79 protein-coding genes, 1 tRNA gene and 1 pseudogene (1 of these 81 running past the window's edge) are annotated in these 83,451 nt (G+C 70.6%); 51 read left to right on the forward strand and 30 right to left on the reverse strand.

Going from position 1 to position 83,451, the window contains the following annotated elements; all coding sequences use genetic code 11:
- The 4 genes from ACVFYP_RS26370 to ACVFYP_RS26385 all read left to right on the forward strand — a co-directional run.
- Window positions 1-149, forward strand: partial view of a class II aldolase/adducin family protein gene (locus ACVFYP_RS26370; protein ID WP_499203158.1) — the end only. It extends 646 nt beyond the left edge of the window; 149 of the gene's 795 nt are visible here — the last part of the coding sequence; its start codon lies beyond the left edge, outside the window; the stop codon is at window positions 147-149.
- Window positions 142-999: a substrate-binding domain-containing protein gene (locus tag ACVFYP_RS26375; RefSeq protein ID WP_499203159.1), complete on the forward strand. Its 858-nt coding sequence runs from the start codon at window positions 142-144 to the stop codon at window positions 997-999. Before ACVFYP_RS26370 ends, ACVFYP_RS26375 begins: the two co-directional genes overlap by 8 nt.
- Before the next feature lie 178 nt (window positions 1,000-1,177).
- On the forward strand, window positions 1,178-1,693 hold the full coding sequence (locus ACVFYP_RS26380) for an adenine phosphoribosyltransferase (protein WP_499203240.1): 516 nt from the start codon (window positions 1,178-1,180) through the stop codon (window positions 1,691-1,693).
- A 109-nt stretch (window positions 1,694-1,802) separates the two neighbouring features.
- Window positions 1,803-2,798, forward strand: coding sequence for a hypothetical protein (locus ACVFYP_RS26385; RefSeq protein WP_499203160.1), 996 nt, complete (start codon window positions 1,803-1,805; stop codon window positions 2,796-2,798).
- Between the two features lie 10 nt (window positions 2,799-2,808).
- Here ACVFYP_RS26385 and ACVFYP_RS26390 read toward each other — a convergent pair whose 3' ends face one another.
- Window positions 2,809-3,882: an AbrB family transcriptional regulator gene (locus ACVFYP_RS26390; protein ID WP_499203161.1), complete on the reverse strand. Its 1,074-nt coding sequence runs from the start codon at window positions 3,880-3,882 to the stop codon at window positions 2,809-2,811.
- A gap of 166 nt (window positions 3,883-4,048) precedes the next feature.
- Between ACVFYP_RS26390 and ACVFYP_RS26395 the strand changes: the two genes are divergently transcribed.
- Complete coding sequence (locus ACVFYP_RS26395; protein ID WP_499203162.1) at window positions 4,049-4,321, forward strand: hypothetical protein; 273 nt, start codon at window positions 4,049-4,051, stop codon at window positions 4,319-4,321.
- A gap of 173 nt (window positions 4,322-4,494) precedes the next feature.
- Here the strand turns inward: ACVFYP_RS26395 and ACVFYP_RS26400 are convergent, their stop codons facing one another.
- The 7 genes from ACVFYP_RS26400 to ACVFYP_RS26430 form a co-directional block, all read right to left on the reverse strand.
- Entirely contained in the window at window positions 4,495-5,784 is a 1,290-nt protein-coding gene (locus ACVFYP_RS26400) for a DUF1217 domain-containing protein (protein WP_499203163.1), read from the reverse strand.
- A gap of 1 nt (window position 5,785) precedes the next feature.
- Complete coding sequence (locus ACVFYP_RS26405) at window positions 5,786-6,190, reverse strand: flagellar biosynthesis regulator FlaF (protein WP_499203164.1); 405 nt, start codon at window positions 6,188-6,190, stop codon at window positions 5,786-5,788.
- A gap of 61 nt (window positions 6,191-6,251) precedes the next feature.
- Window positions 6,252-7,442 carry a flagellin N-terminal helical domain-containing protein gene (locus ACVFYP_RS26410; protein WP_499203165.1) on the reverse strand — a complete coding sequence of 397 codons (1,191 nt, stop codon included), beginning with the start codon at window positions 7,440-7,442 and terminating at the stop codon, window positions 6,252-6,254.
- A gap of 200 nt (window positions 7,443-7,642) precedes the next feature.
- Window positions 7,643-8,119, reverse strand: a complete 477-nt coding sequence (locus tag ACVFYP_RS26415; protein WP_499203166.1) for a flagellar biosynthesis repressor FlbT — start codon at window positions 8,117-8,119, stop codon at window positions 7,643-7,645.
- 240 nt (window positions 8,120-8,359) lie between these two features.
- Complete coding sequence (locus ACVFYP_RS26420; protein ID WP_499203167.1) at window positions 8,360-9,400, reverse strand: flagellin; 1,041 nt, start codon at window positions 9,398-9,400, stop codon at window positions 8,360-8,362.
- 17 nt (window positions 9,401-9,417) lie between these two features.
- Window positions 9,418-10,947: a flagellar hook-associated protein FlgK gene (locus tag ACVFYP_RS26425; RefSeq protein ID WP_499203168.1), complete on the reverse strand. Its 1,530-nt coding sequence runs from the start codon at window positions 10,945-10,947 to the stop codon at window positions 9,418-9,420.
- A gap of 32 nt (window positions 10,948-10,979) precedes the next feature.
- Complete coding sequence (locus ACVFYP_RS26430; RefSeq protein WP_499203169.1) at window positions 10,980-12,347, reverse strand: flagellar hook protein FlgE; 1,368 nt, start codon at window positions 12,345-12,347, stop codon at window positions 10,980-10,982.
- 209 nt (window positions 12,348-12,556) lie between these two features.
- On the opposite strand from ACVFYP_RS26430, the gene ACVFYP_RS26435 reads away from it, so the two are divergent.
- Window positions 12,557-14,611, forward strand: coding sequence for a flagellar hook-length control protein FliK (locus tag ACVFYP_RS26435; RefSeq protein WP_499203170.1), 2,055 nt, complete (start codon window positions 12,557-12,559; stop codon window positions 14,609-14,611).
- 12 nt (window positions 14,612-14,623) lie between these two features.
- The gene (locus tag ACVFYP_RS26440) at window positions 14,624-15,298 is read left to right on the forward strand and encodes a flagellar hook assembly protein FlgD (protein WP_499203171.1); all 675 of its coding nucleotides are present in this window, start codon (window positions 14,624-14,626) and stop codon (window positions 15,296-15,298) included.
- A 59-nt stretch (window positions 15,299-15,357) separates the two neighbouring features.
- Here the strand turns inward: ACVFYP_RS26440 and pgi are convergent, their stop codons facing one another.
- Window positions 15,358-16,986: a glucose-6-phosphate isomerase gene (pgi, locus tag ACVFYP_RS26445; RefSeq protein WP_499203172.1), complete on the reverse strand. Its 1,629-nt coding sequence runs from the start codon at window positions 16,984-16,986 to the stop codon at window positions 15,358-15,360.
- A 176-nt stretch (window positions 16,987-17,162) separates the two neighbouring features.
- Here pgi and ACVFYP_RS26450 point away from each other — a divergent pair, with 176 nt between their 5' ends.
- Entirely contained in the window at window positions 17,163-20,102 is a 2,940-nt protein-coding gene (locus ACVFYP_RS26450; protein WP_499203173.1) for an ATP-binding protein, read from the forward strand.
- Window positions 20,103-20,157: 55 nt separating this feature from the next.
- On the forward strand, window positions 20,158-21,150 hold the full coding sequence (locus tag ACVFYP_RS26455; RefSeq protein ID WP_499203174.1) for a MerR family transcriptional regulator: 993 nt from the start codon (window positions 20,158-20,160) through the stop codon (window positions 21,148-21,150).
- A gap of 58 nt (window positions 21,151-21,208) precedes the next feature.
- On the opposite strand, the gene ACVFYP_RS26460 is transcribed toward ACVFYP_RS26455, so the two are convergent.
- The 3 genes from ACVFYP_RS26460 to ACVFYP_RS26470 form a co-directional block, all read right to left on the reverse strand.
- Window positions 21,209-21,934 carry a hypothetical protein gene (locus tag ACVFYP_RS26460; RefSeq protein WP_499203175.1) on the reverse strand — a complete coding sequence of 242 codons (726 nt, stop codon included), beginning with the start codon at window positions 21,932-21,934 and terminating at the stop codon, window positions 21,209-21,211.
- A 280-nt stretch (window positions 21,935-22,214) separates the two neighbouring features.
- Window positions 22,215-23,471 (reverse strand): M16 family metallopeptidase, encoded by a 1,257-nt coding sequence (locus ACVFYP_RS26465; protein ID WP_499203176.1) that lies wholly within the window; start codon window positions 23,469-23,471, stop codon window positions 22,215-22,217.
- The gene (locus ACVFYP_RS26470; RefSeq protein WP_499203177.1) at window positions 23,468-24,886 is read right to left on the reverse strand and encodes a M16 family metallopeptidase; all 1,419 of its coding nucleotides are present in this window, start codon (window positions 24,884-24,886) and stop codon (window positions 23,468-23,470) included. The genes ACVFYP_RS26465 and ACVFYP_RS26470 overlap by 4 nt, the downstream gene beginning before the upstream one ends.
- Window positions 24,887-25,006: 120 nt before the next feature.
- Between ACVFYP_RS26470 and ACVFYP_RS26475 the strand changes: the two genes are divergently transcribed.
- Window positions 25,007-26,413, forward strand: a complete 1,407-nt coding sequence (locus ACVFYP_RS26475) for a hypothetical protein (RefSeq protein ID WP_499203178.1) — start codon at window positions 25,007-25,009, stop codon at window positions 26,411-26,413.
- 75 nt (window positions 26,414-26,488) lie between these two features.
- Here the strand turns inward: ACVFYP_RS26475 and argF are convergent, their stop codons facing one another.
- The 4 genes from argF to ACVFYP_RS26495 form a co-directional block, all read right to left on the reverse strand.
- Entirely contained in the window at window positions 26,489-27,442 is a 954-nt protein-coding gene (gene argF / locus ACVFYP_RS26480) for an ornithine carbamoyltransferase (RefSeq protein ID WP_499203179.1), read from the reverse strand.
- Window positions 27,439-28,653 carry an aspartate aminotransferase family protein gene (locus tag ACVFYP_RS26485; RefSeq protein ID WP_499203180.1) on the reverse strand — a complete coding sequence of 405 codons (1,215 nt, stop codon included), beginning with the start codon at window positions 28,651-28,653 and terminating at the stop codon, window positions 27,439-27,441. Before ACVFYP_RS26485 ends, argF begins: the two co-directional genes overlap by 4 nt.
- 185 nt (window positions 28,654-28,838) lie before the next feature.
- A complete protein-coding gene (locus tag ACVFYP_RS26490; protein WP_499203181.1) occupies window positions 28,839-29,198 on the reverse strand; it encodes a hypothetical protein in 360 nt (119 codons plus the stop codon).
- A gap of 30 nt (window positions 29,199-29,228) precedes the next feature.
- Window positions 29,229-29,873 carry a PRC-barrel domain-containing protein gene (locus tag ACVFYP_RS26495; protein ID WP_499203182.1) on the reverse strand — a complete coding sequence of 215 codons (645 nt, stop codon included), beginning with the start codon at window positions 29,871-29,873 and terminating at the stop codon, window positions 29,229-29,231.
- A 223-nt stretch (window positions 29,874-30,096) separates the two neighbouring features.
- On the opposite strand from ACVFYP_RS26495, the gene ACVFYP_RS26500 reads away from it, so the two are divergent.
- The 10 genes from ACVFYP_RS26500 to ACVFYP_RS26545 all read left to right on the forward strand — a co-directional run bounded on the left by ACVFYP_RS26500 (window position 30,097) and on the right by ACVFYP_RS26545 (window position 38,584).
- Window positions 30,097-30,717 carry a regulatory protein RecX gene (locus tag ACVFYP_RS26500; RefSeq protein ID WP_499203183.1) on the forward strand — a complete coding sequence of 207 codons (621 nt, stop codon included), beginning with the start codon at window positions 30,097-30,099 and terminating at the stop codon, window positions 30,715-30,717.
- Between the two features lie 4 nt (window positions 30,718-30,721).
- Window positions 30,722-31,459: an AzlC family ABC transporter permease gene (locus tag ACVFYP_RS26505; RefSeq protein ID WP_499203184.1), complete on the forward strand. Its 738-nt coding sequence runs from the start codon at window positions 30,722-30,724 to the stop codon at window positions 31,457-31,459.
- Window positions 31,450-31,773, forward strand: a complete 324-nt coding sequence (locus ACVFYP_RS26510; protein WP_499203185.1) for an AzlD family protein — start codon at window positions 31,450-31,452, stop codon at window positions 31,771-31,773. The genes ACVFYP_RS26505 and ACVFYP_RS26510 overlap by 10 nt, the downstream gene beginning before the upstream one ends.
- 147 nt (window positions 31,774-31,920) lie before the next feature.
- Window positions 31,921-34,728, forward strand: a complete 2,808-nt coding sequence (ileS, locus tag ACVFYP_RS26515; protein WP_499203186.1) for an isoleucine--tRNA ligase — start codon at window positions 31,921-31,923, stop codon at window positions 34,726-34,728.
- Window positions 34,729-34,759: 31 nt separating this feature from the next.
- A complete protein-coding gene (lspA, locus tag ACVFYP_RS26520; protein WP_499203187.1) occupies window positions 34,760-35,257 on the forward strand; it encodes a signal peptidase II in 498 nt (165 codons plus the stop codon).
- Window positions 35,254-35,799: a DUF3035 domain-containing protein gene (locus tag ACVFYP_RS26525; protein ID WP_499203188.1), complete on the forward strand. Its 546-nt coding sequence runs from the start codon at window positions 35,254-35,256 to the stop codon at window positions 35,797-35,799. Before lspA ends, ACVFYP_RS26525 begins: the two co-directional genes overlap by 4 nt.
- 197 nt (window positions 35,800-35,996) lie before the next feature.
- On the forward strand, window positions 35,997-36,986 hold the full coding sequence (locus ACVFYP_RS26530; protein WP_499203189.1) for an Hsp33 family molecular chaperone HslO: 990 nt from the start codon (window positions 35,997-35,999) through the stop codon (window positions 36,984-36,986).
- 65 nt (window positions 36,987-37,051) lie between these two features.
- Entirely contained in the window at window positions 37,052-37,717 is a 666-nt protein-coding gene (locus ACVFYP_RS26535; RefSeq protein ID WP_499203190.1) for a hypothetical protein, read from the forward strand.
- Window positions 37,714-38,100, forward strand: a complete 387-nt coding sequence (locus ACVFYP_RS26540) for a RidA family protein (protein WP_499203191.1) — start codon at window positions 37,714-37,716, stop codon at window positions 38,098-38,100. Before ACVFYP_RS26535 ends, ACVFYP_RS26540 begins: the two co-directional genes overlap by 4 nt.
- A 67-nt stretch (window positions 38,101-38,167) precedes the next feature.
- Entirely contained in the window at window positions 38,168-38,584 is a 417-nt protein-coding gene (locus ACVFYP_RS26545) for a hypothetical protein (protein ID WP_499203192.1), read from the forward strand.
- 5 nt (window positions 38,585-38,589) lie between these two features.
- Here ACVFYP_RS26545 and ACVFYP_RS26550 read toward each other — a convergent pair whose 3' ends face one another.
- Together ACVFYP_RS26550 and metF are read right to left on the reverse strand one after the other, a co-directional pair.
- The gene (locus ACVFYP_RS26550) at window positions 38,590-39,576 is read right to left on the reverse strand and encodes a tripartite tricarboxylate transporter substrate-binding protein (protein ID WP_499203193.1); all 987 of its coding nucleotides are present in this window, start codon (window positions 39,574-39,576) and stop codon (window positions 38,590-38,592) included.
- Window positions 39,577-39,677: 101 nt separating this feature from the next.
- The gene (metF, locus tag ACVFYP_RS26555) at window positions 39,678-40,610 is read right to left on the reverse strand and encodes a methylenetetrahydrofolate reductase [NAD(P)H] (RefSeq protein ID WP_499203194.1); all 933 of its coding nucleotides are present in this window, start codon (window positions 40,608-40,610) and stop codon (window positions 39,678-39,680) included.
- A 176-nt stretch (window positions 40,611-40,786) separates the two neighbouring features.
- Between metF and ACVFYP_RS26560 the strand changes: the two genes are divergently transcribed.
- The 4 genes from ACVFYP_RS26560 to ACVFYP_RS26575 all read left to right on the forward strand — a co-directional run bounded on the left by ACVFYP_RS26560 (window position 40,787) and on the right by ACVFYP_RS26575 (window position 44,528).
- Window positions 40,787-41,614: an MlaA family lipoprotein gene (locus tag ACVFYP_RS26560; RefSeq protein ID WP_499203195.1), complete on the forward strand. Its 828-nt coding sequence runs from the start codon at window positions 40,787-40,789 to the stop codon at window positions 41,612-41,614.
- Between the two features lie 32 nt (window positions 41,615-41,646).
- On the forward strand, window positions 41,647-42,288 hold the full coding sequence (locus tag ACVFYP_RS26565) for an MlaC/ttg2D family ABC transporter substrate-binding protein (protein ID WP_499203196.1): 642 nt from the start codon (window positions 41,647-41,649) through the stop codon (window positions 42,286-42,288).
- An 8-nt stretch (window positions 42,289-42,296) separates the two neighbouring features.
- On the forward strand, window positions 42,297-43,316 hold the full coding sequence (locus tag ACVFYP_RS26570) for an enoyl-CoA hydratase/isomerase family protein (protein ID WP_499203197.1): 1,020 nt from the start codon (window positions 42,297-42,299) through the stop codon (window positions 43,314-43,316).
- A 348-nt stretch (window positions 43,317-43,664) separates the two neighbouring features.
- Window positions 43,665-44,528, forward strand: a complete 864-nt coding sequence (locus tag ACVFYP_RS26575; RefSeq protein WP_499203198.1) for a 50S ribosomal protein L11 methyltransferase — start codon at window positions 43,665-43,667, stop codon at window positions 44,526-44,528.
- 127 nt (window positions 44,529-44,655) lie between these two features.
- On the opposite strand, the gene ACVFYP_RS26580 is transcribed toward ACVFYP_RS26575, so the two are convergent.
- Window positions 44,656-45,066: a DUF1127 domain-containing protein gene (locus ACVFYP_RS26580; protein ID WP_499203199.1), complete on the reverse strand. Its 411-nt coding sequence runs from the start codon at window positions 45,064-45,066 to the stop codon at window positions 44,656-44,658.
- A 182-nt stretch (window positions 45,067-45,248) separates the two neighbouring features.
- Between ACVFYP_RS26580 and ACVFYP_RS26585 the strand changes: the two genes are divergently transcribed.
- The gene (locus tag ACVFYP_RS26585; protein ID WP_499203200.1) at window positions 45,249-47,030 is read left to right on the forward strand and encodes an aminopeptidase P family protein; all 1,782 of its coding nucleotides are present in this window, start codon (window positions 45,249-45,251) and stop codon (window positions 47,028-47,030) included.
- Window positions 47,031-47,033: 3 nt separating this feature from the next.
- Here ACVFYP_RS26585 and ACVFYP_RS26590 read toward each other — a convergent pair whose 3' ends face one another.
- From ACVFYP_RS26590 to ACVFYP_RS26605, 4 genes are all read right to left on the reverse strand, one after another.
- A complete protein-coding gene (locus ACVFYP_RS26590; protein WP_499203201.1) occupies window positions 47,034-48,707 on the reverse strand; it encodes a gamma-glutamyltransferase family protein in 1,674 nt (557 codons plus the stop codon).
- Window positions 48,708-48,847: 140 nt separating this feature from the next.
- Window positions 48,848-49,828 (reverse strand): NAD(P)-dependent oxidoreductase, encoded by a 981-nt coding sequence (locus ACVFYP_RS26595; protein ID WP_499203202.1) that lies wholly within the window; start codon window positions 49,826-49,828, stop codon window positions 48,848-48,850.
- Window positions 49,829-49,838: 10 nt separating this feature from the next.
- Complete coding sequence (locus ACVFYP_RS26600; protein WP_499203203.1) at window positions 49,839-50,432, reverse strand: thiamine pyrophosphate-dependent enzyme; 594 nt, start codon at window positions 50,430-50,432, stop codon at window positions 49,839-49,841.
- Between the two features lie 5 nt (window positions 50,433-50,437).
- The gene (locus tag ACVFYP_RS26605; protein WP_499203204.1) at window positions 50,438-50,989 is read right to left on the reverse strand and encodes a phosphonopyruvate decarboxylase; all 552 of its coding nucleotides are present in this window, start codon (window positions 50,987-50,989) and stop codon (window positions 50,438-50,440) included.
- A gap of 82 nt (window positions 50,990-51,071) precedes the next feature.
- Here ACVFYP_RS26605 and ACVFYP_RS26610 point away from each other — a divergent pair, with 82 nt between their 5' ends.
- Together ACVFYP_RS26610 and eutC are read left to right on the forward strand one after the other, a co-directional pair.
- Window positions 51,072-52,430 (forward strand): ethanolamine ammonia-lyase subunit EutB, encoded by a 1,359-nt coding sequence (locus ACVFYP_RS26610; protein ID WP_499203205.1) that lies wholly within the window; start codon window positions 51,072-51,074, stop codon window positions 52,428-52,430.
- Window positions 52,427-53,149, forward strand: a complete 723-nt coding sequence (gene eutC / locus ACVFYP_RS26615) for an ethanolamine ammonia-lyase subunit EutC (protein WP_499203206.1) — start codon at window positions 52,427-52,429, stop codon at window positions 53,147-53,149. The genes ACVFYP_RS26610 and eutC overlap by 4 nt, the downstream gene beginning before the upstream one ends.
- 1 nt (window position 53,150) lies before the next feature.
- Here eutC and ACVFYP_RS26620 read toward each other — a convergent pair whose 3' ends face one another.
- From ACVFYP_RS26620 to ACVFYP_RS26630, 3 genes are all read right to left on the reverse strand, one after another.
- Window positions 53,151-53,474: a hypothetical protein gene (locus ACVFYP_RS26620; protein ID WP_499203207.1), complete on the reverse strand. Its 324-nt coding sequence runs from the start codon at window positions 53,472-53,474 to the stop codon at window positions 53,151-53,153.
- Window positions 53,471-54,820 (reverse strand): amidase, encoded by a 1,350-nt coding sequence (locus tag ACVFYP_RS26625; protein WP_499203208.1) that lies wholly within the window; start codon window positions 54,818-54,820, stop codon window positions 53,471-53,473. The genes ACVFYP_RS26620 and ACVFYP_RS26625 overlap by 4 nt, the downstream gene beginning before the upstream one ends.
- Window positions 54,821-54,908: 88 nt before the next feature.
- Window positions 54,909-55,064 carry a hypothetical protein gene (locus ACVFYP_RS26630; protein WP_499203209.1) on the reverse strand — a complete coding sequence of 52 codons (156 nt, stop codon included), beginning with the start codon at window positions 55,062-55,064 and terminating at the stop codon, window positions 54,909-54,911.
- Between the two features lie 149 nt (window positions 55,065-55,213).
- Between ACVFYP_RS26630 and ACVFYP_RS26635 the strand changes: the two genes are divergently transcribed.
- The 18 genes from ACVFYP_RS26635 (at window position 55,214) to ACVFYP_RS26720 (ending at window position 75,053) form a co-directional block, all read left to right on the forward strand.
- On the forward strand, window positions 55,214-56,197 hold the full coding sequence (locus ACVFYP_RS26635; RefSeq protein WP_499203210.1) for a TRAP transporter substrate-binding protein: 984 nt from the start codon (window positions 55,214-55,216) through the stop codon (window positions 56,195-56,197).
- A gap of 77 nt (window positions 56,198-56,274) precedes the next feature.
- Window positions 56,275-56,790, forward strand: coding sequence for a TRAP transporter small permease (locus ACVFYP_RS26640; RefSeq protein WP_499203211.1), 516 nt, complete (start codon window positions 56,275-56,277; stop codon window positions 56,788-56,790).
- A gap of 6 nt (window positions 56,791-56,796) precedes the next feature.
- Window positions 56,797-58,095 (forward strand): TRAP transporter large permease, encoded by a 1,299-nt coding sequence (locus ACVFYP_RS26645; RefSeq protein WP_499203212.1) that lies wholly within the window; start codon window positions 56,797-56,799, stop codon window positions 58,093-58,095.
- 5 nt (window positions 58,096-58,100) lie between these two features.
- Window positions 58,101-58,970, forward strand: a complete 870-nt coding sequence (locus ACVFYP_RS26650; protein WP_499203213.1) for an SMP-30/gluconolactonase/LRE family protein — start codon at window positions 58,101-58,103, stop codon at window positions 58,968-58,970.
- Between the two features lie 11 nt (window positions 58,971-58,981).
- Window positions 58,982-59,824, forward strand: a complete 843-nt coding sequence (locus ACVFYP_RS26655) for an NAD-dependent epimerase/dehydratase family protein (RefSeq protein WP_499203214.1) — start codon at window positions 58,982-58,984, stop codon at window positions 59,822-59,824.
- Window positions 59,825-60,005: 181 nt separating this feature from the next.
- Window positions 60,006-60,848: an aldose epimerase family protein gene (locus ACVFYP_RS26660; RefSeq protein ID WP_499203215.1), complete on the forward strand. Its 843-nt coding sequence runs from the start codon at window positions 60,006-60,008 to the stop codon at window positions 60,846-60,848.
- 42 nt (window positions 60,849-60,890) lie between these two features.
- Window positions 60,891-62,030, forward strand: coding sequence for an FAD-dependent oxidoreductase (locus ACVFYP_RS26665; RefSeq protein ID WP_499203216.1), 1,140 nt, complete (start codon window positions 60,891-60,893; stop codon window positions 62,028-62,030).
- On the forward strand, window positions 62,027-63,649 hold the full coding sequence (locus tag ACVFYP_RS26670; protein ID WP_499203217.1) for an acyl-CoA dehydrogenase family protein: 1,623 nt from the start codon (window positions 62,027-62,029) through the stop codon (window positions 63,647-63,649). The genes ACVFYP_RS26665 and ACVFYP_RS26670 overlap by 4 nt, the downstream gene beginning before the upstream one ends.
- Window positions 63,650-63,706: 57 nt before the next feature.
- A complete protein-coding gene (crtI, locus tag ACVFYP_RS26675; RefSeq protein WP_499203218.1) occupies window positions 63,707-65,302 on the forward strand; it encodes a phytoene desaturase family protein in 1,596 nt (531 codons plus the stop codon).
- A 198-nt stretch (window positions 65,303-65,500) separates the two neighbouring features.
- Window positions 65,501-67,087, forward strand: coding sequence for a phytoene desaturase family protein (locus tag ACVFYP_RS26680; RefSeq protein WP_499203219.1), 1,587 nt, complete (start codon window positions 65,501-65,503; stop codon window positions 67,085-67,087).
- Between the two features lie 7 nt (window positions 67,088-67,094).
- On the forward strand, window positions 67,095-67,919 hold the full coding sequence (locus tag ACVFYP_RS26685) for a lysophospholipid acyltransferase family protein (RefSeq protein ID WP_499203220.1): 825 nt from the start codon (window positions 67,095-67,097) through the stop codon (window positions 67,917-67,919).
- 3 nt (window positions 67,920-67,922) lie between these two features.
- Window positions 67,923-69,026 (forward strand): glycosyltransferase family 2 protein, encoded by a 1,104-nt coding sequence (locus ACVFYP_RS26690; protein WP_499203221.1) that lies wholly within the window; start codon window positions 67,923-67,925, stop codon window positions 69,024-69,026.
- Window positions 69,027-69,029: 3 nt separating this feature from the next.
- Entirely contained in the window at window positions 69,030-70,628 is a 1,599-nt protein-coding gene (locus tag ACVFYP_RS26695) for a squalene/phytoene synthase family protein (RefSeq protein ID WP_499203222.1), read from the forward strand.
- The gene (locus tag ACVFYP_RS26700) at window positions 70,625-71,875 is read left to right on the forward strand and encodes a hydroxysqualene dehydroxylase (RefSeq protein WP_499203223.1); all 1,251 of its coding nucleotides are present in this window, start codon (window positions 70,625-70,627) and stop codon (window positions 71,873-71,875) included. Before ACVFYP_RS26695 ends, ACVFYP_RS26700 begins: the two co-directional genes overlap by 4 nt.
- Window positions 71,872-73,218, forward strand: coding sequence for an aldehyde dehydrogenase family protein (locus ACVFYP_RS26705; RefSeq protein ID WP_499203224.1), 1,347 nt, complete (start codon window positions 71,872-71,874; stop codon window positions 73,216-73,218). Before ACVFYP_RS26700 ends, ACVFYP_RS26705 begins: the two co-directional genes overlap by 4 nt.
- Before the next feature lie 69 nt (window positions 73,219-73,287).
- Window positions 73,288-73,890, forward strand: a complete 603-nt coding sequence (locus ACVFYP_RS26710) for a GNAT family N-acetyltransferase (RefSeq protein WP_499203225.1) — start codon at window positions 73,288-73,290, stop codon at window positions 73,888-73,890.
- A 65-nt stretch (window positions 73,891-73,955) separates the two neighbouring features.
- A tRNA-Ile gene (locus ACVFYP_RS26715) sits at window positions 73,956-74,028 on the forward strand.
- 155 nt (window positions 74,029-74,183) lie between these two features.
- On the forward strand, window positions 74,184-75,053 hold the full coding sequence (locus ACVFYP_RS26720; RefSeq protein ID WP_499203226.1) for an ATP-grasp fold amidoligase family protein: 870 nt from the start codon (window positions 74,184-74,186) through the stop codon (window positions 75,051-75,053).
- A gap of 3 nt (window positions 75,054-75,056) precedes the next feature.
- On the opposite strand, the gene ACVFYP_RS26725 is transcribed toward ACVFYP_RS26720, so the two are convergent.
- Window positions 75,057-75,758, reverse strand: coding sequence for a response regulator transcription factor (locus tag ACVFYP_RS26725; protein WP_499203227.1), 702 nt, complete (start codon window positions 75,756-75,758; stop codon window positions 75,057-75,059).
- A gap of 82 nt (window positions 75,759-75,840) precedes the next feature.
- Between ACVFYP_RS26725 and ACVFYP_RS26730 the strand changes: the two genes are divergently transcribed.
- From ACVFYP_RS26730 to ACVFYP_RS26745, 4 genes are all read left to right on the forward strand, one after another.
- Window positions 75,841-76,569 (forward strand): HugZ family pyridoxamine 5'-phosphate oxidase, encoded by a 729-nt coding sequence (locus tag ACVFYP_RS26730; protein ID WP_499203228.1) that lies wholly within the window; start codon window positions 75,841-75,843, stop codon window positions 76,567-76,569.
- Window positions 76,570-76,698: 129 nt separating this feature from the next.
- Window positions 76,699-78,294 (forward strand): phosphoenolpyruvate carboxykinase, encoded by a 1,596-nt coding sequence (locus ACVFYP_RS26735; protein ID WP_499203229.1) that lies wholly within the window; start codon window positions 76,699-76,701, stop codon window positions 78,292-78,294.
- Window positions 78,295-78,398: 104 nt separating this feature from the next.
- Complete coding sequence (locus ACVFYP_RS26740; RefSeq protein WP_499203230.1) at window positions 78,399-78,815, forward strand: DUF2237 family protein; 417 nt, start codon at window positions 78,399-78,401, stop codon at window positions 78,813-78,815.
- Window positions 78,816-78,858: 43 nt separating this feature from the next.
- Window positions 78,859-79,626: an SDR family oxidoreductase gene (locus ACVFYP_RS26745; protein ID WP_499203231.1), complete on the forward strand. Its 768-nt coding sequence runs from the start codon at window positions 78,859-78,861 to the stop codon at window positions 79,624-79,626.
- Here ACVFYP_RS26745 and mdoH read toward each other — a convergent pair.
- The 3 genes from mdoH to ACVFYP_RS26760 are packed head-to-tail and all read right to left on the reverse strand — an operon-like array spanning window position 79,607 to window position 82,588.
- Complete coding sequence (gene mdoH / locus ACVFYP_RS26750; protein WP_499203232.1) at window positions 79,607-81,289, reverse strand: glucans biosynthesis glucosyltransferase MdoH; 1,683 nt, start codon at window positions 81,287-81,289, stop codon at window positions 79,607-79,609. The two genes, ACVFYP_RS26745 and mdoH, sit on opposite strands and share 20 nt — an antisense overlap.
- Window positions 81,290-81,320: 31 nt before the next feature.
- Window positions 81,321-82,094: a hypothetical protein gene (locus ACVFYP_RS26755; RefSeq protein WP_499203233.1), complete on the reverse strand. Its 774-nt coding sequence runs from the start codon at window positions 82,092-82,094 to the stop codon at window positions 81,321-81,323.
- Entirely contained in the window at window positions 82,091-82,588 is a 498-nt protein-coding gene (locus tag ACVFYP_RS26760) for an ABA4-like family protein (protein WP_499203234.1), read from the reverse strand. The genes ACVFYP_RS26755 and ACVFYP_RS26760 overlap by 4 nt, the downstream gene beginning before the upstream one ends.
- Here ACVFYP_RS26760 and ACVFYP_RS26765 point away from each other — a divergent pair.
- On the forward strand, window positions 82,587-83,213 hold the full coding sequence (locus ACVFYP_RS26765; RefSeq protein WP_499203235.1) for a TetR/AcrR family transcriptional regulator: 627 nt from the start codon (window positions 82,587-82,589) through the stop codon (window positions 83,211-83,213). The two genes, ACVFYP_RS26760 and ACVFYP_RS26765, sit on opposite strands and share 2 nt — an antisense overlap.
- Window positions 83,214-83,271: 58 nt before the next feature.
- A pseudogene (locus ACVFYP_RS26770) lies at window positions 83,272-83,451 on the forward strand (hypothetical protein); the annotation flags it as partial.

Raw genomic sequence — 83,451 nt, forward strand, 5'->3', positions numbered from 1 at the left:
CCGGCCAGAAGCTGGTGGAGGTGCCGCAGGCGGTGGTGGACGCCACCTGGAAAAACTACCAGCCCGGCACGCGCCGCCCCTATGGCGTGATGGAATGGCCGGGCCTGCTGCGCAAGCTGGACCGGTTGGACCCCAGCTATCGTGACTGATTTGCGCGTTCTGAAGACGGCGCTCGGTAGCTATGCGGGCACCAAGGCTCTGCTGGAGGGACAAATTCCCTCCAGCAAGCTGCGGCTGGACTTCGAAAAGGTCGCGCCGATCTCGAAGGCCTTCGCGCCGATGGTGCGTTCGGGGAAATTCGAGGTCAGTGAGATGGCGATCGCCACCTTCCTGATGGCCCGCGCCTATGACAAGCCGCTGGTGCTGCTGCCCGTGGTGCTGGTGGAGCGCGCGCAGGAAGCCGCGATGCTCTGCCGCAAGGACGGCCCGATCCAGGGTCCGGCGGATCTCGCCGGCGCGCATATCGCGGTGCGGGCCTATAGCCAGACCACCGGCATGTGGCTGCGCGGCAGCCTGGCCGAATCCTTCGGGGTGAAGGCGAACCAGCAGCGCTGGACCACCTTTGAGGGCGCGCATGTCGCCGAATTCAGCGATCCGCCCTGGGTGACGCGCGCGGCGCCCGATGGGCCGGACCTGCTGGCCATGCTGCGCTCCGGCGCGGCGGATGCGGCGATCTTTGGCAATGACATGCCGGATGCGCCGGATCTGCGGCCGGTCTTCGCCGATGCCCAGGCCGCGGGCGCCGCCTTCAAGGCGAAGCACGGCTTCCTGCCGCTGAACCATCTGGTGGTCATGCGGCGCGATGTGGTGGAGAGCGACCCGTCCCTCGTGCCGGAGCTGCTGCGCATGCTGCGCGAGTCGGGGGCCGCGGTGCGCAGCCGGGCGGAACTGCGCCCGGCTTTGGCGCTGGCCATCGACTATTGCGCCGAACAGGGCCTGCTGCCGCATCGCTTCACGCCGGAGGAGGCCTGGGCGGGCCTGCCGGCGGAGGTGCCGTAGCGACCGATCCGGGCGGGGGGCGGGCGGCTGCCCGCGAAAGGTTGCCGCCCCCGCCCTGTCCGCCTAGTTTCCCGCCACGCGGCAGCACGGTCGGGCCTGGCCGCGGCGCCGCGGCAGGGAGCATCCGAAGCGCAGCATGGCCGACACACATCCCGCCCGCCTCGCCGGCGACCCGAGCATTGATCTCAAGGACCATATCCGCGGCATCCCGGACTTCCCGAAGCCCGGCATCATGTTCCTGGATATCTCCACCTTGCTGCGGCATGGCCCCGCCTGGCGCACCGCCATGGCCCGGCTGGCCGATGTGATCCGCCCGCATCAGCCCACTTTGCTGGCCGGCATCGAAAGCCGCGGCTTCCTGGTGGCGGCGCCCCTGGCTTTGGAGCTCGGCCTGGGCTTCGTCATGCTGCGCAAGCCGCGCAAGCTGCCCGGCCTGACCATCGGCCTGAACTACGCCCTGGAATACGGCACCGACCGCATCGAGATGCAGGCCGATGCGGTGAAGCCGGGCGACCGCGTGGTGGTGCTGGACGATCTTCTGGCCACCGGCGGCACGCTGGCCGCCGGCATTTCCCTGTTGCGTCAGGCCGGCGCGGTGGTGCCCTGCGCGGCGACTCTGATCGAGCTGAGCTTCCTGGGCGGCCGGGCGCGTATCGACGTGCCCTTCGAGTCGCTCATGACCTACGACAGTTGACGTTGGCCTTGCCACGCTTCTGCCCCATTTGGGCGGCTAGCTGCCTGCCATGAAGGCCGGTGGGATGGGAGACAGGGACCCGACCCGGCGAGCAGTGGGCCACGGCATCGTGGCAGCGCTCGCGGCCTTGGCATGTCCGGCGCGCGCCGCGCCGGCCCCCGCCCCTGTCGCGGTCCCCGTGCCGGAAGCCGCGACGCTGCTGGCGGCGGGGCCGGAGGATGGGCTGGGCGCCCGGCTCGCCGCCCGTGCGGCTTCGACCCTGGCCCGCGGCCTGGTGCAGGCGACGGCGCTGCGGGTTTCGGTGCTGGGCGGGCCGGATGGCATCACCGCCGCGAACCGCTTCGCCTCCTCCAGCGCCGGCGATGGCCCGATGCTGCTGCTGTTGCCGGGCCTGGCGGTGCAGGCCCAGCTGGTGGGCGATACCCGGGCGCGGTTCGAGCCGCGCCACTGGCCCGCCATCTGCGGCAATGAGCGTCCGAGCCTGCTCGCCATCCGTCCCGGCCTGCGCCGGGGCGCAACGCTGCGACTGGCCCTGTCCGGGCCGGCATCGCCGGAAGCCGGGGCGCTGCTGGCGCTGGACCTGCTCGGCCGCCCCGCCGCGCCGGTCTTCGGCCTGCCGATCGATCCCGGGCCGAATGCGGGCCTGACCGATTCCGCGATCCGCGAAGGCGCGGCGGATGCGATGGTGCTCTGCGGCACCGGGGCGGTGGCGCGCGCCGCGGCGCTCGGCCTGGTGCCGCTGTTTGCCTTCGACGCCCCCGGCCATGCCCGCGATGCGGCGATGCCGGACGTGCCGGCGCTGGGCGAAGTGCTTGCCGACCCGACACGCCCGGATCTGCTGGAGGCCGTCCGTGCCACCGGCGCCGCCCTGCGCAGCCAGGCCTTGCTCGTGCTGCCGGCGCTGACCTCGGCCAATATCGTGGCGATGTGGCGTGGCGCCGCCCAGAGCTGGGCGGAGGAGGCGCCGGATGTGCCGGAAGCCGGCAGCCGCCGGCTCGGTCCCGGTGCGGCGACGCTGCTGCTCGGCACGCTATGCCCGGGGCCGGAGGCGGCGCTTTCCTATCGGCTGTGGCTGCAGAGCCGGCTGAATTACCGGGCGAGCTGAGCCGAGCGCGTTACTCCTCCTTGCGGGGGCCGCCGAGGCCGATGCGCTCCGCCACTGTCCAGACTGGGCCGACCAGCAGATTGCAGGCCACCGTCCGCACCAGGTGGAAGCCCAGCACCAGCGGCACGGCCAGGTCGAGCGCCTTGGCGGTGATCGTCATCTCCGGCATCCCCCCGGGCGCCATGCCGAGCACGACCGCTGCCGGCGGCAGGCCGGAAATCAGCCCCAGCGCGATCCCGAGCGCCGCCATCAGCGCCGAGAGAAGGATGGTGGACCCCACCGAGGCCAGCGCCAGACGGCGCGAGCTCAGCAGGAAGCGCTTGTTCATCCGTGCGCCCAGCCCGGCGCCCATGCCGATCTGTGCCACGTCGATCATCCAGAGCGGAACGCCGGAGGGCAGCAGTTGGAAGGCCGAGAGCAGGATGACCAGCAGGCAGGGGCCGAGCATCCAGGGATTGGCCAGCTTCAGCATCCGGATCAACAGCGCGACGCCGAGCCCCGCCGCCATCAGCACCGCGAGCCCCGCCAGATCCACCGCCGGGCGTTCCGCGAAAAAGGCGCCGGCCCCGCCCCTTGGCGCCAGCCAGGTGATCAGCGGCGGGAAGATCACCACCACCACCATGACGCGGATGGTCTGCGCCAAGGTGACCGACGGCACCGAAACCCCCGCGCGCTGCGCCAGCACGGCCATGACGATGACGCCGCCGGGCACGGCGGAGAAGTAGCCGGTACGCGCATCGGTCCCCGCCATGCGGGCGAAGGCCCGCGCCACCAGCGCGCCGACGATGATGCTGACCAACGCCGCCAGCACCAGCCAGGGCAGCGCCGTGGCCAGTGCCGCCAGCACCGGGGTGGTGAAGGTCTGGCCGAGGCCGAGGCCGAGAAGCAGCAGGGCCACGGGCCGCACCGGCGGGGCCACCACGGCGCGTTCATGCCAGGCCAGGGCGCCGGTGGCGGCCATGGCACCCAGCATCCAGGGCAGGGGAATGTGCAGAAGCCAGGCGATGGCCCCACCCCCTGAGGCCACGGCGGCGGTGAGGAGGTGGTTGCGGACGGAGGAGGCGGAGGGGGTGCTGATGGTCACTGGGCGCCGTCTTGCTGCACCACACCATCAACCCCCTGATGGGGCTCGGCAACCCCCGGGCGGCCCTTTCGCGGGCGGGCAATGGAAGCCTTCGCGCAATTCATGCTTTCTCAAGGTTCGTCGCATTATATGCAGCATTGCTTCGTTCTTTGAGAGGAATCCCGTGATGCTGAGTGCCACCTCATCCGTCGGCGCCGTGCGTCCCGCGCCCGAGCCGCCACGCGCGCCGCCCATCGCCGAGGCCCGGCCTGCTCCCTTGGCGCCGGCGACGCAGATGCGCATCGAGCCCGCGCTGCAACTGGTGGTGACCGAATTCCGTGAGCCGGACGGCGAGGTGCGGCAGAGCATCCCGACGCCGCGGGAGATCGACGCCTACCGCAACCCGCCACTGCCGGCGCCTGACAAGTCGGCCGATTCCGGGGTCGACGTCACCAGCTGAGGGGCACGGCGCCGGCGGCCTATCCGCCGGCGGTGCCCATCAGGCCTGCCTCTGAGCCTTTCGCGCTGGCGCTGCTGTTAAGCCGCCGCGCTGATGATGCATGGAATTTCCGCGCCGCCGCCACTGTGCAGCCGCCGCGCCGCCGCACGGAACCTCCGCCGGCTTGCCCGCCGTCAGATGTTGAGGGACAGGCTGCTGCCGATCAGGCTGTTGAGCGAGGTGGAGCCGCCGCCGAACAGCGCCAGCACCGGGCTGCTGTTGGTCTGGGCCGGCGCGGCCAGAACCAGATAGCGCTGCGCCATCTTCGCCACCGCCTTCGGATCCTGCAGATCCTCCAGCTTCACGCGCTGCGTCAGCATCGACTTCTGCTGGTCGAATTCCAGCAGGCCAAAACTGTCCGGCAGCCCGAGCGCCCCGCGCACCACCGTCGTCATCGCCTTGTCGGTCATCAGCTCCGAGATGGTGGTGACCTTCGACGCATTGCGGATGAAATACAGCGCTTCCCGCAGGCCGGCGTTGGAATCGCCCATCGCCTTCTCGTAGCGATTGGTCATCGCATCCGCGACAAGCTGGTCCAGCAAAGCGGGGTCGGCGAAGGGGGAGGTCTGTTCCAGCGCCGCCGCCGCCGCTTCCTCCGCCGAGGTGGGCAGGCCGGAGGTGGCGAGCGCGCGGGTCTGGGACGTGCTGAGCGCCGCCCGCTGTTCAACGGAAAGCGCCCGCGCCTGGCTCTGCGACAAGGCGGCAAGCTGTTCGGTGCCCAACGCGGCGAGCTGGCCGGTGGACAGGGCGGCGATCTGCGTCGTCGCCAGCGCGCGCATCTGCGCCACGCCGATCCCACCCATATCCGCCGCATCGATCGCCACGATCTGCCGCGTGGACAGCGATGCGATCTGGGAGGGGCGCAGCGCGGCCACCTGGTCCGCCTCCAGCGCCTTCACATCCACGGCGTCCAGCGCCGCGATGCCGGTCGTGCCGAGCGCCTGCACCTGGCCGGTGCTCAGGGCCCGGACCTGCGCCGTGCCGAGCGCCGTCACCTGTTCGGCCGTCAGCCCGGCGACCTTCGCCAGGGACATGGCCTGCACGGCCGTCGTCGCCAGCGCGGCGACCTGGGTGGTGGTCAGTTCGGAGGTCTCGCGCTGGGCGAAGGCCTTGGCCAGTTCGCGCCAGCGGCGGTCGGTCAGCTTGTTGGCCAGGCTGCCCTCGGCGGCCGGATCCTCGGTCAGGATCTTGCGCAGGATGCCGCGCTTGTCGATCTCGCCTTCCAGCTGGAAGGCCTCCAGCACCACTTGCAGGGTGCGTCGGTCCTTCAGCAGCGACTCCACATCGGTGTGGACGCTGGCGGCTTCCCGGAAGCGCTCCATCGCCGCCGCATTGTCCTTGCGCGCCGCGAAGCGCGCCTGCAGCCCGGCACCTTCGCGCTGCGCCACATTCAGGGCCGTCAGCGCGCCGAGGCCCGGCAGCATCTCAGGCGACCCGACTGGTGAAGGCGGCCATCGGCGAGGCGTTGAGGGTGGAGGGCGGCGGGGCGAGGCCGCGCTGGGCTTCCAGCGCGTCGATCATGTCGCGATGCAGGGCCATCAGCGGCTCCAGGCTGCCGCCGTCATCCAGCCGCAGGTTGGTCTCCCGCTGCGCCCAGAGACCGAGCGAGACAAGGTTGCCGCGCAGCTCCGCCGGCAGCTTGTTGCCGGGCGAGCCGAGGTCGTTGATCAGGATGGACCAGAGCCGATGCGCTTTTTCCAGAGCGATGGCCCGCGCACGCGTGCCGCTGGCCACGGATAACAACCCGTTGACATAGCGAAAGGCGCGCAATTCGATTTCGCGCGGGGAGGCGGTGGCGTTCTGGGTGGCGGCGTAGCGCGCGACGCTCATGGATCCTCCGGCACGGAATGGGGGGTGGGCGCGCCAGCAAGGCCAGCGCGCCCTTCATGGATTAGCGGAACAGGCTCAGCAGCGACTGGCTCTGCTCATTGGCGATGGACAGCGACTGGGTCGCCAGCTGCTGCTTGGTCTGCAGGCTGGTCAGCCGCGCGCTTTCCTCCGCCAGGTCCGCATCGACGAGCGCGCCGAGGCCTTCCTTGATCGAGTCATTCAGCTGCGTGGTGAAGGTCGTCAGGCCATCGACCTGACGGATGTTGGCGCCGAGATTGGCCAGCCGCGTGCCCATCAGGTCGATCGCGCCTTCAACCAGCGCGATCGCCTCATCCTGGCCGGTGCCGGCCGCCGGCGCGGCTTCCACCGTTGCGCCGGTGATGTCGGTGGTCACATCCTGCGAATTGCCGCGGATGTAGAGCTCACCGTCATTGTTCAGGCCGGCATCGAGGCCCGCTTCCTTCATGCGGGTGATCAGTGCCGTCACGCGCGTCAGCGGGCTGTCCGTCGTCTCGAACTGCACGTCATAGACGCGCGTGTTCGGGTCCGGCGTGGTGCCCAGCGCGGCGGAGCCATCGCTGAATTCGAAGACCAGGTCCACGTCTTCCAGCGCCGTGGTCGGGTCGTTGTCCAGGTCGCGCTGCACGGTCACGGTCAGCACTTCACCATTGGCCGGCGCCAGCGTGTCGTCGAAGGTGACGGTACGGGCAGCGGAGGTGACGGACAGGCCGGTCAGGTCGAGGCCAGCGGACGTGCTGTCGGTGCCGACCACCGCGGTGACCGAGCCCTGGATGTCGCGGACGATGTCGACCGAGGTATTGGTCACGCCTTCCACGGTCAGGCCGTTCACCAGCAGGTTCACGCCGTTGAAGGTGGCGGAATTGGCGAAAGCGTCGATGTTCTGGAGCGCGTTGGTGATCTGGTTGTTGATCTGCTCCGCATCCAGGCCCTGCTGCTGGCCCTGCGTCATGGTCTGCTTCAGGCGGCCGAGCTCGTCGGAGATCTGAGTCGCCGCGTCGCGCGCCACGGTCAGCGCGGACTTGCCGAACTTCAAGCTGTCCTTCACCGCCGTCATGCCGTTCAGGTCGGCGCGCATGTTCTGCGCGATGGAGAACACGGCGGGGTCGTCATCGGCCTTGCTGATGCGCAGATTGGTCTCGATCCGCTGCTGGGTCTTGCCCATGTCCTTGCCGATATTGTTCAGCGAGCGGATCGCCGCCATGGCGGCGGCATTGGTGTTGACGGAGGACATTGTCCCCATCTCCTTCAATCGACGTTCCGCGCGCGGGGGGGCCTTTTGCCTTCCGTTCGCGGGACCGGTGATTCAGTGCCGTCACGGCACCATCTCCGACCGGTCTTGCAGACCCGCGACCGCGAGCCTTCCTGAGCATCCTGACCGCTGTTGGTGAATCCGCGGTAAAGTCCGCGGCCCGCCAACGGCCAAAATGCAAACTAATCGAGATGCGGCCGTTCCGCGGCGGCCTTCGCCGCCACCGCCGCCGCAATCCCCGCCGCGGCCGGCAGCCCGGTCTGGGCATCGAGGCCCAGCACCGTCGCCTCATGCCGCATCACATGCCGCACCAGGCGCAGCGCCTGGTACCATTCATCCTGTTCGGCCAGCGCCAGCGAACGCTCAAGCAGCTGGCGCGCCATGTCGGAGGTCGTCGCCTCCTGGAACTCGGCCACCAGGCGGTGCGCGTCGGCCATCGCCGCCTCACGCTCCTCCTCCGGCCCGACATAGGCGCATTGCAGGGCAAAATAGATCCGACGCGAAGGCGTGTTCGCCCCTTCGGGCGACATCACCTGCTTGCCGAACAGGAATCGCGCCTTTGCAACCAGCTCGACCCGCGTCCTGCTGCGGAAACGCAGCGAGGCGCCATTTACCACCATCAACTCGCCGGCCCGCATCTCGAGCACCAACGTGGACATGCCAGTCTCCCAAATTTTTCGGCAGAATGGCGGGAAAGTGGCCGCCATGCCGTGGCGCCGGCGCATGCCGACCGTCGCGAGTTTTTCGCCACCATGGCCTCTTGCCACAGGCTCGTTCCTTCGAGCTTGCCCGATGCTTCGCGCCGCCACGGCGGATCGCACCACGCCTCTGCATCTTCCCGTATTGGCGTTAACCAGGGTTGAAGGGCGGCAAGGTTGTGGTGATATCACCGGAGATCGTCACCGCAGCAGCGTCGCGAGCGACAGGCGGGACAGCATGCCGGTGACTTCATAGGAGGCTTCCAGCCGGCTTTTCAGCTGGCTCGCCTCCGCCGAGGCCTGCGCCAGGTCCACTTCCTCCAGCGATCCGAGCTGGGTGCGCAGCGCCACCACCGTGTCCTTGTGCCAGTCCTGCGTCCGTTCGATTCGCTGCGAGGCGGCGCCCAGCACGGCCTGTTCATTGGCCACGGCGGTCGCGGCACCGCCGAGCGAGGTGGCCACGTCGTCCATCAGATCGCTCCAGCCACCGCCTTCCTCCGCCATGGCTGGCGTCACCGCGGCCAGCACCGCCAGGTTGCGCATCAGCTCGCGGCCCCAGCTCGCCGTCAGCTCGCCATCCTGGTTGCGGTTGGCGAAGACCCCGATCACCGCGCGCTCCCCGTCCGAGATCTGCACGGCGCGGGCCGGCTCTGTGCTGCCGGCGCCTTCCATGAATGCCGAAAAGGGGGTGCTGGCGGCGTCGGTCGCCGCGGTCACGGTATCGGCGATCACCGTCGCGCCATTGGTCGCGTCCAGGCCAGCGACGGCCGTCGCGATGGCGGTGGCCATCGGGCCAGTGGTGATATCGGCCGCGTTCGGCACGGGGGGCGAGGTCACGTCCGATCCACCGAACAGGTAGTCGCCGCTGTGCTGGGTGTTCAGCAGCGCTGCCACCTCCTCCAGCGCCGCCGCGGCGGTCTTGGCCAGCGCCTCCGCCCCGGTGCCGACCATGGTGCGGGCGCGCAGCGCTTCCGCCCCCAGCTCCGCGGCGATGTTCTGCAGGCGGCTCAGCACGGTCTGTGTCGCTGCGGCGCGGCCCATCGCGCGGTCGGCGGCATTGGAATAGGAATCGCGCCGGCCGACCTCGCCGCTCAGATCGATGCTGCGCCGCGCTTCCGTCCCCAGCCCGCCATAGACCTCCGCCTTCTGGCCGGTGGACACCTGGCGTGAGCTGTTGTCCAGCCGCAGCCGCAGCACCGCCTGGTCCAGCGCGAGATTGCCGATGCTGCCGATGATCGACATGGCCTGATTTCCCTATTTCAGCGAACCGAGGCGAACAGCGCGTCCCACATCGCCTGGATGGTGGAGATGACGCGCGCATTGACGCCATAGGCGGTCTGCAACTGCACCATCGCCGCGACCTCGGCATCGACATCGACGCCGGATCGCTCGGCCATCCGTTCCGACAGCATCTGCTGCAGGCTGCCGGCGCGTTCGGCGGCACCGCTGGCGGCGGCGCGCAGGCCGGTCTGCTCAGCGACCAGCGCCGCGCCGTATTGCGTCAGCGTCGTCAGCCCCGACAGGGGGGAGGACAGCGTTCCATCCGGTCCCAGCCCGCCGGTGGCGAAGCCGGGCTGGGCCACGCCTTCCGCCTGCTGCGCGCCGAAGCTGAAATCCAGCACGCGGTCGAGCAGGGTGGAGAAGCCGGCGGGGCCGCCCGTGGGGTTCGGCGTGAAGTCGCCCGGACCCGTGGGGCTGCCGACCACCGCATGGGTGCCGTCGCGCAGCAATGTCGGGTCCGCCACCACCGCGGCATTCACCCGGATGGCGCCGGCGAAACCGATCATCACGCTGCCGGCATAGGGCTGAGTCGGGTCCGGCACGGTGCCGGCGGTGTCGGTGAACAGGGTCAGCCCCTGCGCATCCATCCGGGAGGCGAGCTGGGAGGCGGCGATGTCCAGCTCCGCCTGAAGCCGCGGCAGCGTGGCGTCGCGCAGCTCCGCCGCCGCGCCCATCCGCCCACCGGTCAGTTGCCGCGTCACGTCGCGGCCATTCAGCATGACACCTGGCAGCGTGCCGCCGCTGCCGTGGAAGGCCTGGGCGCCCATGGTCGCGGGGTCCAGCGAGAAGGGTTTGCTGCCTTCCACCAGCGGCAGCATCGTGCCGCCCCGCGCCACCAGCGTCACCTCCCCGGTGTTGGCGCGGATCACCGTGATGTCGAGCGCGCCGGCGATATCGCCGATCGCCCGGTCACGTTCATCCTCCAGCGCCGCACTGCTGCGCCCGGCCGAGATCTCCTGCTTGATCTGGGTGTTCAGCCGGGCGACGGTGGACAGGTTGGTGTTCAGCGCCGTGACCTCGGCGCGCAGGGTGTCATGCGCGTCCTGCCGCGCCGCGCCGATGGCATCGGACACGTTGTTCAACCGGTCCGTCACCGTCGTCGCCGCCGTCACCACGGCGCTGCGCCGCACCGCATCCGAAGGCGCTTCCCGCAATTCGATGAAGCTGGATTGCAGGTCGGAGAGCAATCCGCCCAGGCTGTCGCCGGCTTCCGGCGAGCCATGGGCCGCCTCGATGCCGCCGAGCAGTTCCGCGCGCAGCCCGGCCGCCGCGGAATCGCCACCGGCGCGCCATTGCGCGGCCTGCACGGCGAGATCCACGTCGCGGGTGGCGATATTGGCGCGCACGCCCTGGCCGTTGCCGGCCACCGTCAGCGAATTGCCTTCCAGGATTTTCCTGGTGTGGCCGACGGTGCCGGCATTGGCGATGTCGTCCGCCGCTCGCGCCATCTGGCGATCGAGCAAGCGCAGCCCGCCGGTGGCGACGGACAGAGCGAGATCCAGCGTCATGGCCGGTCACTCCGGCGGCGGGGCGGCATCGCCTAGCGCTTCATGTTGATCGTGTCCTGCAGCATCTCGTCGCTGGCGGTCACGATGCGGGTGTTGGAGGTATAGGCGCGCTGGGCCAGGATCAGCTTCGAGAATTCAGCCGCGATATCGACGTTGGACCGCTCGAGCGAGCTGGTGACCAGCTTGCCGACGCCGTTCGTCGCCGGGTCCGTTACCCGCGCCTCCCCACTCTCGACCGTGCGCAGGAAGGCCTGGCCGTCCAGGCGCTGGAGCTTGTCGGGATCGTTGAAGGCGACGACGGGGACGCGGGCGACGACACGGGTCTGGCCGTTGTCGTAATTCACCGCGACATCGCCATTCTCCCGCACCGTGACACCGGAATAGGAACCGAGCGGCACGCCGTCCTGGCTGAAGTCGCGCTGGGTGTATTCGGTGCCGGAGAAGCTGGTCAGGCCGCTCGCCACGCCGAAGCCGCCCAGGCCGATGCTGATGTCCTGGGGCCCGAAGCCATAATCCACCTGGAAGCTGAGCGAGGCGGCGTCACCCAGCGCGGTCGGCGCGATCGCCGGGACAGAGGTGCTGCTGAGCGGCGTGATGGCGGAGATGGTGCCAGCCGGCGCGTCCACCACCGGCGGGCCGGCGGCGATCTGCCCGCCGAAGTCGATATCGGTGAAGATGCCATCGGCCGGCGCCAGCGTGTCATTCTCCGGCGTGATGCGCAGCCGCCAGGTGTCGGTATCCAGGCGCCACCAGTCGAGTGTCACCTGCTGCTGGTTGCCGAGCGCGTCGAAGATCTGGATGACGCTGCTGACCGGTTCCTCGGTTGGGGCCCAGGGGGCGGCGGTCGGCACGGTGGCCACGATATCCGCATTCGCCGGCAGGTTGGCAGCCAGGGTCAGCGTGGTGGTTGGCTGCGGGTTGTAGACCAGCTCGCTGATCCGGATCGGCGCCAGGTTGGTGCGGTCCGGCTCCCCGTTCTGCTGGATCTCCCATCCCTGCAAATAGTAGCCGGACGAGTTCACCATGTAGCCGTCGCGATCCATCGAGAAGTCGCCGGCACGGGTGTAGAATTGCCGCTCGTCGAAGACGACGGTCGAGCCCTGGCCACCGCGGGCCTGGGCGACCGAGAAAAAGCCCTGGCCGGCGATGGCGAGCGAGAGGGGGTTTTCACTTTGTGAGACCGTGCCCTGCACCGTATTGGTGTAGTCCGGCCGCGCCTCCACCGAACCTGGCATATGCAGGCGACTGTTGGAGCGGGTGAGCCAGCTGGTGAAATCGGTGTCAACGCGCTTGAAGCCGATGGTCTGGCTGTTGGCGACATTGTCCGAGACATGGCCCAGCGCCCGTGCCTGGGCGGTAAGGCCGCTGATCGCGGTGTTCATCGAGCCGAGCAGCGACATCGGTCTGATCTCCGGAGAGGGACGAAAGGGGTTCGCTCCGGGGTAACGCAACCGCCGTGCCAGCCCCGGACGCGGTCCGGGCCGGCCGGTCCTGCCGGGTGACGGCAGATCCTGCCGGGCCACGCCCCGGGACTGCCGGGTTGCGGGCGGCTGGCGCTGGCATGGCGGTTGCCCAGGGATCGGCGCCAACGGCAGGAGCCGCCCCATCCATGGAGATCCAGACCACCACCCCCGTCAGCCCCGTCTCCGGGGCACGTGGTGCCGCGCCATCGCCGCAGGGCTTCGCGGCGGTGCTGGGCCAGGTGGTGCGCTCGGCTTCCCAGACGGCGGCCCAGACAGGTCCCCAGACAGCGCCCCAGACGAGCGTCGAGGCGGGTGAAGGCGCTGGCGCGGCGGAGGCTGCGGCAATGCCCCTGGCGGAGGGCAGCAGCCCGCCGCTGGCCAGCACTGATGCCGCGCCGACGCCCGTGGCGACTCTCCCCGATGCGGAAGCCGCTCTGACGACCGTTCTCCCGACACTCGCGGAGACACCGGCCGAGGCAACCCGTCTGGTCGACGTGGCGGAGACGACCGGCCCTGACCTGCCGGAGGCGGCAGGCGCTGCCGATATGCCGGAGGCGACCGGCCCCGAAATCCCCGCGCCGTCCATTCCGCTCCAGGAAGCGCCGCCGAACGTCACCCCGGCGCTGGCTGTCCCCGTTCCCACGCCGGCGGCGCCGGTGCCGCAGGGTAACGCCCTGCAAGGCGGGGAACAGCCGGCCACGGGCGCCCAGGCGATCGCCGACATCAGCGATTCGGCGCCGGCCGCGCCAATACCTTCTGCACCGCTTCCCTCCACGCCGGTGCTGGATGCTTCCACCGGCCCTGATCCGAGCGGTCTTACGGCGGAGGGGTCCGCCTTGTCCGAAGCTTCCTCGACCGGACCCTCTTCCACGGGCCTCGCTTCCGGCAGCCCGCCGGCGGCCGGTGTCGCCTCGACCGTGCCTGCTGCGGCTGGCCCGGTTTCGACCGGCCCCGTTTCGGTTGGCCCCGTTCCGTCCAGCACCGCCTCCGACGCCCCGGTCTTCCCTGCCCCCCCGGCGGAAGCAGCCGCGCCGAGTGATCCGGCGACCACGGCCGAGGCACCCATGCCAGGGCCGGTCGGGGCGGTGGCGGGGGCGTCCATGCCGAAGGCTGCCACCCCGACCGCCGCTACGGGCATGCCTGACATGGTTGCGGGCGGACCGCCCCCGGCGCCCCTGGCCGGCGCGCCCGGCGCCCTTCCTTCCCAGCCAGCCGAGACGGCGCCAATCGAGCCGGCGCCGGTGGCGCCGCCGACCGGATTGTCCACGCCGCCGCCTGTGATCGTCGCCGCCGGCATGCAGGCCGCTGTCGCTGCCGAGGCGACTGGCCCTGCTAAGCGGCCGGCCGCGCCGGTCGCATCGGCCAGCCCGTCGCGGACCAACCCTCTCTCCGCCGTCGAGGCCGCCGCGCCTTCCGCCGCGGCGATCCCCCTCGCGGAGCCCTCTCCCGGCACCTTGGAGGCGAGCCTGGCCGATGCGGCCCTTTCCGGGCCGTCAGCCTCGCTGGCGCAGGGGCCCGTGGAGGCCAGCCTGTTGGAAGCCAGCCTGTTGGAAGCCGGTCTGGTGGAAGCCGGGCTGGTGGAGGCCAGTCTGGTGAAGGCCAGCGCCGTGGAGGCGAGCCTGGTGGAGGCCGTGTCGCGCACCCTCCCGGGCGAGGCTTCGCGTGGCGAAGCGCCCGCCAACACCCAGGCCTCCTCCAGCCCTGCCAGCGTGCCCCTGGCGCCGCCCATCGAGCCCCCCGCGCGCATTCCAGCGCCCTTCCGCACGGCCTCCACCGCCCAGGTGGCCTGGCCCGCCCGGCAGGTGGCGCCCTTTGCCGTGGCCCTGGCGCTGGGCCCCGATTCCAGCCTGCGCCTGACGCTCGACCCGGTGGAGCTGGGCCGGGTGGAGGTCGCGATCGACCGCAGCCAGGGCGAGGCGACCATCCGCGTCATGGCCGAGCGCCCCGAGACCCTCGCCTTGCTGCAACGGGATTCGCGAGAGCTGGAGCGGGCGCTGTCCGATGCCGGCTTCGGCGCGCGCGCGCCCACTTTGTCCTTCAGCCTGAGCCAGGGCGGCGCCCAGCAGGGCCAGGCCGAGCCAGGCCAGCGCCAGGCCCCCCAGGGCCGCGCGGCCGCGCCCCCGGTTCAGGACCTGCCTGTCCACGCCCTTCCGGCCCGCCGCGCCTCGGCGCATCGCGGCCTCATCGACCTCGCCGTCTGACGGAGACTCCCCATGAGCGGTTCGATCAACAGCACGACCACCACCAGCACTGCCGCCGCCGCCGGCGCGGCAGCCAGCTCCGCGGCCCGGTTCACCGGCGACTTCGATACCTTCCTGAAGCTGCTGACCACGCAGTTGCAGAACCAGGACCCGACCTCGCCGATGGATGCGGACAAGCTGACCGAGCAGCTGGTGCAATTCTCCACCGTCGAGCAGCAGATCAACACCAACAGCACCCTGCAGCAGCTTCTGACGCTGCAACAGGCCAGCCAGCTTGGCGAGGCCGCGGGCCTGGTCGGCAAGCGTGTCGCGGTGGAGACGGACCGGCTGCCGCTGCAATCGGGCGCGGCGGAGATCAACCTGCCGGCCGCGGGCACCTCGACCCTGGCCCGCATCGAAATCCGCGATGCCGGCGGCAATCTGGTGCGCAGCAGCGATGTCACGCTCGGCACCGCCGCCAGCACCTGGAAATGGGACGGCACCAACAGCCGCGGCGTGAAGCAGGCCGATGGCACCTATCGGGTCAGTGTCAGCGGCCGCACCGCGGACGGCACGGCGGAGACCATGGCCTACACCGTCAACGGCCTGGTCACCGGCGCGGTGCGCGACAATGGTGTGGTCACGCTCCGCATGGGCACGCTGAACGTCGGCTACGACGCGCTGCGCAACCTCACCGGCGGGGTCTGATCTTTTGCGTCAATGCGCGCTCAGACCTTCGGTGCCTTCGCACTTTCGGTCATCGCGCTTCAGCCCGCCTGCAACCGGCGGATTTCCGCGATCATGGCGGCGGTCGCGGCATCGCTGGCGGGGGTGTCGCCCGCCAGCGCCGGCAGGATGCCGCCGGCCAGCTGCTTGCCCAGCTCCACCCCCCATTGGTCGAAGGGGTTGATGCCCCAGAAGGCGCCGAGGCAGGCGACCTTGTGCTCATACAGGGCGACCAGCGCACCGAGGCTGGCCGGGGTCAAAGCGGGCAGCAGGATGGAGGTGCTGGGGCGGTTGCCGGGGAAGGTGCGGTGCGGCGCCAGCCGGTCGATCTCGGCCTGGTCCAGCCCGCCGCGCGCCATCTCGGCGCGCGCCTCCGCCTCCGTCCGCCCGCGGGCCAGGGCTTCGGCCTGGGCCAGGACATTGGCCAGCAGGATGCGATGGCTGCCGGCATGGGCATGGTCGGGCCGCGCCACCAGCACGAAATCCACCGGCACCGGGGTGCTGCCCTGGTGGATGAGCTGAAGGAAGGAATGCTGCGCATTGGTACCCGGCTCCCCGAACACCACCGGCCCGGTCGCATGCGCCACCGGCTGCCCCTCCAACGTCACCCGCTTGCCGAGGCTTTCCATCTCCAACTGCTGGAGATGCGCGGCGAAGCGCGACAGGCGCTCGTCATAGGGCAGCACGGCGCGGGAAGGGTAGCCCAGGAAATTCACATGCCAGACCTCGGTCGCGGCCAGCAGCAGCGGCAGGTTCTCGGCCGGCGGCGCGGCCAGGAAATGGTCGTCCATCGCCCGCGCCCCGGCCAGCAGCCCGGCGAAGACCTCGATGCCGCAAGCCAATGCGATGGAAAGCCCCACCGCCGACCACAGGCTGAACCGCCCGCCGACCCATTCCTCGAAGCCGAAAACCCGCTCCGGCGCGATGCCGAAGGCAGCGGTGGCCGGCAGGTTGGTGGACAGCGCCGCCAGGTGCTTCGCCGCCGCCGCCTCACCCAGCCCCTGCGCCAACCAGCCGCGCACCAGATGCGCGTTGGTCATCGTCTCCTGCGTCGTGAAGGTCTTGGAGGCCACCAGCACCAAAGTGCGGCGCGGGTCGAGCGTGGGGCGCAGCGCCTCCCACGCATGGGCATCGACATTGGCCAGGTAATGCGCGCGCATCGGCATGCCGTGCCGCCACAGCGCCCGGGTCACCATGGCCGGGCCGAGGTCGGAGCCGCCGATGCCGACATTCACCACATCGGTGAAGCGGTCGCCGCCGGCGCCGCGGATGCTGCCGTCATGCACCCCGCGCACGAAGCCCGCCATGGCATCCAGCGTGCCGCGCACGGTGGCGGAGGCATCCTGCCCGTCGGTGCGATAGCCGCCGGCCGGCGCGCGCAGCGCCATGTGCAGGGCGGCGCGGCCTTCCGTGGCGTTCACCTTCTCCCCGGCCGCCATGGCGTCGCGGAAGCGCGTCACGCCGCGCGCCTCGGCCAGGGCCAGCAGCGCGGCCAGCACCGGCTCGGTGAGCGAGGTGCGGGACAGGTCGAGCAGCAGGCCTGCGGCGCGGAAGCCGAAGCGGCGGGCGCGGTCCGGGTCGGCATCCAGCAGCGGGCGGATCTCCGCCGCGCCCTTCTGCCCGGCCAACCCCGCCACCACATCCCAGGCTGCTGCGTCCGAATCCGTCATGCCTGTCGTCCTTACGCTGGTTCCGGCAGGTGCGGATATCGCCGGCCGGCGATATCCCGGTGAAACATCCCCTGCTTATGGTCGGGGCTCCGGTAGGCTGGGCACCCGCCAGGTGGGCGGCAGGATAGCGGTGGGCGGGGGCGGTGCGAAGGGTGGGTAGGGGCGTGGGGGCAGGGGTGGCGGATCGGGTGGAAGGCGAGGGGCGCGCGGGATGGTGGCTGCCGCTGAGCCTGGCCGCCTTCACGCTGATCGCCGCCGGCCTGTTCCTGGTGGCCAGCCTGACCGATCGCCACGCCACGCTGGAGCGGGGCCGGGAGCAGGCGGCCCATGCGGCCGCCCTGCTGGCGCGGCAGGCCGGCCAGGTGCTGCGCATCGCCGAACTGACCACGGCGGGCGTCGCGCAGCTTGTCGAGGGCCGTGAACTCGCGGAGCTGAACGGCCCGGCGGCGCGGGCCCTGGCCCAGCTGGCTGTCGGGGCGCCGGAGGTCCAGGCCATCTGGGTGACGGATGCGGCCGGCCGGTTGGTGACCAGCACGCTGGGTGGCGCGACGGGGCTGGCGCTGGCCGACCAGCCCTATTTCGCGCCGCTGCGCGATGGCGCCGCCACTCATCTGTCCGGACTGCTCCACGATGGGCCGATCGAGAGGCCCTATATCGCCTGGGGCCGTGCCCTGCGCGGGCCGGAGGGCGAGTTCCGCGGCACCGTGCTCGCCGGCATCACCGTCGCCGAACTGGTCAGGGCGGCGGCGGCATTGCCGGAACAGGGCACGATCCTGCAACTCGACCGCGCCGACGGCACGCTGATGATGCGCTGGCCGCCATCGGCCAGCGACGCCTCGCTGCCGGGCCCGGCGCAGGATGCCGCCAGGGACTGGCTGCTGGCCCGGCACAGCGCCGCCGGCCTGTCGGTGATCGCCTCCGTCGCGCTCGACCCGGGTCCCTTGCTGGCGCCCTTCTGGTGGCGGTTGGTGCAGCGGGGCCTGGTCTTCGGCGGGGCCTTCGCGATCGCCGCCTTTCTGGCCGTCGCCGCATGGCGCGACCAGCGCCGGCAGGCGCTGGCGCTGCGGGCGGCGGAGACCCGCGGCGCCGCCCTGGCCGGCGCGCTGGTGGAGCGGGAGGAACTGCTCGCCTCGGTGCAGGAGGGGGAGGCAAGGCTGCGACTGGCCGAGCAGGCCGGGCGGATCGGGCTGTGGGACTGGGACCTGCGGGAAGGCCGGCTGGCCCTGATCGGGGAGGTCTTTGGCGACTGGGGCCTGCGCACCCGCCGCCGCATCACCGCCCGGACGGCGCTGCGTGGCGTGCGGGCGGAGGACCGGCTGGGCCTGGCCGCGGCGCTGACCGCCGCGGTGCGCGGCGAGGCGCCGCTGGAGGCCGAATTCCGCCTGGCCCCCAGCCGGAGCCAGACCCAGCCGGAACGCTGGATCGCGGTGCGGGCGGAGGTGCGGCGCGGCGTCGATGGCCAGCCCCGCCGCATGCTGGGCATCGCGCTCGATGTCACCGATCGCCGGCAGAAGGCGGTGGCGCTGGCGGAGGCCAATGCCACGCTGGAACGCCGGGTGGCGGAACGCACCGGGGCGCTGGCCGATGCCAATGCCCGGCTGCGGGAAGGGGAGGCGCGGTTCCGCGGCATCTTCGACGCGACCTTCCAGTTCATCGGCCTGCTTTCCCCCGACGGCACGCTGCTGGAGGCGAATGACGCCATGCTGCGCCTGGCCGATGCGCCGGCGGAGGAGGTGATCGGCCGCCCCTATTGGGACGCGCCCTGGTGGCCGGAAGAGGCCGGCCTTCGCGCCGCCGTGCGCGACGCCGTCACCCAGGCCGCCGCCGGCCATTTCGTCCGCCGCGAACTGGCGATGCGCGGCCGGGACGGTGCCACCCTGGCCATCGACTTCTCGGTCAAGCCGGTGCGCGACGAGGATGGCATCGTCTCCCTCCTCGTGCCGGAAGCGCGCGATGTCTCCTCCCTCAAGGCCGCTCAGGCGCAGTTGCTGGAGGCGCAGAAGATGGAGGTGCTGGGCCGGCTGACCGGCGGCGTGGCGCATGACTTCAACAACCTGCTGATGACCGTGCTGGGCAATCTGGCGCTGGCGCGGAAGCGGATGGGGGAGGCGGGGTCGCCCCAGCTGCTGCGCCACCTGGATGCCGCGGCGCTGGGGGCGGAGCGCGGCGCGCAACTGACCCAGCGGCTGCTGGCCTTCGCCCGGCGGCAAGATCTGAAGCCCTGCGCCGTCGATCTCACCGATCTGCTGGCCGGGCTGGGCGACCTGCTGAGCCGTTCCGCCGGGCCGCAGGTGCATGTCGCCGTGCTCGCCCCGCCTGGCCTGCCCCCGGCGCTGGTCGATCCGCACGCGCTGGAACTGGCACTGATGAACCTGGTGGTGAATGCGCGGGACGCGATGGCGGAGGGCGGGCGCATCGCGGTGCGGCTGGATGCGCAGTCGGCCCCTTCGGCGGAGGCGCCGGCGGCGCTGGCCCCTGGCGCGTATCTGCGCATCGCCGTCACCGATACCGGCCATGGCATGGATGCCGCCACCCTGGCCCGCGCCGTCGAACCCTTCTTCTCCACCAAGGGGCCGGGGCAGGGGACCGGGCTTGGCCTTTCCATGGTGCATGGGCTGGCGTTGCAATCCGGCGGCGCGTTGCAGATCGCCAGCCACCCCGGCCAGGGCACCACGGCGACGCTGTGGCTGCCGGTGTCCAGCGAGGCGCCGCCGACGGCCGAGACGGCGGCGGAATCCGAGGCACCGCGTGGCAGCGGGGTGGTGCTGCTGGTGGATGACGAACCGCTGGTGCTGGAAAGCTCCGCCGCCCTGCTGTCCGACCTGGGCTATGAGGTGCGGACCGCCGAATCCGCCGCCGCCGCGCTGGCGATGTTGCGTGACGGGCCGCTGCCGGTGGCGGTGGTCACTGACCATGCCATGCCCGGCATGACCGGCGCCGCGCTGGTCGCGAGGCTGGCGCGGGAAAATCCAGGCCTGCCGGTTATCCTCGCCACCGGCCATGCCGGCCCCTGGCCGGAGGGGGACGGCCCGCCCCGGCTGGCCAAGCCCTATACCCAGGCGCAGCTTGGCCGGGCCCTGGCGGCGATTCTGGAGCGGGCCGAAACGGGCCCTTGACCCGGACCTTGGGGCCGCCCGGATAAGACGGGCGGTCCATGTCATGAGGTGCCGCGTGAGCCTGTCCGAACGAGTCCTGAACCCCGCCGAGGCCGCGCGCCGGCTCGGCGTCTCCGCCAAGGCGCTACGGCTGTATGAGCAGCGCGGCTTGGTGCGACCCGCGCGTTCTGCCGCCGGCTGGCGCGCCTATGGCCCCGCCGAGATGGCCCGCGCGGCGGAGGTGGTGGCGCTGCGCGGCCTCGGGCTGAGCCTGGCGCAGGTGGCGCGGGTGCTGGGTGGCGATCCCGGCGCGCTGGCGCCCGCGCTGGCCGCGCATCAGGCGGCACTGGAAGCGCGCATCCGGGCGTTGGCCGGAACGGTGGCGGCGGTGGGCGGGCTGCGCGCCGGGCTGGCGCAAGGGCGGGTGCCATCCACCGGGGAGGTGGCGGCGCTGCTGGCCCCCGCTGGCGCGCCGATCCGCTTCGACCTGCCCTGGCCCTGGGGCGGCGAGCCCTTTGAACTGCCCGCGCCACAGCCGCTGACCTGGATCATCGGCCCGCTCGGCAGCGGCAAGACAAGGCTGGCGCTGCGGCTGGCGGAGGCGGTGCCGGGCGCCGTCTTCCTGGGGCTGGATCGTCATTGCGCCGAGGCCGATCCGGCGCGGGTCGCGGCCTGCCTCGCCTGGCTGGTCGAGGAAGGCGCCACGGAGTCACCCGCGCTGCTGGCCCTGCTGGCGGCGCTGGCGGCGGAGGGGCCGGCCGCGCTGGTCGTGGACATGGTGGAGCAGGGGCTGGACGAGGCGACGCAACTCGCCTTGGCCGCCCATCTGCGCCGCACAGCGCGCGCCGACCGGCCGTTGTTCCTGATGACCCGGTCCAGCGCCATGCTGGATCTGGAGGCGGTGGGACCGGGGGAGGCCATTCTTCTTTGCCCCGCCAATCACAGTCCGCCGCGCGAGGTCTTGGCCTGCCCGGGCGCGGCTGGCTACGAGGCGGTCGCAACCTGCCTCGCCCCGCCGGAGGTGCGGGCGCGGACGGAAGGGGTGATCGCCTGGCAGCCGCGGCCGTGAGGGGACTGGCGGTGGTCGCCGTTTACTGTGGCGCGGTCTTTTGGGGCGGGCGGGAGAATTACGGCGCGGAAGCGCTGATGACGGTCATCGGCGCTGATGCGGAGGAAACGGTGATGGACCCGGATGAAAGGGTAATGGACCCGGATCCAAGGGTCACGAAGTCAGCTGAGACCGCCATGCCCCCGGAGATCGGGCCGATTGTACGGGTTAATACCACGGACCGGGCGCTGCCATCATCCTGCTGAGATGCGAAACTCTGGCGTTGGCCGGCAGAATCGAAATTGATGGTCAGGCTGGTATAGTCCTGAATATTTTCGGGATCGAAGGTCGTCTCGATGGATGTCCTATCATCATAATAGGCGCGCTGCGAAAGAATGGCGCCGGCGGCATTGTAGTTGGTCGTCATGGAGTAGGACGAATACTGGTTCATATTGTCATAGTCGGTGTAGGATGAGGACTGGTCGTCTTTAATCACGGTCACGCTGTCGATACGGCCCAATGCGTCATAGCAAAACGTCGTCGACCAGACTATTGTCAAGCTGCGTGTGTCGTAGTACGTTTCGATCTTGGCCCAATTGTCATAAATGGCCGTTTCCTGGATGACGCGCCCCGATGAATCGTAGCGGGTGGTCAGGCTGGCGGATTCGTAGACGCCCTCATTGTCGTAATCGACGTGAAGCACGTCACCACTACTGAAGAAGGTGGTGTCGTAATCGATTCGGCCCAGCGAATCATGGCCGACGACGCGGGAGAGGCCGTCCGCATAGCTCCAGACTTCCGGCATTTGGGTATCCTGGATCGACGATCCCGAAACGAATAGGCCCGGCCGGAGCGTGCCGCAAGCCAAGAGATGCCCTCTCCACCCGCAGGGGGGAGAGAGCTATTCCCCTCGAAGCCCCGCTAAGAGGCCGTTTGAGAATGCCGGCGGCTGAGGGTTCGCAAGGGATTTTTCGTTCCGGGAAGGCGCGGGGCGCAGCCGATGCTGATTGCATCGGCAAGCCGCGCAACGCTCCCGGAGCGGAAAAGCCCCGCGAAACCGACCCGCCGGTGTTCTCAAACGGTCTCTAAAGCCCCGCCGGTTGCCCCGCCACGGCCACCGCCAGCCCATCCGGCTTCAGCAGCCGTGCCGCGACGGCCGCCGTGCCGTCCCGGGTCAAGGCGCGCAGCCGCTCATCGCGGCGGTCCAGCCAGTCGATCGGGCGCTGGTTGCGCTGCATGGCCAGCAGGGTCGCCGCGATGCGGCGCGTGTCGGTGAATTGCAGCGGCAGGTTGCCGGTCAGGAAGGCCACCGCATCCTCCAGCTCCGCCGCCTGCGGCCCCGCCGCCGCCATGCGCGCCCATTCGGCGCGGGTCACCTCCAGCGTCTCCGCCACCCGCGCATTGTCGGTGGCGGAGGAACCGACCACCACACTCTGCCCGAACAGTGTGTCGAGCCCCGCGCCGATGCCATAGGCCAGCCCACGCTGCACCCGCACCGCCTCCATGAGGCGGGAGGTGAAGCCACCGCCGGCCAGGATGCGCAGCACCACCTGGAAGGCTTCCCAATCCGGGTCGTTGATCGGCATGCCCGCCTGGCCGAACTGAATCGCCGATTGCGGCGCCGGAACCTGCAAGACGACCGGCGCGAAGGCGGTGAAGGCCGGCAGCGGCGGGGCGGAGGCCGGGGCATCCGCCGGCAGCCCCTCGAACAGCGCCGGCAGCAGGGCCGAAAGCTGCGCGGCCGTGATCGCGCCGCTGGCCGCCACCAGCACCCCGCCGGCCCGGATCTGCCGGGCCAGCGCGTCGCGGATCGCCTGTTCCGGCAGGTCGGTCAGCGTCTCCACAGTGCCGGAGGTCGGGCGGCCGGCGGGATGGTCGGGGAAGGCGGCGGCCCAGAAGGCGCGGCCGACCTGGCCACGCGGCGTTTCCAGCGCGGCGCGGGCGCCGGCCACCGCGCGGCCCCGGACGCGGGCCATTGCCTCCGCCTCAAGGCGCGGCGCGCGCATGGCCAGATTGGCCAGGCGCACCGCCTCCGGCAGCGCCGGCAGCAAGGCGCGCAGCGAGCCCTCAAACCCGTCGCGCTGGGCGGAGAAGCCCAGGCCGATGGCGGAATCGCGGAGGGCATCGGCGAAGCCCACCATGTCGAGATCGCCGGCGCCCTCGGTCAGCAGCGCCGCGCCCATGGCCAGCGCCCCGCCATGCTCCGGCGCATCCAGCGCCGCGCCGCCGCCCCAGCCCCAGGCGAGGGAGACAACCGGTACGGAATGGTCCTCGATCAGCCAGGCGGTCAGCCCGCCCGGGGCGGTAACCTGCTGGATGGCGACGGAAAAGGTGCTGGTCATGCCGGCACCTCCGCCGGAGCCGCGACCCCTTCGGGCAGCAGCCACCCGCTGGCCGAAGGCGCTCGGCCGAGTACCGCCGCGGCGGCCGCCGCCACCTGGTCCCGCGTCACCGCGCGCAGGCGTCGCGGCCAGTATTCCACCGATTCCAGCGGCATCCCGATGGCCAGCGCGCCGCCGATCATGCGCGGGGCCGCGCCGAGGCCATCGAGGGCCAGCAGCGCGCCGGCCGACATCTGCCGGATGCTGCGCGCCACCTCGGCCTCGGTCGGGCCACCCGCATCCAGCAGGCGCTTCACCTCGGCCATCATGGCCTGCTCCACCCGCTCCGGCGCCACATCGCGGCGCGGGGTGGCGGCGATGTCGAAATCGCCCCAGCTTGCCGTGTCGCCGTCGTAGCTGGAGCCCACCGCGAGGGCGAGCCCGCCCTCCACCAGGGCGCGATGCAGGCGGGAGCCCTGGCCGCCGCCCAGCAGATGGCGCAGCACTTCCAGCGCATCGGCGTGTTCGGTGGCGCCGGCGGTCTGCGTCGGCGCCTGCCAGGACCGCAGGAAGGTCGCCTCTCCACGCAGCCTCGGGTCGTTCTTCACCAGCCGGGGGATGGGGGCGGCGGCCGGCGGTGGGGCGCGGTCGCGCGGCACGGCGGGGCCGGCGGGCACCTGGCCCCATTGCTCGGCGATCTGGTCCCAGAAGGACTCGCCGCTGACGGCGCCGGCCACCACCAGCACGGCATTGCCGGGGGCGTAGCGGGCGCGGAAGAAGGTCATCAGATCGGCATGGCGGATCGCGCGGATTTCCTCCTCCCAGCCGATGATGGGGCGGCCGTGCCAATGCTGGCGGCCCCACATCGCGGCGGCGAATTCCTCATAGAACAGCGCGCGGGGGGAAGATCCGGTGCGCTGGCTGCGCTCCTCCAGGATCACCTGGCGCTCCGACTCCATTTCCGATTCCGGGATCAGGGCGGAGGCGAAGCGGTCCGATTCCATCATCGCCACCAGGCCGAGACGGCTGGCTTCCACATGCTGGAAGTAGCCGGTCACGTCGCGGGAGGTGAAGGCGTTGTCATTGCCCCCCTCCCGCGCCACGCGGCGGGAGAACTCGCCCGATTCGACGCGGCGGCTGCCCTTGAACAGCATGTGTTCCAGATAGTGCGCGATGCCGGACAGGCCCGGCGGGTCCTCTCCCCCGCCCGCCGCCACATAGGCGTATTGGGCGATGACCGGGGCGCGACGCTGTTCGACATGCGCCACGCGCAGCCCGTTCGGCAGGGTGCGCAGCGTGGCGCCGAACAGCGGCCGGTCGGCCAGGTCGGCGGTGGGGGAAACGGGTGGCATCTGGGCGAGCACCTCAGGGATGGTGCCCGCTGCGGCGGCAGCAGCGGCAACCTGAAGGGCGGCGCGGCGGGTCAAGGTCGTCATGTCTCCTACATGGGCCTCTTCCGGCGCTTGGCAAAGCACCCAGACCGGTTTCCATCGCGCTGCCTCGACGTGGCGGGGTGGGGGGTGATAACCGCCGCGCGGCAGACAGGCGGAACCACCATGGACCGAGAAGCGCAAGGCGGCTGGGGCGCGACGGGCCTGGTGGCGCTTCTGTCCATGCTGCCGGCGCTGCTGGCGCTGCTCGTCTTCGGCCTGTTCCAGACCCCCGACAGCCCGACCTACCTGACCTATGCCGAGGCCCTGCGCGCCGGACCGCTGCCGGAGGGGGCGGCGCTGCTGCGGCAGGGGCCGGCGCCGGCGACGCTGTTCCGCACGCCGGGCTACCCGGCGCTGCTGGCGCTTTTGCAGACCCTGGCGCCTCAATCCTGGCCCGGCTGGCTGGTGGCGGTGCAGATGGCGGCGCAGGCGGGGCTGGCCGCGTTAGCGCATCGCACGGCGCGGGCGCTGGGCCTGGGGGCGGGGCTCGCCGTGGTGGCGGCGCTGCTGCCGGCCAGCGGCCACGCCATGCTGGCGCAGATCTCGGTGATGACGGATGCCATCCACGGCGCGCTCGCCGGCGGCGCGGCACTGCTGCTGCTCTGGGGCGCGCTGCGCCGGCGGGGGCTGTGGCCGGTGCTGCTGGCCGGGGTGATGCTGGCCTTGGCGACCTTCGTACGAGAGGCGACGGCCTATCTCGCCTTGGCCTATCTGCCCGCCGCGGCCATCGCCGCCGGGCGCGGCGCCACCGGCTTCCACCGGGGCCGCGCGCTGCTGGGCATGGGACTGCTGCTGGCGCCGGTGCTGCTGGTGGCGGGCGCGCTGCTGGCCGAGAATCAACGGCGCAGCGGCGCCGCGGTGCTGTCCACCAGCCGGCAGATCGTCATGGTGCAGGCGGTGCTGCCGCTGCTGGCGCGCGGCGTGCCGGTCTATGACGGCGACGACCTGTTCGACCGCCTGGCGCGGGAGACGGTGGGCCGCGACGGCTATGTCGGCATCGACTCGCTGAACCAGCGCCTGTTCGAGGCCGGGCTGAGCGCGCCGGAGATCGCCGCCTTGGCCAGCGACCGCTACGCCCGCGCCTGGCGCCGCCATCCGGGGGAGATGCTGCGCGCCATGGTGGTGCGGCTGCCCGCAAAGATGTTCGGGCTGGGCTTCATGCCGGTGGATATGGTGGCGGAGCTGCACCGCCAGGCCGGCGCACCCCGCCCCTGGTTCGGGCGGCCGGATGCGCTGTGGCGGGATGGTTCGCCGCGGGCGCTGCTGCTGCTGGCGGCGCTGCTGGCCAGCCGCGCGATCGGCTTCGCGCTGGCGGGCGCGGCGCTGCTGGCGCCGCTGATCCTGGCCCGCGCCAGGGACTCGCGGGCCTGGCCGGTGCTCGGCGCCTGGCTTGTGGTGGGCGGCTATTTCGGCGTCCACCTGCCGGTGCATCTGGAACAGCGCTACCTGCTGCCGATCGTGCCGCTGGTGGCGCTGCTGGGCCTGACCATGTGGCACATGGCGATGAGCTGGCGATCCCGCGCGGGCTGATATCAGATCCTGCCGATCGCAACCCGCCAGCGCAGGGCGCCGCTTATGCGGCGCCCTGAGATGACATCCGCGTTATCAACCCTGGCCGAGCGCCCAGAGCAGCACGCCCTTCTGCGCATGCAGGCGGTTCTCCGCCTCGTCGAAGACGACGCTTTGCGGGCCATCCATCACCGCTTCGGTGATCTCCTCCCCGCGATGCGCCGGCAGGCAGTGCATGACGATGGCATCCGACGCAGCATGCTTCAGCAGCGCGTCGTTCACCTGATAGGGCGCCAGCAGGTTGTGGCGGCTGAGCTTCTGTTCGGAGGTCTCGTCCGACATCGACACCCAGGTGTCGGTCACCACGCAACGCGCCCCGGCCACGGCGGCATGCGGGTCCGTGGTCAGTTCGATCCTCGCCCCCTCCGCCCGCGCCCAGGCGATCAGCTCGGCCGGCGGCGCCAGTTCGGGCGGGGTGGCCAGCCGCAGCGTGAAGCCGAAGCGGGCGGCGGCCTGGATGAAGCTCTGGGCGACGTTGTTGCCGTCACCGGTCCAGGCCACGACCTGCCCGGCGATCGGGCCGCGATGCTCCTCGAAGGTCATGATATCCGCCATCAACTGGCAGGGATGGGAGACATCGGTCAGGCCGTTGATGACCGGGACCGTGGCGTGTTCCGCCAGCTCCCGGATTTTCGCGACGTTGTCGGTGCGCAGCATGATGGCGTCGACATAGCGGGACAACACGCGGGCGGTATCCGCCGGCGTCTCCCCACGGCCAAGCTGCATGTCCCTCGACGACAAAACGATGGCATCGCCGCCGAGCTGGCGGATACCGACCTCGAAGCTGACGCGGGTGCGGGTGGAGGGCTTCTCGAAGATCAGCGCCACGGATTTGCCGGCCAGCGGCTTGCCGGCCACCTGGCCGCGCTTGGCCTGCACGCCGAGGTCCAGCATGCGGCGCAGGGTCGCCGCATCCAGGTCCATCAATTCCAGGAAATGCCGGGGGGAGGGGCTGCCCCCTCCCACCACGCTTTTCAGCGCCGCACTCATTTCGCCGCGACCTGCATTGCCCCTGGGGCCGCGCTCGGCGTCATGCGCAGGCAGGCACGGTCGAGCAGGCGCAGCGCCTCCTCCACCTCCGCCGCGGAGATGATCAGCGGCGGGGCGAGGCGCAGCACATTCATGCCGGCGGCGACCGTCAGCAGGCCCTCGACCACGGCGGCGGCCTGCATCTCGCCATTGTTGACCTCCGGCCGCAGCTTCAGGCCCAGCAAAAGCCCGGCGCCCTGCACACCTTCGATCACGGCCGGGTGCTTGGCCGCCAGATCCAGCAGGCCGCGCCACAGCAGGCGCGCCACGGCATCCACCTGATCCAGGAAGCCGGGGGCCAGCACGACGTCCAGCACCGCATTGCCGGCCGCGGTCGCCAGCGGGCCGCCGCCATAGGTGGTGCCATGGGTGCCGGGCTTGAGGTACTGGGCCACCTTCTCCTTCGCCAGGATCGCACCCAGCGGGAAGCCGCCGCCGATGCCCTTGGCGGAGGACATCACATCGGGCTCGATCCCCGCCCATTGATGCGCCCAGAGCTTGCCCGATCGGCCCATGCCGGTCTGGACCTCATCGAGGGCCAGCAGCAGGCCGAATTCGTCGCAGACGGCGCGGAGTTCGCGCAGGAAGCGGAGATCCGCCGGGCGCACACCGCCCTCGCCCTGGATCGGCTCGATCATGATGCCGGCGGTCTGCGGCCCGATGGCGTCGCGCACGGCGTTCATATTGCCGAAGGGCACATGGTCAAAACCCTGCACCGGCGGGCCGAAGCCGGCCAGGTACTTGGCATTGCCGGTGGCGGACAGCATCGCCAGGGTGCGGCCGTGGAAGGCGCCCTCGAAGCAGATCATGTGGAAGCGCTCGGGGTGACCGGTCTCCGCATGATATTTGCGGACAGCCTTCACCATGCCTTCGTTCGCCTCGGCGCCCGAATTGCAGAAGAAGACGCTGTCGGCGAAGGAGGCCGCGACATGCCGTGCGGCCAGTTCCTCGGCCTGCGGCACGCGGTACAGGTTCGAGACGTGCATCACCTTGGCGGCCTGTTCCGCGATCACCTTGGTCAGGTGCGGATGGCCGTGGCCGAGGCTGCTGGTCGCGATGCCCGCGCCGAAATCGAGGAATCGTCGCCCATCCGACGTCCACAGCCAGGCGCCCTCGCCCCGCTCGAAAGCGAGGTCGGCACGGTTGTAGGTCGGCATCAGGGCGGGGATCACGCGATCCATCCTCCGTCACGCCGTGCGGCCCGGCGCCATTCGCCAAGGCGAGCACGGAAGCCAGGAAAGCTGCACGATTTTGACCTTGCGGTCAAAGCCGGCAGGTATCGGTGAACGCATGCCGCGCATGCGAAAACGGCCGGGACAAAGTCCCGGCCGTCTCCATCAGTCCTATCCGGCAGAAATTACTGCCGCACACCGCCGCTGTTCTGCGGATAGGCGCCGGAGGTGTTGGACCCGGTGGCGCGGTCATAGGCCCGCTCCGCCGCCGTGCCCGGCGGGTTGACCGCCGTGCCGTCAGACTGGCGCGGATAGGCGCCCGAGGTGTTGGTGCCGGCGGCCCGGTCCAGCGCGCGCTCCGCGGCCGTGCCGGTCGGGTTGTTGCCGGTGCCGTCCGGGCTGGTCCGCGGGCTGCCCGTGGCGCTGTCATAGGCGCGCTGGGTGGCGGTGGAGGGCGGGTTGCCCGCCACACCGTCCCGGGGACCCTGCTGGGTGCAGGCCACGATCGGCACGAGGGCCGCAAGCACGAAAAGCGACTTCTTCATTGGAATACAGTCCTCGTCCGAATGTTCAGATCAGCCGCGACGCGCGGTGTTGTCGTAGGAGAAGGCCGGCAGGCTCTCCAGGCTGTCCTTGGTGGCGCCGCGCAGCACCCAGCGGTTGCGCTCGGCGTCGTGGGTCAGGCGCTCATAGGGAATGGCGACCAGCTTGGCGCCGATGCCCAGGAAGCCGCCCACCGAGATGATCGCGACCGGCTGGCCACCCTGCGGCGGCACAATCAGGTCATCGATCTCGCCGATGCTATTGTTTTCCTCGTTGTAGATGTTCGAACCGACCAGCTGGCTGGCGCGGCGGCCCTGGTTCAGGCTCATGCTGTCCACGGACATGCCGGGCGTGGTGGCGCCGGTCGCGCTGGCCGCCGGGGCATTGCGGTTCGCCGTGTTCGGCGTGGTGGCGCGATCGACCGCGCGGCCGGCGGCGGTGCCGGGCGGGTTGTTGCCGGTGCCGTCCGCATCGGTGCGGTTGCCGGTGACGCCGTCCAGGGCGCGCTGGGTGGCGGTGGAGGGCGGGTTGCCCGGCGTGCCATCGGCCGGGGCCTGGGCGGTCATGCCGCCGCGCGCGTCATTCGGAACCGCCGCCGTCTGGCCGAAGGCCAGGGCCGGCGCGATGGCGATGGCCGCCGCAGTCGTCATTTGCAGGAAGCTCTTCGTCGTCAGCATCGGGCTGTCTCCTCTTCGACTTGTGGCCGGTCCGCACCGCGGTCCGTGCCTGCCCTCCACAACGGCGCTTGGGTCAGAAGGTTGCGCGGCCGTCGTCGTTTCCATCTCGCCGCGGTTGCGACCGGTTTGCGGACGGGTTTGCGGTGGCCGCGATGGCGGCGCGGGACTGCCCTGCCGGCGAAGCGGTCGCCAGCGCCGCCCCGGCCGTGGCAGAATGATCGGGATGTCACCGCAACGAAGGCGCGCCGCGCCGCCCGGACCGGACCGCGCGCCGCGCCCGCCAGGACCTCCCCCTGCCGCGGGAAGGCTGCGGGAGGCCGCGCTGGCGCATCTCGCGCGCTTCGCCGCCACCGAGGCCGGGCTGCGCCGGGTGCTGCAACGCAAGGTTGATCGCTGGGCCCGCGCGGCGGAGGCCTTTGGCATGACCGACCTCGGCGCCGCCATCGCCGCCGGCAAGCAGGCGGCGGCGGAAGTCGCCCGCGACCTGGCGGCCGCCGGCACGGTGGATGACGCCGCCTTCGCCGAGAGCCGCGCCCGCCGCCTGCTGCGCACCGGCAGGTCCCGCCGCGCCGCTTTGGCGCATCTGGCCCAGAAGGGCGTGGATGCCGAAACCGCCGCGGCCGCCCTGCCGGCGGGGGAGGGGACGGAGCTGGATGCCGCCCTCGCTCTGTGTCGCCGCCGCCGCTTCGGCCCCTTCGCCCAGACGGAGGCCTCGCCCGAGGCGCATCGCAAGGCGCTCGCCACCCTGGCCCGTGCCGGCTTCGACCGCACCACGGCGGAGGCTGCGCTGCGCATGGAGGTGGAGGCCGCCGAGGCGCGCTTTTTCGCCTTCCGGCAAGGCTGAGGGCGTGTCCGCCTCCAACCCGAAGCCCAGCCGCGTCGTCTTCACCCGGACCGGGGTGCGGCGCGGCTTCCTGGTCAGCATGCCGCTCTGGGTCGGCATGCTGCCCTTCGGGATCGTGATCGGCCTGCTCTCCGCCGCCAAGGGGCTGAGCTTCGCCGAGACGATGCTGATGACCACCATCGTCTTCGCCGGCGCCGCCCAGCTTGTCGCCCTGGAACTCTGGACCGACCCGGCGCCGATCCTGGCGGCGACCATCGCCACGCTGGTGGTGAATATCCGCATGGCGCCGATGGGCGCGGCGCTGGCCCCCTGGCTCGACCGACTGCGGGGCTGGAAGCTGTGGGGCACGCTGGCCACCCTGGTGGACCATTCCTTCGCCCTGGCCATCGCGGAACAGCGGGCCGGCGGCCGGGATGCGGGCTATCTGCTGGGTATCGGCCTGGGCATCTGGGTGTCCTGGGTGGCCTGCGTCGCGGCGGGGCATCTGGGCGGCGGGATGCTGCAATTGCCGCCCGGCCATCCGCTGTTCTTCGCCTCCGTTGCCGCCTTCCTGTCCATCCTGGTGCCGCTGTGGCGCGGGGCGCGGCTGGACCTGCTGCCCTGGCTGGTGGCGGGGCTGGTGGCCGTGGCCGCGCATCGCGCGGCGCTGCCGGTGCCGATGCCGCTGCTGGCCGGCACATTTGCTGGCGCCACGCTGGGCGCCTGGCTGGAGATCCGCAGCCGAGGTATTCGATGGAAGTAAGGCTGGACGTGCTGCTGGCCATCCTCGGCATGGCGCTGGTCACCTATGCCAGCCGGGCCGGCGGCTATGCGGTGCTGCGGGCGGTGCGGCCGCCGGATTTCGTGCAGGTGCTGCTGCGCCACCTGCCGGGCTGCCTCTTCGTCGCCTATGTCGCGCCGCCACTGCTGGCCGGGGGCTGGCCCGCCTGGATCGGGGCGCTGGTGGTGGTGCTGGTGCAGATCGCCAGCCGGAACCTCGGCATCGCCATCCTGGCCGGGGTAGGCAGCGTCTGGGGGCTGCATTGGGCGCTGCCGGTGCTGGGGCTGCCGCCTTGACCCGCACCCAGCCGCATCCGCATATAAGCGGCATGTTCCGCGGGATTTTCGGCCTCCGAATTATCCGCCCGGCCCGCTGAGGGCCGGGTTCCCCTCGCACGCCGTTCCCCGATCCGGGCCCCGCCGGGCCATATGAGACCCTTATCCATGACCGATGCCCCCTCCGAGGCCCCCGCGCGCGACTATCGCGGCACCGTCTTCCTGCCGAAGACCGACTTCCCCATGCGCGGCGACCTGCCGAAGCGTGAGCCCGGCTGGCTGGCGCGGTGGGAGGCGATGGGCCTGCGGGAGAAGCTGCGGGCGCAAAGCGCGGGCCGGCCGACCTTCGTCCTGCATGACGGCCCGCCCTATGCGAATGGCAATCTGCATATCGGCCACGCGCTGAACAAGATTCTCAAGGACGTCATCAACCGCGCCGCGCAGATGTCCGGCTTCGATGCCGACTACGTGCCGGGCTGGGACTGCCACGGCCTGCCGATCGAATGGAAGATCGAGGAACAGTACCGCGCCAAGGGCCGCGACAAGGATGCGGTGCCGATCCTGGATTTTCGGGCCGAATGCCGCGACTACGCGACCCATTGGCTCGGCGTGCAGAGCGAGGAATTCCGGCGGCTCGGCGTGCTCGGCGACTGGGCCGGGCGCTATGCGACCATGGACTTCTCCAGCGAGGCCGCCATCGCCGGCGAGATCGGCAAGTTCCTGATGAACGGGTCGCTGTATCGCGGCCTGCGCCCCGTCATGTGGAGCCCGGTCGAGAAGACCGCGCTGGCCGAGGCGGAGATCGAATACCATGACCATGTCTCGCCGACGCTTTGGGCGCGCTTCCGGCTGAAAAGCGCGGGGGCCGAGGACCTGGTCGGCGCCTCCGTCGTCATCTGGACCACCACGCCCTGGACCATCCCGGGCAACCGCGCCGTCGCCTATGGGCCGGAGATCGACTACGCGCTGGTGCATGTCGAAGGCGTGGCGGAGGGCAGCGCCCTGGTGCCGGGCGAGTTTTTGCTCGTTGCCCTGCCGCTGCTGCCGCAGTTTGAGAAGGATGCGGGGCTCGGTGCGCATAGCGTCAAGCGCCTGCTGAAGGGCGCGGAGCTGGAAGGCGCCATCGCGGCGCATCCGCTGGCCGGCTGGGACGGCGCCAAGGGCGGCTACGGTTTCGCGGTGCCGCTGCTGCCGGGCGATTTCGTGACGACCGAGGCGGGCACAGGTTTCGTGCATATCGCCCCGGGCCATGGCGAGGATGACTTCAACCTCGGCAAGGCCAATGGGCTTCCGGTGCCGGAAACGGTGGGCGACGACGGCACCTTCACCCTCCACGCGCCGGGCTTCACCGGCCAGCATGTCTTCAAGGCGCATGACGCGGTCTATGCGGCCTGCGAGGCGATGGGCACGCTGGTGGCGAAGTCCAAGCTGACGCACAGCTACCCGCATAGCTGGCGGTCGAAGAAGCCGGTGATTTTCCGGGCCACGCCGCAGTGGTTCATCGCCATGGATGATGCCAACGCCATCCGCGAGAAATCGCTGGCCGCGATCGCCGCCACGCATTTCGTGCCGGATATCGGCCGCAACCGCATCGGCGGCATGGTCGCCGTCCGCCCCGACTGGTGCATCAGCCGCCAGCGCGCCTGGGGCGTGCCGATCCCGGTCTTCGTCGCGAAGCAGTCGGGCGAGCCGCTGCGGGACCCGGCGGTGATGGACCGCATCATCGCCGCCTTCCGCGAGGAGGGCGCCGATGCCTGGTACAAGCCCGGCGCCGCGCAGCGCTTCCTGGGCGCGGATCGCGATGCGGAGCACTTCGAGCAGGTGATGGACATCGTCGATGTCTGGTTCGAATCCGGCTCCACCCACGCCTTCGTCCTGACGCCAGAGCGCGGCCTGCCCTTCCCGGCGGATCTGTATCTGGAAGGCTCCGACCAGCATCGCGGCTGGTTCCACTCGTCCCTGTTGGAATCGGTGGGCTCCCGCGGCGTCGCGCCGTTCAAGGCGATCCTGACGCATGGCTTCGTGCTCGATGAGCAGGGCCGCAAGATGTCGAAGTCGCTGGGCAACGTGGTCGCGCCGCAGGATGTGGTGAAGGATTACGGCGCCGATATCCTGCGGCTCTGGGTGATGAACACCGACGTCACCGAGGACCAGCGGATCGGCAAGGAAATCCTGAAGCAGCAGGCGGAGCTCTACCGCCGCATCCGCAACACCCTGCGCTGGCTGCTGGGCAATCTGCACGGCTTCTCCGAGGAGGAGATCGTGCCGCATGCGGAGCTGCCGGAGCTGGAGCGCTGGGTGCTGCACCGGCTGTCGGAGCTGGATGCGCGGCTGCGCCAGGCGGTGGCGAACCATGACTGGAGCGGCGTCTTCCCGGAAATCCACGCCTTCTGCGCGACCGACCTCTCGGCCTTCTACTTCGACGTCCGCAAGGACTCGCTCTATTGCGATGCGCCCGAAAGCCTGCGGCGCCGGGCCGCCCGCACGGTGATCGACCAGTTGCATCGCTGCCTGACCGTCTGGCTGGCGCCGGTGCTGGTTTCGACGGCGGAGGAGGCCTGGCTGGCGCGGTTCCCGGATGAGGCGGGCAGCGTGCACTTGCAGGACTGGCCGGTGATTCCGGCGGAATGGCAGGATGCGGCGCTGGCGGCGAAGTGGGCGGCCCTGCGCGGCCATCGCCGCGGAGTCACCGCCGCCATCGAGGATCTGCGCCGCGCCGGCACCATCGGCGCCTCGCTCCAGGCGCGGGTCGCCATGACCCTGCCGGCCGGCGATCCCGCCGCCGCCCTGACGGCGGAGCATTGGGCGGAGGTGCTCATCGTCTCCCAGGTCGCGCTGGCGGAAGGCGAGGCGGCGACGGTGGTGGAGGTCGCGCCCGGCCAGAAATGCGACCGCTGCTGGCGGGTGCTGACCGAGGTCGGTCTTTCGGCTGCGCATCCCAGCCTTTGCCGCCGTTGCGAAGCGGTGGTGGGGTGATGGCGCGCCTGCAGGACAAGGGCCACACGCCATGATGCGCCTCGGCCTCACCCTGGCCCTGGCGGTCCTCGCCATCGACCAGCTGTCCAAGTGGTACATGCTCTACGTGCTGGACCTGCCCAGCATCGGCCATATCCCGCTGGTCGCCCTTGGCCCCTTCGGCTTCGACCTCACCATGGTCTGGAATCGCGGCGTCACCTTCGGAATGCTGGCCGGCGACGGCCCCTGGTCGCAGGCGGTGCTGGGGCTGCTGGCCCTGGCCATCGCGGGCTTCCTGCTGCGCTGGATGGCCCGCGCGGAGAACCGGCTGACGGCCCTGGCGCTCGGCGCGGTGGTCGGCGGGGCCATTGGCAATGTCATCGACCGCTTCCGCTTCGGGGCCGTGGCCGACTTTTTCGATGCCCATGCCTGGGGCTGGCATTGGTATGTGTTCAATCCGGCCGACGCCGCCATTGTGCTCGGCGTCGTTGCGTTGATCGGCGATGCCTTGTTCCGGCCATCGCCCAAGGCTAAGGGTTCCATGCCATGACCCAGCTCCGCACGATCCTGCTCGGCCTGCCTCTCCTCGCGGTGCTCGCGGGGTGCAGCGGCGACACCGCCCGCTCCCTCGGTTTCACCCGGGACCCGCCGGATGAATTCCAGGTGACGACCCGCGCGCCGCTTTCGGTGCCGCCGCGGCTGTCGGAGCTTCCGCCGCCGACCCCGGGCGCGCCGCGCCCGCAGGATCAGCGGCCTTCCGCCGCCGCCATCCTTGGTGCCACCTCCACCGCCGCCGCCACCGCGGCCCCCTCCGGCGCCGAGCGCGCCCTGCTGGCTCAGGCCGGCCAGCCGGTGCCCGACAGCATCCGCGACCGGGTGGATGCCGAGAGCCTGCGCATGGACCGCCCGGATCGGGGCGTGGTCGATCGCCTGATGTTCTGGCGCGACAGCACGCCATCCGCCGGCGTCGCCGTCGATCCGCAGCGGGAGGCCCAGCGCCTGCGCGAGAATGCCGCCCTTGGCCGCGACTCGACGGAGGGTGTGACCCCCGTGGCCCAGCCCGCGCGACGCGGCCTGTTCAACTGGTTCTGATCCGCCGGACGCGCTGACCGCCCCACGGGTGGTCGGCGCCGCGTGGCGTTCCTATCTGATGCTGATCCTGGCCGGGACGCCGCCTGTGGCGTGCCCGGCCTGTCGCCGTTGTCGGGCCCACCGGCAGCGATCCCTTTGTCGTCGCGCAAGGCGCCTCGCCCCCCGAATTCGGGGTGGCATCCGGGCCGCGCTCATGCATGGTTCCACCCGTGACCGATCCAACCCAGCCTTCCGACACCCCCGCCTTCCTGAATCATGAGCGCCCGCCGGTGCCCGACCTGGTGGTGCCGCGCGGCGTGCTGCCCTTCCATCTGGAGGATCGGCCGGTGCGCGGCCGGCTGGTGAAGCTGGGCGCCCTGGCCGATGCGCTGCTGGGCCGCCATGCCCAGCATCCGGCCGTGCTGCGCCTGCTGGGGGAGGCGCTGGCACTGACCGCCGCCTTGGCCACGGCCTTGAAATTCAAGGGCTCCTTCAGCCTTCAGGCCAAGGGCGACGGGCCGGTGACCCTGCTGCTGGTGGACTGCACCGATGGCGGCGCGCTGCGCGGCACCGCCAAGGTGGATGTGCCGCGGCTGGAGGCGCTGCTGGCCACCCATCCCCAGCCCAGCGCCGCGATGTTGCTCGGCAAGGGCTACTTCGCCTTCACCTGCGACCAGGGCGACGACATGGAGCGCTACCAGGGCATCGTCGCCATCGAGGGCGAGACCCTGGCGGAGATGACCGACACCTACTTCCAGACCTCCGAGCAATTGCGCACGGAGGTCCGCCTGGCCTGCGGCCGCAGCCTGGCTGGCTGGCGCGCCACCGCCCTGGTGATCGAGCGCGTGGCCGCCCAGGGTGGCATTCCGGGCGACCAGACGGAGGAGGAGCAGGACGATGCCTGGCGTACCGCCCAGGCTCTGGTCGGCACGCTGAAGGCCGAGGAGATGCTGGACGATGCGCTGCCGGCGGAGCGGCTGCTGCACCGGCTGTTCCATGCCGAGGGCCTGGCGACCGACCGGCCGCGTGCCCTGTCCTATGGCTGCCGCTGCTCCCGCGCCCGGCTGGCCACGGTGCTGGAGAACTTCACCCCGGACGACCTGGACCACATGGCGGAAACCGGCGCCATCACCATGACCTGCGACTTCTGCGCGGTGGAATTCCGCTTCGAGCGCGATGAGGTGGGGGGCAAGGCGGGGCGGGCCTGAGCTTCGCGCTGGACCGACGCGCCGCGCTGCATTACCGGAACAGCGCGCCGCAGGGAGATCACGCCATGCCGACACGCCGCCAGATCCTGAGGGCCTCGATGGCCCTGCCGCTGATGGCCGCCGGCTGTGCGACCGGGGAGGACAGGCCCCCCCCGCTGCGGCCCCTGGTCAGCGGTTATCGCCACCTGACCCGGCTGCGGCTCAACGTGCTGGAGATCGAGCAGGCGGAGCCGCTGCCCGGCACGGTGCAGGTCATCCTGCCCGCGCCGATGCGGCCGGATGTGGAGCTGCGCCGCATGGCGGAGCAGCGGCTGGTGCCGATCGGCACAACGGGCAAGGCCCGTTTCCTCATCACCAATGCCCGTTTCACCCGCCAGACCCTGGCCACCCAGGGCGGGCTGAGCGGCTTCTTCGCCGGCGAGCCCGGCGAACGCCTGGCCTGCGAACTGGCCTGCCGGGTGGAGATCATCTCCGGCGAGGGCACCCGCGTCGCCTTCGTCGAGTCGCAGGTGCAGCGGCAGCAGACCGTGGCCGACGGCGCCAGCGCCAGCACCCGCCTCCAGGCCGCCGAGGATCTGGTGCGGCAGTCCATGGACGACATGAACGTGGAATTCGAATTCCAGCTCCGCCGCACGCTGCGCGCCTGGCTGGCGGAGGGCGCGACCCCCACCGCCCCGGCGCCCGTGCCGGTGGAGCGTGAGGATCTGCCGGGCGGGGCACCCCGCCCATGACCGTTACCTTCAGCAATCCCCCGGGCGTGCACACCCCGGGCGCGCGCTACATGCACGCCGCGCTGGTGGAAGGCGCGCAGCGCCGGCTGGTGATTTCGGGGCAGATCGGCGTGGCGCCGGATGGCACCATCCTGCCCGCCGGCCCGGCGCAGATCGGCCAGGCGCTGGCCAATCTCGCGGCGGTGCTGGCGGCGCATGGCATGGGGCCGGCGAATCTGGTGAAGCTTGGCGTTTTCCTGACCGACCGGGCGCTGATCCCGGTCTGGCGGACGGAGCGGGACCGGGTGCTGGGGCCGATCGCGCCGTGCAGCACCCTGCTGATCGTCGCCGGCCTGGCCGATCCGCGCTTCGTCTTCGAGGTGGAGGCGGAAGCGGTCGCCTGAAGCAACCCTTGCCGGGGCAGGAAAGGCGCCCTGTTATGGATCAGGAAGCGCAACAAGGAAGCCCCGCATGGCCTGGCCCGACCCGAACCGCCCCGGCGAGCCTGCCGACCCGTCCCGCCCCTGGCATTGGGTGGCGCGGGCCGAGGATCGCAGCCAGGCGCCGCTGCCGATCGGCTGGAACGGCGCGCTGCGAAACTGGATGGTCTGGGATGGCAGCGCCGTGACGGCGGATGAGGCGGCGCGCCGCTTCACCTATCTCGGCCCCTGCCTGACGCCCGCCGAGACGGCGCAGGCCCTGGCCGCCGCCGGGCCCCTGGCGCCGGAGGAGCCCCGCGGCCTGGCGGCGCTGGCGGCCTCCGCCACTCCGCCACCGCCGCCCGCCATGGTGTTCCGCAAGGACGCGGTGCGGAACCATCTTCTGATCTTCGCGGGCACCCTGTTCGGCACGCTGTTCCTGGCGGAGTGGATTCTCGGCGTGCGGTAGGGGACTTAACCGGCGTTTTGCGGCCGAACCCCGGCGGCACGGGCCGCATTGCCCCATTTCTGCAGCTCGGCCTGGACGAAGCTGCGCGTCTCATCGGGGTTGGAGGTCACGACCTCCGCGCCCAATTGCCGGTGGCGGGCCACCACCTCGGGGCGCGTCACCGCAGCCGTGATCTCCCGGTGCAGCCGGTCCAGCACCGGCCCGGGCAGGTTGGCCGGACCCATCACCATGCCCCAGGTGGAGGCCTCGAACCCCGCCACGCTTTCGCCCAGCGTCGGCACATCGGGCAGTTGTGGTGCGCGGGCGGCGCCGGTGGTGGCCAGCGCCTTCAGCGTTCCGGCCTGGATATGCGGCAGCGCGGCGGGAACGGTGTCGAACATGATGTCGACCCGGCCCGCGATCAGGTCCGGATGCGCCTGGGTGGAGCCGCGATAGGGCACATAGGTCATCTCGATTCCGGTCCGCTGGCCGAACAGCACCGGCGCCAGCCGCACCACGCCGCCCGTGCCGGCGAAGGTCACATGGCCGGCCGGGTTGGCCTTGGCATGCGCCACCAGCTCCAGCGGGGTGGAGGGGGCGAAGCTGCGCGCGGCGCAGAGCACCAGCGGGGTCTTCGTGGTCAGGCTGATGAAGGTGAAGTCCCGCATCGTGTCATAGGGCAGCCGGTAGAAGGCGTCGTTCACCGGATGGCCGACGGAGACGAGGGCCAGCGTATGCCCATCGGCGGGCGCGCGCGCCACGACCTCCGTCCCGATGACGCCATCGGCGCCGGCGCGGTTTTCCACCGGCACCGCGACACCCATGGCCGCCGCCATCGGGTCGGCGATCAGTCGCGCGGTGATGTCTGAGACGCCGCCCGGCGTATAGGGCACGACGATACGCACGGGGCGGGTGGGCCAAGTCTCGGTCCGAGTCCCCTGGGCGCGTGCCAACTGGTTGCCGAGCAGAAGGGCGGGCGCGGCCATCAGGGCCGCGCGGCGGGTTGTCCTCATGGAATTTCCTCCATCCGGTCTGACGCCGGTGCCGCCATGCTGGACCCGGCGGCGACGGAGGGGAAGGTCGTTTCGCTGCGGCGAACTTCCGCGCCGGCCTGCTAGACCGCCTTGGGCCGCGCGCCCAGCAGATGGGCGATGGCATAGGTCAGGTCAGCGCGGTTCAGCGTGTAGAAATGGAACTCGTCCACGCCATTGGCCTGCAACAGCCGCACCTGCTCCGCCGCCACCACGGCGGCGACCATGCGGCGGCTGTCGACATCTTCCTCCAGCCCCTCGAACAGCTTGCCCATCCAGGCGGGGACGGAGGCGCCGCACATGGCGGAGAATTTCTTCACCTGTCCGAAATTCGACACGGGCAGAATGCCCGGCACGATCGGCACGCTGATGCCGGCCGCGGCGCAGCGGTCGATGAAGCGGAGATAGACATCGGTGTCGAAGAAATACTGGGTGATCGCCCGCGTCGCCCCGGCATCGATCTTCCGCTTCAGGAAATCGAGATCGGCCGCTGCCGAGGCCGCCGCCGGATGAGTTTCCGGATAGGCGCCCACCGAAATATCGAAATCGCCGATCCGGCGCAGGCCGCGCACCAGATCCTCCGCCTGGGCGTAGCCGCCCGGATGCGGGGTGTATTCGCTGGCGCCCGCCGGCGGGTCGCCGCGCAGCGCCACGATGTGGCGCACCCCCGCGGCCAGGTAGTCCCGCGCCACCTCATCCACCTCGTCTCGGGTGGCGCCGACGCAAGTCAGATGCGCGGCGGGGGTCAGGGAGGTCTCCTTGGCCAGCCGCGCGACCGTCTCATGCGTGCGGCTGCGCGTGGTGCCGCCGGCGCCATAGGTGACGGAGACAAAGCGCGGCCCCAGGGGCTCCAGCCGCCGGATCGCGGCCCAGAGCGCGGTCTCCAGCGCCTCATTCTTCGGCGGGAAGAACTCGAAGGACAGCTTCGGCGCTGGCATTTCGGTGGGCACGGGCAGGCCGGCGACGCGGGGGCCGGTCAACCAACGCTGCAGGGTGCCAGGCAGGGCCATGTCCATGGGGCGGGTTCTCTCAGGGGCCGGCGCGCAACACCGGACATCTCGGTTCGTAACTTCGTCGGCACCACCGTTCCGCTGGTGCTTCCTACAGCATATAAGTGGGTGTGCGCGTCCCAGGAAGGCCCGGGCCGCGAAGCTCGGGCTTTGCCCGGTCGCCCGCCACCGGAGGTCGCAACTTGATCGCTCGCCGTGTCACCCAAGCTGCCGCCGGCCTGCCGAGGGCCTCGCGCGTTTCCTCGATCCTCGCCCTGAGCCTGCTGCTGGGCCTCGGTGCCTGCGCCACCCGGCCGGATCCTTCGGATTCGGAAGCGGTCGCAGAATTCCGCGCGAACAACGACCCGCTGGAGCCGCTGAACCGCGGCGCCTATTTCGTGCATGACGGCATCGATACCCTGGTGCTGCGCCCGGCCGCGGAAATTTATCGCGTCTTCCTGCCGCCGGAAGTCCGCACCGCCATCCGCAACGTGCTGGCCAATCTGCGCACCCCGGTGATCCTGGCCAACGACCTGTTGCAGGGCGAGACCCAGCGCGCGGCCACCACCACGGGCCGCTTCCTGGTGAACACCACGGTCGGCATCGGCGGCATCTTCGACCGCGCCACCGATTTCGGCCTGATCGGCCATACCGAGGATTTCGGCCAGACACTGGCCGTCTGGGGCGCGCCGGAAGGCCCCTATCTGTTCATTCCCGTGCTCGGCCCGTCCAGCCCCCGCGATGTGGTGGGCTTCGCCGGCGACGTGGCGATGAACCCGCTGACCTATACGGGCAGCTCCGAGACCTGGGAGGCGATCAATATCACTCGCACCGCCACAACGGCGGTGGATACGCGCGAAGCCCTGATTGAACCGATCGACCAGGTGCGCGCTAGCTCCCTTGACCCCTATGCCACCATCCGCAGCGCCTATCGGCAACGCCGGGTGGTGGAGATCCGCAACGAACCGACCGGTGCCGCAGCGACCTCCGACCTCGGCATCGGATCCGGCATCCAGGGACTGCGGCGCTAAAGCGCCGCGGCCCGAGAAGGATACCCTTGCCCATGACCGTCACCGCCCGCCGCACCCTGATCCTTGGCACATTGGGGGGCTCCCTGGGCCTTGCCGGCCTGACCGGCCGTGCCAGCGCGCAACAGATGGACATCAGCCGCGCCAGCACCTTCATCCAGTCCACCGGCCAGGAACTCGTCGCCGCGATCAACGCGGCCGGCCCGGTGCCGCAGCGGCGTGACCGGGTGGGCGCCATCCTGCGCCGGGCGGTGGATGTGGAAGGCGTCGGCCGCTTCATCCTCGGTCGCTGGTGGCGCACGGCCAATGCGCAACAGCAGCAGGAATATCTGCGGCTGTTCGAGGAAGTGCTGATCCGCAACCTCTCCTCCCGCTTCGGCGAATATCAGGGCCTGACCTTCACCCTGGGCCGCAGCCAGGCGCGGACCGAGGAAGACGTTCTGGTCAGCACCATCGTCGAACGCGCCGGCAGCCCCGCCTTCGGGCTCGACTGGCGGGTGGCGGAAGTCGATGGCCAGCCGAAGATCGTGGACGTGATCGCCGAGGGCACCAGCCTGCGCCTGACCACGCGCAGCGAATACAGCAGCGTGATCACCCGCAACGGCAACAATGTGCAGGCGCTGCTCGGTGCCATGCGCCAGCAGATCACCCAGCTCGCCGCCCGCGAAGGCACCTGACCACCCCCATGACCGACCCCGCCGAGCCGACCGTCCTCCTCCGGCAGGAGGGGGCGGCCGGCACCCTTCTGCTGAACCGGCCGCGCGCGCTGAACGCGCTCGACCTCGGCATGATCGCCGCGCTGGACACCGCCATCGCCCAGTTGCGGGACGACCCGGCGGTGCGGCTCGTCATCCTGGAAGGGGCCGGCGGCAAGGCCTTCTGCGCCGGCGGCGATGTGCGCCGCATCCGCGAACTGGCCCTGGCCGGCGACACCGCCGGCGTCCACGCCTTCTTCGCCGGCGAATACGCAGTGAATGCCGCCATCGCGACATTCGAAAAGCCCTGGATCAGCCTGATCGATGGCGTCTGCATGGGCGGCGGCATCGGTGTCTCCGTCCATGCCAGCCACCGTCTGGTCACCGAACACGCCCTGCTCGCCATGCCTGAAACCGCCATCGCGCTGTTTCCCGACGTCGGCACCTCCTACGTGCTGCCCCGCCTGCCTTCCGGCACCCCCGGCGCGATCGGCCGCTGGCTGGCCCTGACCGGCGCCCGGCTGCGCGGTGCGGAAGCCGTCGAAGCCGGCCTCGCTACCCACTTCGTCCCCCGCGACCGCCTGCCCGCCCTTCGCGCCGCCCTTCTGGAAGGCGACGCCGGCGCCATCGACCGCTTCGCCGAAGCCGTCCCGCCCGGCACCTTCGCCGCCCAGCGCCCCGCCATCGACCGCTGCTTCGGCCCCACCACCCTGCCCGCCATCCAGGCCGCCCTCGCCGCCGAAAACACCGACTGGTCCCGCGCCCAGGCCGCCATACTGGCCAAAATGTCGCCGACCAGCCTCGCCGTGACCCTGGAACTGCTGCGCCGCGGCGCCACCCAGGACCTAACCGCCTGTCTCGCCACCGAACTGGCCCTGACCGACCCCGTCACCCAACACCCCGACTTCGCCGAAGGCGTCCGCGCCGTCCTGGTCGATAAGGACAACACCCCCCACTGGGCCCCACCCCCGACCGACCTCGGGGGCTTTTTCAGCCGGGATGGTGGGTGAAGGGCGGCGCGGGTGATTTGCAGGGGGCGCTGCCCCCTGCACCCCCGCCAAAGGGACAGTGGTCCCTTTGGAAACCCATTTAAGGGGTAGGCAAGAGGAGGGGCGCCGAGCGACCGTTGGTCCCGGTACGCCCGCCTTGCCCCTCCTCTTGCCTACCCCTTAATCCGAGGGTTCGAAGGGGCCACTGCCCCTTCGCGGGAGGGTGCAGGGAGGGCGGAGCCCTCCTTGCAAACAACCCGTGCGCACCCTTTACCCCACTCTCCCGCTGAAAAGGTCTCCGGTTCGATGTCGCGTGATGTGTATGCCCAGCGTCAGGCGCGGCGGGCGGATCCGTTGGAGACTCTTTGGATGGAGGGGTTGCCGGAGGAGGTGGTGCCGGCGTTTGAGGCTGCTTTGCAGCGGGTGTGTCCTTCGGTTGCGATTTTTCGGGATGAGGTGACGGACACCTGGCGGGTGGAGGGGGTTCGGCCTTGTGGTCAGGGGGAGGAGGAGTTGGCGGGTGCGCTGGCTTTGGCGTCCCTGGTTTCGGGCGGGTTTGAGCCGGTGTTGCAGGCGGCGCCGGTGGAGGCGGAGGGGTGGTTGGCCCGGACTGTGGCGGCGTTTGGCGAGCAGGAGATTGGCGGCGCCTACTTGGTGCGACCGACGCATTTGCCGGAGCGCCGGATTTATGGGCGGGAGGTGTTGAAGCTTGATGCCGGGATTGCCTTCGGCTCGGGCGAGCATGGTTCGACCAGGGGGTGCCTGGTGGCTTTCGCGGCGGTGGCGCGAGGGGGGCGGGCCAAGCGGTTGCGGCGGCTGCTGGATCTCGGCACGGGGTCGGGGATTCTGGCCATGGCGGCGGCGAAGCGGCTGCGGCGGCCGGTGCTGGCCACGGATATCGAGCCGTGGAGTGTCCGGGTGGCGGAGGAGAATGCCCGGATGAATGGCGTGGGCCGCTTGGTGCGGGCGCGGCTGGCCGATGGCTGGCGCGACCGGCGTGTGCGGGCGGGGCGGCCCTACGATCTGGTGTTCGCGAATATTCTCGCGCGGCCGCTGTGTTCGATGGCGAAGGATTTGTCGGTGGGGCTGGCGCCGGGCGGCACGGCCATTCTGGCTGGGCTGTTGGGGACGCAGGTCCGCATGGTGCTGGCGGCGCATCGTCGGCGCGGGATGGTGCTGGAGCGCCGTTTGCCCCAGGGCGCCTGGGCCACGCTGGTGTTGCGCCGGCGCTGAAGCGTGACGACCTAAGGTCTGAATCACGCGTCTCAACCAGACATGCATCGAGGCCGGCCCCGGGAGGGACCGGCCTCGTGCTTCCGCAAACCGCGCCGCCGCTTGGGCGGCGCGGGCGGGTAACGGGTCAGGCCGCGGCGGCGGGCTTCAGGCCGTTCTGGGCCGGCGCCTGATTGGCGTTGGCGGCGGCCGGCGCGGGCATGCGGAAGCCGGTCTCCTGCTTGGCCGGCAGGCGGAAGTCGGGGTCGAAGACGTGCGAGATTTCGCCGCGGGTCAGGCCGATATCGGCCAGTTCGCGGTCGGTCAGGCTGCGCAGATCCTCATAGGTACGGTAGCGGGTGGGCCAGCTCCGCAGCGTGGTGCCGAGGAAGCTGAGGCCGCGGCCGATCGCGGAGAAGAAGCGCAGCACGCCATTGGCGATGGCGGCGTCACGGGCGCGCATCGCCTCGTGGCGGATCATTTCGATCTGCAGAGCGGTGCGGTCGTGGTTGACGATGGTGAACAGCGTGCCCTGTTCCTGGCTGTGGCGGGGGTTCATGATGACCTCTGTTGAGCGGCGTGGCGGCTTGGGTCGTGCTTGGCCCCGGCCACCGCGCTTCGCAGGTGCAACATAGGGGCGGATGGGTCACAGGTGATGCGTTCAAGCCACAGCCAAGGCATGCGCTCTACGCATGAAACACGGCGGACATATGTTTCGTTGTTAGGGCTTCGGTCATAACCGTGTCGGATCTTTCCTCCCCGACCGACCGCCTGAGCGCATTGCGCGCCGAAATCGCCCGGCAGGGGCTCGACGGCGTCCTGGTGCCGCGCGCCGATGCCTTCCTCGGCGAATATGTGCCGCCCTCCGCCGAGCGCCTGGCCTGGCTCACCGGCTTCACCGGCAGCGCAGGGCTGGCCCTGGTGCTGCGTGACCGGGCGGTGCTGTTCGTCGATGGCCGCTACACCACCCAGGCGGCGGCGGAATCGCCGCTTTGGGAGCGTCGCCATCTGGTGGAACAGCCGCCGGCCGCCTTCCTGAAGGCGGAAGCGCCAGGCGCGCGCATCGGCTACGATCCCTGGCTGCATCCCCAGGCGGCGCTGGACCGGCTGGCGGAGTCCGGCGCGGTGCTGGTGCCGCTGGCCGCCAATCCCGTCGATGCCGTCTGGTCCGACCGCCCTGCGCCGCCCGCAACGCCCGCCTTGGTGCATCCGCCCGAATGCGCCGGCCTGGCCTCGGCGGAGAAGCGCGCCGCGGCGGCGGCGGAGCTGCGGGAGGCGGGGCAGGATGCGGTGGTGCTGGCCGATGCGCATTCCGTCGCCTGGCTGCTGAATATCCGCGGCAGCGACCTCACCCATACGCCGCTGGCCCTGGCGGTGGCGCTGCTGCATGCCAATGCCCGGGTCGATCTGTTCCTCGACCCGGCGCGGGCCGATGCGGCGCTGCGGGCGCATCTCGGAAATGCCGTGGCGCTGCACCCGCCGGCTGCGCTGGAGGCGGCGCTGCAACACTTCGCCGGGCGGCGCGTGCGGCTGGATGTGGAGGTGACGCCCGCCTGGTTCGGCCAGCGCCTTCAGGCCGCGGGGGCGGAGGTGGTGCCGGGCGCGGATCCCTGCCGCTTGCCGCGCGCCTGCAAGAATGCGGTGGAACAGACTGGCGCCCGCGCGGCGCATCGGCGCGATGCCGTCGCCTTGTGCCGTTTCCTGGCCTGGTTCGCCGAGGCCGCGCCGGCGGGTGGCCAGACGGAGCTTTCGGTGGCCGCCAAGCTGCTGGCGCTGCGCGCGGCGTCACCGGAATTCGTGGCGGAAAGCTTTCCCGCCATCAGCGGCGCCGGAGAGCATGGCGCGGTCATCCATTATCGCGCGACGGCGCACAGCGACCGGCCGGTGCGGCCTGACGAATGCTACCTGATCGACAGCGGCGCACAGTACCGGGACGGCACCACGGATGTCACCCGCACTCTGTGGACCGGGCCGGGCGAGCCGCCGGAGGAATTGGCGGCGCGCTACACCATGGTGCTGCAGGGCCATCTGGCGCTGTCCGCGCAGCGCTTTCCGGAAGGCGTGGCCGGGCCGCATCTGGATGCGCTGGCGCGGCGCGGGCTGTGGCTGGCGGGGCTGGATTACGACCATGGCACCGGCCATGGCGTCGGCAGTTTCCTGTCGGTGCATGAGGGGCCGGCCGGCATCAGCCGCGCGGCGCGGCCGGTGCCGCTGAAGCCCGGCATGATCCTGTCCAACGAACCCGGCTTCTACCTGCCCGGCGCCTATGGCATCCGCATCGAGAACCTGCTGCTGGTGACCCCGGCGCCGGAACTGCCCGGCCAGGTGAAGCCTTTCCTCTGCTTCGAGACGCTGACCTTCGCCCCCTATGACCGACGGCTGATCCAGCTCGCCCGGCTCTGCGCGGCGGAGCGGGCGCAGGTGGATGCCTATCACGCCGAGGTGCTGGCCCGGATCGGCCCGCTGCTGCCGGCGCCGGAGGCCGCCTGGCTGGCGGCGGCCTGCGCCCCGTTGGGAGAGTAGCGCCTACTCCCCGGCCGCGGTGCCGTCCCGGCGCGGATCGGCGGCACCTTCCAGCCGGCCGTCGGGCATGCGGCGGATCACCTGAAGGCCGGTGTTCATCACCGCCGCGCGGGGTGCATGGCCCAGCGCGGTCAGGGCCGGGGCCAGGGCCTCGAGCGGCGTGCCCCGTTCCAACTCCACCGTGCCGGTCTGCGCGCCGATGCGCGGGCGGGCGGTGGCGCGTTCGGCATCGGCGCCGAAGGCCAGAACCTCGATCACCGCGGCGGCCACCGCATCCGGAATCCGCGCGCCACCGCCCGCGCCCAGAACCAGCTCGGGCCGTCCATCGGCGCCAAAGACCATGGTCGGCGCCATGGTGGTCACCGGCCGCTTGCCGGGGGCGAGGCGGTTCTGCGCCGGGCGCTCCGCCGTGCCGGGATTGGTGGCGAAGTTGGTCATGCCATTGTTCAGCGTGACGCCCATCGCCAGCAGCTCGGCGCCGAAATTCAGGTTGTTGGTGGTGGTGAAGGAGATGGCATTGCCCGCAGCATCGAGGATGACGACCTGCGTCGTCGCCGCTTCCGCCATCGGGTCGCTGGCAGCGGGCAGGGCGCCATGGCGCTGCGGCGGGTCGCCGGCCGCGACCTCCGCCATGGCGCGATCCGGCGCGGCCAGGGCGGCGCGCTGGTCGAGATAGGCGCGGTCCAGCAGGCCGGGCAGGGGGTTGGCCACCTGATCCGGATCGCCGATCCAGCGCCGGCGATCGGCGGCGGCCAGCCGGCTCGCCTCCAAGAAGATATGGGCGGCCTCCGCGCTGTCCCACCCGGCGCGGGCGATGCCGAGGCGCTCGGCGATGGCGAGCGTCTGCAACACCGCGACGCCGCCGGAAGACGGCGGGGCGGCGGTGCAGATGCGGCGCGCCAGCACTTCGGCGCAGAGCGGGTCGCGCTCCACGGCGCGGTAGCCGCGCAGATCCTCCAGCGTCAGCCAGCCGGGCGCGGGCTCCACCGCCACGGCTTCGACCGCCGCCTGGCCGAGCGCGCCGCCATAGAGCGCGGCCGGACCCTCGCTGGCCAGCAGGCGCAACGCCCGGGCCTGGTCGGGATTGCGGAAGGGCGCGCCGGCCGCCAGCGGTTCGCCGGCCGCGTCAAAGTACAGTGCGCGGATGGCCGGCACGCGCCGCAGCTCCACCGCGCGGTTGCGGATCACCTGGTGGAGGTAGGGCGGCAGGGCAAAGCCCTCCTCCGCCAGCCGGATCGCTGGGGCGAAGAGCTCCGCCCAGGGCAGGCGCCCATGCGCCGCATGCGCCAGGGCCAGCGCCGCGATGGCGCCCGGCACGGCGACCGACCGACCCGAGCGGGCGACGGTGGCCGGGCCGATGCCGCCGGCGGTCAGCCGGTCCGCACTCGCCGCCGGGGCGCTGGCGATGCCTTCGTAATAGCGGAGCCGCCCGGCCGCCTGGTCCCAGACCAACAGGAAGGCGCCGCCGAGCAAGCCGCTGGCATGCGGTTCGGCGACAGAAAGCGCCGCCTGCGCCGCCACCGCCGCATCCACCGCGCTGCCGCCGGCACGCAGCATGGCCAGCGCCGCTTCCGTCGCATGCGGGCTGGCGGTCGCCGCCATCTGCCGCGTGGTTCGCAGCGGCTCCGCGGCAAGGGGCGTGGCGAGGAGCAGGAAGGCGAGCAGCAGGCGGCGCATGGCAGGACCTCGGACTTCATCGCTTAAGGCGGGCCGAGGCCGCGAATGCGGCCCGCGGCCTATGCCGCGTAGCCAAGGCCACGGATGTGGCCGCCGGCGCATGAGGGCAGACATGCGTCAGCATGTCTGCAAGGCAAAGCTCAGTTCCTTCTGGGCAGGACTTCCTTGTTGACGATCACATCCGGGTCCAGCGTGCCGGCGAAGCAGGCCAGGGCGGCGGCGGCGGAATCCAGCGCCATGCGTCGAAGCCCCTCCGCCGTGCTGGCGGCGACATGCGGCGTCATGATGAGATTGGGTGCGGAGAGCAGGCTGATCGGCGTTTCCACCGGCTCCTCCTCGAACACATCGATACCGGCGGCGGAAAGGTGGCCGGCGCGGAGCGCGGCTTCCAGGGCGTTCTGGTCCAGCACCGTGCCGCGCGCCGTGTTCACCAGCACCGCGCCCGGCTTCATCCGCGCGATGAAGGCGGCATCGGCCAGGTTGCGCGTTTCGGCGGAGGAGGGGACGTGCAGCGTCACGATATCCGCCCGCCCGGCCGCTTCCGCCGCATCATCCACCGGCTCGAAGCCCAGGCCGCGGATGCTGCCCTTGGCGACATTGGGGTCACGCACCAGCACATGCATGCCGAAGGCGGCGCAGAGTTTGGACACCCGCGTGCCGATGCGGCCAAAGCCCATCACCAGCACGGTCTTGCCCTGAAGGTCGAAGGTCGGAAGGTTGGCCTGGGCGCCCCAGACCGGGGTCGGCTGGTGCATATTGGCGTTGAAGGCCGGCAGCTTGCGGGCGCAGGCCAGCATCATCATCAGCGCATGTTCCGCGACGGAGACGGCATTGGCCTCCGGCGTGATGGCCAGCGGGATGCCGCGTTCGGTCAGTGCCGGGACATCGACGATGTCGTAGCCGACGCCGTGGCGGACCAGGATCTTCAGATTGGGGCAGTTCGCCAGGAAGGCGCGGTCGATGCGGATGGTGCGCACGATCAGCGCATCCGCCTTGGGCAGGTTGGCGGCCATCGACTCCGGCGAGAGGTCCATCAGCACCTCCACCGTGACGCCCGGCGTCGCCCGCATCTTTGCGATGGCTTCCTCGTGGATTGGGCGGACGCAGATCACATGCGGCATGTTCGGGCCTTCACAGCTGATGATGGGCGGCGGGGCCGAGCACGGCCTCGCGGAAACGCGCCTGGAGGATCGCGCCATCGCGCGGCGGCAGCACCAGCGGCAGATTGCCCGGCGCGATCTTTGTCACCGCGAAGATGGGGCCCGTGCCGGCGTGGATTTCAGCGCGCAGCGCGGGCACCTGTTCGAGGGTGGTCAGCGTGCGGGCATTGGCAAGACCGGCGCCGCGCGCCATGGCGGCGAGGTCCACGCCATGCCGCGTCGCCGTCTCCTGGTTTCCGGTCTCGCTGTAATGCTCATTGTCGAGCACGACGATGGACAGGTTCTTCGGCTTCTTGACGGCGATGGTGGCCATCGCGCCGAGGGCCATCAGCATCTCGCCATCGCCCGTGATGACCAGCACCTTGGCGGATGGCTGCGCCAAAGCGAGGCCCAGCCCCATCATCGCTGCGCCGCCCATGCCGCCCCACAGGGGCAGATTGCGTGGCGTGTCGCCGATGGCGGTGATGTCCCAGGCGGAGGCGCCGAGGCCCGCGATCACCAGCAGCTCGCCGCGATCTTCCAGCAAGGCGCGCACCACATCGCGCCGGTTCGGATAATCGGTCATGCGCCTCAATCCTTCCCGAAGGTTTTGGCACCGATCAGGCGCTGGCCGATCAGGGTCGCCGCCGGGCGAAAGGTGTTGAAGGCGAGGCGCAGCGTGGCATCCACCGTCTGCGCCACATCTTCCGCGCGGTCAGCGCGATGGACGATGGTGCCCATCGCCTCCAGCACCGGCTGCGTCGCCTGGCCCATCGCCACCTGCGCCGGATTGAACTCGGCAAAGTCGCCACGCATGGTAATGATCATCGGCAGTGGCGTGCGGTGGATGTGCGACAGCGACAGCATGTTGATGCAATTGCCGACGCCGGAGGACTGCATCAGCAGCACGGCCTTGGCGCCGCCGAGCCAAGCGCCGCAGACCATCGCGACGCCCTCCTCCTCGGTGGTCAGGGTGACCACGGTCATCTCATTGTCGGCGAGGCAGCGCTTGATCAGCCGGCTATGGCCGGCATCGGGGACGAGGGCGACCTGGGTGATGCCATTGGCCTTCAGGGTGTCGTAGATCCTGTCCGGCCAATCGGCGTCCGCTTCCGGGCGCATCTCCAGCTTGTCGCGGTCCATTCCGTCCCTCCTGATTTGTGGCATCCTCCCCCTGTGCGGGCTGGCTGGCAACCCGCCGGGCGGGCTCATGGGGGAGGGTGGCATGGGGTTTTCCGCGACGGTCGGCGGCACGCGCCACAGCTTCGCCGACCTGCGGCAGTTGTTGGCCTGCGCCACGCCCTTCCGGTCCGGCGATGCCCTGGCGGGGGTGGCCGCCGAAAGCGCGGCGCAGCGCGTGGCGGCACAGCGCGCCCTGGCCGACCTGCCCTTGGCGCACTTCCTGTCGGAATCCGTGGTGCCCTATGAGGCGGATGAGGTCACGCGGCTGATCCTGGACAGCCACGGCGCCGCCGCCTTCGCGCCCGTTTCGCACCTCACGGTCGGTGGCTTCCGGGACTGGCTGCTGGGGGAGGCGGATAGCAGCGCGCTCACCGCGCTCGCTCCCGGCCTGACGCCCGAAATGGTGGCGGCCCTGTCCAAGATTTGCCGGTTGCAGGATCTGGTGGCGATCGCGGCCAAATGCCGCGTCGTGACGAAATTCCGCAACACGCTCGGCCTGCCCGGCACGCTCTCCATCCGCCTGCAGCCGAACGACCCGGTGGATGATCCGAAGGGCATCGCGGCGCAGGTGCTGGATGGGCTGCTGCTCGGCGCCGGGGATGCGGTGATCGGCGTCAATCCGGCGACGGACAATGTCGAGAACCTGTGCCGCGTGCTCGGCCTGCTGGATGCGGTGCGCGACCGCTACGCCATCCCGACCCAAAGCTGCGTGCTGGCGCATGTCACCACCACTTTGCTCGCCATGCAGCGCGGTGCGCCGGTGGACCTGGTGTTCCAGTCGATCGGCGGCACGCAGGCCTTGAACGAAAGCTTTGGCGTCTCGCTGTCCCTGCTGGCGGAGGCGCATGAGGCCGCGCTGGCGCTGAAACGCGGCACGCTGGGCGACAACTGCATGTATTTCGAGACCGGCCAGGGCAGCGCGCTCTCGGCCGATGCGCATCACGGCGTGGACCAGCAGACACTGGAATGCCGCGCCTATGCCGTGGCGCGCCGTTTTCGCCCCCTGCTGGTGAATTCGGTGGTCGGCTTCATCGGCCCCGAATATCTGTTTGACGGCAAGCAGATCACCCGCGCGGGTCTTGAGGACCATATGTGCGGCAAGCTGCTCGGCCTGCCGATGGGGGTGGATGTTTGCTACACCAACCATGCCGAGGCGGATCAGGACGACATGGATGCGCTGCTGACGCTGCTCGGCGTAGCGGGCGTGACCTATGTGATGGGCGTGGCGGGGGCGGACGACACCATGCTCGCCTACCAGTCCACCTCCTTCCATGACGGGCTTTATGTCCGCGCCGCACTGGGCAAGACGCCGGCGCCGGAATTTCTCGCATGGCTGGAGTGGATGGGGCTTGCCGATCGCACGCCGGATCGCCTGCCCATGGCGGTGGCGGGGCTGTTGTGAGCGCGCCCGTCCTCTGGCGCGACCTGCGGCGCTATACGGCGGCACGCGTTGGCCTCGGCCGCGTTGGCAACGGGCTGCCGACCGCGGCGCATCTCGATTTCCAGGAGGCGCATGCCCAGGCGCGCGATGCCGTCTGGTCCGTGCTGGACGTGCCGGCCTTGCAGGCGGCGCTGGGGGCGGAGGTGGTGGCGAGCGCGGCGCCGGATCGCCGGACCTACCTGCTGCGCCCCGATCTCGGCCGGCGGCTGGCCGAAGGTGTGTCGCTGCCCGCGCGGCCGGGCTGCTTCGCCATCGTGGTGGCGGACGGCCTCTGCGCCACCGGCGTGCAGGCCCAGGCGCCGGCGCTGGTCGCGGCACTGACCACGGGGCTGCGCAAGGCCGGCTGGGAGGTGGCGCCACCGGTCATCGCCACCCAAGCGCGCGTCGCCATCGGGGACGAGATTGGCCAGGCGCTGGGTGCCGCCATGGTGGCGGTGCTGATCGGGGAACGCCCCGGCCTTTCGGCCCTGGACAGCATGGGTATCTATCTGACCCACGCGCCGCGCCCGGGCCGCCGCGATGCGGAGCGCAACTGCATCAGCAATATCCGCCCCGGCGGGTTGTCACCGGCGGAGGCCGCCGCGAAACTTCTCTGGCTGGTCGCAGCCGCGCGCCAGCTTGGCCTGACCGGCGTCGCGCTGAAGGATGAACAGCCGGCCGTGTCGCTGTTGCAGGGCTGAGTCACGCGGGCGGCAGATGCACCGCCAGCCACAGCGCATCCGCGCTGGTCGTCACCACGCGATGCCGGCAGCCCGCCGGCAGCACCGCCCAATCCCCCGCCACCAGGCCGCGCTCGCCATCCGCGAAGCCCAGCGTGGCGCTGCCGCGCGCCAGCAGCACGAATTCCGTGCCCGGCTGGTCGTACCAGAAACCCTCCGGGCTGGCGGCGCGGTGGGAGGCGATGCGCTCCACCACCACCCCGCCTTCCGCCAGCAATGTGGCGAAGCTCTCGGCGCCCTCGGCCGGAGCTTCGCCGTCGAGGAGGGTGCCGAAGCGCGTGGTCACGCCACCAGCGCGGATTCCACCGCCTGCGCTACGGCGAAGAGCTTCGCGTCACCGCCATGCTCGCCCATCAATTGGAAGCCGACCGGCGCCTCCCCCGGCCTGTGGCAGGGCAGGCTGATGGCGCAGCGGTCGAGGAAATTGCCGACGGCGGTGTTGCGCAGCAGCAGCAGGTTGATACGGCCATATTCCGCCTCGTCCTCGACCGCGGAAATCGCGGGCGGCACCAGCGGGCAGGTGGGGGACACCACGGCGTCATACCCGGCCGTGCGCGCCGCAAAACCGGCGATGATCCGCGCCCGGTCCTTGCCGAGCTGGATGTAGTCGGCTGCCGACATCTGCCCGCCGCGCAGGATGCGCGAGAGAATCCGCTGGTCATAGGCATCGCGCTGCCGCTCGATCAGCCCGCGATGCCAGGCAAAAGCCTCGCTGGCCGCGTAGCCGCCGGTGGCATTGGCCTTCGGGATCTCCGCGAGTTCGGGCACCGTCAGCAACTCCACCCGCGCCCCCGCCGCCGAGAGTTTTTCCAATGCGGCCTCGAAGGCTATGGTGACCTGCGGGTCCCAGTTCTCCGTCACATAGCCTTGCAGCACGCCGAGCCGTAGTCCGGCGACGCCTTGGGCCGGGGCAGGGGTCCATGCGTCCTCACCGGCCATCAGGCTGTCCAGCACCGCACAGCAGGCGACCGACCTGGCCAGCGGTCCCAGACTGTCGAGGGTGAAGGACAGCGGCAGCGTGCCCGTCAGCGGCACCCGCTTCGCGGTTGGCTTCCAGCCCACGATGCCGCACAGCGCCGCAGGAATCCGGCAGGACCCGCCGGTGTCGGAGCCGAGCCCCGCAAACCCCATCCCATCCGCCACCGCCACCCCGGCGCCGGAGGAGGAACCGCCGGGAAGCCGCCCCGTCGCCCGGTCCCAGGGGCTGCGCGGCGTGCCGAAATGCGGATTATGGCCCAGGCCGGAAAAGGCGAATTCCACCATATTGGTGCGGCCCAGCACGACGAAGCCGGCGCGTTGCAGCCTGGCCACCGAAGGCGCAGTGGCGGTGGCCGGCGCCACATCGGCCAGGGCCTTCGACCCGCCGCGGGTCGGCTGGCCGGCCTCGTCATACAGGTCCTTCACGCTGATCGGGATGCCGGCCCAGGGACTCGGCGCGCGGCCCGCGGCGCGCAGCGCGTCCATGGCGCTGGCGGCGGCGCGGGCGGAGTCGGCATGCACGGTCAGGAAGGCGCGCGCGCCCTCTCCCCCCGGCTGCGCGATGCGGGCCAGCGCGGCCTCGGTCAAGGCGCGGGCGGTGGTGGTGCCGGCGGCCAGGGCGGCGGCGGCTTCGGCGAGGGTGGCAGGCGACATATCGGGGGCGCTTCCGGCAGGGATGCCGGATGCTGCGCAGGACAGCGCCGCTCCGCAAGCCGGAGTCCTGTGAGCGGCGCTTCGGGGCTCAGCCGGGTTGCGGCATGGTCGAGCGGTCATTCGCCGGTGGTGTTGTCACCACCAGCTCCAGCGCGCCAGGATAGGCCAGGAAGCCCAGAAGGGCGGCGGGCAGCAGCAGCACCCCGCCCGCCTCGGCCCCCCGCATCGGGTCGTTGGGGTCCATGCGTACCTCCTGCAAGCACAGCAGCGCGGCAGGCCTTCCCTGGTTCCTTCACAACCCTCCCGGGGGTGAATTGACAAGGCGGCGCCCGCCAGTCGTATGATGTCGTATAACTCGTCATCCGAAGGTGGCGGGACCAAGGAGAGGACCCAATGAAAGCGATGCGCGCGATCCGCGCCGTGGCCCTGGCGGCCGCGGCCCTGTTGCCCTGGGCAGCCAGCCCGGCGGCCGCCCAGGAATGGCGCGGCTGGAACATCCATGCCGCCGACTATCCCAATGGCCAGGGCCTGGACCGCTTCGGCCAGTTGGTGATGCAACGCACCAACAACCGCATCCGCATGCGCACCTATCACTCCGCGCAGCTCGGCCAGCAGGATGAAGCGATCCAGCAGATGCGGCTGGGCTCCATCGACTTCGCCAATTTCAACCTGTCGCCCTTCAACAACCTGGCGCCGTCCACCAATGTGGTGACGCTGCCCTTCCTGTTCCGCAACGTGGCCCATACCCATGCCGCGATCGACGGCGTGGCCGGGGAGGAGATTGCCAAGGACCTGGAGGCGATCGGCATCATCGCGCTCGCCTGGTATGATGGCGGCGCGCGCAGCATGTACACCATCCGTCCGGTGCGCACACCGGCGGATCTGCGCGGCATGAAGATCCGTGTGCAGACCAGCGACCTGTGGATCGACCTGGTGCGCGCCCTCGGCGCCAACCCGACCCCGCTGCCCTTCGGCGAGGTTTTCACCAGCCTGCAATCCGGCGTGATCGACGGGGCGGAGAACAACTTCCCCTCCTACGAAAGCACGCGGCATTTCGAAGTGGCGCGCTTCTACTCCACCACCGAGCATTCCAACGTGCCGGAAGTGCTGGCCGTGTCGCGCCAGCGCTGGCAGCGTCTGAATGAGCAGGAGCGGACCATCGTGCGCGACGCGGCGCGCGAAAGCGCCACCCATCAGCGCCAGCTCTGGGCGGAGCGCGAGCGTGTGTCGCGCCAGCGCGTCGAGGCGGCGGGCGCCACGGTGATCGAGATCACCGATCGCACACCCTGGTCGTCGCTGATGGAGCCGGTCTACGCGAAATACGCGGCGACGCCGCGCCTGGCCGCCATGGTGCAGGCGATTCGCGCCCTGCCTTGATCGGATGAGGGGTGGCCTGCGGGCCACCCTTTTTTTGTCCCGCCGGCCTTCAACGCTCCCCAGGAATGCACTCCGCCATGGCGATGTTTTCCCGCGTGCTCGACATCTTCTGCCACATCGTCGTCATGGTCGCCGGCATCGCGCTGGTCGGACTGGTGCTGATGATGGGGTGGATGGTGTTTGGGCGCTACATCCTCAACGATACCCCGACCTGGATCGAGCGCGCCGCGACTCTCTCCATTCTGTGCATTGCTCTGCCTGTCGCGGCGGTGGGCGTGCGGGAACGCTTCCATCTTTCGGTGCTCGGCTTCCGCGAGACCCTGCCGATGCAGGCGCAGCGCTGGATCGCCGTGGGCTGCGACACGACCGTCGGCGTCTTCGGCTTCGCCATGATGGTCTATTCGCAGGAACTCGTGGACATGGTCTGGAACTTCAAGATTCCGCTTCTCGGCATCAGCCAGGGCTGGACCTATGTGCCGCTGCAGGTCTGCGGCGGGCTGGTGACCCTTTTCGCCCTCGAACAGGTGCTGCGCGACATCCTGAACAAGGACGGCCCCGAACAGCGCGGCGTGGCCGCGGCCTTCCTGGAGTAACAGCGCGTGGAACTCGGCCTTCTCCTGATCTTCGGAATCTTCTTCCTCGGCGTCGTCGCCGGCGTGCCGGTGGCCTTCGTGCTCGGCATCGCCGCCCTGGTCGGCTTTCTCTACGAGGGCATCAATCCCGCCGTCGCCTTCCAGCAGATGGCCTCGGGCATGAGCATCTTCGCGCTGCTGGCGATCCCCTTCTTCATCTTCGCCGGGGAACTGATGCTGCATGGCGGCATCGCGCGGCGGCTTGTGGCGCTGGCCTCCGCCGCCGTGGGCTGGATGCGCGGTGGGCTTGGCATGGTCGATGTCTCCACCTCCATGCTGTTCGGCGGCATCTCGGGCTCGGCGGTCGCGGATACCTCCGCCACCGGCGTCATCCTGATCCCGGCGATGAAGGCCAAGGGCTATGGCGTGGACTATGCGGTGTCACTGACCGTGACATCCTCCATCGCCGGCATCCTGATCCCACCCAGCCACAACATGATCCTGTACAGCCTGGCGGCGGGCGGCGGCATTTCGGTCACCGCGCTGTTCATCGCCGGCATCGTGCCGGGGCTGATGATGTGCGGCTTCCTGGCCATCGCGGCCTATGTCATGGCGGTGCGCCGTGGCTATCCGTCGGAGCCCTGGGCCGGCTTCCGCAACCTGTTCTGGCGCTTCGTCGATGCGCTGCCGGGCCTGTTCACCGCCTTCATCATCCTGGGTGGCGTGCTGTCCGGTGTCTTCACGGTGACGGAAAGCGCCGCCTTCGGCACGCTCTGGGCGCTGCTGGTGACGGTGCTGGTCTATCGCAGCCTGAGCTGGGGCGATTTCAAGATCGCCGTGGCGGCCAGCGTGCGCACTTCCGCCGTGGTGTTCCTGCTGGTCGGCACCGCCACCGCCTTCGCCTATCTGCTGGCGCTGTACCGGCTGCCGGATCTGCTGACGGAGGGGATGCTGGCGATCAGCTCCAATCCCGTCGTCATCATGCTGATGATCAATGTCTGCCTGCTGCTGCTCGGCTGCGTCATGGATATGGCGGCGCTGATCCTGATCACCACGCCGATCTTCCTGCCGGTGGTGGTGGCGATCGGTGTCGATCCCGTGCAGTTCGGGATGGTGATGATGATGAACCTCGGCCTGGGCCTGACCACGCCCCCGGTCGGTGCCGTGCTCTTCGTCGGCTGCGCCATCGGCAAGATCCCGATCGAGGCGGTGATGCGGACGATCTGGCCCTTCTACGGCGCCATCGCTTTGGCGCTGATGCTCACCACCTACTGGCCCGCCGTGTCGCTGACGCTGCCGCGGCTGTTACTGGGCTACGAGGGCTGAGCGGCATGTTCAGCCTTGCCGCCGACCTTCGCACGGAGGTCGGCGAGAGCCCCGTCTGGGACGCCGCGCGCGGCGTGCTCTGGATGGTCGACATCCTGGCACCCTGCGTCATCCGCTTCGATCCGACGATGGGCGTCACCCGTCGCTACCCGATGCCGGAGCCCTGTGGCAGCCTCGCTTTGTGCCGGTCCGGCACGCTGCTGGTGGCGCAGCGCGCCAGCCTGCTGCGGCTGGACCCTGACAGCGGCGCGCTGACACCCTTCGCCAGCTTTCCGGAGGAGCCGGCGCATAATCGCCTGAATGACGGCAAGGTTGGCCCGGATGGTTGCTTCTGGATCGGCAGCATGGATGACCGTCCGGAAAAGCACCCCACCGGCAGCCTGTGGCGAGTCACGCCCGATGGCCGCGTGGAGCGGCGGCGCGACGGGCTGGTGGTGTCCAATGGCCTCGCCTGGGGGGCGGATGGGCGGGTCATGTGGCATTCCGACAGCCGCCGCACGGTCCTCGACATCGCCGATTTCGACCCCGCGACCGGCGCCACCGGCCCCTGGCGGCGGGTGCGGGAGCTGGATGCGGCGACCGGCCGGCCCGATGGCGCGGCCTGCGACGCGCAGGGCCATTACTGGTCCGCCGGAGTCTCCGCCGGCTGCATCAATGTCATCGCCCCCAGCGGCGAGATCATCCGCAAGATCGACTTCCCCGTACCCGCCCCCACCATGCCCTGTTTCGCCGGGCCGGACCTGACCACGCTCTTCGTCACCAGCCTGCGCGCCGGCCAAAGTGCCGAGACGCTCGCGGCCCATCCGACGCTGGGCGGGTTGTTCCGCGCCGAGGGTCTGGGCCAGGGTGCCGCCATCACGCTTTTCGCCGACTGAGGAATTTTGGCATGTCCGATACCAAGCCCATCCTGCTGACCGGTGCCTCCGGCAATCTCGGCCGCATGCTGACGAAGGAGCTGTCGGCCGCCGGCTTCACCCTGCGCCTGACCGACATCATGCCCTTCCCGGACGAGCTGCCGAAGGGCGCGACTTTCGTGAAGGCCAATCTGACCGAATCGCTCGCCGTCGTCCGTCAGGCGGAGGGCTGCGGTACCATCCTGCATTTCGGCGGCGTCTCGGTGGAAAAGCCCTTTGAGGAAGTGGCCGGCCCCAACCTGCACGGGCTGTATCATATCTATGAGGCCGCCCGCCTGTTCGGCGCCCGCGTGGTCTTTGCCAGTTCCAATCACTCGATTGGCTTCCACGAAAGGCCGCAGGGCAACCAGGGTAAACTGGATGCGGACTGCGCCTTCCGGCCCGATGGCTATTACGGGCTGTCGAAAGTCTATGGCGAGCTGATGGGCCGCATGTACTGGGACAAGCACGGGGTGGAGAACGTCAATATCCGCATCGGCTCCTGCTTCCCGAAGCCGATCAACAAGCGGATGCTGGCGACCTGGCTGTCCTATCCGGACTTGGCGCGCCTCATCACGCGGACGGTCCTGGCCGAGAAGGTCGGGCACTGCGTGGTATGGGGCGCCTCCAAGAACCCCGACAGTTTCTGGGGCGCGGACCATCGCGACCGGCTGGGCTGGGAACCGCAGGACACTGCCGAGGATTTCCGCACCGAGGTCGGGCACATCGTCTCAGACGATCCGGTGGAGGAGCGCTACCAGGGCGGCGGCTACACCTCGATCGAATATTCCCGCAAGGACGGTTTTTCGCCGCGCGACCAGTTCGACCTGGACTGAAAGTCGCGCCTGGCTGGGCGCGGTGTCGGATCTGCTGACGGCGTCACCGGTCGCGGCGACGATCGGCCCTGGGCGATATGGACACCGCCTGGGGACCCTGCTTGGCTAGGCAGCGGGGCCTTCCCCCATCGGCTGGCGGCAGACAGAGACGGCGCCTGAGCGAGGCGCACAAGGGCAAGATATGATCCGCATCGCTTCCGGTGACTGGGACGCCACCATCCTGGTCAGCCAGGGCGCGGCGATCGGCGCCCTGTCCTGGCGCGGCCGGAACATCGTGGAGCCGGTGCCGGAAGGTGAAAGCCCCAATCGCGGGCTGCACAGCGCCTTCCTGATGGCGCCCTGGACCAACCGCCTGGCGGATGGGCGCATCACGGTCGGTGGCCAGGATTATGTCATGCCGATCAACCGCCCGCTGGAAGGCCATGCGCTGCACGGTTTCGTCCGCGAACGGGTCTGGCAGGTGGAGGCCCAGGCGCCGGACTGCGCGGAACTGTCCTGCCTGCTGGACCACCCGCCCTTCCGCTGCGCCGCCACGCTGCGGGTTGCCCTGGCGGCGGAGGGGCTCAGCCTGTCCCTCGCTTTGACCAATACCGGCGATGCGCCAACCCCGATGGGCATCGGCTGGCACCCCTTCTTCACCCGCCCGCCCGGCACCCGGCTGCGCTTCGCGGCGACCACCATCTTCGGCCGGGATGCCCGCAACCTGGCCGTCGCGCCGCGCCCCTCCGCCGGCCTGCAGGGCGATGAGGCAGTGCTGGAAGGGCTCGACACGCATTTCGCCGGCTGGGATGGCGTGGCGGAGATTACCCGCTCCGGCGGCCCCGACCTGCGGTTGGAAGCGACCGGCGACTGGGCCTGCAACCTGCAAATCTATGCCCCGCGCGGCATTCCGGTGCTCTGTGTCGAGCCGGTGAGTCATGTCCCGGATGTGGTGAACCGCCCGGCGCTGGCGCGGCATGGCGCGATGCATCTACTGGCGCCGGGGCAGGCGCTGCACGGCACGGCAAGCCTGCATCTGTTGTAGCCCCCCTCCCCAAGCGCCGCGCGGCCGGGCAAGACTTGCGACATGCACAGCGCGATCATCCTCGGCGGCGGAATCATGGGCCTCTCGGCCGCCTGGGCGCTCGACCGCGCCGGCTGGGCGGTGCGGGTGGTGGATCAGGACGAGCTGCCCAATGCGCGCGGCAGTTCGGTGGATGACCACCGGCTGATCCGCCACGCCTATGGCGCCGCCGCCGGCTATATGCGGATGATCGACCCCGCCTATGCCGCCTGGGCGACCCTGTTCGCGGAGGTCGGGGAGGTGCTGCATGTGCCGACCGGCGTGCTGGCCCTGTCCAACGCCCCTGGCGGCTGGCTGGCGGAGAGCCGCGCGGCGCTGAGCGGCGACGGCCACGCGCCGGAGGATCTGCCCGCCGAGGCCGTGGCGGCGCGCTACCCCTTCCTCGCCCCGGATGGCATTGCCAGCGCCTTCCACATGCCGGCGGGCGGCGTGCTGCTGGCGCGGCGGATCATCGAGGCCCTGCTGCGGCGCCTCGCCACCCGCGGCATCACCCCCCTGCGTGGCCGCGCCACAACGGTGGACCCGGCCCGGGGCGCGGTGACGCTGGAGGATGGCACCACGCTTCAGGCCGATCTGCTGGTCGCCGCCGCCGGCCCCTGGGCGCCCCGCCTGCTGCCGGGGCTTGCCACAAGAGTGCGGCCGACCCGACAAATCATCGTCCGCCTCGCCCCGCCGCCCGAACACATGGCCGGCTGGCAGGCGGCGCCGATGCTGCTGGACTTGGCGGAGGATGGCGGCTTCTACGCCGTGCCGCCCGTCGCCGGCACGCCGCTGAAGATCGGCGACCACCGCTTCGCCCCCACCGGCGACCCCGAAGCGCCGAGGGAGGCGACGGCGGCGGAGGCCGAGACCATCCTCGCCTTCGCCCGGCACCGCATCCGCGACCTCGATTCCTACCGGGTGCTCTCCGCCGCCGCCTGCTATTACGATGTGGAAGCGGAGGAACGATTCGTGGTGGAGCGGCTTGGCGATCGCGCCTTTGTCCTGTCCGGTTTTTCGGGCCATGGCTTCAAATTCGGCCCGCTGCTCGGCCTGGCCCTGGCGCGCGCCGCCGCTGACCCGGCGCTGGCCGCCGCCCTGCCTGGTTGGGCAGCCGGTGCCACGCCGCCGCCGCCCGGCCTGCTGACGGGGGTGTCGGCATGAGCGCAGCGGATGACCTGATCCTCGGCCTGACCAAGGTGGTCGGCCTGCCCGGCATCACCGAAGCCGCCGGCGCGCCCCTGGCCGAGTCCGACATTGCCGCCCTGGTCGAGGAAGCCGCGCGCTTCTGCACCGAAAAACTGGCCCCCGGCTGGCAGCAGGCCGACCGCCACGGCGCCCGCTACGCCATTGGCACCGTCACCTGCCCGCCCCACTATACGCCCCTGATGCAGGACTGGATCGCCAGCGGCTGGCAGGGCGTGGCGGCGCCGGAAGCCCATGGCGGGCAGGGGCTTCCGCATGCGCTCTGGGTCGCGGTGACGGAACTGGCCTCGGCCGCCGACATGGCGTTCTTCCTCGGCCCGGTGCTGACCGCCGGCGCCATCGACCTGCTGGTGGGCCATGCCACGCCCGATCAGGCGGAGCGCTGGCTGCCCAAGCTGGTCTCTGGCGCCTGGACCGGCACCATGTGCCTCACCGAGCCCCAGGCCGGCTCCGACCTGTCCGCGCTGCGCTGCCGCGCCGAACCGGTGGGTGAGGGCCGCTACGCCCTGCACGGCCAGAAAATCTACATCACCTGGGGCGAGCACGACCTCACGGAGAACATCCTGCACCTGGTCCTGGCGCGCCTGCCCGGTGCGCCGGAAGGCTCGCGCGGCATTTCGCTCTTCGCCGCGCCGAAGCTGCTGGCGGACGGCCAGCGCAACGCGCTGCGCTGCGGCGGCATCGAGCACAAGCTGGGCATCCACGCCTCGCCCACCTGCATCATGCTGTTCGATGGGGCGGAGGCGGAGTTGGTGGGCGAGCCCGGCCGTGGCCTCAACGCCATGTTCGCCATGATGAACGCCGCGCGCCTCGCCGTCGGCGTGCAGGGCGTGGGGCAGGGGGCGCGCGCTTTGGCCCTGGCAGAGGCCTATGCCGCGCAGCGCAGCCAGAACGGCCGGGTCATCGCCGATCATCCGGACGTCGCCCGCATGCTGGCGGAAATGCGCGCCACGACGCTCGCCGGGCGCCTTCTGGCGCTGGAAGCCGCCGCCGCGCTGGACCGCCACCACCTGTTGGGAGACGAAGCCGGCGCCACCCGCCTCGCTTTGCTCACCCCCATCGTCAAAGCCTGGTGCACCGACCGTGGCGTCGAAAATGCCAGCCTCGGCATCCAGGTGCATGGTGGCATGGGCTTTGTCGAGGACAGCGGCGCCGCCCAGGTGCTGCGGGATGCCCGCATCGCGCCGATCTACGAGGGCACCAACGGCATCCAGGCCATCGACCTTCTGGTCCGCAAGCTGGCCCGCGACGAGGGCGCCGCCATGCGCGGCCTGCTGGCGGAGGTCGCCGCCAGCGACCCGCGCCTCGCCCCCGCAACGGCCCGCCTCTCCGCCGCCACCGACCTCATGCTGGAGCTTCAGGCGCGGGATGCCGATGCGGCGCAGTCCCTCGCGGCGGCCTATCTCGACGCCTGCGGCTGGCTGCTGGGCGGCTGGATGCTGGCCCGCGCCGCCGCCGCCTCCCCGGATCACGCCAGCCTGGCGCAGTTCTACCTCGCCCGGCTGCTGCCCCGCGCCGAGGCGCGATGCCTGGAAATCGAAGGCGGGGCACGGCTTTCCGTGCCATCCGCCCATTAACCCGCTTTTTAATCCCTTGCAGGTTTTCGAGGCAGCCGCATCTGCTGACCCACTGATATGACCGCGCCCCTGTCCTCCCCCGCCCTTCACCGGGCCCGCCCGAAGGTTGCCATCATTGGCGCCGGACCGGGTGGGCTTGCCGCTGCCATGCTGCTCGCCGCCTCCGGCGCCCGCGTGACGGTTCACGAAAAAGATGACGTGGTGGGCGGGCGCACCCGTACCTTGACCACGCCGGAGGGCTACCGCTTCGACCTCGGCCCCACCTTCTTCCTCTATCCCCGCATCCTGAAAGAGATCTTCGCCCGCTGCGGCGCCGATCTGGACCAGGAAATCGACATGCGGCGGCTGGAGCCACAATACCGGCTGCTGTTCGAACAGGGCGGCGACGTCACCCAACTGGACGCCAGCGCCAATCTCGACCGCATGGAAGCGGAAATCGCCCGCATCTCGCCCGGCGATGCCAAGGGCCTGCGCCCCTTCATGGCGGAAAACCGCGCCAAGCTGGAAGCCTTCCGCCCCGTCCTGGAACGCGCCTTCTCCACCGCGGCCGACATGATCCGCCCGGACATGATCAAGGCGCTGCCCCTGATGAGGCCCTGGTCCACCGTGGACCGCGACCTTGCACGCCACTTCAAGGATCCGCGCGTCCGCCTGGCCTTCTCCTTCCAGACCAAATACCTCGGGATGAGCCCGTTCAAATGCCCGGCGCTGTTCACCATCCTGTCCTTCCTGGAATATGAACACGGCGTCTTCCACCCGATCGGCGGCTGCGGCACCGTCTCCGACGCCATGGCCCGCGTCGCCGAACGCCTGGGCGCCGAAATCCGCCTGAACTCCCCGGTGGACCGCATCGCCTTCGAAGGCCGCCGCGCCACAGGCGTCGAAGTGGGCGGGCACCTGCACAGCGCCGACGCCGTGGTAGTCAATGCCGACTTCGCCCACGCCATCCCGAAGCTGATCCCGAACCACCTCCGCAAGAACTGGTCCGACAAGAAGATCAGCAAGGCGCGCTATTCCTGCTCCACCTTCATGCTCTACCTCGGCCTCGACCGGACCCTGCCCGGCGTCGCCCACCACAACGTCATCCTCTCCGAGCAGTACCGCCAGAACATCGGCCAGATCGAATCCGGGGAAATCCCGGAGATCCCCTCCCTCTACGTCCAGCACGCCGGCGCCACCGACCCCACCATGGCCCCCGAAGGCCACTCCGCCCTCTACGTCCTGGTCCCGGTCCCGAACCTGATCGTGCAACCCGGCTGGGAAGCCCAATGCGCGCGCTTCCGCGACGTGGCGCTGGACCGGCTGAAAGTCCTCGGCCTCGGCGACCTGCGCCCCCACATCAAATACGAACGCATCGTCGCCCCCCAGGACTGGGAAAACGACTTCGCCGTGGGCTACGGCGCCACCTTCAACCTCTCCCACGAACTGCCGCAAATGCTGCTGTTCCGCCCCGGCAACCGCTTCCGCGACGTCGAAGGCGTCTACCTCGTCGGCGGCGGCACACACCCCGGCAGCGGACTGCCCGTGATCTACGAAGGCGCCCGCATCACCACCAACCTGATGGCCAATGACCTCGGCCTCGCCGCCACCCCCAGCCGCCCGACCGCCACCAGCGGCTTCCAGGCGGCCACCCCCGTGGCGGCGGAGCCTTAGTCAGCTTCTCGCGGGTGGCTTTGCGGGGGGCGCTGCCTCCTGCACCCCCGCCAAAGGGACAGTGGTCCCTTTGGAATCCCGTTAAGGGGTGGAAGGGGCCACTGCCCCTTCGCAGGAGGGGTGCGGGGAGGGCAGCGCCCTCCCTGCGAACCACCCGCGAAAACTTGCTAGACTACGACGACACGGAGGAACGCACGCATGGCAGACCGGGTGGTGGTGGTGGGGGGTGGCCTCGGCGGCCTGGCGGCGGCGTGTGTGGCGGCGGCGCGCGGGCATCGGGTGACGTTGCTGGACAAGAATCCCTGGTTGGGGGGGAAGGCGGCGGTTCTCACCTTGGATGCGCCGGATGGGTCGGGGTCGTTCCGCTTTGACATGGGGCCGACGATTTTGACGGTGCCGCGGGTGTTGCGGCGGATTTTTGCGGAGGCGGGGCGGGATCAGGCGAAGGAGTTGCCGCTGATTCGGCTGGATCCGCAGTGGCGCTGCTTCTTTGAGGATGGCACGCGGATCGACTTGATGGCGGATGTCGCCACCATGCAGGCCGAGATCGAGAAGTTCGCGCCGGGTCGGGGCCTGGGCGAGGGGTATCGGAAATTCCAGGAGGAGAGCCGGCATCTGCATGGGGTGTCGGAGAAGTTCTTCTTCTGGCGGCCGGTCGAGGGGGTGACGGACACCATCGACATGAAGGCGAATCTCAACCCGAACACCTTGCGGGATGTGTTGTCGCTGAAGATGGGCCAGACGGCGGCCAAGGTCATTCGCGGCCATGTGCCGGATGAGCGGCTGGCGCAGATGCTGGACCATTACTGCCAGTATATCGGGTCCTCGCCCTATTTGGCGCCGGCGGTGGTGTGTTCGATCGGCGACATGCAGGCGAGCGAGGGCGTCTGGTACCCGGTGGGTGGCACCCGCGCCGTGGCGGAAGGACTCGCAAAACTGGCGGGCGAGCTGGGCGTGGAGCTGCGCACCAGTGCGGAGGTCACCGGCTTCGACATCGAGAATGGCGCCATCAAGGGCGTGCGGGTCGGCAGCGAGACGATCGCCTGCGATGCGGTGATCTCCAACATGGACGCGATCCGCACCTATAAGGAGCTGGTCGGCGGCGAGCCGGGCCGGAAATACGCCAAGAAGAACTTCGAGCCGGCATGCTCCGGCGTGGTGCTCTATCTCGGTCTGAACAAGCGCTACGACCACCTGGCGCATCATGACTTCGTCTTCTCCCGCGATGCGGAGGAGGAGTTCGATGCGATCTACAAGAAGGGTGAGCCGGCGCCGGACCCCACGGCCTATCTGGCCGCGACGTCGTGCAGCGACGACACCACGGCGCCGGAGGGCGGGGAGGCGCTGTATGTGCTGGTCCACACGCCCTATCTGCGGCCGCATCACGACTGGTCGAAGATGTTTCCGAAGTACCGGCAGACCATCCTGGACAAGCTGAAGCGCACGGCGGGGCTGGAGGATATCGAGGAGCGGATCGTGGTCGAAGGCCAGCTCACCCCGGTGGATATCCATGAGCGCTACCGGGTGCTGGATGGCGCGATCTATGGCCTGGCCAGCCATGGCAGTTTCACGGGTGCCTTCAAGCCGGGCAATCGGTCGAAGCTGGTGAAGGGCCTGTACCTGTGTGGCGGAGCCGCGCATCCGGGGCCGGGCATGCCGATGGTGATGATGTCCGGCTGGATCGCGGCGGATGCGCTGGATCGCGACCGTGGCGGGCGCGGCATGTCGGACTCGGCGCGGGAGGCTGGGCGGCGCGAGGCGGAACGCGCTGTCGCGGCCGAATAGCCATGCCATGAACGCCATGCCGCCGAGGCCCGGCGAGGCGGGAGACAACCCCGTCGCGCTCTATGACCCGCGCCGCATGGCGTTCTTCCACTACATGTTCACCCGCTTCTTCCGCACCCATATGCGGGCGGCGCGGGTGGCGAATTGGGGGCAGCCGCAAGACTACGGCGCGCGGCCGCTGGTGATCTTCGCCAACCATCCAGGCTGGTGGGACGGCGTCGCCTTCATGCTGCTGTCGAACCGGCTGTTCCCGGGGCGGCGCATGTTCATTCCGATGGATGCCGCGGCGCTGGCGCGCTACCGCTTCATGACCCGCATCGGCGTCTTCGGGGTGGAAAATGGCAGCCCGCGCGGCGCCGTCGCCTTCCTACGCACCGCGCGCCGGGTGCTGGCGGCGCCGGATCGCATGCTGTGGATGAATGCGCCGGGCCGGTTCAGCGATGTGCGGGAACGCCCGGTGCCGATCGCCCCCGGCATGTCCCGCCTGCCGGAGATGGCGCCGGATGCGCTCTTCGTGCCGCTGGCGCTGGACTATCCCTTCTGGACCGAGCGCAAGGCGGAGATGCTCTGCGCCTTCGGCCCGCCGATCGAGGCCGCGACCCTGGCCGCGCTGACGCGGGAGCAGCGGCTGGCCGCCTTGTCCGTCGCGCTGGCGGCCACGATGGACCGCCTGGCGGAGGACGCCATCGCCCGCGATCCGGCCCGTTTCACCACCCTGTTGCGGGGGCCGGAGGGGATGGGCGGAATCTATCAGCTCTGGCGGCGCTTGCTTTCCGTCATGAAGGGCCAATCATTCGATCCACGACATGACCCAGGGGGAGGGGCGGGCTAGGCGATGGATATCGACTTCACCTGGGCTTGGATTGCCCTCGCGCTTGCCATGTTCCCTGCCAGCATGGGGGTGGTGAACCTGTTCCTGGTGCGCCCGCCGCGGGGCACGCCGCCGGAGGGTACGCTGGTCTCCATCCTGATCCCGGCGCGGAACGAGGCGGCGAATATCGCCGCCTGCCTCGATGCCGTGCTCGCCTCGCGTGGCGTGGCGGTGGAGGTGGTGGTGATGGATGACGGCTCCACCGACGCCACCCCCGCCATCGTCGCCGATTACGCGACGCGGGATTCGCGGGTGCGGCTGGAGGCGGCGCCGCCTCTGCCGCCGGGCTGGACCGGCAAGGTGCATGCCTGCGCCCGGTTGGCGGCGGCCGCCCAGGGCACGCATTTCCTGTTCATCGACGCCGACGTGCGGCTGGCGCCCGATGCGGCCGCGCAGATGGCCGGCCATGCCGCGCGCACCGGCACGGCAATGGTCACCGGCGTGCCGCGCCAGGTCATCGGCTCGCTGGGCGAGGCGGCGACGGTGCCGATGATCAATTTTCTCCTGTTCTGCTACCTGCCGGGTGGCGGCCGGGCCTTCACGCGGCGGCCCGGCATGGCGGCGGCCTGCGGCCAGCTTCTGCTGGTGGAGCGGGAGGGGTATTTCGCGGCCGGCGGGCATGAAGGCGTGCGTGGCGTGCTGCATGATGGTCTCGCCTTGGCGCGACGCATGCGGGAGCACGGGCTGGCGACCGAGATCGTCGAGGGCCATGGCCTCGCCACCTGCCGCATGTATGCGAATTTCCGCGACAGCTGGGCCGGCTTCATCAAGAACGCGCGGGAAGGCATGGCCACGCCGGTGGGGCTGCCGATCTGGACCGTCATGCTCGCCGGCGCGCATCTCTGGCCGTTCTTCTTCCTGCCGCGACCGGCGGCGCTGCTGGCGCTGGCCCTGGGCTTTGCCCTGCGCGCGGCGGTGACGCTGCGGGTGCGGGAGCCCTGGTGGACCATTCCGCTGCACCCGCTGACGGTCGCCGTGGCGCTGGCGATTCAGTGGACGGCGCTGGTGCGCGGGTTGTTGGGGCGGCCGGCGGGGTGGAAGGGCCGTGCTTATCCGGGTACGGCCTAACCGATGGATCATGCCGGCATCGCCGCCAACCCGCCGAGCCGGAATGAAACGACGGAAAACTTCCCCGTCGCCTCTCGCCTGCTGCCGGCAACGCTGCGGCCCAAGGTGCTGGCCTTCTATCGCTTCGCCCGGATGGCCGATGACATCGCCGATGCGCCGGGGCTGAGCCCGGAGGAGAAGCTGGCGCGGCTGGATCATATGGAGCGCCTGCTGGACGATCCGGCCGGCCCCCTGGCTGCGGTCGGCACGGCGGAAGCGCGGACCCTTCTGTCCGCCTTCCGGCAGGATGCAGTGCAGGGCCGTTACCCGGACTGGGCGGCGCTGGAGGATTATTGCGCCCGCTCCGCCGCCCCCGTCGGCCGGCTGCTGCTGCGTCTGCATGACGAGAGGCAGGCGGAGGCGCCCCGCGCGGCGGATGCGCTCTGCGCCGGTTTGCAGATCTTGAACCACCTGCAGGACCTGGCGCCCGACCGCGCGGCGATGAACCGCATCTACCTGCCCGAGCCCTGGATGGCGCTGGCGGGCGGCGAGGCCGCCTTCTTCGACCCGGCCAACCCGGCCCGCCGTGCCGTGCTGGATGCGGCGCTGGACCGGGTGGAGGCGCTGCTGGAACAGGCGGCGCCGCTGCCGCGCCTGCTTACCTCCCGCCTTCGCTTGCAGGCGGCGGTGACGTTGGATCTCGGCTGGCGGCTGCTGGCGAAGCTGCGGGCGGCGGACCCGATTGCCGGGCGGGTGGCGCTCGGGCGCGCGGATTTCGGGGCCGCCTTCGCCGGGCTGGCGCGCGGACCGCGCAGCGATGCCGCCGTGGTGCGCGACCGGGTGGGGCGGGCCGGCAGCAGTTTTGGGCGCGGCATGGCGGTGCTGAAGGGGCAGCGCCGTCGCGGCCTCTATGCCGTCTATGGCTTCTGCCGCGCGGTGGACGACATCGCCGATGGCGCAATGCCGGAAGGCGAGAAGCGCCGGCTGCTGGCCCAATGGCGCCAGAAACTCACCGCCCCGGATTGCGCCCTCTCCGCCGAGCTCGCCTGGGCGCGCGAAGCCTTCGCGCTGCCTCTGGCGGAATGCGAGGCCATGATCGACGGCATGGAGACGGATGCCACCCCCGGCCTGCGCCTGCCGGATGAGGCGGCGCTCGACACCTATTGCCGCCGCGTCGCCGGCAGCGTCGGCGCCATGGCGGTGCGCATCTTTGGCGCGCCGGGGGCGCAGAAATTCGGGCTCGCGCTCGGCCGCACGCTCCAGCTGGTGAACATCCTGCGCGATGTGGACGAGGATGCGGCGATCGACCGTGTCTATGTCCCCGCCAGCCTGCTGACGCGACACGGCGTGAAACAGGACAGCGCGGAAGCGGTCGTGACGCATCCCGGCTTCGTGTCATGCTGTGCCGAACTTTCGGCCCGCGCGACGGAAGGTTTTGCGCGTGCGGAGCGGGAGCTCGGGGAGCATGACAGGCGGGCGATGAAACCGGCGCGCATCATGATGTGGGGCTATCGCCGGCTGCTCGACCGCATGCTCGCCCGTGGTTTCGCGCCGCCGCGCGCACGTCCGCGCCTGACCAGGGCGGAGAAGCTGCGCATGGCCTGGCTGGCGCTGCGGCCATGAGTGATCCCGGCATGGTGCATGTGGTGGGCGCCGGCGTCTCCGGCCTCGCCGCCGCCCTGTCCCTGGTGCGGGAGGGGCGGCGCGTCACCCTGCATGAGGGCTCCCCGGTCGCTGGCGGCCGCGCCCGCGCCTTGCCGGATGGCACTGACAACGGCACCCATGCGCTGCTCGGCGCCAACCGCGCCGCGCTGCGCTTCCTGGAACGGATCGGGGCGCGGGAGGGCTGGGTGGAGCCGGAGCCCGCCGGCCTGCCGGTGCTGGATCTGGAAAGCCATGTGGCGCGGCGGGTGGCGCTGTCTCCGCTCGGCTGGGGCGATTCCCGCAAGCGGCCGGAGGGGGTGACGCTCGGCAGCCTTCTGGCCCTGCTGCGGCTGGCCCTGCCCGGCGCTGATCGCAGCGTGGCCAGCGCCTTCGCCGCCCATCCGGTGCTGTTGCGCGCGCTGGTCGAGCCGCTGACCGTCGCGGCGCTGAACACGCCCGTGGAGGAAGCCTCCGCCCGGCTGCTGGGCGCCGTGCTGCGGCGCCTCGGCGGGCGCGGCGCGGCGCGGTTGCTGGTGGCGCGCAACGGGCTGGGGCCGGATCTGGTGGCGCCGGCGCTCGCCACCCTTGCTTGCCACGGTGCCTGGCTGCGCTGCGGCGAAAGGCTGCGCGGCCTGGTGCGGGCGGGGGGGCGCGTCCATTCGCTGGAATTCGCCGAGATGACCCTGCCGATCGGCCCCGCTGACGCGGTGGTGCTGGCCCTGCCGCCCTGGGAGGTGGCGCGGCTGCTGCCCGGCATTCCGGTGCCGCAGCGCCATGCGCCGATCCTCAATGTGCACTTCGCCCGGGTGGCGGAAGGGCCGCTGCGCTTCATCGGGCTGCTGGGCGGGCTGGCGCAATGGGTGCTGGTGCGGCCGGATGGCATCTCCGTCACCGTCAGCGCGGCGGATGCCGAGGTGGCGCTGACCGATGCAGAAGCTGCCGCGCGGATCTGGCCGGAGGTGCGGGAGGCCGCGCTGCGCTTTGGCCTGCCCGGTGACTGGCCGGTCACCCCGCCCCCTGCGCGCGCCGTGCGCGAACGCCGCGCCACGCCACGCCACGGGCTGAATCCGCCCGCCGCCCCGCCGCGCCAGCCTTTGCCCAACCTGGCCCTGGCCGGGGACTGGACCGTGCCGGCCCTGCCCGCGACGCTGGAGGCGGCCGTGCGGTCGGGGGAGGCCGCCGCCGCGGCCCTGGCCCGCGCGCCGCGCCAGTCGGTGGCGGCTTGACCCCTGCGGCGGCGCTGGCGCGGCTGCGCGCGGCGCAGGACCGGGATGGCCGGCCGAGCCTTGCGCTTCGGCGGGACCTGCTCGACCGGCTGGCTAAGACGTTGCTGGCACGGGCGGAGGACCTCGCCGCGGCGCTGGATGCGGATTACGAGGGACGCTCGCGGCTGGAGACGCTGCTGGCCGATGTGCTCTGCACCGTCGATGCCGCGCGTTATTCACGCCGTCACCTGAAACGCTGGGCCAAGCCGCGCCACGTCGCCGTGCCCTATCCCTTCTGGCCGGCCCGGGCCTGGGAGGAGCCGGTGCCGAAGGGCGTCATCGGCATCATGGCGCCCTGGAACTACCCGGTGCAGCTTGCCTTGATCCCGGTGGTGGACGCCATCGCCGCCGGCAACCGGGTTGCGGTGAAGCCGAGCGAGGCGGTGCCGCGCACGGCGGCGCTGATCGCGGAGGTGCTGGAGGCCGCGCTCGGCCCCGACATGGCGGCGACGGTGCAGGGCGGGCCGTTAGTGGCGGCGGATTTCGCGGCGCAGCCCTGGGACCATCTGATGTTCACCGGCGGCACCGAAACCGGCCGCAAGGTGGCCCTGGCCGCCGCCCGCAACCTGGTGCCGCTGACGCTGGAACTCGGCGGCAAATGCCCGGCGGTCGTGCTGCCGGGCGCCGATCTGGCGGTGGCGGCGAAGGACATCCTGGCCGGCAAGGCCGTGAATGCCGGGCAGACCTGCATCGCGCCGGACACGGTGCTTTTGATTGGCCACACGCCGGAGGCCTTTGCCCAGGCCTGCCGCGCCAGCGGCATCGCTCTGCCGGAATCGGGCCTTGCCAGCGCGGCTCAGGCGGCGCGGCTCGATCGCCTGAGCGAAGGGGTGGTGCTGGACCGGCTCGGGCCGGATGGGCCGGGTCGGCAGCGCGCTTTGGCGCTCGCGCAACCCGGCGGTGATTCGCCTCTGACGCGGGAGGAAATTTTCGGTCCGGTTCTGGCTGTACAACCTATGCGCGATCTACCGGCCGCCATCGCCTGGATCCGTGACCGACCAAATCCCCTGGCGATCTATACCTTTGGCGCCAGCCATGCGGAACGTGCATCGCTCGCGGCGGCGACATCCTCCGGTGCGGTGATCAGTGACCGTGCTGTGGAGTATGCGGCCTTCCCGGCGCTGGGATTTGGAGGGGTAGGGGGGTCAGGATTTGGACGATATCATGGAAAAGCGGGATTTCTCGAATTTTCCGTAATGCGTTCACATGTTCGACATGGACGCTGGAGTCTTTCGCGTCTCTTTGATCTTCCAAGAAAAAGATTCGCTCAGCGGTTGATCGCCACACTGGTAAAGGGCCGTTAAGGATGGCAAAGTTGTTTTATGAACGCATCAGGCGATCTCCTTCGCGACCTACACACGCAGAGGCTGCTGTTGCGTCTGCCGCGTCCTGATGATGCGAAGGCACTGTCTGGCCTGATGGGGCCGGAGATCAGTGCCCGGCTTGCCTCCTGGCCCGTGCACCTGACCCCCGCCGCCGCCGCGCGCCGGTTGAGCGAGGCCCGCGCCGCGGCCCTGGCCGGCTTGGCCTTGCCGCTGGTCATCACCCGCCGCGCGAATGCGGAGGTGCTGGGCTGGATCAGCGCAGCACGTTCGGAACGGGACCACAATCGGGCCGTGCTGACCTACTGGCTCGGCAACCATGCTCATGGCGAAGGTGTGATGCGGGAGGCCGCGCCGGCCGCCCTGGCCGCCGCTTTCGACCACCTCGACGTGGTCGAGGTGCGGGCTGCGGTGCAGGTGGACAACCTTGCCTCCCGCGCCGTGCTGCGCGGCCTCGGCATGCGGCCCTTCGGCCTTGGGCACATCTGGTGCGCGGCCCGGGGGCGGGAGGAGCAATGCGAGTGGTGGGCCGTGTCGCGCCCGCTCGACAGGACGCAAAGCGTGGCGCAGGCGCCCGAACAACTGGGGCTGATCCCGCCGGAGCTGGCCGAGCGTGCCGAGGGCCGGGCCGAGAACACACTCTCCCTCGGATAGATTCGGCCGCGAGGCGTGGCGGGCTTGCGTGAAACAGCGCCGCTTGCGATGCAGACAACCGCTCTGGGCCCGTAGCTCAATGGTCAGAGCGGGCCGCTCATAACGGCTTGGTTGCAGGTTCGAGTCCTGCCGGGCCCATTCCGGCCGAGCGCCTCACACACTGCATCGTGTGGCACCGCGGGCTGTCCCCGCCGTGGCCGTCGTGACCTAACGGTCGCTCCACCATGCCCAAAGGGCCTTTGCCCGCGTTGCCAGACCTGTTCCTGCCGCCCCGTCTCCGCCATTGGCGCGCCTTGATTTGCCGCATCCGGCGGGAGTACCGGCAGGGCCATGGCCGGGCGCTGTCGCTGTTCCGACCACGCCGCTTCACCGAGAAGATGCAGTGGCGGAAGCTGTTCGACCTCGATCCGCGTCATGTCATCCTGTCCGACAGGCTCGCCGTGCGGGAGTTCATCGCCGAGAGGGTGGGGGCGGAGTCGCTTGTGCCGCTGCTCTGGTCCGGCGCCAGCCCGGGCGCCCTGCCGATCGAGACGCTGACGCCACCCTATGCGGTGAAAAGCAGCCATGGCCCCGGCCATTGCCTGATCGTGCCGCGCGGTGGCGTGGCGGATGCGGCGGCGATCCGCGCCCAGGCGACAGCATGGCTGGATGACCGCCATGGCAGCCTGGTGACGGAGCCCGCCTATCTCGGCATACCGCGCCGGCTATTGGTGGAACGGCTGCTGGAACTGCCCGCTGGCGGCGCGCCACCGGAGCACAAGGTCTTCGTCTTTGGCGGCCGCGCGACGGTGATCCTGACCGTGACGGCGAACCAACCGCCCGCGCGACGCGCCTTGGCCTTCCACACGCCGGATTGGCGGCCGCTGCATTGGAAGGTGGAGGGCGAGGCGGTGCGGCGCGCGCCGCTGCCCCGTCCCGCCCGGCTGGCGGAGATCCTGGCCCTGTCCGAGCGCCTGGCCGACGGCTTCGACCATATGCGGGTGGACCTGCATGACGGCCCGGACCGCCTGCGGGTCGGCGCGCTGACCGCCTATAGCTGGTCCGGCATCATGCGCATGGACCCGGATGAGGCCGACCTGATTCTCGGCGAGGCCTGGGCGCTGCGCGGCCCCCTGGCGCGGGCGCTCTGGACCATGCTGCGCCGGCGCCATCCGGTGGCGTGAGGCTCACGCCTCCTTGTAGCGATACCCCAGCCCGTACAGCGTCTCGATCTGGGCGAAGTCGTCGTCCACCTGCCGGAACTTCTTGCGCACGCGCTTCACATGGCTGTCGATGGTGCGGTCATCGACATAGATGTTCTCGCCATAGGCGCCGTCGATCAGCTGGTCGCGGTTCTTCACCATGCCGGGGCGGACGGCCAACGCCTTCACCAGCAGGAATTCGGTGACGGTCAGCTGCACCTGTTTTCCCTTCCACATGCAGGTGTGCTTGGTCTCATCCAACACCAGGTCGCCGCGGGCGATGATGCCGCCGGCGGGGGTGCCGCTGCCCTCGGCGCGGCCGGCCTCGTTGCGGCGCAGCAGGGCGCGGATGCGTTCCAGCAGCAGGCGCTGGCTGAAGGGTTTCGTGATGTAGTCGTCGGCGCCGAGCCGCAGACCCATCAGCTCATCGAGTTCGTCATCCTTGCTGGTCAGGAAGATCACCGGCATGGCGCTGCGCTGGCGCAGCCGCTGCAGCAGTTCCATCCCATCCATCCGCGGCATCTTGACGTCGAGCACCGCGAGATCCGCCGGCCGGGCCATCAGCCCCTGCAAGGCGCTTTCACCGTCGGTATAGGTGCGCACGATGAAGCCTTCCTGCTCCAGGGTCATGGAGACGCTGGTCAGGATGTTGCGGTCGTCATCCACCAGGGCGATGGTGTGCGGCACAGTTCGGAACTCCTCGGGCGGCGATATCGGCGCCGTGACCTGTGTAACGGTCAATTGTGGCAAAGCCGGGTCAGGCGCGAAGGTGGCGACGACAATGGTGGATATCGATCACGGTTTTGCGGCCCGCAAGCTTCTTCGCGCCGCATCCTCCGCCACTTTGGCCACCGTGACGGAGGGCCAGCCCTTTGCCAGTCTGGTGACCTATGCGGTGCTGCCGGACCTGACCATCCTGCTGCTGCTGTCCGACCTGTCCGAACACACCCGCCATCTGAAGGCCGAGCCGCGCTGCGCCCTGCTGGTGCAGGGAGTGGCGGAGGAGGTCAATCCGCAGACCGCGCCACGCCTCAGCGTGACCGGGCTGGCGGAGCTTGCGCCGCCGGAGCTGAAGACGCGCTTCCTGGCGCGGCACCCCTATGCCGCGCTCTATGCCGATTTCGGCGACTTCCGACTGTGGCAGATTCGCCCCGCCGCCGGTCTGCTGGTGGCGGGATTCGCCCGCGCCACACGGCTGCGCCAGGCGGAACTGCGGCCCGATCCGGCCGCCGTGGCGGCGCTGGCGGCGGCCGAGTCGGGTATTCTCGATCATGTGAACGCCGACCACGCCGATGCGCTGGTCGCCATCGCCACCGGCCTTCTGGGCCGTCAAGCAGGCGAATGGCGCATGACCGGCGTCGATCCGGATGGATGTGACCTCGCTGCGGGCGATTGCACCGCCTATCTGCCCTGGACCGCGCCAGTCTCCGATTCCACGGGCGTCCGGATGGGTCTGGTCCAGGCGACGCGGGAAGGGCGGGCGCGACTGGCTTTGTAAAGTAACCAACTGGTTCGCATTGCTTGAGACAGCTTACGCGCCCTAATTTCGCCGCGCTGGGCGGCCCATATGGGGCGCGTAGTGTGGCAGGCGCGTCTGGTGCCCGCTGCGCCCTATTGGAGGCTTTCGATGACGTCCACCCAATCCGCCCTGTCCGGGACCGGCGTCGCCGGCTCGGCGACCGTCCATGCCAACCTGACCGCCGCGGGCCTCTACGCCCATGCGCTGCGGCGGGGTGAGGGGCGGCTGTCGGCGGATGGCGCCTTCATGGCGGTGACCGGCCAGCACACCGGCCGCTCCGTCCAGGACAAGTTCGTGGTGGACGATCCGGAAGTGCATGACGCCGTCTGGTGGGGCAAGGTCAACCGCCCGCTGCCGGTCGACAAGTTCAAGGCCTTCACGACCAAGGTCCGCGGCTGGCTCGGCGAGAAGCCGGAACTGTTCACCCAGGACCTCTATGCCGGCGCCGACCCCGCGCACCGCATCAAGGTGCGGCTGGTGACGACGAACGCCTGGCACGCGCTGTTCGCGCGCAACATGTTCATCCGCCCGGACCGCGCGGAGCTCGCCGATTTCAAGCCGGACTACACCATTCTGCACGCGCCGGAATATGAGGCCGACCCGGCCGTCGATGGCTGCCGCACCAGCACGCTGATCGCGCTGTCCTTCGCCGCGCGCACCATCTGCATCGCCGGCACCAGCTATGCGGGCGAGATCAAGAAGTCGATCTTCACCGTGATGAACTGGATCCTGCCGGATCGCGGCGTGCTGCCGATGCACTGCTCCGCGAACCTCGGCAAGGATGGCGACACGGCGCTGTTCTTCGGTCTGTCCGGCACCGGCAAGACCACGCTCTCCTCCGACCCCGAGCGCCAGCTCATCGGCGATGACGAGCATGGCTGGTCCGACACGGGCGTCTTCAACTTCGAAGGCGGCTGCTACGCCAAGGTCATCAAGCTGAGCCGCGAGGCCGAGCCGCAGATCTGGGACGCGTCCCACCGTTTCGGCGCGGTGCTGGAGAACGTGGTCGGCGACGACTACGGCAGCCTCGACCTCGACGACAACGGCCTGACCGAGAACACCCGCTCCTGCTACCCGATCGAGTTCATCCCGAACACGGTCGCGGGCGGCCAGGCGGGCAAGCCGAAGAACGTGGTGATGCTGACGGCGGATGCCTTCGGCGTGCTGCCGCCGATCGCCAAGCTGACGGCGGCGCAGGCCATGTACCACTTCCTGTCCGGCTATACGGCGCGCGTCGCCGGCACCGAAAAGGGCCTGGGCAAGGAGCCGCAGGCCACCTTCTCCACCTGCTTCGGCGCCCCCTTCCTGCCGCGCCACCCGGAAGTCTATGGCAAGATGCTGGCGGAGCGGATCGCCAAGGACGGCGCCGAGGTGTGGCTGGTGAACACCGGCTGGACCGGCGGCGCCTATGGCACCGGCAAGCGCATGTCCATCCAGCACACCCGCGCGCTGCTGCGCGCCGCGCTGGATGGCAGCCTGGCCAAGGTGGAGTTCGAGACCGATCCCTTCTTCGGCCTGTCCATCCCGAAGGCGGTCCCGGGCATCCCGAGCGACGTGCTGAACCCGCGCAACAGCTGGGCCGACAAGGCCGCCTACGACAAGCAGGCCAAGCAGCTGGTCTCCCTGTTCGAGCAGAACTTCGAGACCTTTGCCGGCGCCGTCAGCGACGATGTGAAGGCGGCGGCGATCCGCGCGGCGGCCTGATTTCGGCAGGGCGCCGGCCTTGGCCGGCGCCCTGGCCTGTATGGGCTATGCATCCGGAGGCCGGGCGGCTCTATGCTGTCTGGCTGAACCGCCGGAGCTGCCCAATGCCCTATGGCGAGAACGATCCGGGCCGATCCCTGCCCGAGGCCCCGCCGCCCGCACGCAATGTGCTCGGTGGCGTGCTGCTGCCCTGTTCGGTGGCCCCGCTGACCGGCTTCTTCCGCGATGGCTGCTGCAACACCGGCCCGCAGGATCGCGGGCTGCATGTGGTCTGCGTCGAGGTGACGGCGGCCTTCCTCGATTTCAGCCGCCAGCGCGGCAACGACCTCTCCACGCCCCGTCCCGAATACGGCTTTCCCGGATTAAGCCCCGGCGACCGCTGGTGCCTCTGTGCCGCGCGGTGGGAGGAGGCGCGGCGGGTTGGCCTCGCCCCGGCCGTGTTGCTGGAGGCGACGCATGAGGCGGCGCTGACCGTGGTGCGCCTGCCGGATTTGCGCGACCACGCCCTGGACCCCGTCTGACCAACCGCGCGAGACTGCCCCCCAACCAAGGGGGAAAAGCGCGATGAAGCAGGCGCATGTCCAGAAATTCGACCTGACCGGGCGCGTCGCCCTCATCACCGGGGCGTCCCGCGGCCTCGGCGCCGCCATGGCGCGCGGGCTGGCGGAAGCCGGGGCGGAGGTGATCCTGAACGGCCGCGACCCGGCGGCGCTGGAGGCGATGGCGGAGGCGCTGCGGGCCGATGGCCTCGCCTGCCGGATCAGCGCCTTCGACGTGACCGATGGCCCGGCGGTGGAGGCGGCGGTGGCCGGCCTCGGCCCGATCGACATCCTTCTCCACAATGCCGGCAACCAGCACCGCGCGCCGATCGAGGAGACGACGGAGGAAGGCTGGCACAGCGTGATCGACACGCATCTGACCGCCCTGTGGCGGCTGTCCCGCCTGATCGTGCCGGGGATGAAGGAACGCCGCCGCGGCAAGGTGATCGCCACCGGCAGCCTGGCCAGCGATCTCGGCCGCGCCACCATCACGCCCTATGCCTCCGCCAAGGGCGGGCTGAAGATGTTCATCCGGGCGCTGGCGGTGGAACTCGGGCCGTGGAACATCCAGTGCAATGCCATCGGCCCGGGCTGGTTCGACACGGAGATGAACAAGCCGCTGCTGGCCAATCCGGAATGGCTGGCGATGGTGCAGCGGCGTTGCCCGGCCGGGCGCTATGCGCAGCCGGAGGAGATTGCCGGCACGGCGGTGTTCCTGGCTTCGCCGGCGTCGGACTTCATCTCGGGGCAGTTGATCTTCGTGGATGGCGGCGTCACGGCGAGCATGAGCTGAGGAGCCGAACCTCCTCCGGCACCGCCGCGATGCCGCGCGCGCGCAGCCAGGCGGCGGCGCGCGGATCGGCGGTCCAGACACAAAGCGGCACGGCCAGGATCATCCCGGCCGTGAAGGGCAGGGCCAGCAGCAGCGCGGGCCAGGAGATGCTGGCGAAGGTGGTGGTCAGCAGCAGGCCGATCACCGTATGCGGCCAGAGCAGCCGCATCGCATCACCCCAGGCCACGCCGCGATCGGCGCGGTTCTGGGGCAGCCAGCCAGGGCGGGCGCCGAAGGGCAGCAGGGCCAGGAAGATCGCCTTGTTCAGGATCGACAGCGGCTCGAACAGCTGGGTGAACAGCAGCTCCGCTAGCGCGCCACGGGCGAAGGCGGCGCGGCCGCCATAGGTCTTGGCGACATCGCGCTGGATCAGCACCTGGGCATAGCCCGCCAGCTTTGGCGCGAAATAGCAAAGACAATGCGCCAGGATGGCGAGCGCCAACGCCCCCATCGGCGTCGCCGCGCCACCGCCACCAACCCCATTCGCCGCCGCCAGCAGCAGCGTCAGGACATAGAGCGGCGCGCCCAGAAACAGCAGGATGGCTTGCAGCAATTGCAGCCGCCCCAGCCAGGTCATCCCCGGCAGGCGGAACAGCCAGAAATACTGCATGTTGCCGGCGCCCCAGCGCTCGTCGCGGCGCAGGAATTCCGGCAAAGCAGGGGGGTTGGCTTCCTGGCTGCCATCCTCCGCCGGCAGACAGCGCACCGCCCAGCCGGCGGATTGCAGCCGCACCGATTCCACCATGTCGTGGCTCAGGATTCGGCTGCCATCCGGCAGCGCCTCCAGCTTCGCATGATCGCGGAAGGGGGCAACGCGGAGGATGGCGTTGTGGCCCCAATAGGGGCCGGCATCCATCTGCCACCAGGCCTGGCCGGTGGCCCAGCTGCGCATGCCGGCGCGCATGCCGAACTGGAACAGGCGGGGGAAGGCGGCGGTGGCGGGACGGCCGACGATAAGCTGCTGCACGATGCCGAGTCGGGGGTCCGCCTCCATCACCGCGACCAGCCGCAGCACCGACCGCGGGCTCATCACGCTGTCGGCGTCCAGCGTCAGGAAGAAGGCCTCGTCGGTCAAATGATGGTCGAGGGCGTCCATCACATTGCCTGCCTTGTAGCCGGTATTGTCGGCGCGGCGGCGGTAGCGGGCGTTCGGATGTCGCGCCAGGAAGTCGGCGACCGCCGATTCCTCCGCCGCCACCGCCGCCGGGTCCTGGGTGTCGGAGAGCAGCCACAGGCGGAACCGGTCGCCGGCGCCGGCCGCCTCCAGGCCCAGCAGCAATTCGGCCAGCGGCGGCAGCACCGCGCCCATCTCCTCATTCCGCAGGCAGACCAACAGGGCCGTCACGGCCTCTGGCGGGCCGGGGCGTGCCTGGGCCAGGGCCGGCAGCACGGCGGCGGGCGGGTCCGCGGCGCGCAGCAGGATCACCAGGCCGACCAGGGCATTGGCGGCAGAAAGTGCCGTCCAGGGCGTGGTCAGCAGCACGCAGGCCAGGATCGCCGCTTCCAGCGCGCCGATTCCGCCGGGCGCCAGAACCCGCCAGACCAGCACCAGCAGCAACGCGGCCAGCGCCGCCACCAGCAGGGCGAAAAGCGATCGGCGGAGCAGGGGGGATTCATGGGTCACCTGCTCCCCATGACGCCGGAAGATGGCGCGGTTACGGCGAGAGCGGCACGCCCGCCAGCGCCAGCCACAGCGCCGTCACGGATAGCCCCGACCAGCCCGCCGCCACCACGCCCACCGGCCAGCTGCCGGTGCGGGTCAGCAGCCAGAAGCCGGGCACCAGCTGCATCGCGTGGATGGCGAGGAAATGCGCCACCCGCAGATCGCCGCCATCGCGTGACCAGAAGAAGGGCGGGAAGCCCGGCGTGCCGCTGCCGCCGACCAGCGCGCTGCCGGCGCCGCCCATGGCGAAGCCGGTGACGCCGCCCAGCACCCCGGCCACCACCAGCCCCAGCCCGACCGCCAGCCGCCAGGGCCGTGGCTGCGCCGCATCGCCGCGCGCCAGCACCAGCAGCCCGAGCAGCGCCGCCAGCGCCACCAGCACTGTGGCGCCCAGCCCCATCAGCGTGAACATGACCTGTCCGAAAGGGTCGTCGGCAAAGTGGCTCGGCAGGCCGGCGGCCGCGCGGAAGCTGATCCAGCCCTGTTCGAACAGGGAGGCCGCCAGCGTCCCCCACAGCACCAGCCCGGCCAGCGCACCCCGCCGCGCCGCCGGGGCCAGCACCCCCCAGGCCCAGGCCAGGGTCCAGAACCAGGGGATGAAGGAGGCGGCGAATTTCGCCGGCTTGGTCCAGACGGAGACGCCGTGGATCTGCCGCGGATCCACCGCCATGGCGGCCAGGCTCAGCAGCAGGCAGAGGAGCGCCACCCAGCCGGCCCAGGCCAGCACAGGCTGCCGCCGATGCAGCTCCGCGACCAGCGCCCTCATCGCCGCAAGCCGCGCAGGCCGAGGAACAGCAGCAGCCCCGCCGGCCCGGCCAGGAAGGTCGGCGGCAGGCAGAGGCGGACCAGCCAGGGGTTCATCCCCTCCGCCGCGCCGCGCCGGCAGATCCAGGCGCCGAGGAACAGGTCGAAGGCCAGGTAATGCACCCAGCCGGCCAGCAGCAGGCCGGGCGTGCGGAACAGCGCCGCCACCTCCGCCAGCGACCCGAAGCCGCCTTCCGCCCCGCCCCAATGGGCTGCCAACAGCACGGTGTAGAGCGCGGCGAGCACGGCCGGGATGGCCAGACCGGCCAGCAGCCAATTCGCCCATCGCCGTCGCGGCGCCACCAGCAAGGCGAGCCATCCGGCCATCGCGAGGCTTCCGGCAACGGAGAAAATGGTTTCGAGCGACATGCGGGCCTCGAACTTGACAATGGTCAGTCTCTCGCAGGGTGATCTGACCATTGTCAAGTTGAATCGCGCGGCGCAGAGTCGCGCCATGTCCGTCACCCCCAAAGCCCGCGGCCGCCACCATCACGGCGACCTCCGCCGCGCCCTGCTGGATGCCGTGGCCGAGATTGTGCGGGAGGCGGGGCCGGAGGCCGTGTCCCTGCGCGAATGCGCCCGCCGCGCCGGCGTGTCCCACTCGGCCGCCACGCCCCATTTCGGCGACAAGCGCGGGCTGATGACGGCCTTTGCCACCGAGAAGTCGCTGCGCCTGCGTGCCGCCATGGAAGCCGCCCTGGCCGCGCTGCCGGCCAGCGCCAGCCCGGTGGAGCGGCTGGCGGCGACGGGGCGCGGCTACATGGCCTTCGCCCGCGACAACCCCGCGCATTTCCGGCTGATGTTCCGCACCGACCTGATCGATCCCGAGGACCCCGCCTGGGGCGATGCCGCCCGCCGTGCGCGGGAGCCGCTGGACGCGGCGATGCGCGCGGTGGCGCCCGGCGTCGACGATCGCGCCCTGCGCGCCCGCATCGCCCTGGCCTGGGCGGGGGTGCATGGCTTCTGCACCCTGCGCGCGGAGGCACCGCGCAGCGACCTCTGGCATCCCGAACCCCGCGGGGCGGAGGCGGCGGAGGATGTGCTGGCCTTGCTGGTGGCGGCCTGCCTGCCCCGGGCCTGAGCGGGGAAACATCCGGCTTGCCGGGCGTTGCCAGGGGAACCGATCCGGAACCGCTTACATGCCCCAATCCCGCCCCATGCTGCTGCCGCGCCTGATCGCCGTACTGCTTCTTCTGTTCGGACTTGGACTGGCTGGCGGTGGCGCGTGGCTGGCGCTGCTCGGCGGGTCCTGGTTCTACCTGCCGGCGGGCCTGGCGCTGCTGGCCAGCGGCGTGCTGCTGTGGCGGGGGGGGGGGGCG

Source organism: Roseomonas sp. F4 (genome assembly GCF_053891155.1).

Excerpts from the sequence above, each read along its gene's own strand:
- ACVFYP_RS26420 (WP_499203167.1), bottom strand. The coding sequence starts at position 9,400 with ATGTCGATCATCGGCAGCATCGGCAATCTCGCGCTGGACCAGGCGGTG.
- ACVFYP_RS26575 (WP_499203198.1), top strand. The coding sequence starts at position 43,665 with ATGGAGGGGTTGCCGGAGGAGGTGGTGCCGGCGTTTGAGGCTGCTTTG.
- ACVFYP_RS26610 (WP_499203205.1), top strand. The coding sequence starts at position 51,072 with ATGGGGTTTTCCGCGACGGTCGGCGGCACGCGCCACAGCTTCGCCGAC.
- ACVFYP_RS26590 (WP_499203201.1), bottom strand. The coding sequence starts at position 48,707 with ATGCGCCGCCTGCTGCTCGCCTTCCTGCTCCTCGCCACGCCCCTTGCC.
- ACVFYP_RS26395 (WP_499203162.1), top strand. The coding sequence starts at position 4,049 with ATGCTGAGTGCCACCTCATCCGTCGGCGCCGTGCGTCCCGCGCCCGAG.
- ACVFYP_RS26530 (WP_499203189.1), top strand. The coding sequence starts at position 35,997 with ATGGTTCCACCCGTGACCGATCCAACCCAGCCTTCCGACACCCCCGCC.
- ACVFYP_RS26430 (WP_499203169.1), bottom strand. The coding sequence starts at position 12,347 with ATGTCGCTGCTCGGCTCGATGAACACCGCGATCAGCGGCCTTACCGCC.
- ACVFYP_RS26685 (WP_499203220.1), top strand. The coding sequence starts at position 67,095 with ATGAACGCCATGCCGCCGAGGCCCGGCGAGGCGGGAGACAACCCCGTC.
- ileS (WP_499203186.1), top strand. The coding sequence starts at position 31,921 with ATGACCGATGCCCCCTCCGAGGCCCCCGCGCGCGACTATCGCGGCACC.
- ACVFYP_RS26545 (WP_499203192.1), top strand. The coding sequence starts at position 38,168 with ATGGCCTGGCCCGACCCGAACCGCCCCGGCGAGCCTGCCGACCCGTCC.
- metF (WP_499203194.1), bottom strand. The coding sequence starts at position 40,610 with ATGGACATGGCCCTGCCTGGCACCCTGCAGCGTTGGTTGACCGGCCCC.
- ACVFYP_RS26475 (WP_499203178.1), top strand. The coding sequence starts at position 25,007 with ATGGACCGAGAAGCGCAAGGCGGCTGGGGCGCGACGGGCCTGGTGGCG.
- ACVFYP_RS26460 (WP_499203175.1), bottom strand. The coding sequence starts at position 21,934 with ATGCCGGAAGTCTGGAGCTATGCGGACGGCCTCTCCCGCGTCGTCGGC.
- ACVFYP_RS26535 (WP_499203190.1), top strand. The coding sequence starts at position 37,052 with ATGCCGACACGCCGCCAGATCCTGAGGGCCTCGATGGCCCTGCCGCTG.
- ACVFYP_RS26435 (WP_499203170.1), top strand. The coding sequence starts at position 12,557 with ATGGAGATCCAGACCACCACCCCCGTCAGCCCCGTCTCCGGGGCACGT.
- ACVFYP_RS26410 (WP_499203165.1), bottom strand. The coding sequence starts at position 7,442 with ATGTCCTCCGTCAACACCAATGCCGCCGCCATGGCGGCGATCCGCTCG.
- ACVFYP_RS26650 (WP_499203213.1), top strand. The coding sequence starts at position 58,101 with ATGTTCAGCCTTGCCGCCGACCTTCGCACGGAGGTCGGCGAGAGCCCC.
- ACVFYP_RS26765 (WP_499203235.1), top strand. The coding sequence starts at position 82,587 with ATGTCCGTCACCCCCAAAGCCCGCGGCCGCCACCATCACGGCGACCTC.
- ACVFYP_RS26745 (WP_499203231.1), top strand. The coding sequence starts at position 78,859 with ATGAAGCAGGCGCATGTCCAGAAATTCGACCTGACCGGGCGCGTCGCC.
- ACVFYP_RS26400 (WP_499203163.1), bottom strand. The coding sequence starts at position 5,784 with ATGCTGCCGGGCCTCGGCGCGCTGACGGCCCTGAATGTGGCGCAGCGC.
- ACVFYP_RS26405 (WP_499203164.1), bottom strand. The coding sequence starts at position 6,190 with ATGAGCGTCGCGCGCTACGCCGCCACCCAGAACGCCACCGCCTCCCCG.
- ACVFYP_RS26580 (WP_499203199.1), bottom strand. The coding sequence starts at position 45,066 with ATGAACCCCCGCCACAGCCAGGAACAGGGCACGCTGTTCACCATCGTC.
- ACVFYP_RS26570 (WP_499203197.1), top strand. The coding sequence starts at position 42,297 with ATGACCGACCCCGCCGAGCCGACCGTCCTCCTCCGGCAGGAGGGGGCG.
- ACVFYP_RS26525 (WP_499203188.1), top strand. The coding sequence starts at position 35,254 with ATGACCCAGCTCCGCACGATCCTGCTCGGCCTGCCTCTCCTCGCGGTG.
- ACVFYP_RS26540 (WP_499203191.1), top strand. The coding sequence starts at position 37,714 with ATGACCGTTACCTTCAGCAATCCCCCGGGCGTGCACACCCCGGGCGCG.
- ACVFYP_RS26680 (WP_499203219.1), top strand. The coding sequence starts at position 65,501 with ATGGCAGACCGGGTGGTGGTGGTGGGGGGTGGCCTCGGCGGCCTGGCG.
- lspA (WP_499203187.1), top strand. The coding sequence starts at position 34,760 with ATGATGCGCCTCGGCCTCACCCTGGCCCTGGCGGTCCTCGCCATCGAC.
- ACVFYP_RS26550 (WP_499203193.1), bottom strand. The coding sequence starts at position 39,576 with ATGAGGACAACCCGCCGCGCGGCCCTGATGGCCGCGCCCGCCCTTCTG.
- ACVFYP_RS26495 (WP_499203182.1), bottom strand. The coding sequence starts at position 29,873 with ATGCTGACGACGAAGAGCTTCCTGCAAATGACGACTGCGGCGGCCATC.
- ACVFYP_RS26665 (WP_499203216.1), top strand. The coding sequence starts at position 60,891 with ATGCACAGCGCGATCATCCTCGGCGGCGGAATCATGGGCCTCTCGGCC.
- crtI (WP_499203218.1), top strand. The coding sequence starts at position 63,707 with ATGACCGCGCCCCTGTCCTCCCCCGCCCTTCACCGGGCCCGCCCGAAG.
- ACVFYP_RS26700 (WP_499203223.1), top strand. The coding sequence starts at position 70,625 with ATGAGTGATCCCGGCATGGTGCATGTGGTGGGCGCCGGCGTCTCCGGC.
- ACVFYP_RS26595 (WP_499203202.1), bottom strand. The coding sequence starts at position 49,828 with ATGCCGCATGTGATCTGCGTCCGCCCAATCCACGAGGAAGCCATCGCA.
- ACVFYP_RS26640 (WP_499203211.1), top strand. The coding sequence starts at position 56,275 with ATGGCGATGTTTTCCCGCGTGCTCGACATCTTCTGCCACATCGTCGTC.
- ACVFYP_RS26635 (WP_499203210.1), top strand. The coding sequence starts at position 55,214 with ATGAAAGCGATGCGCGCGATCCGCGCCGTGGCCCTGGCGGCCGCGGCC.
- argF (WP_499203179.1), bottom strand. The coding sequence starts at position 27,442 with ATGAGTGCGGCGCTGAAAAGCGTGGTGGGAGGGGGCAGCCCCTCCCCC.
- ACVFYP_RS26660 (WP_499203215.1), top strand. The coding sequence starts at position 60,006 with ATGATCCGCATCGCTTCCGGTGACTGGGACGCCACCATCCTGGTCAGC.
- ACVFYP_RS26565 (WP_499203196.1), top strand. The coding sequence starts at position 41,647 with ATGACCGTCACCGCCCGCCGCACCCTGATCCTTGGCACATTGGGGGGC.
- ACVFYP_RS26500 (WP_499203183.1), top strand. The coding sequence starts at position 30,097 with ATGTCACCGCAACGAAGGCGCGCCGCGCCGCCCGGACCGGACCGCGCG.
- ACVFYP_RS26600 (WP_499203203.1), bottom strand. The coding sequence starts at position 50,432 with ATGACCGATTATCCGAACCGGCGCGATGTGGTGCGCGCCTTGCTGGAA.
- ACVFYP_RS26470 (WP_499203177.1), bottom strand. The coding sequence starts at position 24,886 with ATGACGACCTTGACCCGCCGCGCCGCCCTTCAGGTTGCCGCTGCTGCC.
- ACVFYP_RS26625 (WP_499203208.1), bottom strand. The coding sequence starts at position 54,820 with ATGTCGCCTGCCACCCTCGCCGAAGCCGCCGCCGCCCTGGCCGCCGGC.
- ACVFYP_RS26440 (WP_499203171.1), top strand. The coding sequence starts at position 14,624 with ATGAGCGGTTCGATCAACAGCACGACCACCACCAGCACTGCCGCCGCC.
- ACVFYP_RS26755 (WP_499203233.1), bottom strand. The coding sequence starts at position 82,094 with ATGAGGGCGCTGGTCGCGGAGCTGCATCGGCGGCAGCCTGTGCTGGCC.
- ACVFYP_RS26415 (WP_499203166.1), bottom strand. The coding sequence starts at position 8,119 with ATGTCCACGTTGGTGCTCGAGATGCGGGCCGGCGAGTTGATGGTGGTA.
- ACVFYP_RS26605 (WP_499203204.1), bottom strand. The coding sequence starts at position 50,989 with ATGGACCGCGACAAGCTGGAGATGCGCCCGGAAGCGGACGCCGATTGG.
- ACVFYP_RS26740 (WP_499203230.1), top strand. The coding sequence starts at position 78,399 with ATGCCCTATGGCGAGAACGATCCGGGCCGATCCCTGCCCGAGGCCCCG.
- ACVFYP_RS26465 (WP_499203176.1), bottom strand. The coding sequence starts at position 23,471 with ATGACCAGCACCTTTTCCGTCGCCATCCAGCAGGTTACCGCCCCGGGC.
- ACVFYP_RS26695 (WP_499203222.1), top strand. The coding sequence starts at position 69,030 with ATGGATCATGCCGGCATCGCCGCCAACCCGCCGAGCCGGAATGAAACG.
- ACVFYP_RS26760 (WP_499203234.1), bottom strand. The coding sequence starts at position 82,588 with ATGGCGCGACTCTGCGCCGCGCGATTCAACTTGACAATGGTCAGATCA.
- ACVFYP_RS26630 (WP_499203209.1), bottom strand. The coding sequence starts at position 55,064 with ATGGACCCCAACGACCCGATGCGGGGGGCCGAGGCGGGCGGGGTGCTG.
- ACVFYP_RS26510 (WP_499203185.1), top strand. The coding sequence starts at position 31,450 with ATGGAAGTAAGGCTGGACGTGCTGCTGGCCATCCTCGGCATGGCGCTG.
- ACVFYP_RS26690 (WP_499203221.1), top strand. The coding sequence starts at position 67,923 with ATGGATATCGACTTCACCTGGGCTTGGATTGCCCTCGCGCTTGCCATG.
- ACVFYP_RS26670 (WP_499203217.1), top strand. The coding sequence starts at position 62,027 with ATGAGCGCAGCGGATGACCTGATCCTCGGCCTGACCAAGGTGGTCGGC.
- ACVFYP_RS26735 (WP_499203229.1), top strand. The coding sequence starts at position 76,699 with ATGACGTCCACCCAATCCGCCCTGTCCGGGACCGGCGTCGCCGGCTCG.
- ACVFYP_RS26425 (WP_499203168.1), bottom strand. The coding sequence starts at position 10,947 with ATGACGCTGGATCTCGCTCTGTCCGTCGCCACCGGCGGGCTGCGCTTG.
- pgi (WP_499203172.1), bottom strand. The coding sequence starts at position 16,986 with ATGACGGATTCGGACGCAGCAGCCTGGGATGTGGTGGCGGGGTTGGCC.
- ACVFYP_RS26655 (WP_499203214.1), top strand. The coding sequence starts at position 58,982 with ATGTCCGATACCAAGCCCATCCTGCTGACCGGTGCCTCCGGCAATCTC.
- ACVFYP_RS26490 (WP_499203181.1), bottom strand. The coding sequence starts at position 29,198 with ATGAAGAAGTCGCTTTTCGTGCTTGCGGCCCTCGTGCCGATCGTGGCC.